The 114067-nt window shown below is 60.0% G+C and carries 114 protein-coding genes and 3 pseudogenes (2 of these 117 running past the window's edge); 65 read left to right on the top strand and 52 right to left on the bottom strand.

The features are described from left to right. The 5 genes from ACR3FE_RS12000 to ACR3FE_RS11980 form a co-directional block, all read right to left on the bottom strand. On the bottom strand, positions 1-155 hold the 5' portion of the coding sequence (locus ACR3FE_RS12000) for an inorganic phosphate transporter (protein ID WP_458207368.1). It extends 1030 nt beyond the left edge of the window; only the first 155 of its 1185 coding nucleotides appear in the window; its start codon is at positions 153-155; its stop codon lies beyond the left edge, outside the window. Positions 156-209: 54 nt separating this feature from the next. Then, the gene (locus ACR3FE_RS11995) at positions 210-899 is read right to left on the bottom strand and encodes a DUF5828 family protein (RefSeq protein ID WP_458207367.1); all 690 of its coding nucleotides are present in this window, start codon (positions 897-899) and stop codon (positions 210-212) included. A gap of 110 nt (positions 900-1009) precedes the next feature. After that, positions 1010-1228 (bottom strand): DUF8007 family protein, encoded by a 219-nt coding sequence (locus tag ACR3FE_RS11990; protein WP_458207366.1) that lies wholly within the window; start codon positions 1226-1228, stop codon positions 1010-1012. 129 nt (positions 1229-1357) lie between these two features. Further along, positions 1358-2428, bottom strand: coding sequence for a DUF2891 domain-containing protein (locus ACR3FE_RS11985; RefSeq protein ID WP_458207365.1), 1071 nt, complete (start codon positions 2426-2428; stop codon positions 1358-1360). Between the two features lie 87 nt (positions 2429-2515). Next, entirely contained in the window at positions 2516-3253 is a 738-nt protein-coding gene (locus tag ACR3FE_RS11980) for a class I SAM-dependent methyltransferase (RefSeq protein ID WP_458207554.1), read from the bottom strand. Between the two features lie 104 nt (positions 3254-3357). Here ACR3FE_RS11980 and ACR3FE_RS11975 point away from each other — a divergent pair, with 104 nt between their 5' ends. Next, the gene (locus tag ACR3FE_RS11975) at positions 3358-3963 is read left to right on the top strand and encodes a DUF8052 family protein (protein ID WP_458207364.1); all 606 of its coding nucleotides are present in this window, start codon (positions 3358-3360) and stop codon (positions 3961-3963) included. On the opposite strand, the gene ACR3FE_RS11970 is transcribed toward ACR3FE_RS11975, so the two are convergent. The 3 genes from ACR3FE_RS11970 to ACR3FE_RS11960 form a co-directional block, all read right to left on the bottom strand. Next, positions 3960-5798 carry a carbon starvation CstA family protein gene (locus tag ACR3FE_RS11970; protein WP_458207363.1) on the bottom strand — a complete coding sequence of 613 codons (1839 nt, stop codon included), beginning with the start codon at positions 5796-5798 and terminating at the stop codon, positions 3960-3962. The two genes, ACR3FE_RS11975 and ACR3FE_RS11970, sit on opposite strands and share 4 nt — an antisense overlap. Positions 5799-5916: 118 nt before the next feature. Further along, on the bottom strand, positions 5917-6891 hold the full coding sequence (locus ACR3FE_RS11965; protein WP_458207362.1) for an ArsA family ATPase: 975 nt from the start codon (positions 6889-6891) through the stop codon (positions 5917-5919). Between the two features lies 1 nt (position 6892). Next, positions 6893-7189 (bottom strand): DUF7990 family protein, encoded by a 297-nt coding sequence (locus tag ACR3FE_RS11960; RefSeq protein ID WP_458207361.1) that lies wholly within the window; start codon positions 7187-7189, stop codon positions 6893-6895. Between the two features lie 133 nt (positions 7190-7322). Between ACR3FE_RS11960 and ACR3FE_RS11955 the strand changes: the two genes are divergently transcribed. The 5 genes from ACR3FE_RS11955 to ACR3FE_RS11935 all read left to right on the top strand — a co-directional run bounded on the left by ACR3FE_RS11955 (position 7323) and on the right by ACR3FE_RS11935 (position 11389). After that, positions 7323-8576 (top strand): GTP-binding protein, encoded by a 1254-nt coding sequence (locus ACR3FE_RS11955; RefSeq protein WP_458207360.1) that lies wholly within the window; start codon positions 7323-7325, stop codon positions 8574-8576. Positions 8577-8692: 116 nt separating this feature from the next. Continuing rightward, positions 8693-9370: a uracil phosphoribosyltransferase gene (upp, locus tag ACR3FE_RS11950; RefSeq protein ID WP_458207359.1), complete on the top strand. Its 678-nt coding sequence runs from the start codon at positions 8693-8695 to the stop codon at positions 9368-9370. Between the two features lie 106 nt (positions 9371-9476). Then, the gene (locus ACR3FE_RS11945; protein WP_458207358.1) at positions 9477-9758 is read left to right on the top strand and encodes a GYD domain-containing protein; all 282 of its coding nucleotides are present in this window, start codon (positions 9477-9479) and stop codon (positions 9756-9758) included. Positions 9759-9876: 118 nt separating this feature from the next. After that, entirely contained in the window at positions 9877-10272 is a 396-nt protein-coding gene (gene hisI, locus ACR3FE_RS11940) for a phosphoribosyl-AMP cyclohydrolase (RefSeq protein WP_458207553.1), read from the top strand. Position 10273: 1 nt separating this feature from the next. Then, entirely contained in the window at positions 10274-11389 is a 1116-nt protein-coding gene (locus ACR3FE_RS11935) for a DUF7118 family protein (protein ID WP_458207357.1), read from the top strand. Here ACR3FE_RS11935 and glmM read toward each other — a convergent pair. Beyond that, the gene (gene glmM, locus ACR3FE_RS11930) at positions 11386-12750 is read right to left on the bottom strand and encodes a phosphoglucosamine mutase (protein WP_458207356.1); all 1365 of its coding nucleotides are present in this window, start codon (positions 12748-12750) and stop codon (positions 11386-11388) included. The two genes, ACR3FE_RS11935 and glmM, sit on opposite strands and share 4 nt — an antisense overlap. Positions 12751-12797: 47 nt before the next feature. Then, a complete protein-coding gene (locus tag ACR3FE_RS11925; RefSeq protein ID WP_458207355.1) occupies positions 12798-14027 on the bottom strand; it encodes an MFS transporter in 1230 nt (409 codons plus the stop codon). Between the two features lie 137 nt (positions 14028-14164). On the opposite strand from ACR3FE_RS11925, the gene ACR3FE_RS11920 reads away from it, so the two are divergent. Then, on the top strand, positions 14165-14932 hold the full coding sequence (locus ACR3FE_RS11920; protein ID WP_458207354.1) for an HVO_0234 family beta-propeller protein: 768 nt from the start codon (positions 14165-14167) through the stop codon (positions 14930-14932). Here ACR3FE_RS11920 and ACR3FE_RS11915 read toward each other — a convergent pair. Continuing rightward, entirely contained in the window at positions 14929-15414 is a 486-nt protein-coding gene (locus ACR3FE_RS11915) for a hypothetical protein (protein WP_458207353.1), read from the bottom strand. The genes ACR3FE_RS11920 and ACR3FE_RS11915 overlap by 4 nt on opposite strands. 194 nt (positions 15415-15608) lie before the next feature. Here ACR3FE_RS11915 and ACR3FE_RS11910 point away from each other — a divergent pair, with 194 nt between their 5' ends. The 3 genes from ACR3FE_RS11910 (at position 15609) to ACR3FE_RS11900 (ending at position 17731) form a co-directional block, all read left to right on the top strand. Then, positions 15609-16463, top strand: a complete 855-nt coding sequence (locus ACR3FE_RS11910) for a ribose-phosphate diphosphokinase (protein WP_458207352.1) — start codon at positions 15609-15611, stop codon at positions 16461-16463. A gap of 123 nt (positions 16464-16586) precedes the next feature. After that, positions 16587-16874, top strand: a complete 288-nt coding sequence (locus tag ACR3FE_RS11905) for a HalOD1 output domain-containing protein (protein WP_458207351.1) — start codon at positions 16587-16589, stop codon at positions 16872-16874. A gap of 80 nt (positions 16875-16954) precedes the next feature. Beyond that, positions 16955-17731: a TrmB family transcriptional regulator gene (locus ACR3FE_RS11900; protein ID WP_458207350.1), complete on the top strand. Its 777-nt coding sequence runs from the start codon at positions 16955-16957 to the stop codon at positions 17729-17731. Positions 17732-17819: 88 nt separating this feature from the next. Here the strand turns inward: ACR3FE_RS11900 and ileS are convergent, their stop codons facing one another. Beyond that, positions 17820-21014 (bottom strand): isoleucine--tRNA ligase, encoded by a 3195-nt coding sequence (gene ileS / locus ACR3FE_RS11895; RefSeq protein WP_458207349.1) that lies wholly within the window; start codon positions 21012-21014, stop codon positions 17820-17822. 221 nt (positions 21015-21235) lie between these two features. Between ileS and ACR3FE_RS11890 the strand changes: the two genes are divergently transcribed. Then, on the top strand, positions 21236-22012 hold the full coding sequence (locus ACR3FE_RS11890; protein WP_458207348.1) for a nucleoside phosphorylase: 777 nt from the start codon (positions 21236-21238) through the stop codon (positions 22010-22012). A gap of 62 nt (positions 22013-22074) precedes the next feature. Here ACR3FE_RS11890 and ACR3FE_RS11885 read toward each other — a convergent pair whose 3' ends face one another. After that, a complete protein-coding gene (locus tag ACR3FE_RS11885) occupies positions 22075-22332 on the bottom strand; it encodes a putative quinol monooxygenase (RefSeq protein ID WP_458207347.1) in 258 nt (85 codons plus the stop codon). A 33-nt stretch (positions 22333-22365) separates the two neighbouring features. Continuing rightward, positions 22366-23700, bottom strand: coding sequence for an RNA-guided endonuclease InsQ/TnpB family protein (locus ACR3FE_RS11880; RefSeq protein WP_458207346.1), 1335 nt, complete (start codon positions 23698-23700; stop codon positions 22366-22368). Positions 23701-23772: 72 nt separating this feature from the next. On the opposite strand from ACR3FE_RS11880, the gene ACR3FE_RS11875 reads away from it, so the two are divergent. Continuing rightward, entirely contained in the window at positions 23773-24450 is a 678-nt protein-coding gene (locus tag ACR3FE_RS11875; protein ID WP_458207345.1) for an IS6 family transposase, read from the top strand. A gap of 268 nt (positions 24451-24718) precedes the next feature. On the opposite strand, the gene prf1 is transcribed toward ACR3FE_RS11875, so the two are convergent. Together prf1 and ACR3FE_RS11865 are read right to left on the bottom strand one after the other, a co-directional pair. Continuing rightward, positions 24719-25960, bottom strand: a complete 1242-nt coding sequence (gene prf1 / locus ACR3FE_RS11870) for a peptide chain release factor aRF-1 (RefSeq protein WP_458207344.1) — start codon at positions 25958-25960, stop codon at positions 24719-24721. A gap of 107 nt (positions 25961-26067) precedes the next feature. Beyond that, positions 26068-26552, bottom strand: a pseudogene (locus tag ACR3FE_RS11865) (DDE-type integrase/transposase/recombinase). A gap of 433 nt (positions 26553-26985) precedes the next feature. Between ACR3FE_RS11865 and ACR3FE_RS11860 the strand changes: the two are divergent. Together ACR3FE_RS11860 and ACR3FE_RS11855 are read left to right on the top strand one after the other, a co-directional pair. Further along, positions 26986-27204 (top strand): annotated as a pseudogene (locus ACR3FE_RS11860) (hypothetical protein); the annotation flags it as partial. Positions 27205-27294: 90 nt separating this feature from the next. Continuing rightward, positions 27295-28572, top strand: a complete 1278-nt coding sequence (locus tag ACR3FE_RS11855; protein ID WP_458207343.1) for an AAA family ATPase — start codon at positions 27295-27297, stop codon at positions 28570-28572. Positions 28573-29027: 455 nt separating this feature from the next. On the opposite strand, the gene argS is transcribed toward ACR3FE_RS11855, so the two are convergent. Further along, positions 29028-30830 (bottom strand): arginine--tRNA ligase, encoded by a 1803-nt coding sequence (gene argS, locus ACR3FE_RS11850; RefSeq protein ID WP_458207342.1) that lies wholly within the window; start codon positions 30828-30830, stop codon positions 29028-29030. Positions 30831-30894: 64 nt separating this feature from the next. Next, positions 30895-32829, bottom strand: coding sequence for an outer membrane protein assembly factor BamB family protein (locus ACR3FE_RS11845; protein WP_458207341.1), 1935 nt, complete (start codon positions 32827-32829; stop codon positions 30895-30897). 175 nt (positions 32830-33004) lie between these two features. Between ACR3FE_RS11845 and ACR3FE_RS11840 the strand changes: the two are divergent. The 9 genes and pseudogenes from ACR3FE_RS11840 to ACR3FE_RS11800 all read left to right on the top strand — a co-directional run. Beyond that, positions 33005-33169 (top strand): annotated as a pseudogene (locus tag ACR3FE_RS11840) (4-demethylwyosine synthase TYW1); the annotation flags it as partial. A 935-nt stretch (positions 33170-34104) separates the two neighbouring features. Beyond that, positions 34105-34782, top strand: coding sequence for a deoxyribose-phosphate aldolase (gene deoC, locus ACR3FE_RS11835; RefSeq protein ID WP_458207340.1), 678 nt, complete (start codon positions 34105-34107; stop codon positions 34780-34782). Next, positions 34769-35689 carry a ribokinase gene (locus ACR3FE_RS11830; protein ID WP_458207339.1) on the top strand — a complete coding sequence of 307 codons (921 nt, stop codon included), beginning with the start codon at positions 34769-34771 and terminating at the stop codon, positions 35687-35689. The genes deoC and ACR3FE_RS11830 overlap by 14 nt, the downstream gene beginning before the upstream one ends. A 144-nt stretch (positions 35690-35833) precedes the next feature. Then, entirely contained in the window at positions 35834-36802 is a 969-nt protein-coding gene (locus ACR3FE_RS11825; protein ID WP_458207338.1) for a nucleoside hydrolase, read from the top strand. Between the two features lie 78 nt (positions 36803-36880). Continuing rightward, positions 36881-37069, top strand: a complete 189-nt coding sequence (locus ACR3FE_RS11820) for a hypothetical protein (RefSeq protein ID WP_458207562.1) — start codon at positions 36881-36883, stop codon at positions 37067-37069. A gap of 475 nt (positions 37070-37544) precedes the next feature. Beyond that, the gene (locus ACR3FE_RS11815; RefSeq protein ID WP_458207337.1) at positions 37545-37883 is read left to right on the top strand and encodes an ArsR/SmtB family transcription factor; all 339 of its coding nucleotides are present in this window, start codon (positions 37545-37547) and stop codon (positions 37881-37883) included. Further along, positions 37880-38470 carry a dihydrofolate reductase family protein gene (locus tag ACR3FE_RS11810; RefSeq protein ID WP_458207336.1) on the top strand — a complete coding sequence of 197 codons (591 nt, stop codon included), beginning with the start codon at positions 37880-37882 and terminating at the stop codon, positions 38468-38470. The genes ACR3FE_RS11815 and ACR3FE_RS11810 overlap by 4 nt, the downstream gene beginning before the upstream one ends. Beyond that, positions 38467-38937: an SRPBCC domain-containing protein gene (locus tag ACR3FE_RS11805; protein WP_458207335.1), complete on the top strand. Its 471-nt coding sequence runs from the start codon at positions 38467-38469 to the stop codon at positions 38935-38937. Before ACR3FE_RS11810 ends, ACR3FE_RS11805 begins: the two co-directional genes overlap by 4 nt. Beyond that, a complete protein-coding gene (locus ACR3FE_RS11800; protein WP_458207334.1) occupies positions 38934-39353 on the top strand; it encodes an SRPBCC family protein in 420 nt (139 codons plus the stop codon). The genes ACR3FE_RS11805 and ACR3FE_RS11800 overlap by 4 nt, the downstream gene beginning before the upstream one ends. Before the next feature lie 54 nt (positions 39354-39407). Here the strand turns inward: ACR3FE_RS11800 and ACR3FE_RS11795 are convergent, their stop codons facing one another. After that, positions 39408-39758, bottom strand: coding sequence for a cytochrome P450 (locus ACR3FE_RS11795; RefSeq protein ID WP_458207333.1), 351 nt, complete (start codon positions 39756-39758; stop codon positions 39408-39410). Positions 39759-39916: 158 nt separating this feature from the next. On the opposite strand from ACR3FE_RS11795, the gene ACR3FE_RS11790 reads away from it, so the two are divergent. Beyond that, entirely contained in the window at positions 39917-41407 is a 1491-nt protein-coding gene (locus ACR3FE_RS11790; protein ID WP_458207332.1) for an AAA family ATPase, read from the top strand. Between the two features lie 871 nt (positions 41408-42278). Further along, positions 42279-42791, top strand: coding sequence for a hypothetical protein (locus tag ACR3FE_RS11785; protein WP_458207331.1), 513 nt, complete (start codon positions 42279-42281; stop codon positions 42789-42791). Between the two features lie 78 nt (positions 42792-42869). On the opposite strand, the gene ACR3FE_RS11780 is transcribed toward ACR3FE_RS11785, so the two are convergent. Beyond that, positions 42870-42998 carry a hypothetical protein gene (locus ACR3FE_RS11780; protein WP_458207330.1) on the bottom strand — a complete coding sequence of 43 codons (129 nt, stop codon included), beginning with the start codon at positions 42996-42998 and terminating at the stop codon, positions 42870-42872. Positions 42999-43395: 397 nt separating this feature from the next. Here ACR3FE_RS11780 and ACR3FE_RS11775 point away from each other — a divergent pair, with 397 nt between their 5' ends. Further along, positions 43396-44544 (top strand): tyrosine-type recombinase/integrase, encoded by a 1149-nt coding sequence (locus ACR3FE_RS11775; protein WP_458207329.1) that lies wholly within the window; start codon positions 43396-43398, stop codon positions 44542-44544. Positions 44545-44659: 115 nt separating this feature from the next. Further along, entirely contained in the window at positions 44660-45649 is a 990-nt protein-coding gene (twy1, locus tag ACR3FE_RS11770; RefSeq protein ID WP_458207328.1) for a 4-demethylwyosine synthase TYW1, read from the top strand. Positions 45650-45727: 78 nt separating this feature from the next. Here the strand turns inward: twy1 and ACR3FE_RS11765 are convergent, their stop codons facing one another. Beyond that, on the bottom strand, positions 45728-46090 hold the full coding sequence (locus tag ACR3FE_RS11765; RefSeq protein WP_458207327.1) for a cupin domain-containing protein: 363 nt from the start codon (positions 46088-46090) through the stop codon (positions 45728-45730). Between the two features lie 234 nt (positions 46091-46324). On the opposite strand from ACR3FE_RS11765, the gene ACR3FE_RS11760 reads away from it, so the two are divergent. The 4 genes from ACR3FE_RS11760 (at position 46325) to ACR3FE_RS11745 (ending at position 49093) form a co-directional block, all read left to right on the top strand. Then, positions 46325-47029, top strand: a complete 705-nt coding sequence (locus ACR3FE_RS11760) for a DUF120 domain-containing protein (protein WP_458207326.1) — start codon at positions 46325-46327, stop codon at positions 47027-47029. Beyond that, positions 47026-47685: a 3,4-dihydroxy-2-butanone-4-phosphate synthase gene (gene ribB / locus ACR3FE_RS11755; protein ID WP_458207325.1), complete on the top strand. Its 660-nt coding sequence runs from the start codon at positions 47026-47028 to the stop codon at positions 47683-47685. Before ACR3FE_RS11760 ends, ribB begins: the two co-directional genes overlap by 4 nt. 134 nt (positions 47686-47819) lie before the next feature. Further along, on the top strand, positions 47820-48227 hold the full coding sequence (locus ACR3FE_RS11750) for a DUF5518 domain-containing protein (RefSeq protein ID WP_458207324.1): 408 nt from the start codon (positions 47820-47822) through the stop codon (positions 48225-48227). Positions 48228-48307: 80 nt separating this feature from the next. Then, positions 48308-49093: a sugar phosphate isomerase/epimerase family protein gene (locus ACR3FE_RS11745; protein WP_458207323.1), complete on the top strand. Its 786-nt coding sequence runs from the start codon at positions 48308-48310 to the stop codon at positions 49091-49093. A 235-nt stretch (positions 49094-49328) separates the two neighbouring features. Here the strand turns inward: ACR3FE_RS11745 and ACR3FE_RS11740 are convergent, their stop codons facing one another. From ACR3FE_RS11740 to ACR3FE_RS11730, 3 genes are all read right to left on the bottom strand, one after another. After that, positions 49329-50441, bottom strand: coding sequence for a tyrosine-type recombinase/integrase (locus ACR3FE_RS11740; RefSeq protein ID WP_458207322.1), 1113 nt, complete (start codon positions 50439-50441; stop codon positions 49329-49331). A gap of 488 nt (positions 50442-50929) precedes the next feature. Beyond that, the gene (locus ACR3FE_RS11735; RefSeq protein WP_458207321.1) at positions 50930-51358 is read right to left on the bottom strand and encodes a hypothetical protein; all 429 of its coding nucleotides are present in this window, start codon (positions 51356-51358) and stop codon (positions 50930-50932) included. Further along, a complete protein-coding gene (locus ACR3FE_RS11730; protein WP_458207320.1) occupies positions 51355-51585 on the bottom strand; it encodes a transcriptional regulator in 231 nt (76 codons plus the stop codon). The genes ACR3FE_RS11735 and ACR3FE_RS11730 overlap by 4 nt, the downstream gene beginning before the upstream one ends. A 398-nt stretch (positions 51586-51983) precedes the next feature. On the opposite strand from ACR3FE_RS11730, the gene ACR3FE_RS11725 reads away from it, so the two are divergent. Continuing rightward, positions 51984-52931, top strand: a complete 948-nt coding sequence (locus ACR3FE_RS11725; RefSeq protein ID WP_458207319.1) for a branched-chain amino acid transaminase — start codon at positions 51984-51986, stop codon at positions 52929-52931. A 351-nt stretch (positions 52932-53282) separates the two neighbouring features. Then, positions 53283-53495 (top strand): hypothetical protein, encoded by a 213-nt coding sequence (locus ACR3FE_RS11720; protein WP_458207318.1) that lies wholly within the window; start codon positions 53283-53285, stop codon positions 53493-53495. A gap of 203 nt (positions 53496-53698) precedes the next feature. On the opposite strand, the gene ACR3FE_RS11715 is transcribed toward ACR3FE_RS11720, so the two are convergent. The 10 genes from ACR3FE_RS11715 to ahaH all read right to left on the bottom strand — a co-directional run bounded on the left by ACR3FE_RS11715 (position 53699) and on the right by ahaH (position 63678). After that, positions 53699-54586: an aminoglycoside 6-adenylyltransferase gene (locus tag ACR3FE_RS11715; protein WP_458207317.1), complete on the bottom strand. Its 888-nt coding sequence runs from the start codon at positions 54584-54586 to the stop codon at positions 53699-53701. Positions 54587-54629: 43 nt separating this feature from the next. Further along, positions 54630-55322, bottom strand: a complete 693-nt coding sequence (locus ACR3FE_RS11710) for a V-type ATP synthase subunit D (protein ID WP_458207316.1) — start codon at positions 55320-55322, stop codon at positions 54630-54632. Between the two features lie 178 nt (positions 55323-55500). After that, positions 55501-56913: an ATP synthase subunit B gene (locus tag ACR3FE_RS11705; RefSeq protein ID WP_458207315.1), complete on the bottom strand. Its 1413-nt coding sequence runs from the start codon at positions 56911-56913 to the stop codon at positions 55501-55503. Then, entirely contained in the window at positions 56913-58673 is a 1761-nt protein-coding gene (locus ACR3FE_RS11700) for an ATP synthase subunit A (RefSeq protein WP_458207314.1), read from the bottom strand. Before ACR3FE_RS11700 ends, ACR3FE_RS11705 begins: the two co-directional genes overlap by 1 nt. Next, positions 58670-59011: a V-type ATP synthase subunit F gene (locus ACR3FE_RS11695; RefSeq protein WP_458207313.1), complete on the bottom strand. Its 342-nt coding sequence runs from the start codon at positions 59009-59011 to the stop codon at positions 58670-58672. Before ACR3FE_RS11695 ends, ACR3FE_RS11700 begins: the two co-directional genes overlap by 4 nt. After that, on the bottom strand, positions 59008-60063 hold the full coding sequence (locus ACR3FE_RS11690; protein ID WP_458207312.1) for a V-type ATP synthase subunit C: 1056 nt from the start codon (positions 60061-60063) through the stop codon (positions 59008-59010). The genes ACR3FE_RS11695 and ACR3FE_RS11690 overlap by 4 nt, the downstream gene beginning before the upstream one ends. A 61-nt stretch (positions 60064-60124) precedes the next feature. Then, complete coding sequence (locus ACR3FE_RS11685) at positions 60125-60706, bottom strand: V-type ATP synthase subunit E (protein WP_458207311.1); 582 nt, start codon at positions 60704-60706, stop codon at positions 60125-60127. A 24-nt stretch (positions 60707-60730) separates the two neighbouring features. Beyond that, positions 60731-61003: a F0F1 ATP synthase subunit C gene (locus ACR3FE_RS11680; RefSeq protein WP_458207310.1), complete on the bottom strand. Its 273-nt coding sequence runs from the start codon at positions 61001-61003 to the stop codon at positions 60731-60733. A 199-nt stretch (positions 61004-61202) separates the two neighbouring features. Then, positions 61203-63359 carry a V-type ATP synthase subunit I gene (locus tag ACR3FE_RS11675; RefSeq protein ID WP_458207309.1) on the bottom strand — a complete coding sequence of 719 codons (2157 nt, stop codon included), beginning with the start codon at positions 63357-63359 and terminating at the stop codon, positions 61203-61205. Next, entirely contained in the window at positions 63346-63678 is a 333-nt protein-coding gene (gene ahaH / locus ACR3FE_RS11670) for an ATP synthase archaeal subunit H (protein ID WP_458207308.1), read from the bottom strand. Before ahaH ends, ACR3FE_RS11675 begins: the two co-directional genes overlap by 14 nt. A 579-nt stretch (positions 63679-64257) precedes the next feature. Between ahaH and ACR3FE_RS11665 the strand changes: the two genes are divergently transcribed. Further along, a complete protein-coding gene (locus ACR3FE_RS11665) occupies positions 64258-64884 on the top strand; it encodes a methyltransferase domain-containing protein (RefSeq protein WP_458207307.1) in 627 nt (208 codons plus the stop codon). 61 nt (positions 64885-64945) lie between these two features. Here the strand turns inward: ACR3FE_RS11665 and ACR3FE_RS11660 are convergent, their stop codons facing one another. Both ACR3FE_RS11660 and ACR3FE_RS11655 read right to left on the bottom strand, forming a co-directional pair. Beyond that, positions 64946-65410: a type IV pilin domain-containing protein gene (locus tag ACR3FE_RS11660; protein ID WP_458207306.1), complete on the bottom strand. Its 465-nt coding sequence runs from the start codon at positions 65408-65410 to the stop codon at positions 64946-64948. A gap of 27 nt (positions 65411-65437) precedes the next feature. Then, on the bottom strand, positions 65438-66682 hold the full coding sequence (locus ACR3FE_RS11655) for a DUF7096 domain-containing protein (RefSeq protein WP_458207305.1): 1245 nt from the start codon (positions 66680-66682) through the stop codon (positions 65438-65440). Positions 66683-66836: 154 nt separating this feature from the next. Between ACR3FE_RS11655 and ACR3FE_RS11650 the strand changes: the two genes are divergently transcribed. The 7 genes from ACR3FE_RS11650 (at position 66837) to ACR3FE_RS11620 (ending at position 72772) form a co-directional block, all read left to right on the top strand. Then, on the top strand, positions 66837-67937 hold the full coding sequence (locus ACR3FE_RS11650) for a helix-turn-helix transcriptional regulator (RefSeq protein WP_458207304.1): 1101 nt from the start codon (positions 66837-66839) through the stop codon (positions 67935-67937). Positions 67938-68013: 76 nt separating this feature from the next. Next, positions 68014-68805, top strand: coding sequence for an electron transfer flavoprotein subunit beta/FixA family protein (locus ACR3FE_RS11645; protein ID WP_458207303.1), 792 nt, complete (start codon positions 68014-68016; stop codon positions 68803-68805). Beyond that, a complete protein-coding gene (locus tag ACR3FE_RS11640) occupies positions 68802-69755 on the top strand; it encodes an electron transfer flavoprotein subunit alpha/FixB family protein (protein WP_458207302.1) in 954 nt (317 codons plus the stop codon). The genes ACR3FE_RS11645 and ACR3FE_RS11640 overlap by 4 nt, the downstream gene beginning before the upstream one ends. A 57-nt stretch (positions 69756-69812) precedes the next feature. Next, entirely contained in the window at positions 69813-70583 is a 771-nt protein-coding gene (locus tag ACR3FE_RS11635) for a class I SAM-dependent methyltransferase (protein WP_458207301.1), read from the top strand. A gap of 42 nt (positions 70584-70625) precedes the next feature. Continuing rightward, positions 70626-71468 (top strand): polyprenyl synthetase family protein, encoded by an 843-nt coding sequence (locus ACR3FE_RS11630; RefSeq protein WP_458207300.1) that lies wholly within the window; start codon positions 70626-70628, stop codon positions 71466-71468. A 153-nt stretch (positions 71469-71621) separates the two neighbouring features. Further along, positions 71622-72206, top strand: a complete 585-nt coding sequence (locus ACR3FE_RS11625; RefSeq protein WP_458207299.1) for a cupin domain-containing protein — start codon at positions 71622-71624, stop codon at positions 72204-72206. Between the two features lie 110 nt (positions 72207-72316). Next, the gene (locus ACR3FE_RS11620; protein ID WP_458207298.1) at positions 72317-72772 is read left to right on the top strand and encodes a DUF5814 domain-containing protein; all 456 of its coding nucleotides are present in this window, start codon (positions 72317-72319) and stop codon (positions 72770-72772) included. A gap of 33 nt (positions 72773-72805) precedes the next feature. Here ACR3FE_RS11620 and ACR3FE_RS11615 read toward each other — a convergent pair whose 3' ends face one another. Then, positions 72806-73210: a DUF8146 domain-containing protein gene (locus tag ACR3FE_RS11615; RefSeq protein WP_458207297.1), complete on the bottom strand. Its 405-nt coding sequence runs from the start codon at positions 73208-73210 to the stop codon at positions 72806-72808. 151 nt (positions 73211-73361) lie between these two features. On the opposite strand from ACR3FE_RS11615, the gene ACR3FE_RS11610 reads away from it, so the two are divergent. Beyond that, positions 73362-74141 carry a mechanosensitive ion channel family protein gene (locus tag ACR3FE_RS11610; RefSeq protein WP_458207296.1) on the top strand — a complete coding sequence of 260 codons (780 nt, stop codon included), beginning with the start codon at positions 73362-73364 and terminating at the stop codon, positions 74139-74141. On the opposite strand, the gene ACR3FE_RS11605 is transcribed toward ACR3FE_RS11610, so the two are convergent. Further along, a complete protein-coding gene (locus ACR3FE_RS11605) occupies positions 74142-74786 on the bottom strand; it encodes a helix-turn-helix domain-containing protein (RefSeq protein ID WP_458207295.1) in 645 nt (214 codons plus the stop codon). An 86-nt stretch (positions 74787-74872) separates the two neighbouring features. On the opposite strand from ACR3FE_RS11605, the gene hutU reads away from it, so the two are divergent. From hutU to hutH, 5 genes are all read left to right on the top strand, one after another. Further along, complete coding sequence (hutU, locus tag ACR3FE_RS11600) at positions 74873-76600, top strand: urocanate hydratase (RefSeq protein ID WP_458207294.1); 1728 nt, start codon at positions 74873-74875, stop codon at positions 76598-76600. Further along, on the top strand, positions 76597-77526 hold the full coding sequence (gene hutG, locus ACR3FE_RS11595) for a formimidoylglutamase (protein ID WP_458207293.1): 930 nt from the start codon (positions 76597-76599) through the stop codon (positions 77524-77526). Before hutU ends, hutG begins: the two co-directional genes overlap by 4 nt. Continuing rightward, a complete protein-coding gene (gene hutI / locus ACR3FE_RS11590) occupies positions 77523-78758 on the top strand; it encodes an imidazolonepropionase (RefSeq protein ID WP_458207292.1) in 1236 nt (411 codons plus the stop codon). The genes hutG and hutI overlap by 4 nt, the downstream gene beginning before the upstream one ends. 119 nt (positions 78759-78877) lie before the next feature. Beyond that, positions 78878-79453 (top strand): DUF8121 family protein, encoded by a 576-nt coding sequence (locus ACR3FE_RS11585; protein ID WP_458207291.1) that lies wholly within the window; start codon positions 78878-78880, stop codon positions 79451-79453. 31 nt (positions 79454-79484) lie between these two features. Beyond that, the gene (gene hutH, locus ACR3FE_RS11580; protein ID WP_458207290.1) at positions 79485-81056 is read left to right on the top strand and encodes a histidine ammonia-lyase; all 1572 of its coding nucleotides are present in this window, start codon (positions 79485-79487) and stop codon (positions 81054-81056) included. A gap of 9 nt (positions 81057-81065) precedes the next feature. Here hutH and ACR3FE_RS11575 read toward each other — a convergent pair whose 3' ends face one another. The 3 genes from ACR3FE_RS11575 to ACR3FE_RS11565 all read right to left on the bottom strand — a co-directional run bounded on the left by ACR3FE_RS11575 (position 81066) and on the right by ACR3FE_RS11565 (position 83061). Next, positions 81066-81302: a hypothetical protein gene (locus ACR3FE_RS11575; protein WP_458207289.1), complete on the bottom strand. Its 237-nt coding sequence runs from the start codon at positions 81300-81302 to the stop codon at positions 81066-81068. 174 nt (positions 81303-81476) lie between these two features. Next, complete coding sequence (locus ACR3FE_RS11570) at positions 81477-82130, bottom strand: RPA family protein (protein ID WP_458207288.1); 654 nt, start codon at positions 82128-82130, stop codon at positions 81477-81479. 1 nt (position 82131) lies between these two features. Beyond that, complete coding sequence (locus tag ACR3FE_RS11565) at positions 82132-83061, bottom strand: replication factor A (protein ID WP_458207287.1); 930 nt, start codon at positions 83059-83061, stop codon at positions 82132-82134. Between the two features lie 270 nt (positions 83062-83331). Between ACR3FE_RS11565 and ACR3FE_RS11560 the strand changes: the two genes are divergently transcribed. The 4 genes from ACR3FE_RS11560 (at position 83332) to ACR3FE_RS11545 (ending at position 85927) form a co-directional block, all read left to right on the top strand. Next, a complete protein-coding gene (locus ACR3FE_RS11560; RefSeq protein WP_458207286.1) occupies positions 83332-83643 on the top strand; it encodes a DUF7091 family protein in 312 nt (103 codons plus the stop codon). A gap of 311 nt (positions 83644-83954) precedes the next feature. Then, positions 83955-84479 (top strand): HdeD family acid-resistance protein, encoded by a 525-nt coding sequence (locus ACR3FE_RS11555; RefSeq protein WP_458207552.1) that lies wholly within the window; start codon positions 83955-83957, stop codon positions 84477-84479. Positions 84480-84596: 117 nt separating this feature from the next. Then, complete coding sequence (locus ACR3FE_RS11550; RefSeq protein WP_458207285.1) at positions 84597-85586, top strand: mannose-1-phosphate guanylyltransferase; 990 nt, start codon at positions 84597-84599, stop codon at positions 85584-85586. 77 nt (positions 85587-85663) lie between these two features. Continuing rightward, complete coding sequence (locus ACR3FE_RS11545) at positions 85664-85927, top strand: hypothetical protein (RefSeq protein WP_458207284.1); 264 nt, start codon at positions 85664-85666, stop codon at positions 85925-85927. 25 nt (positions 85928-85952) lie between these two features. Here the strand turns inward: ACR3FE_RS11545 and ACR3FE_RS11540 are convergent, their stop codons facing one another. From ACR3FE_RS11540 to ACR3FE_RS11520, 5 genes are all read right to left on the bottom strand, one after another. Beyond that, complete coding sequence (locus tag ACR3FE_RS11540; RefSeq protein ID WP_458207283.1) at positions 85953-86651, bottom strand: Dph6-related ATP pyrophosphatase; 699 nt, start codon at positions 86649-86651, stop codon at positions 85953-85955. Positions 86652-86656: 5 nt separating this feature from the next. Then, complete coding sequence (locus ACR3FE_RS11535; RefSeq protein WP_458207282.1) at positions 86657-87442, bottom strand: SDR family oxidoreductase; 786 nt, start codon at positions 87440-87442, stop codon at positions 86657-86659. A gap of 22 nt (positions 87443-87464) precedes the next feature. Then, positions 87465-87941 (bottom strand): Tfx family DNA-binding protein, encoded by a 477-nt coding sequence (locus ACR3FE_RS11530; protein ID WP_458207281.1) that lies wholly within the window; start codon positions 87939-87941, stop codon positions 87465-87467. A gap of 64 nt (positions 87942-88005) precedes the next feature. After that, positions 88006-88449: a TRAM domain-containing protein gene (locus ACR3FE_RS11525; RefSeq protein ID WP_458207280.1), complete on the bottom strand. Its 444-nt coding sequence runs from the start codon at positions 88447-88449 to the stop codon at positions 88006-88008. 245 nt (positions 88450-88694) lie between these two features. Further along, positions 88695-88904 (bottom strand): hypothetical protein, encoded by a 210-nt coding sequence (locus ACR3FE_RS11520; protein ID WP_458207279.1) that lies wholly within the window; start codon positions 88902-88904, stop codon positions 88695-88697. A 134-nt stretch (positions 88905-89038) separates the two neighbouring features. Between ACR3FE_RS11520 and ACR3FE_RS11515 the strand changes: the two genes are divergently transcribed. Then, complete coding sequence (locus ACR3FE_RS11515) at positions 89039-89473, top strand: hypothetical protein (protein ID WP_458207278.1); 435 nt, start codon at positions 89039-89041, stop codon at positions 89471-89473. Between the two features lie 16 nt (positions 89474-89489). Here ACR3FE_RS11515 and ACR3FE_RS11510 read toward each other — a convergent pair whose 3' ends face one another. Beyond that, positions 89490-90485, bottom strand: a complete 996-nt coding sequence (locus ACR3FE_RS11510) for a radical SAM protein (protein ID WP_458207277.1) — start codon at positions 90483-90485, stop codon at positions 89490-89492. Positions 90486-90533: 48 nt separating this feature from the next. Next, positions 90534-91385 carry an alpha/beta hydrolase gene (locus tag ACR3FE_RS11505; RefSeq protein WP_458207276.1) on the bottom strand — a complete coding sequence of 284 codons (852 nt, stop codon included), beginning with the start codon at positions 91383-91385 and terminating at the stop codon, positions 90534-90536. 172 nt (positions 91386-91557) lie between these two features. On the opposite strand from ACR3FE_RS11505, the gene ACR3FE_RS11500 reads away from it, so the two are divergent. Further along, entirely contained in the window at positions 91558-92655 is a 1098-nt protein-coding gene (locus ACR3FE_RS11500; protein WP_458207275.1) for a DUF373 family protein, read from the top strand. A gap of 132 nt (positions 92656-92787) precedes the next feature. Here ACR3FE_RS11500 and ACR3FE_RS11495 read toward each other — a convergent pair whose 3' ends face one another. The 3 genes from ACR3FE_RS11495 to ACR3FE_RS11485 all read right to left on the bottom strand — a co-directional run bounded on the left by ACR3FE_RS11495 (position 92788) and on the right by ACR3FE_RS11485 (position 99209). After that, entirely contained in the window at positions 92788-98394 is a 5607-nt protein-coding gene (locus ACR3FE_RS11495) for a DNA-directed DNA polymerase II large subunit (RefSeq protein WP_458207274.1), read from the bottom strand. Between the two features lies 1 nt (position 98395). Beyond that, positions 98396-98815 carry a PPC domain-containing DNA-binding protein gene (locus tag ACR3FE_RS11490; RefSeq protein ID WP_458207273.1) on the bottom strand — a complete coding sequence of 140 codons (420 nt, stop codon included), beginning with the start codon at positions 98813-98815 and terminating at the stop codon, positions 98396-98398. A 220-nt stretch (positions 98816-99035) separates the two neighbouring features. Further along, positions 99036-99209 (bottom strand): DUF7556 family protein, encoded by a 174-nt coding sequence (locus ACR3FE_RS11485; protein ID WP_458207272.1) that lies wholly within the window; start codon positions 99207-99209, stop codon positions 99036-99038. A 321-nt stretch (positions 99210-99530) separates the two neighbouring features. Here ACR3FE_RS11485 and ACR3FE_RS11480 point away from each other — a divergent pair, with 321 nt between their 5' ends. The 12 genes from ACR3FE_RS11480 (at position 99531) to ACR3FE_RS11425 (ending at position 113889) form a co-directional block, all read left to right on the top strand. Next, complete coding sequence (locus tag ACR3FE_RS11480; RefSeq protein ID WP_458207271.1) at positions 99531-101393, top strand: ABC transporter substrate-binding protein; 1863 nt, start codon at positions 99531-99533, stop codon at positions 101391-101393. Between the two features lie 192 nt (positions 101394-101585). Then, a complete protein-coding gene (locus ACR3FE_RS11475) occupies positions 101586-102602 on the top strand; it encodes an ABC transporter permease (RefSeq protein ID WP_458207270.1) in 1017 nt (338 codons plus the stop codon). A 1-nt stretch (position 102603) separates the two neighbouring features. After that, a complete protein-coding gene (locus ACR3FE_RS11470) occupies positions 102604-104070 on the top strand; it encodes an ABC transporter permease (RefSeq protein WP_458207269.1) in 1467 nt (488 codons plus the stop codon). After that, complete coding sequence (locus ACR3FE_RS11465; protein ID WP_458207268.1) at positions 104070-105146, top strand: ABC transporter ATP-binding protein; 1077 nt, start codon at positions 104070-104072, stop codon at positions 105144-105146. The genes ACR3FE_RS11470 and ACR3FE_RS11465 overlap by 1 nt, the downstream gene beginning before the upstream one ends. Then, on the top strand, positions 105143-106474 hold the full coding sequence (locus tag ACR3FE_RS11460) for an ABC transporter ATP-binding protein (RefSeq protein WP_458207267.1): 1332 nt from the start codon (positions 105143-105145) through the stop codon (positions 106472-106474). Before ACR3FE_RS11465 ends, ACR3FE_RS11460 begins: the two co-directional genes overlap by 4 nt. Next, positions 106474-106926: a DUF7555 family protein gene (locus tag ACR3FE_RS11455; protein ID WP_458207266.1), complete on the top strand. Its 453-nt coding sequence runs from the start codon at positions 106474-106476 to the stop codon at positions 106924-106926. The genes ACR3FE_RS11460 and ACR3FE_RS11455 overlap by 1 nt, the downstream gene beginning before the upstream one ends. Positions 106927-106963: 37 nt before the next feature. Continuing rightward, complete coding sequence (locus ACR3FE_RS11450) at positions 106964-107533, top strand: DUF7529 family protein (RefSeq protein ID WP_458207265.1); 570 nt, start codon at positions 106964-106966, stop codon at positions 107531-107533. A 133-nt stretch (positions 107534-107666) separates the two neighbouring features. Continuing rightward, a complete protein-coding gene (locus tag ACR3FE_RS11445) occupies positions 107667-108515 on the top strand; it encodes a CBS domain-containing protein (RefSeq protein ID WP_458207263.1) in 849 nt (282 codons plus the stop codon). Beyond that, a complete protein-coding gene (gene glyS, locus ACR3FE_RS11440; RefSeq protein ID WP_458207262.1) occupies positions 108512-110242 on the top strand; it encodes a glycine--tRNA ligase in 1731 nt (576 codons plus the stop codon). Before ACR3FE_RS11445 ends, glyS begins: the two co-directional genes overlap by 4 nt. A gap of 2 nt (positions 110243-110244) precedes the next feature. After that, positions 110245-110820 carry a dolichol kinase gene (locus tag ACR3FE_RS11435; RefSeq protein WP_458207261.1) on the top strand — a complete coding sequence of 192 codons (576 nt, stop codon included), beginning with the start codon at positions 110245-110247 and terminating at the stop codon, positions 110818-110820. A 270-nt stretch (positions 110821-111090) separates the two neighbouring features. Then, positions 111091-113448, top strand: a complete 2358-nt coding sequence (locus tag ACR3FE_RS11430) for a DEAD/DEAH box helicase (protein ID WP_458207260.1) — start codon at positions 111091-111093, stop codon at positions 113446-113448. A 207-nt stretch (positions 113449-113655) separates the two neighbouring features. Further along, positions 113656-113889, top strand: coding sequence for a hypothetical protein (locus ACR3FE_RS11425; RefSeq protein ID WP_458207259.1), 234 nt, complete (start codon positions 113656-113658; stop codon positions 113887-113889). Between the two features lie 10 nt (positions 113890-113899). Here the strand turns inward: ACR3FE_RS11425 and ACR3FE_RS11420 are convergent, their stop codons facing one another. Then, positions 113900-114067, bottom strand: partial view of a universal stress protein gene (locus ACR3FE_RS11420; RefSeq protein ID WP_458207258.1) — the end only. 225 nt of this gene lie beyond the right edge of the window; the window shows 168 of its 393 coding nt (coding positions 226-393); its start codon lies off the right edge, out of view; it ends in the stop codon at positions 113900-113902.

Genomic DNA, 114067 nt, shown 5'->3' with positions numbered 1-114067 from the left:
AGGATACCGACGAGGAAACCGGCCCGCATCACCGAAAGGGCGTTCGCTCCGACCGCCGGAGCGAAGGGGGTCGAACCACTCGACCCTGCACCGATGGCCCACGCCATGAAGAGACTCGCCATTCCGGCGATAACCACCGTCACCAACCCAGCCATGTCTGTCAGTTTTTTCCTCTCATGCCAATAGTGTACCGACTACCGTCCGAAAACTCAGTTCGTGTTCGCCTGCGGGCCGCCGCCTTCTTTCGGTGGTTCGACGCCCTCTGCGGCTTCGACGATGTCGGTGTGTTTCTCGGTGTCGATGTGCCAGCGGTCGAACTCGTCCTCGTAGGAGGCGAGTAACTCGGAGACGCGGTCTTTGAGTTCGTCGTCATTGACGTTCACCTCGAAGATGAATCCCTCTTCGCCGTCTTCCATCCGACTCGTCTGCTGGATGTTCGCGCTGATGAGGTCGTTGTCGAAGTAGTACGGCGCGAGTTGAGTCATCACCTTCTGGTAGACGGTGTCCTCGACCTTGCGGATGGCCTTTCGGCTGGCCGAATCGGCGGCGCGGGCCACGTAGTTCACCGAGTCCTGCCACCTGTCCATCGCACCTTCGGTGTCGTCTTCTTCGAGTTTCTCGTACGATTCGGTCAGCTTCTCGCCCGCCGTCTTGAGGTCGTCGTCCGGGGATTCCCCTGCCTGTTCGCCTTTGCCTTCGCCGACGTGTGCCTGCTCAGCGGTCTTCTCGGCGACGTCCTCACCGAGCCGTTCGTGAGATTTCGGTCGCCACTCTTCCCACTCTTCGAGTGCCTCACCCGACGCACCGGCATCTCGGAGGGCGCGTGTGATTCGCTCGCCGTGCTCGACGATATCTCCCCAGCTACCGCGGAGCTTGAAGCCAGAGATACTCTCTTCCATTTGGTCGATGGGTCGTATGTCGCGCAGGGGTTTACCTCTTACTGCTCCCCTGATTTTCGCATTTTCACGGTCTGTAAGCGGTATTCTAGCGTTTCTAGCGATCTAAGCCGTTATCGTAAATTTCCGTACACAACTCGCTCGGCAAACGAATCCAGGCGGCGCTTCGCTTTGCCGAGCAACTCCGCGTGTCTGTTGACTGCCTGCATCTCCGACTCCGACACCTCGATTCGCTCGTCGCCGTACACGTCACGCGGGTCGCCGTCCGACGTGGCATCGACTACCGACGATAGCCCACATCGACCACACGCTTCCGTTCGCTTACCACCCATAGCCTCTGCTACGGAGGCATCCGTGTTATGCGTTATCCCCGGACACTTAGTGTCGTCCCCGACCACTGTCGCCGTCGTCTCCGACCACCGCCATCGACGGTTTCGTCGGTTCTGTCGAAACCAACTGGATCACTCCGGCGCGATACCACCCTCGTTTCTGGTGAGGAGGTACAGCACGAACGACGAGAGCCAATGCGACCCTGCGTAGTCCTCGGTGAACGCCTTCTCCAGACCGCGCTCGGTGTGTCTCTTGGCGCTCTGCTCGAACACCTCGGCGTATCGATGCCCGTCGAGTGCGGACGCGAGTACCGCCAGACACCACGCTTTCGAGACGTTCAGTCCGACCAGATGCAGTGCGATGCCTTCGTCTGACCCAACGTGAACTGGGTCGAGAATCGTCTCATATGGGGAGGTCGTCACGTCGGGAAGGAAGCCATCGAGCCACGTCGTGAACTCGTCTTGGCCGTAGATGCGCCGCATGAGGTCTGCTTCTGTCAGTGCCGGAGACAGGAAATCCCAGCCGAGCGGTTCGTACTCGACGGGATAGTTGCGGTCTTCGGCGAAGAACTCGATTGCAGTGTCGGAGACGGTCGATTCCAGTGAGTCGTTCGACATCGTTCTCGCGTAATCGAGGATGCAGTGCAGGGCGAACGCGGAGTTCTGATGCGTTCCGACCCGGAACGGACGCTCTTGCGACAGAAATTCGGATTCGACGAGCGTTACGATCTTCCGTTCTAACGGCTCGATGACCGACTTCCACTCGTTCGCGCGGTCGTCGTCCCAGAGAGACAATTCCGATGCGAGGTGTAAGAGCCACGCCCATCCGTAGGGTTTCTCGAAAGACTCGTTTTCCTCGAAGTATTCGACCTCTCGCTCGACGTTCTCGATCGTCAACCGAGCATCGATGCTCGCGACGATTTCGTCTTCTGCGGGATGGTCATCGAACAGCCGAAGCTGCCGAACGAGCGCCCAGTGGCTGTGTACCGAGGAGTGCCAGTCGAAACAGCCGTAGAACACCGGATGTTGCTCTGCTGGTCGGTCGAACTCGTCCGGAGAATCGACCGAAAAGATGGCGTGGGGGAACTCGGTTTCGATGGAATCCAGTGGGTGGTGTGAGAGTACTTCTGCCAACTCTCTTCCGACCCAATCGCTTCTTCCCGAGAGGATCGCGTCCATATCGGCATCCGCAAGTTGATTCATCTGCTCGGCATTTTCACACCAGTCTGTATTTAATCGATTGATGATATGTGAAAGTCGCACACACACCGGAGAGAAATCAGTGGATAGCTATCCGCGTTCCCACGCAGACTCGTCTTTCGCCAGCACCGCCTTGTAGTATCCATCTCTCGGGTACACGTCGGCGACGTGCCACGGTGTTCCGACGGTCACGTCGCGGAGTCGGGCGGGCGAAAAGAGGACGAAGTGGAGATTCCGTCCGGTCAGTCGTTCTCCGTCTCGCACGTACTCGAAGTGGAAGGTTCGATGTGCGACACCCGAACGCGGGTCGGGGCGGTAGCCGAAGAACTCCTCCGGGTCGAGTTTCGTCGGGTCGTAGTTGTCTACGACGACGACGCCCGATTCGTCGGTGATTCGGGCGAGGTCGGAGAGGAAGTCACGCGCACCCGCGAGCGACTGCGTGATCCCGATCTGCGTTCCGTTGACGAGCGCAGACCGAAATCGGTCGCGTGGGAATGCCAACTCCAACATATCCATCACGCGGGCGTCACGAACGCCGCGTTCGCTAGCGGCTTCGACGGCAGCAGGACTCACGTCGATTGCGACTACCTCACCCCGTTCTTGGAGCAGGTGCGCGTGCTGCCCGACGCCGCAACCGATATCGACGATGGGAAATTCGAGCGATTCGAGCAGCTCGCGCCAGTCGTCGCGCCACTCTTCGCGTGGTGTGAAATAATTCTCACGGATATGCCCGTCCTGTACGTTTTCGCCGTCTCGGTACAGACACTCGCCACGCAGTCCGCCTCGCTGGTAGTCGAGCATCGCTCGACCGAGTGGGTCTGCATCCATCACACTGTGTCACAGACCAACATTTGTAATAAAACTATAATGATACTCGGTACCGACTCACGATGAGCAACGGATATTTATCGCTCCCAATCGACCGAACCTGTATGGATAGCGGTATCGAGTCACACGACTCTCCTCGGACACCCGAGAACGTCCCTGACTGGGAGGACGAGTACGTCGATCGGGTGAGCGACCGACTGTTCGTCAACTTCGACCTGGAGAAATCCCACTCGGTTCACGGCCAGCAGTTCACCCTCTACGGTCGGATGTTGATGGAGAACCAAAAGCAGTTCTTCCACCGGTCGCTCAACTACGCCAACCACACCATCGAGGAACACCTGTTCGTCCGCCGGGCCGACTCGGTTCGCGTCTCGGATATCGAGTCTCTCGTGGAATTCGGCCACGACCTCGCCGACGAGTGGATAGAGGCGGACGAAGAGCACTTCGGCACCGAGTTCACCTTCGTGGTGGTCACGTCCGAGATTCCCGACGACGTTCACGAGTTCGTCTCCGGATTCCGTGACCGGACGCTCCTCAAATACGGCTACTACGGGCGCTACGAGATCAATCTCGTCGTCGTCGCTCCGGAGCGTGAAGAAATCGTGTCCAGTACGAACGCCGACGTGAGTGCGGCGTTCGCCCTGTGGCAACCACTCGAATCGAAGAAACAGGGACTACTCGGGCGTGTCGTCCGCCGACTGCGGTCTTAGTCGTCTGCCTCTTCACCTCCGTCTGCAACTGCTGTTCCGGTACGTTCACGCCGGGCAGACATGATGTTCCGATAGCCGATCCTGGCCAGTGACACCGCGAGTCCTGCGAGGATGAGCGAGATGATGGCCTGCGCACCGAGCGAGATGGCTTCGACCGTCGAATCAGCGGCCATGATTCCCTGCGGCGCGCGGATGAGCGCGATCCACAGCAGGGCGACGATGGTCACGGCGAACATCAGCACGAGTGGTCCACCCGTGCTGAGCAGTTGTTTGCTGTCGTCCCAGTTGACCAGCCAGATGGTCGCCGTCAGCAGGGCGAGTGCCGCGAGCAGTTGGTTCGCGCTGCCGAACAGGGGCCAGAGGCTCTCCCACGTTCCGCTGGAGACGAGGACGTAGGCGAGGACGCACTGGATGCCCGCGTTGACGTAGCGGTTCGTCAGCGTGCTCTGGGTACTCGTTTCAGGCGTTCCGACGATCTCCTCGAACATGTACCGACCGAGGCGAACCGCCGTGTCGGTGCTCGTCAGCAGGAAGCTCACGAACACCAGTCCGATGAATGGGACGCCGTACGCAACCGGTACGCCGAGACTCGACAGCATGACGCCGCCCCCGGTCGGGAAGTTTGCCAGCGCACCTGCGAGTCCACTGCTGAAGTCCGTGGTTGCGACGATGGCGAGCGCGGCGACGGCAGTCGTCGCCAGCAGTCCCTCGCCGAGCATGCCGCCGTAGCCGATGGTGCGAGCGTCGCTCTCCGTGTTCAACTGCTTCGCCGTCGTGCCCGAGGAGACGAGCGAGTGGAACCCGCTTATCGTCCCGCAGGCGATGGTGACGAAGAGGAACGGGAAGATGGGTCCGAGCGCCGGACTGACGAATCCGGTGAACGCCGGAAGCTGCGTTTCGAGCGACGAGTAGGTCGTCTCGCCGATCGTGACCGGTTCGAACAGTCCCAGCGAACCAGCGATGATGGCGATCAACATCCCGCCAACTCCCGCGTACAGCAGGAACGACGAGAGGTAGTCACGCGGTTGCAGGAGCGTCCACACCGGCAGGACGCTGGCGATGAACGCGTAGAGGATGATGACCGGCACCCACGCCGCGCGGTTCGCGTTGTGGCTCTCCGACTGCGCGAGCGGAAGCCACGACCCGCCGTCACCGAACAGGACGATGACGTCGGACGAGAGTCCCGAGTGGTTGAACAGCGCGATCGGGTACTGGATGCCGACCCACACGCTGGCGAACACGCCCGCGACGAAGATGGCCGTCCCCAGGCCGAACGGGAGGTCTAACTGGTATAGCCACACGCCGAAGATGAGCGCGAGCACGATGTACAATATGCTCGCGGTCGCCGCGCTCGGGAAGGCGTCGAAGACGACGGCCACCACCAGCGCGAACACCGCGATGACGAGGATGATGGTCAGGAACGCGAACCACAACAGCATGTTCTTGCCGCGCTCGCCGACGTACTCACCCATGATGTACCCGATGGACTTCCCTTCGTGTCGGAGACTCCCCGACAGTGACATGAAGTCGTGTACTGCACCGAGTATGGGATTTCCGATCGCGATCCACAGGATGGCGGGAAGCCACCCGAACGCCGCACCCGCCGTGATCGGGCCGACGATGGGTGCACCGCCTGCGATACTCGAATAGTGATGCCCGAGGAGGACGGTCTTCTTCGCAGGAACGTACTCCTGCCCGTCCTCGTACTTGTGTGCTGGTGTCTCCCGACTGTCGTCGAGTTCAACGAACTGTGCGAGGTAGCGCGAGTACCCGAGATACCCAACGCTGAAAAGTACCAGCACGCCCAGTACTAGCCATATGATTGCTGTCGCCATGGTATTATGCCCCATGGCATAGAGAATGACGAAAGACAATAAGTGTTCCTTCAGTTCTTGGCAGTATGACGGGTTTGAATTCCTCTTTTCTCCGGCAATGACTCCTTGTTTTTGACATTTAACCGGCAGATTTTGGTGTCGTTTCGACCGTTACGTCTAACTCGTCTGCCACATCTGCAAGGAGCGTTCCTTTCACTTCTTCGACGCGAGACTCGATGATCGCAACTACCGGTTCGTCGAACGACGACCGGATATGCTCGATTCGTACGCGTTCGGTTTCACACCGCTCACGGAGATATCTCGCCCCGCGACCGTCTTCGTCGTCGTCCGGTTCCGGTGTGACCTTGTTGATGACGAGTCCGGACACCGCGAGTCCGGACTCGGTCAGTTCTTCGATGGCGCGCCCGGTTTCGCGGATCGATAGCTCGTCCGGATTGAGGACGAGGAAGAAGGCAGCCTCGTTGCGAAGCATCTCGCCAGCGAACTCGAACAACTCTTTTCGTTCCTGCAGGTGGGCGATGATGGGGTCGCCATCGACCATTCGACGGGGTTCTCGGTCGCCGATGGCGGCCTTCTCGAACAGGTCGATGCTCCGTTGGCGTTTGTGAAGCAAGCGGTCGATCCAACCTTCGAGGAACTCCGGGAGCGAGAGCAGTCGGAGCGTCCCGCCGGTCGGCGAGGTGTCGAAGACGACGCGGTCGTACTCCTCCGAGTTCTGCATCACGTCCACGAAACGGTCGAACAGCGCGGATTCGTGCGCGCCGGGCGTCTGATGTGCCATCTCGATCTGGCGGTCGATGGCGTTGACCATCCCCGGACTCACCTGGTCGCCCATTGACCGTTTTATCTCCATCAGATGGTCTTCGACCTCTTGCTGGGGGTCGATCTCCATCGCCCACAGGTTCTCGTACTCGTCGACAGGTTCGGGTTCGTCGCCGAACTGCTGGTCGAACACGTCCGAGGTGCTGTGTGCCGGGTCGGTCGAGACGACGAGCGTCTTCATGCCTGCGCGGGCACATTTCAGCCCGTAGGCGCTGGAGACGGTCGTCTTTCCGACGCCGCCTTTGCCGCCGAAGAAGACGAATTTCTCCATGTTAGAAGTGGTACTGCTGTCCCTTGCGTTCGATGAGCGATTCGCGGTCCCACATCCGCCGTTCCCACGCCTCGAACTCGTCGGTCAGGTAGGGGAGGAGTTCCGCCGTATAGTAGGAGACCGGACTCGGGATGCCGAACACGTCGGGAAAACACGCGAGCATGAATTCGTCTTCGACGTCCTCGGCCTCCTTCTCTATCAACTCGTAGGCCGGATGAGAGATCATCCCGTGATAGAGACCGCGAAGCCACTCCGAGACGTGCCGACGGAACGTCTCGATCCTATCTGCTAGTGACATACTACCATAGTACCCTTCTCGCTATTTAAGTGGCCGGGTGGCCGCTACCCCTCCATTTCTCGTCCATTCGGTGACTTTTCTGCGCTCTCGCGGTCAGGCTTAAGACGGAGTAGTACGTGCGACGGGATTGCAAATGAGTGAGGGTCGAATCCCGGTTACGATCTTGAGCGGTAACCTCGGTGCTGGCAAGACGACGACGCTGAACCACCTCTTGACCGAGAGCGAGACAAAAATCGCGGTGCTCGTCAACGACATGGGGACGATAAACGTCGATGCCGAGCTGATAGAGGACGGAACCGAACTCACCGCAGAGGACGGTGTCGCGGAACTCTCGAACGGCTGTATCTGCTGTGAGCTACAGGACGACCTCCGAACCGAGGTCAGTCGTCTCGCCCGTGAGTGGGACTTCGACACCCTCGTCGTCGAGTCGTCAGGTATCAGCGAACCCGCTCCGGTCGCACGCCTGTTCACGACGGAATCGCGGGCGGCGGCCCGCTACGACGTCGACACCACAGTGACCGTCGTGAGTGCTCGCCAATTCCGTGACTTCTTCGGTGGCGACACGCCTGTCGAGCGAACCGAGACCGAAGACGGGGAGACGCGCCCGCTGTCCGACCTCGTCATCGAACAGATCGAGTTCTGTGACGTGCTCTTGCTCAACAAATGTGACCTCGTGGATGACGACGAACTGGACGAGATCGAGGCGACGCTCCGCGCACTCCAACCACGAGCCGAACTGATTCGAACCGAACACGGGCAGGTTCCGCCGGAGAAAGTCCTCCAACGAGGGTTGTTCGATCTCGACGAAGTCAGTGACTCTGCCGGGTGGAAGCGCGCGATGGCCCACACTGACGACCACGACGGCGACAGCGACCACAGTGACCATGCGCACCAGCACGTAGACCACGACGAGGTACACTCACACCACCATCGCCACCCGGAGGAGACGTACGGTGTCTCCTCGGTCGCGTACCGACGGACGCGTCCCTTCCATCCGAAACGCCTGACCGCTTTCTTCGAGTCGCTTCCGGATGGCGTCGTCCGTGCGAAAGGGACGTTTTGGGTGGCCGGGCGTGACGACCGGATACTCCAGTACAGCCACGCCGGTTCGCTCGCCCGCGTCGAGACGACGGGGCGGTGGATCGCCAGCCTTCCCGAGATCGACCAGAAGCTCTACCGTGACAACCGTTCCGAGCTGTATTGGGACGAGGAATGGGGTGACCGCCAGACGAAACTCGTCTTCATCGGCACCGACGTCGAAGCGGAATCGCTGGTCGCGTCGCTCGACGACTGCCTGCTGACGGACGCTGAGATGGACGACGACTGGTCTGCGTTCGAGAATCCGTTTCCAGAGTCGGACGACGGACTGCTGACGTTCGGCGAGTAAGTCGTGGAGTGTGCCCGCGATTCGTCTCGGTGAATGCCCAGTGTTGCCGTGTCAGTGCTCGCCGATGCTTCGCTCGTATCGTTAGCTTATAGCCCCCTGCCACGCACGAATCGCATATGACCATCGAAAAACGAGGAGATGCTCACCTCATCACGCACGCCATGGCGAAAGACACCCTCTCGAAGATTCGAGACGAGCAGACGGAGCAGGTTGGCTTCCGCAAAGGTCTCGTGAAACTCGGGCGCATCTGCGGCTACGAGATCATCGACGGCGCGATGGACACCGAGTACGTGTCCATCACCACGCCACTGACCGAGACGACCGGCGAGCGCGTCAAAGGACTGGACGACGTGGTCATCATCAACGTCCTCCGTGCTGCGACACCGTTCGTCGAGGGGTTGCTGAAGGCGTTCCCCCGCGCCAAACAGGGCGTCATCAGCGCCGGGCGTGACGAGGAAGCTGGCATGGACGAGGACGGTGAGTTTCCCATCACCATCGACTACGTGAAACTCCCCGATATTACCGAGAAGGACACGGTCATCGTCGCCGACCCGATGCTCGCCACGGGCAGCACGATGTGTGCCGTCCTCGAAGAGGTGCTCCGCGAACAGCCCGACCCGGAGAACTTCTTCGTCCTCTCCGCGGTCAGTGCCCCCGACGGCCTCCTCAACGTCCACGAGAAGTTCCCCGAAGCCGACCTCCTGACGGTGAGCATCGACGACCACCTGAACGAGGACGGGTTCATCGTCCCCGGTCTGGGCGACGCTGGCGACCGCGCGTTCCGGACGACGTAAGGGTTCGACTGCGGTGTTCCGGGACCGGACTTTTCCCGGAATGCGGCGGCTCTTTTGAGACATTGGTGAAAACCGTTTTTCATACAGAACCCGTCCATAGCATGCTATGGCAAAGTACGGTGCACTCGTCGATATCCGCGGACAGATACAGAACGTCCAGGAGCTAGCGTCTGTCTGGGGCGATATCCGTCTCGAATTCGAGGAGTTCGGCGTCTACCTCGAAGGGAGTTACGCGGTGCTCGGCGAGTACGATTATCTGCTCATCTTCGATGCGCCGGACAGAGATGCTGCGTTCAAGGCGGGTGTCGCGGTCGAGAGTCACGGGATGGACATGCAAACGATGGAGATCATCCCGGTCGACGACTTCGCCCAACTCGTCGATGACTGATAGTTTCGTGGACACACGCCACAACCGCTGTACCGTGAACCCACCGACCGGGCTGAACGTCGCTCTCTCCGATCGACGAGCGAAAAAGCATATTCCACCCGAACTCCTTCGCCCAACCATGACCGAGGAAGTCGCGCTCGCGTTCGACGAACACGAGTTGCTTCCCGCTATCGCGCAGGATACAGATAGCGGCGACGTGCTCATGTTGGCCTACGTCTCGCCCGAGGCAGTCGAGAAGACCATCGAGACCGGCCTCGCACACTACTACTCCCGAAGCAGGGACGAACTCTGGCAGAAAGGCGGCACCAGCGGCCACGTCCAGCACGTCGTCGAGGTTCGCGTCGATTGTGACGGCGACACTCTTCTCTATCGTGTCGAACAGGAGGGCGGGGCCTGCCACACGGGCTACGAATCCTGTTTCTACCGCCGACTCGATTCGATGCCGGACGAGACCACCGCCGAAACCGAGGTCGTCGGTGAGAAAGTGTTCGACCCGGACGAAGCCTACGAGTGATATGAGCGACGTACTCACCGACCTCCAGAACGCAGACGAAGCGTGTCGAGACGCCGAGGCCGCGATATCGGAGTACGGCGAGGCGCAGGTCGAAGCGGTCGCGGACGCCTACGAGCGCGCGACGAGTCTCCTCGACCGATACGAAGGCAAGGCGACCGGAACCGGCGATTTCAAGTCGTTCGTGGAGTTTCAAGGTACCTTCGCCGACCTCGTGGAGAATCTCCCGGACGACCTCCCCGTCCGCCAGACGTTCGAACGGGCCGAAGACGCCATCGACAAGCGCCGATTGAGCGAACGCGACTTCGAGAACGCGCGTGCCGCACTCGAACCCGCTGGCGAGGTCGCGACGCTACTGGACGAACGCCGGGCCGCATACGAGCGGTATCGTGACGCTCGCCACGATGTCTCCCGGCGGATCACCGAACTGGACGAACAGATCACGTCCCTCGAACGCCTCCAGGAACTCGGTGCTGCCGACTTGGACGCACCGACCGAGGAGCTTCGAGAACCCATCGAGGCCGCGGACGGAGCAGTCACCGAGGCGTTCCGTGCGTTCAAACGCGAGGCCAGTGCTCGTGAGGTGGTCGAGTTCCTCACCGCGACCGAACAGTATCCGCTGGTCGACTTCGAGTCACCGCCCGACGAGCTTCGGAAGTACGTGCGAGAGCGCGAGGCCGGAGAGAAATCGATCCCCGAACTGCTCGAATTCGCCCGTTACTCTCGGTCGAAACTCGACCACTACATCGACGACCCGAACGCCCTGAAGCGAACCGTCGCCACGAACAAGACGTATCTCGATCGTCTCGATGGCTCACCACTCACCATCGGCTGGCCACCAGCGCCTGCCAACGAACTCCGATGGTGGTGTGAGGAGGCCATCCGGGTTGCAGACCGCTTCGCACCGCCAGAGACGGTCGCACGATTCCGCGAGGTACAGCGATTCACGCACGACGAAGTTCGATTCGACCGCCTCCGGACCGCTGCACAAGCGCGTTCGGAGCTGACCGACGATGAGCGCGACCGACTCGCTCGCGGGGCTGTCGCTGACGAACTGCAACGGGCGCGCGACCGAAAATCAACCCTGACCGACGCGCTCGACGACTTCTCGGAGCGTTAGGTGCTGGCTTTCGCCAGCCTGAGTGCATCTTCCATCTCGTCAGCCAGTTCCTCGGCGCGGTGACGTTCACGCGCCTCGGCGTAGATTCGAACCATCGGCTCCGTCCCGCTGGGTCGTGCGAGCACCCACGCATCGCCGAAATCCAACCGATAACCGTCTCGGTCGTTCAGCGTTGCGTCCGACTCGTTTGCCTTCCGCTCGGCGGCAGCGAGCAGCGCGTCGTGTTCGGCGTCGGTCATGTACGAGATGTTCGTTCTGACGTTGTGGTAGCCGTTGTACGGCGCGACCACTTCGCTGGCGCGGTGGTCGACCAGCAGCTCGAGGAACTTCGCGGCGGTGTACGCGCCGTCGCGTGTCAGCCGGTAGTTCGGGAAGAAGATCCCCCCGTTGCCCTCGCCAGCGACGGGAACCGGCACGTCCTGATCCTGGAGTTCCCGGATTCGGGTGATGATGTTCGTGCTCCCGATCGGTGTCAGTTCCAGCGTCGCGTCCGTCTCGTGGGCGACGTCCACGAGACGCTGGGAGACGTTGACCGCGGAGACGACGGCGTCACCCGGTTCGAGTTGGGCGGCGGCGAGTGCGGCGAGTGTCGCATCGCCTTCGATGTACTCACCGTTCTCGTCGTAGAAGATGGCGCGGTCTGCATCGCCGTCGTGTGCGATTCCGACGTCTGCATCGCTCGCTTCGACCAATCGTCCGAGGTCGTCTAAGTTCTCCGGGATCGGTTCGGGGTTGCGACCGGGGAAGTGGCCATCGGGTTGGCTGTTCGCGGTGACGACCGAACAACCGAGTTTGCGGAAGAATTCGGGGGAGGTGAGCGACCCTGCGCCGTGTCCGGGGTCGAGTGCGACGGTGAGGTTCGCGGCGGCGATCTTCTCTCTGTCTATCGATTCGAGCAACTGCGAGACGTACCAATCGCGGGCGTCCTCGATGTGGTCGCTGTGTCCCGTCTCGCTCCAGCGTACTTCGTCGAACGCTTCGGTCAGGAACTTCCCCTCGACGCGCTCTAAGCTTCCGACGGCGAGTTCGATGCCGTCGTCGCCGATCAGTTTCACGCCGTTGTACTCCGGTGGGTTGTGACTCGCGGTTATCATCAACGCAGGAATGCCCTCGCGCTCGGCGTACGCCTGCGCGCCGGGCGTTGGCACGATGCCGAGGCGGTCTACGTCCGCCCCGATGCTCGCCAGGCCGCTAGCGGCGGCGTCCGCGAGCATGTCGCCCGTGGCCCGCGTGTCCCGAGCGAGGGCGACGCGGTCGGCACGCCAGACCGTCCCCGCCGCTTTCGCGATCTTGAGCACGAACTCCGGGGTCAACTCGTCGTTTGCAACCCCTCGAGTTCCGCTCGACCCGAACACCTTCATATTCGGGGTTGAGGTTTCTGTCTTCAAAGAGATTCCGAATACTGGTGCTACTCCGCCTCAGTCGGTCGCCCCGTGGCCGATTTGATCGGTGACTCCCACCCGAGAACGGCGAGCGACCCGACGACGAGTACGCCGCCAGCGACCGCGAGCGCGGTCAACGGAGAGGTTACGTCCGAGAGCAAGCCACTTCCGAGTTGGAAGGGGATGACCGTCACGGAACTCACCATCGCGAGTGCGGAGAGTACGGTCGCCCGTCCGAGTGTCTCGATCCGGTCGTTGACGTACTGGGACGCGAGCGAGCGCGTCGTCTCCGCGATGCCACGCGCGAACAGGAACGCAGGGATCGCCAGCACTGGCACCACCCAGAGCGCGGCGAGGCCGATGCCGACGACGAACGGGATCACGAGGAACCACTGTCGAATCCCGATCCGATCTCGAATCGTTCCGGTGTGGTAGCTCAATCCCGCCGAAAAGAGGCTGATCACTGCGTAGAACCACCCGAGCAGTGGCTCGACCTGCCCGCGCGGAACACCGACCTGCGGGAATACGATTTCGAGCACCGGCTGAACGTACATGAAGACGAGATAGGAGACCGCCGAGAAGAGCACGAAGTAGTAGATAACGAACGCCCGAAGGTTGGTCTGTGAAAGCGTCTGTCCGATGACGCCCAGTGCCTCACGCATCCCGAGTTCGTCCGCCTCGCTCTTTTCGTAACTCGCCGGTTCGCGCATGCTGAGCAGTATCGGGACACCGATACCCGTCACGCTCGCCGCGACCAGAAATGGGTACGCGAGGTCTACCTTCCCGAGATAGCCACCGACGATGCTCCCGACGGCGCCGACCAGCAGGGCGACCGCCTGTCCACGTCCTCGGACGTGGGCGAACTGATCTGTGGACAGTTCGTCGGTGAGCGTATCGTAGAGCCACGCATCGTCGCTTCCCGACCGGAAGTTGTACCCCATCGACCAGCAGGCGTACAACACTGCGAGTTCGAGAAACGACCCCGCAAACCCGATTCCGACGAGCGTCAGCGTGATGATGGTCGTCCCGATGAGGAGGCTGTTCCTCCGACCGACCCTGTCGCCGACGTACCCCGTCGGAATCTCCCCGAGAAGCGTCGTAACGTTGTAGATGCCTTCGAGGATGGCGATCGCAGTGAAATCTAGCCCGAGCGAGAGGAAGTAGAGATACATGATCGGGCGGTAGAACTCCACCGCTTTCGTGGACTTGTAGCCGTAGTATTTCAGGACTGCTCCCGGCGGTCGTTCGAAGCGCATCACCTCAACCGACTCAGATAACCGATAAAAATAGTGTTATGAACGACAGAACCGAATCGTAATAATCGGGAACCCGAGCGCTTCATCGTACTGGTCGAACCCGAACGCTTTCTTCGGTTCGCGTCCCCCACTCGTGTATGAGCAGTATCGACGAGAAACGGGTCTACGGAGACAGGGAGGAGACGACCACGGTTCACGTCGCCTCCGAACTCGGTGTCGCCCGCGTCGAGGTCTCTGCAGACATCGTCGGCGAGTTCTCCATCGCACATCGCTGTGTCGCCCGCGATGTCGCAGGAAGGGACGGACACCTCGCAATCGCCACCGATGAGGACGTTCTCGACGGCGAGTTCTCCTCGCTCGGATTCGGTGCCGCGGTCGCCGTTGGTTTCGACGGTGACGACCTGCTCGTGGCAGGTGAGGACGGTCGAATCGCTCGCTACGATGGCCGGTGGCACGAACTGGGTTCGGTCGCCAACGTGCGAGCCATCGACGGCGATATGGTGGCGACCGCCGACGGCGTCTATCAGGTCACGGGCGAAGGTGTCCAGCACGTCGGACTGGACGACGTCCGAGACGTTTCGACCGCCGGGATTCCACTCGCCGCGACCGGTGACGGTCTCTACTGGCTGGGCAACGGCTGGATGGACGCCGCACCGGGCGACTATCGTGTCGTGAGCGCCATACCCGATGCTGCATACGCCGCGACCGACGACACGCTTTTCACTCGAGATGGCGACGACTGGCGAGCGGTTTCACTCCCGGTCGACGAACCGATCGCAGACGTCGCGTTCGGTGACGGCGTGTACGTCGTCACCGAGTCTGGAACGTTTCTGGCGACGGTCGGCGACGATTGGCGAAGTCGCCATCTGGGCCTGACTGGCGTTGCCGCACTCGCCGTTCGCTAATCGACGTCGAATTCGTACAGTCCACGGTGGACTTTCCGGACGAGTCCGAGACGAACGAGGTCGCTGAGGCGGTCTTTGACCCATTCCTGTGTCACGCCGAGTTCCCGTGCGAGGAAAGCAGGTGTTCCTCGACCATCGACGAGGAGGTTCAACACGCCTCGTTCGACCGGCGAGAACTCGTCGTCCTCGAACGGAACGTCCACGAGGAGCGTCTCCGTTTCTCGACGACCCGCGTCGTCTGCTCTCTCGTCGAGCTGGAGTTCGTAGAGACCACGATACGGTTTTTCGACGACGCCGTACCGGCGCAATCGATCGAGCGTGGCTCTGGCTGTATCCGATTGAACTGCCAGTTCACCGGCGACGTATGCAGGAGTACACCGACCTTCGGCAAGCAGGTTCAAGACACCTGTCTCGGCCGGTGTGAGGTCGTTTTCGTCTACCGTCGGCGACACGTTGACAGCGAGCCGCGTTACCGAGACCATCGACCGTTACTATGATGTTATATCATAAATAAAATTCGAATTGTATTAGATCGAAATATGTACACTATTCATTGATTCAATATCGATTTATAGGATCGATTTGATACCGGTCTGGTGAGGAACCGTCGTCGGGCCGTACCTGCGCAGACCGGCGAGTGAAAACGAGTTTAACCTGGGGTATCCAGTTTCCTCGTATGATACTCAGTGGGTCTGCCTCGCAGTCTCTGGCGGCCACACTCGCCGAGGAACTGGACGAACCGCTTGCGTCCGTGGAGTACCGGTCGTTCCCGGACGGCGAACTGCTCGCCAGTGCGCCAGACTTCGAGAACGACCGTGCTATCGTCGTCGCGTCGACCGTCTCGAGCGATGCACATCTCGAACTCCTCCAGTTACAGGACGCCGCCCGTGAATGGGGGACCGAGGAAATCGTCACCGTCCTTCCCTACATGGGCTACGCCCGTCAAGACAAAGCGTTCGAACGTGGCCATCCCATCTCCGCTCGTGCCGTCGCTCGCGCCATCAGCACGGGTACCAACCGCGTCCTCACCGTCAATCCTCACGAGGACGCTGTCTGTGACTTCTTCGACGTCCCCGCCGAACCGGTGGACGCCGCCGGACAGCTCGCCGAACCACTTCCCGACGACCTGACCGACCCCGTCTTTCTCTCGCCGGACGACGGCGCACTCGATATCGCCGAGACGGTACGTGACGCCTACGGTCGCGGTGCGACCGACTACTTCGAAAAGAAGCGCCTCTCGGGGACGAACGTCGAGATTACGCCCAGCGACACCGACGTGACCGAGCGCGACGTGGTCGTCACCGACGACATCATCGCCACCGGATCGACCATGAGCGAAGCCGTCTCCCTCCTCCAGCAGCGTGACGTGGGGCGCGTGTTCGTCACCTGCGTCCACCCCATGCTCGCGCGAAACGCCCGGACGAAGCTCGCACAGGCCGGTGTCGAGGCGGTGTACGGCACCGACACCATCGAGCGAGCAGTGAGTCAGGTGTCGGTCGCACCCGTCGTTGCAGATGTACTTCGATCCTGAGCCATTCGCTCGAAAACGTGCTCATCAGCCGTTCACTCGCAGAATCACAAAACCTTCATAGTCGTCCGGACAGTATGGTGTATCGATCACACAGGTGTGGCAGACGACACCTGCTCTTGACCCATGACTCAGAACTCGAATCCCTCCGACGGGCGGATAGTCTACGAAGGAGAGTGGGGCGACCGAGACGTTCCCGCTCCCAGCACGAGTATCGCAGCGGCACTAGACGAGCTAACGGATGTGAACACGCCGCCACTGTACGATGCCGTGAACCCGGATTCGCTCGACGCTCTGTTTAGTTCTCGTCTCGATGGAACACCGCGTAGTGACGGGCACGTCCGTTTCGCGTACAGTGAATTCTCTGTAACTGTCGATGCGGATGGGTCGTTCGTCATCGAACGGGACGAGTAAACCACTCAGGGTTTCTTTCTCTCGATCGCGATGACAACGAGCCGCTAATGACATATCCCTGTCTCCCTTACTTCGTTCGAATGGATGCTACCGAGACAGAGAGTGAAGCGGTCGAACTCCTCACCGAACTCGGACTGACCGAGTACGAGGCCCGGACGTTCGTCGCACTCTTACAGTTGGGTGAGGGGACAGCGAAGGACGTGAGTGAGGTCTCCGACGTTCCCCGAACACGGGTGTACGACGCGGTCGACCAGCTGCACGACCGGGGGTTGGTGGACGTGCAGTACGGGTCTCCACAGAAGTTCTGGGCCGTCTCACGTGATACGAGCGTGCGAAAGTTCCAGCGACGGTACGAAGGGAGCATCGAACATCTGTCCGACCTGCTCTCCGAACTCCAACCAGTCGAACGCGGTAGCCGCGAACAACCCGGTGTTTGGACGGCCACGGGCCAGGAATCGGTGGAAGATCGCGTTCAGGAGTTTCTGGACGAAGCGACGGATGAGGTCGTCTATATCTGTACCGACGAACTGCTCACCGACGACACGGCCGCAAAACTGATCGAACTGGGCGATGCTGGCATCGACATTTATCTCGACGGTATTTCGACGCGACTCCGGGAGCGAGTCGATGCCGACACACTTGATGCCACCATCTTCCATTCGCCGTGGAAATGGTCCGAGACGGCCGTAAGCCGACTGCTGATGATCGACCGGGGGACGACGCTGGTCAGCGTCCTGATCGATTCGAAGGAAACTGCGCTCTGGGGCACCGGGGAAAAGAACAGTCTCGTCGTCGTTCTGAAGGCGGTTCTCTCACATCGAATCCCCGACGAAGCCGATTCGGACACGACGGGGTGAGGCGGTTTCGTCGCGCTCTCACTTCGTTAGAGTGCGCCGTCGAAGGTTCGATGACCCGCTCACGAGAACTTCGTTCGCGGTCGAATCTCTACGCCTGTGCGCCCGCAAGTGGAGAGATGGCGATGGCCATCTCGACGCCTTCGACATCCCACTCCTTGCGATGGCCGTCTTCGACCGATCCGACGCTCTCTGCGCGAACCTCCTCTTTTACGAGTTCCATGTGCCGATCTACGAGTTCGGCCACGCGGTCGTCGTGGACATCGAGTTCGAGGCGGATGCCTTCCTCGATGTCGAGATCCAGATCCTTCCGCATCTCCTGTACGCGGCGGATGACCTCGCGGGCGTAGCCTTCGCTCTCGATGTCCTCCGTGAGCGCCGTATCGACGTAGACGACGCCGAGTTCGTCGCCGTTCACGTCGAACGTCGCGCCGGTCACGTCGTCGGGCGTCTGCGTGACGAACTCGACCATCTCGTCGTCCAACTCGACTGCCTCACCGAGTGCGTCCTCGACCGCTCCTTCGAGCGCGGCGAGGGTGGGTTCGGTGACGCGTGCCTCGTTGAGGGCGTTCATCACTCGTCCGGCGTCGTCGCCGAAGGTCGGGCCGAGGACGCTCATGTCTGCCTCTGCGCTGTAGGCGAGTTCGCCCCACTGCTCGTCCGGGACGACCAGTTCGACCTCGCGGGCGTTCAGCCGATCAGCCAGCAGATCGCCGTGGTTCTCGACGGCGCGAACGACGCGCTCGTCGGCTGCGTCCACCACGATTCGGGAGACGGGCCAGCGGAGTTTCCGCTCTGCCTGCTGGCGGGCGTTCGCACCCGACTCCTCGACGGCGCGGAGCACCGACACGTCGGCCTCCATCTCCTCGTCGAGCCAGAATTCGTCCGGTTCGGGCCAGTCGAGCATGTGGACGCTGTCCACACCGTCGTCGCCCGTGAAGTTCTGGTAGATCTCCTCGCTGACGAACGGGGCGTAGGGGGCGAGGAGTGTGACCACCCGCTGGAGGACGTGGTAGAACGTCGCGTAGGCGGCCTGCTTGCTCGCGCTGTCTTCTTCTTCCCACATGCGTTCGCGGACGACCTGGATGTAGAACCGCGAGACGTCTTCGACCACGAAGTCGAGGAGGGCGCGGAGCGCCCGGTCCTGGCGGTAGTCCTCCCACTGGTCGGTCATCTCTGCCGTCACGGTCTGGAGCCGCGAGAGCAGCCACTCGTCGACCAGTTCGAGGTCGGCGTCTTTCACGTCGACCGCATCCGGGTCGAACTCGTCGAGACGCATGTACGGCAACGGGAACCGGAACACGTTCCAGAGGATGTTCAGGCTTCGTTGCATGTTCTGCATCTCGTCCCACGAGAAGCGCATGTCCTCGCCCTGCGGGTTCTGCGAGAGGAGGAACAGGCGCATCGGATCTGCGCCGTGGCGCTCGATTGCCTCCTCCGGCGCGACGATGTTCCCGATGGATTTCGACATCTTACGCCCGTCTTCTGCGAGCGCCCAGCCGTGCATCAGCACCTCGTCGTACGGCACTTCGCCGAGTGCGGCGGTTCCCATGCCGAGTTGCGACCAGAACCAGCCGCGCGTCTGGTCGTGGGCCTCCATGATGAGGTCGGCGGGCCACAACTCCTCGAAGTCGTCTTCGTTGCCCGGGTAGTCGAGGGTGCCCCACGACGCCACGGAGGAGTCGAGCCACACGTCGAACACGTCGGGGACGCGGGTGTAGGTCGTGCCGTCCTTCGTGATGGTCAGATCGTCGACCGTCGGCCGGTGGAGGTCGACCTCCTCGGGGTCGACGTCCTGGTCGACCTGTTCGGCGAGTTCTTCGCGCGTGCCGACGACCACTACGTCGTCCATGCTCCCGTCCCAGCCGTCCGCGGGCGTCCAGATGGGGATGGGGACACCCCAGTAGCGCTGGCGCGAGACGTTCCAGTCCGGCGAGTTCGCCACGAAGTTGTAGAACCGCTCGTCGCGGGCCTCCTGTGGATGCCACTCGCTGTCCTCGATGTTGTCGAGGAGTTCGTCTTTGATGTCGGTGACCGTGATGAACCACTGGTCGGTGACGATCTGGAGGACGCCCGTGTCACAGCGCCAGCAGTGGCCGTAGCTGTGGGTCACGGTGCCAGACGAGAGCAGATGGCCGTTCGAATCGAGGTCGGCCATGATGTCGTCGTCGGCGTCCTTGACGAACTGCCCGGCGTACGCTCCGGCTTCCTCGTGGTAGACACCGTCGCCACCGACGGGACAGAAGATGTCGAGACCGAGTTCCGTCCCGCGATTGAAGTCCTCCTCACCGTGGCCGGGTGCGGAGTGGACGAGTCCCGTCCGGTCGGCTTCGACGTAGTCGGCGGTGTAGACCTGCAGTGTCCCCTCGCCTGCCGGGTGTTCCGGCACGTCTTCGTCCAGCGGATGGTCGTACTTCCAGCCGACCATCTCCTCGCCCGTGACCGCTTCGACGACCTCGTAGTCCTCGTAACGGCCTTCTTTCAGGACTTCCTCGACGCACTCCTCGGCGACGTAGAGGACTTCGCTCTCGCCGTCTTTTCGGGCTTCGACGCCGACGTAGTCCAACTCGCCATCCACCGCGACGAAGGTGTTCGCCGGGATGGTCCACGGGGTGGTCGTCCAGATGACGAGGCTTCCCTCGCGGTCGCGGAGCGGGAACTTCACGTAGATGGAGGGGTCTTCGACGTTCTCGTACTCCACCTCGTTGTTGGCGATGGCGGTCTCACAGCGTGGACATTGGCTGATGGAGCGCATCCCCTGCTCCACGAGACCGCGTTCGTGTGCCCGTTGGAATCCCCACCACGCGGCTTCCATGTATTCCGGGTTGAGCGTCTTATACGGGTTGTCCCAGTCCATCCAGACGCCGAAGGACTTGAAGTCGTCCTGGAGACCATCGAGCTGGTCGTTGGCGAACTTCTTGCACTCCTCGATGAAGTTCTCCATCCCGAACTCCTCGATGTCCTTCTTGTTCTCGAAGCCCATCCGCTCCTCGACCTTCGTCTCGATGGGCAGGCCGTGCATGTCGTAGCCGGGGCGGTCGGTCACGTCGTAGCCGGACATCCGGAGATACCGGATGTAGGCGTCCTTCAGCGACTTGTTCCACGTCGTCCCCATGTGCGCGGCACCGGAGGTGTACGGTGGGCCGTCCACGAAGAAGAATCGCTCCGCACCCTTCCTGTTCTCCTTCGTCTTCTGATAGGCGTTCACCTCGTCCCAGTACTCGAACACTCGGTCTTCGACCGAATGTGGTTCGTACTGGTCGTCTACTTCCTCGAATCTGCTCATGTGCGATGTGAGTGCTCCCGGCAATAAAGTGAGTTCGGTTATGCAGTCGACCTGTAGTCCGCACCCCGGCGAACCTCTCCCCGGCAGGTGGTGGTTAGCCGCTGGATGATCGAGCGGTTCTCGCTGGCCGAGCAGGAACTTATTCTCGGGCGAGTGGGTTGACACCACCTCTCACTCCTGCAAAAAACACATTACTGCGCTATCTGTACCTTCCCTGAGAGATGACGTTTCCGAACCTCCCGCAGAAACACGAGGCAGACCCACTCGTCACGCCCCAGAAGCATACGGACTACAAGCAAGCGAGAAGCGAGAGAGAGGTGACACAACCCCCGGAAGCGGTCATCCTCTGTTACAGTCGGGGGCTGATGGACTACTTCGTCGAGACCTACGATGGGCAGGAGGTCGGCCACTACTACGGCAGACTCTACGTCTTCGACGAGACGGACCACACCGTCGGCGTCCTCGGAAACTTCGGCATGGGCGCCCCGACGACCGCGATGCTGATGGACGAACTCATCGCGGATGGCGTCGAAGCGTTCCTCTCGATTGGATTCGCGGGCTGTCTCGACGAGTCCATCGAGATGGGTGATTTCATCGTCTGCGAGAAGGCCATCCGTGACGAGGGCACGTCACACCACTACGTCGAATCCGAGAAATACGCACACGCCAGCGAATCGCTTACGAACGAGATGACGCGATTGCTGGAGCGCCGCGACGAACCGTTTCACGTTGGTCCCTCGTGGACGACCGACGCCATCTACCGGGAGACGAAAGCAGAAGTCGAACAGTACGCTGACGAGGGCGTTCTCACCGTCGAGATGGAAGCTTCTGCAGTGTTCGCGGTCGCCGCCCATCGTGGCGTGGAGGCGGGGTCGATGTTCGTCATCAGTGATTACCTCGGGCTTGCCGACTGGGAGCCGAAGTTCCACCTGACGACGGAGGATATGCAGCGTCTCGGCGACACTGCAACGGAGATTCTCGTGTCCTACATGGACTGACGGTTCCAGAGTTTCTCGTTGCACTGATCGGTAGTTCAAGACCGGACTCGTCCGACTCCGAATCAGATCTCTATCTCGTCCGTGTCGTCCAGAAACAGCACCTCCGGTTCGCCGACGACACCCGACTTCTCGATCGCTTCTGGCGTCTCGCCCGATTCCACGAACGCTCTGGCAGCTGCTTTTGAATCCCATTCGACAAACACCACGACCTCGTTCGGGTCGTCGCTCGTCCGGAACACCTGCCCGCCCTTCGCTCCGTCCTCGCGAGTCGGGCCGTGTTCGTCGAAGTAGGTTCGCCACGCGTCTTGACATCCACCCACGACTGAAGTCGTGGGATTCCTCTCATGGGAGTCTCAGTCGTCTGAGTCCCCGAGAGCGACATTCCCACTTATAGCGGTACTCTGGTTTGTGTACTCCTCGTTGGCCGTTGTCTCCGCGATGGAGGGCGGGCTATGGTCTTCCCGCCAATCGTGATTGGTCCACTTGAGGTACACGGGCCGTGCCATCGACCCAACCGCGTTAGTCTGCCGTCTCAAGAACGATTCCGACGCTACGAGGTCAGCGTGACCCTCGAAGCCACACGGACATGTGAGCGAGTCCCCGTGGCGAATCGTGTCTGCTCTATCACCACACTCGGGACACTTCTGACTCGTCCACGCCTCAGACTCCTCCTTAACCGCGATGCCGTACTCTTCGCAGACGCATTCGAGACGATCGATGAATCGGCGGTACGCCCAGAAGTTGTGCGTTTTCTCGTTCACACGCGGTGACCAGTGCGTCGAGAGAACATCCTTGATGTCGCCAACGGACAGCGTTGAAACGCCCTCGTCGTACAAGCGTTCAACGAGGTCACGAACGAGCGCGTTTTGGGCGTGGTTGCGGCGGTTCGTGCGGTTGCGATACAGGCGGTCGATGCGTGTGCTGGTCTTGCGCTGGTCGTCGAGGAGCGACTGATAGTACGCGATTCGCTTGGTGGTTTCGCGGAACTCTTCGAACAGGTCGTGTCCGTCGTACAGGATTTGTGAGCCGGTTGTGACTGTGCAGGCGACGAGGTTATTCGCGCCAACGTCCAAGGCGGCTTCGTGGGAAGCCAGTGGTGAATCCAGTCGAGAATCGCCGATGGTGACTGGTTGGAAAGCCCTGAACGATTCGGCGGTTTCGTCGTACACGAGTTCTAACCGGTTCTGTTCGCCACTCCACTTTGGGTCGCCCGACACGTCGACTCGAAGACGCTGGTTCCGATTCAATTTGAGTTCGTCTTTGAGTTCGGAGCCAATCGGGACTTCGAGCCGGGATCGCTTTCCGAATTCGATGGTGTACTGGTCGTTGCGGACGTAGGTTCGTAGCACCCGTCCGTTTTCCTCGTTGCCCCAGTATCCTGGTGGCGAGGGTTTCTCATCGAGTTTTCCAGCGTGGTACTTCTCGTTAAGTTTAAAGAACGACCGCCACGCCTCGCTGTTCTTGCGGATGATTTGTTGGGCGACCGAACTGCTGAGAACACCTTTGTACTTACCTTCGAGACTGCCGGTGTCGGCGTCCCAGACGTTTTCGTCGTCTTCGAGGAAGGCTTGGCGGCGAGCGTAGTTGGTCTCATTCCAGAGACTTGCAGAAGCGTCCAACCAGCGGACAAACACCGCTCGCTCCTTCTCGGAGCGTGGGCGGACGTTGAACTGGTTGGTTCGCTTCATCAACCAATTATAGGCACTGTCTAGTTGAGCCAACTTGAGGAATGAGCAGGTTGTTGAGTAACTTGCCTAGAGATGCTCGCAAACCTGCTCAATGAAGACCTAGACGCGGATTTAGAAGAAACTTGGGAGAACGAGCGGACGGCGACGCCCGTCAGGGCGTTCGCCGTCCGGCTCCATGCGACCGGTTGTTCTCTCAGAGAGACAAAAGCAATTTTAGGGATTTTCGACGTAGAACGGTCACATCAAGCGATTTTTCAGTGGGTGTATCGGCTGGCTGACAGCGTCTCCGACCCGCCGTCGGCGACGCCGACGCGGGTCGCGGTAGACGAAACCGCTGTCAAGATTAACGGCGAGTGGTCTTGGGTGTACGCTGCAATAGATACTGAAACAAAGTTGCTGCTCGGTATCGACGTGTTTGATCGGCATGGCACTGATCAAGCGGCTGCGTTCCTCTCTGATTTGGCCGAGAAACACGATCTCTCGGATGCAGTGTTTCTCGTCGATGGCTACGGATATCGGACTGCCCTCTTTCGAATTGGATTGAGCGGTCGGCTCAACTACACAGAGCGAAACCTGATCGAAAAATGGTTTCACACGCTCAAACAGCGCATCGACCGCTTTTATACGTCGTGGGTAGGCAGTCAACCGAGCGTCCAGCAGTGGCTTGAACAATTTGTGCATTACTATAACCATCAGAGACCCCACCAATCGCTCGACAATCGAACACCTGTCGAGGAGGAGCTAAACTAGACAGTGCCCAATTATACGAATTGTTGTTTTGTAAAGGTATGGATTGGCGTTGGAGACTCAAACTGCTATTAGACGTGGTTTCTGTAGTGTATTGTCGGATTCATCTCTCGACTGAAGTCGTGGGCTTTCTCCTTGTCTTTGTGTAATCCTCGACTTCGTGTCTCACGAGTTGGTAAGTCATCCGTCACGGTGTTCAGACAGTGCCACGATAAACAGCTCGACGACCGAGCAGCAATCAGCAGGAAAGGTATCGAGCCGAGAAATCAGCTTACACGCCGGTCGAATACCGCAGGATGCCAGCGACGCCGCCGAAGGCGTTCATCAGTTGCTCGCCTTTCTCGAAGTCGGTGCTGATGAACTTCGTCTCCGTGCCGCGCTGTTCGGCGATGGTCATCAGGTATTCGATGGCGTCCTCGCGTTCGACCATCTCGGCTTCCGAGCCGTCTTCGCAGGTGTGTTCGGGCGTGTTCTTCCGGCGGTCGACGAACTCGTACTCCTCTTTGTCGCCGCAGTCGTAGACGATCACGTCGCGGCGGAGGTCTTCGGAGAGGAGCAGGCGGTCGACCGAACCCATCACGAGATTCTTGCGCGTCGGCTCGAACCCGTAGGTGGCGAGGTCGCCCTCGTGAAGTTCTTTGAAGAACGTCTCCATCTCGTTCTTGTCCTTCATCACCTCGGCGTCGGCCAGCGCGTCCGACGCGGCATCCACGAGGTCGTAGAGACCGGACTCGTCAGTGTAGGAGATGTCGAACTTGCCGAGCACCTTGTCGTCGATCTCGTGGTGGAGGTAGCTACCGTCCATGAACTCGTCTTTGGTCGGTGAGGGACCACCGACGAGCACGCCATCTAAGTCGTGGCGTTTCGGGACGAACAGGTCGTCCGCCATCTCCGCGACTTCCTGATAGAAGTTGTCGATGGCTTCGAGACGCAGCCGGTGGAAACGCTGGGCGGACTGCCCACCTTTGCGCTGCTTGCCCGGCACGAGCGACGAGGCGGATTTGACGGGTTCGACGCGCTTGCCCTTCAGCCACCCGACGTTGGCTTCGCGTCGGTCGAGAACGATGAGACCGTACAGGCCCTTGTCGCCGAGCATCTCCTCCAGCGGCTCCGTGAGGAACTCCGAGTCACAGTGGTAGCGGAACGACTGGATCGGCTCCGGTGGGTCTTCGAGCACCTTGGTGACCATGTCGGTCTGCCCGCCGCCGGAGTTGATCGCGCCGCTGAAGATGACGATCCCGTTGTCCGGCGGGAAGGTGTCGTAGTAGCGCAGGCGGTCTTTGATGGACGTCAGTGCGTCCTGGACGTTGGTTCGCGTCTGTTTCGATTTGATGTTGCTCGCTTCGCTGTGCTCCTGCGTGACGTGTGCGACCACGTCGCTGATCTGCTTGTCCGGCGGGATGTAGATAGTGACGAGTTGTGTCCCAGAGCCTTCGTACTCCCGGAGGTCTTCGATGACCTTCTGGAACTCGTATCGCTTCCTGTCGGACTGTTCGCCCTCCTGCTGGCTCATTACACTCATCTAGCCGCCCCAGTGGGTAAGTAACCTTTGACCTCCAATCGTACTTTCTGACAAATCTGTTCTAGATCGTATAATTCTATTTTATCGGCACTGTCTAGTCAACGATTCTGCACCTCCTCGACAGGCGTGCGGTTGTCGAGCGCTTGATTCGGTCGCTGGAAATTATAGTAGTAAACGAAGGCGGCGAGCCAGCGCCTGGCCGAGAAACGCGGCGGCTGGGTCCGTTCCCCGCTGTTCAGAAACGACCGCATCGAGCAGCAGTTTCGTCTCAACATCGATCGCGGCGTACAGCCAGTGCTGCTTGGTGCCGATCTTCACCGCTGTTTCGTCAACCGCGACCCGCGATGGCCGCCGTCGGCGGGTCCGGGGCGGTCTCCGTAATACGGTGAACCCACTGGAACACCGCCTGATGTGACCGAATCACACCGAACTGCTCGAGCGCGGCGGCCGTCTCACGAAGTGAGATACCTGTCGAGTGAAGCCGCACCGCGAGCGCTCTGAGGGCGCTCGCGGTGCTCTCGTCGTCCCAGCATTCAAGCGGATTCGGTTCCCGAGAGACAGTGAATGGTTCTTGGGCGGCCATAGCATCCGTCTCCAAGAACAGTTCGCTCTTTGACTAGACAGTGCCATTTTATCGGTGGTGTCTAGTCATCGGTTCATCACTTTTTCGGCAGGAGTGCAGTTGTCGAGTGCCTGATTCGGTCGCGCGACCTTTCGTTCACTCTATCGGGTCACGATCACTCCGTGTGCTGGAAGAGTATGTCGCGGGACGGGGGCGGAAACCGAAAGTAAACTCGCCGCCGCTATCGACGAGCATTTCGGGTCCTGCGAGGGATTCAAGCAGGATTTCTCCGTGGCAGCGAAGAACGTTGAAGGGGTCAGGTTGGCGGATGTTAGTCTACGACCACATCGCGGACGAGCAGATGGTCGTTCAGGCTGAAAGCGAGATATTCGATGATGGTTTCTCCAAGCGAGAGGGCACGTCTTTGCCGGTCATCGACGAGCAAAGCAAGTACAATCTCTCCCGTGGTCTCAAGAACGTAGGAGTGGTTCACCCTGATTCAATGCCTGTGGAGACTGCGCTCGCCGTGGATACGTCCGTATCTGCAAAGCGCGTTTTGGAAGCAGGAAGCCCCGTCCTCAACGCGCGAAGCGCGTGGGGCGGGATAGCTCACTATGCGACGCCCTGGTTCGGCACTATACCCGACTCAACACGACACCGAACAGTCGCTTAGTCCATCAGCACGTCGATATCCGGTTCGTTAATACGTCGCCTTACGAATGAGTCGTACCATCACTTATGAAGCCACCGCCCTTCAAAGACCATGGTTATTTTGACATATTTCAACATTTCAGCCTCTACTTTGTCATATTGCGAAATTCCGGCCCTAACCCTAGGATTTATAATCATGCATTTATTCATTTTGGTCATATCACCAATGCCGGGGACAGTATACGCGGTTGCATGTGGGAAAGGAGGTGTAGGAAAGACGGTGACCGCAATCAACCTCGGGGCGATGCTCGCGGCGGCAGGGCACGAGGTAATCATTGTCGACGCAGATCTTGGGATGGGGAATGTCGATAGCTATCTCGATTGCGATGTTGACGGGCCGACCCTCCACGAGGTGCTCGCGGACGACGCGAGCGTCGAAGATGCGGTGTACGAAGCGTCAGGTTCCATTGACGTGCTACCCAGTAGTACTGATATTCACGCGTTCGCCCAGTCGAAGACGGCGAACTTACAAAACGTCGTCGTCCAACTCCGCGATGAGTACGAGTACATCGTGTTGGATACGGGTGCTGGTGTCAGCTACGACACCATGCTTCCCCTCTCGCTTGCAGACGAAATTCTCCTCGTCACCACACCGGATTTCGCCGCGGTACGCGACACCTCCAAAACGGCGGAACTCATAGCTCGCGTTGATGGAACCGTTCGTGGCACGGTGCTTGTCCAACGAGATAACGGTTGGATGAACGTCGACGACTTGCAGAGGAGATTTGACATAGACGTTCTCACCGTGGTTCCCGACGATGAGGCGGTTTCCACGTCAATCGATGCGGGTAAACCGTTGGCCGTGGCTGTGTTCGCATCGAACTCCCCTGCTGCAAACGCGTATCGTGAACTGTCCAACATTCTTACTGACACGACCGACACGCCTGAAACTTCCGACGAGTCCAGTTCATCATCATCGTCCGAACAGGTGAGAGATGACTCGGAATCGGAACAGGCGAAATCCGACGCTAACACGCGGAATGCTCCCTCAGCTGCTGCCGACGTGGATGAGGGGATGTCCGAAACACTCACGGATTACATATATGTCCGAAATCGTCAGGATGACGACGATAGCGAGGATGATGACGATAGCGAGGATGACGACGATAGCGAGGATGACGACGATAGCGAGGATGACGACGATAGCGAGGATGACGACGATAGCGAGGATGACGACGATAGCGAGGATGACGACGATAGCGAGGATGACGACGATAGCGAGGATGACGCTATTGCCAGACGTTCACCAGTATCTACTGCTCTGTTTCAAGACGAGGACGACGAGAAAAGAAACAATTTGCTCGATCGGTTCAAATCCCGGTTCAAATAACGTTGACAGAGTAACGTATCTGGACACGGTCTACCAACATGGACGTGGCGGAAGTTGGTTCGGTTTCCCCTTTGGTTCCGTTTTGATGGACTGTTCTGTTTCTACTGGTCACGATTGTATACGCCAGCGGCAACGTGTTCGCGGCACTGAGATTCGTTCACACCGACCCGGGTGTTTCGATACTGATGACGCCTAGCGCGTTCTGTTTTGCGGCAGCCATGAGTGCCAGGCAAGCGTCGCGCACGTCTTCGCCCTCCGGTTTCGGAAAGCAACGCAAACCCGCCCCTAGCGCCTCTGAGTAGCGATTTTCTCCCCGTGAGTCGTGACGGGCATGGACTACTGGATGGTCGACATCCCGCCACGCGGCGAGTAATGTTCTGTTCGTACACACTTGGTTTCGGTGCGGGTGCTATACTGTTCGTCAGTGGTGATATGCTCGCATCACCGGGGTTCGTTCACATCGACTCGGGTGCTTCGATGCCGATGACGTTCAGTGCGTTTGCGATGGTGTGTTTCGATGCAGCGACGAGTGCGAGGCGGGCATCACGCAGGTTATCGTCCTCTGCGGTGAGGACAGGGCACTCGCGGTAGAACGTGTTGAACGTCTCCGCGAACTGGCGGGTGTAGGTGGCGACAGCGTGGGGTTCGAGGTCGTCTGCGGCCTCTTCGATGACGTGGGGGAACTGTGCGATGACCTCGATGAGTTCGCGTTCTTCCTCGGTATCGAGGAGCGACGGGTCGATGTCTGTGGGGACGACGCCGCTTGCTCGCGACTCGTCACCGCTCGCTGTTTCCGAGGTGCGTAGCACCTCGCCCGCTTCCTCGATGATACCACAACAGCGCGCGTGGACGTACTGGACGTAGGGGGCGCTCTGGGCCTCGAAGTCGAGTGCGCGATCCCACTCGAACGTGATGGTCTTCGTGGGCTGCTTCGAGATGATGTCGTAGCGCACCGCGCCGATACCGACCTGGCGAGCGATGCGGTCGATGTCTGCCCCCGAGAGGTCGTCGTCGCGGATGCGGTCGTCCATGCGCGTTTCGACCTCCTCACGGGCGCGCTTTTCGGCCTCGTCCAGCAGGTCGTCCATGTCGACACCCGTCCCTGCACGGGTGCTCATACCGCCTTCGGGGAGGTTGACCCACGAGTAGTGGAACGTGGTCAACTGGTCGGTGTCGTTGCCGAGGATCTCCAGTGCCTGCGCGAGTTGTTCGCCCTGGAGTTTGTGGTCTTCGCCGATGACCGTCACGGCGCGGTCGTAGTTGTCGAACTTCCACTCGTGGTGGGCCAGATCGCGGGTCGTGTAGAGGCTTGTGTCGTCCGAGCGCAGGAAGACCAGCTTCTTCTCGATACCGAACTCCGAGAGGTCGAGTTGCCACGCGTCGTCCTCGTACACTGCGTACTCCGTCTCCTTCAGACGGGAGACCACGTCGTCGGTGCTTCCGTCGCGCATGAACCGGGTCTCCTTGACGAACTCGTCGAACTCGGCGGGAAGGCGGTCTAACGTGACGCGCATTCCGGAGAGGACGGTATCGACCACTTCGCCGACGCGCTCGTAGGTCGCTTCGTCGCCGTCTTCCAGCCCTTGCAGGATGGCCTGGATCTCGGTCTCGGCCTCTTCTACGTCTTCCGGGTCGGCTGCTTCGAGGTAGGCGTTCCCTCTGCGGTAGTAGCGCACGAGGTCGTAGTCGGCGCGTTCGCGCTCCGGAGCCGGGAGGTCGTCCTCGTCGAACGTCTCGTAGGCCCACGTGAACACGGCCATCTGGCGACCCGCGTCGTTGACGTAGTAGTGGCGGTCGACGTCGTGGCCCGCGAAATCCATGATCCGTGCGATGGCGTCGCCCGTGATTGGGTTGCGCGCACGCCCGACGTGGATCGGCCCGGTCGGGTTCGCGCTGGTGTGTTCGACCACGACGCGCTCGCCGGTCGGGTCGAGGCGACCGTACCCTTCGTCCTGTGCCGACTCGACCGTCTCGTCGTAGTAGGCATCGCTCGGCAGGAAGTTGACGTACGGCCCCTGTGCGATCGCGGCGGAAACGTGGTCGTACCCACTCACGTCGATCTCGTCTGCGATATCGCCTGCGACTTTCGGTGGGGGTGCGCCCACCTCCCCGGCGAGTCGGAACGCCGCGCTGGAGGCGAGTACGGCGTCCACGCCCTCCGGGGGCGTCTCGATTCCGAGGTCTTCGGTCGGGAGGTCGAGGGAAGAGAGCGCCTCGTGAAGGGCGTCCTCGACTTCCTCCCTGAAGCGTAGGAACATACCCGTCCATTCCGGGTGGCCCAGTAAATGGGTTTCTGTCTGGGAGACGACCCCCAGTGGAACTCTACTCGCCGTGGAAGGCGGCCCACCGGAGCATGCCGTGGAACGCGAGTGCGGAGTCGTACCGGTCGCTCGGATTCGACGCGGTCGCTGTTCGGAGCACGTCGCCGAGGTCGCCGGACGCCGATTCGATGCTCTCGGTGGCTTCGACCGTCCTGTCACCCGTCAGGAGTTCCACCGCGAGCAGCCCGAGGTCGTACACGTCGTCTTCGGTACTTCGTTCCGACTCGGCGTGCCACCATCCCGTGACGACCACTCTCTCGTCTCCTAGCAGAATATACTCCGGCCTCGGATTCTCGTGGACGACCCCCCGCCTGCGCGCTCGGTGGAGCGTCTCGGCGACCGACGAGACGATCTCGACCGCTTCGCTTCTGTCCCGTGGATCCTCCGATTCTGCGAGTGGTCGCCCATCGACGTGCTCCAGTGCCAGCCACGGTTCGGGGTCAGTTCCCCAGTCGTGAACTCGCTGGACGCCATCGAAATCGAGTTCGTTCCACGCCTGCGCATCTGTTTCGAAGGACTCCGGTGGGTCGTTGAATCGTCGGAGCAAGACCGTTTCACCATCGGATGTGCGAGCGAGGTGCGTTTCGTCGTCGATTCGATCGTGGAGTTCGTAGCCGTTCCACGTCGGAACGTCGCCGGTTTCGGGTTCGCCACCGCAATTCCTGTCGTGCTTGCGGTAGCGACGATACGCTCCGGCGAAGATCGCCCCGCCGAGAAGACCGCCTGTCAGTAGTCCGACGGGGGAGGTGACGGTTCGGACGGCGTCGTAGACTGGCGTCGAATCGGGGTCGGAAAGTGCGTAGACGGTTCCATCCGCAGTGCTCAGGAACACCGTCCCGTCGGCCATCCTCGGGAGCCAGGTGAGTCCAGTCGGATGTTCGAATCGCCAGTGAACTTCGCCATCGGTCGGCGAGAGCGAGTACGTCGCTCCCTTCCTGCTGTGGACGATTACTCTGTCGTCTCCGACACCGGCCACGAACGGCGTTTTCTCGCTATCGACGGAAAATTGCCAGCGTCGGTTTCCGTCTCGCGTCGAAAGCGCAGTCACACTCCCGGATTTGGAGATGAAAACGGTGTCGCCGACGACATGCGGTCGCCAGTTCGGGTTCGTGCCGATGTCCACTCGCCAGCGTTCTTTCCCCTCTGTTGCCGACAGTGTCCGGACGAATCGACCATCTACGAGATAGACCGTGTCGCCGTATATCGTACCGGGAAACGAGAACGAATCGTCGTCGTCCGTCTCGTACTCCCATCGTTTTGCTCCGTCACGGGTTGAGAACACATGGAGCACTCCGTCATTCGAGTTCCACACGAAGAGCGCGTCTGCTGCACCTTCGATCGGATAGATGTTCGACGGAGCGGGAAATTCTGTCTTCCAGTCCACCGTTCCAGTCTCTGCGGAGAGTGCGTACAGTCTTCCGTGAATCGTTCCGACGTAGAGGCGGTTGCCATCGTAGTAGGGGCTGCGCCACACTCCTCCGGATGTATTGAACCGCCATCGCTCGCTCCCGTCGGTTCGTGCCAGTGCGACGATTCCGTCGTCCTGAACGATAGCGTCGCGTGCCGTCACGAGTTCGACCGTGGGAAATTGACCGCCTTCGTACCGCCATCGTTCGCTCCCATCGGTTCGTGAGAGTGCGGAGACCGTGCCACCGTCCTGGATGTACGCAGTATCGTAGGTGGGAAACACGCCCAGTTCTCTTGGTTTGGTCAGTTGTTCCGGTTCTGCATCGTATCGCCACTGCTCGTCTCCGAAGGCCGAGAGTGCGTGGACAGTGCTATCGGTTCGAGCGTACAGCATTCCACTGACGATCTTCGAGATCTTTGCTGGCTCGTCGCCGGTGTCGAACGTCCACGACGTCGTCGGACTGGGCGCGAACGTGCGAGCCGGGTTCGGCAGACTCCAGAGAGGAACACTCGCTCCGGCACTTCGCATGAAACCCCGTCTGGTCGGCGACCAGCCGCTCATTTCTCGAATGATATTCTCGATACTCAATAGGTGTTCGCATGAATTGCTCCGTGGGTTCGAAGGGAGAGCGTCAGAGTCGTGGTGTGATGTGAGGCACGCCGAGGAAAGAACGTTTTAGATCTGGACTGCATTTGTCCTGCCAATGAGCGAATCGGACACCGTCGAGAAGACCTCGACGAGCAATCAGAACTCGAAGGGTTCTGATGACGGCCCCAAACAGGTAGACTCCCCGAACTACCATTACGAGAACCACACGGCCGCCCAGACGTGCGGCTGGACGGCCAACGCACTTCTGGGTGAGGGAAAATAGCGTTTGACTACACTGCGTCACGCTAGTTAGGTACAGATTCGCTCGGCATACAATCTCTGCTCTCCGCGAACTCCCCGTTTTCACATACGGTCAGATGGTTCCGCTGTCCTCTATTGACGTGCTCGAAGTCGGTGCATGATTCACGGAGTTTCACAGTCGGTGTTTTCTCCCGGAAGAAGAGTTCTGTTATCGGGTACAGGGTGATTGTGGAGACTGTCTAGACTGGGATGACTATCAGAGCGGATTCTCGGAAAGGCGCGAAAACGACGGGGTGAGTGGCTAAAGCAGTAGATTGCGTGCGGAGTATCCCGCAGAACGATGGGATGCGTCTGGATTGGTTCGCCGATCGGTCGTTCACACACGGATTCTGTCTTGCGGTTTTTGGGTTCGTAGGCGTCTCTCAGAATCACGCCAGTCCGACTGTCTGCTTGCCAGCTATCGACTCGCACGGGAATCTCGGGAGAGGAGGCATCTCTCCACGATATTCGATTGTAGAACGCTACGCGCATACTCCATTCTTCGTCTTCACAGTCATTCCCTATTGCTTTGTTTCTCCCTTCCTTGCGGGTGGTTGAGCCGATTGTGAATTGGCAGAGGATCACGTAGCTCTCGGGAGGCACATGCTCATCGATTCGTTGCGCGGATTTCTCTATGTGTCCTGCGCTCGTGACCTACCCACAACTGAAGTCGCGGGCTTTCTCACTGCTTCCGTCGTACGAACGAGTAGAGGATTGCGCCGAATTTTGCACTCGTTATACACCCTCGTCGCGGTGGGTTGGTGACAAATTGTACTCCACACACCCATCATCCGTCTCTGACCGTCATCGATGGATTCGAATTCGTCTGTTGGATATGGTCGGAGCGTTTGCTGTCGACTCCTCCCAGCTATCGTACGGGCGACCTTTTTTACGGTGTGACTCGGGACTACGCGCATGGGTCACGATTCCGAACTGGCAGGTCGTATCCAGCACACCGAAGTCGGGCCAACTGCAGACCGTGATCGCATCCTCGACGTCCTCGATGCGTGTCTCGAGTACGGATTCGATGGTGCGATGGTGCAGCCATGTTGGGTTCCACTGGCGGCAGATCGACTGGCTGGCACCGACGTGTCGGTCTGTACGGCGCTTGGCTATCCCTTGGGCGGCGACTCACCGCTCACGAAGGCAACGGGGATTCGCGATGCGATTGCAGCGGGTGCCGATGAACTCGACGTGATGGCGAATATCGGCTTTCTTAAATCCGGCAAAGATGAGGAATTTCGTCGCGAACTGGATATGCTGGTCGAGGCATCCGGCGATGCGACCATCAAACTCATGTTGGAACTCGGCGGGCTCACTGCCGATGAGGCCGCCCGTGAAATCGAATACGCCGTCGATGCGGGGTTCGACTACCTGAAGAACTCGAGTGGGTTCGGTGCTGGCGGGCAGGCAACTGTCGAGGACATCACATTCATCGCCGAACGCACGCCCGACGATGTCGGCGTGAAAGCGAGTGGCGGCATCAAGACGGCAGCCCAGGCCCGTGACCTTCTGGATGCTGGTGCAGATCTCCTCGGTGCCTCAAGCGGCGTCGAGATCGTTACGGGAAGTGAAGGCGATGACGGATACTAACACGAACGCCCGCGTCATGGTCGTGGGCTCGTACAATCACGGACTGACGGTATCGACGCCCTACATCCCGGTTCCCGGCGAGACGGTACTCGGAAGCGATTTCGTGGAGGGTGTCGGTGGGAAAGGCTCGAATCAAGCGGTGGCGGCCGCCCGCCTCGGTGCGGCCGCGTCGTTCGTCGGCTGCGTCGGTTCCGACCGCTTTGCCGACGATGCAGTCTCGCTCTGGGCGGCCGAAGGCGTCGACGCTGCTGTTTCCCACATCGAGGACGCACATACCGGCGTGGGTATCGTCATCGTCAACGAAGACGGTGAGAACGCCATCGTGGTTGCCCCCGGTGCGAACTCACATCTCGACCGCGACACGGTGGAGAATTCGGCGGCGGCGATCACCACGGCAGACGTGCTCCTCTGCCAATTGGAAACCACCGACGAGCCCGTTGCCGCAGCGGGCGAAATCGCCGCCGCAAATGAGACAGAGTTCATCCTGAATCCAGCACCGGCACGCGAGGTGCCTGCAGATGTCCTTGCGAACGTCGATGTCCTCACTCCCAACAGAGCGGAAGCACTCATGCTTGCGGGGCATCCACCAGACGCCGACCTCGATGCGGTGGTTCTGGCCGAGAATTTGCTCGAGATGGGGCCTGATGCCGTGGTGCTCACACTCGGCGGTGACGGTGCGCTCGTCGCGACAGCCGAGATGACGAGGCGCGTGCCACCAGTCGACGTCGATGTCGTCGACACGACGGGCGCAGGTGACGCGTTCAACGCCGGGTTCGCTGTCGCTCGCGGCGAAGGAGCGTCCCTCGTTGACGCGGCTCGCTTTGGGTGTCGCGCTGGCGGACTCGCGTGTACTACCTACGAAGTCGTTCCAGCACTCCCAGATCGAGAGGCAGTCGAGACGCTTTGAGGGTTCCTCCACGTCGTGGAATCCTCGCCTGTGGTGGAGTGGATTTCACCAGCGAACGTCCCAAGGACGGGTGAACTATGGTCGTTCATGAATCCCCGAACCGCGGTCAGTACCTATTTGCCGGGACTTTCCATACGGTTTGGTATGCCTGAGGAATCTCGTCGGGTTATCATCGACACCGACACTGCTGGTGACGATACGCAAGCACTCTTGCTCGCAGCGACATCCGACCGGCTCGACATCGAGGGCGTCACCATCTGTGCTGGCAACGTCGAGTTCGAGTACATGGTGGAGAATGCCAAGTACACGCTCGAGTTGGCAGGTCTCGCAGACGATGTCACTGTCTACGAGGGTGCCCGGGAACCGCTGGTGAAATCTCACGAGTTCGCCAGTTACGTCCACGGCGAAGGTGGTCTCGGTGGCAACCTGTTTCCGGATACCGGTATTCCTTCCGGAGAGACTCACGGGGCCGATTACATCGTCGAGCAGGCACGAGAGAATCCAGGTGAGTTGACGCTCGTCTGTATCGCCCCGCTCACGAACGTCGCACTCGCCCTGCAGAAAGAGCCGAATCTGAACGAGTTGCTCGACGAAGTGTGGGTGATGGGTGGTAACGTCAACTGCCTCGGTAATGTCACGCCCGCCGCCGAGTTCAATTTCTGGGTCGATCCTGACGCGGCGAAGATCGCACTCCGGGAACTCGATGTGACACTCTTCGACTGGGGTGTCACCGTCCGCGATACCGCATTCGACGCCGAAACGCTCGCCGACTTCGCCGGCCGTCCCGAGACAGAGCTCTCCGCGTTCTTCACGGAGATCACCGACGCTGTGCGAGCGTTCAACAGAGAGGCACTTGGCGAGGACGTGACGACACAACCGGATGCAGGCCTGGTCGCAGGGCTCATCGAACCGTCGCTCATCGAGGAGACAGGGACGTACTCTACCGATGTCGACGAACGCGAAGGACTGACTCGCGGGTATCTTTCGGTCGATGAGAACGACGTCACCGATGGGGTGGCTCGAACGACCGTCATCGAATCCTTCGACAACGAGCGATTCCGACAGCTGTTCGAGGATTTGTTGTTCGAGAGTGCGCCCGAGGCATCGCTCTAAAACACGACTACCGGAAACCGATGAAACGGTGACCAAAGCGGAAAGAACGTTTTACCCTCGAATGCCATTCTCCCTCCAATGAGCGATTCGGACGGTCCGAACCAGGTAGACTCCCCGAACGACCACCACGAGAGCCACACAGCCGCCCAGACCTGCGGGTGGACGGCCAACGAGAGATTGTCGAAACCGCCATCACAGGATCACGAACATCCGACTGCACTCGACGAAGACGAAGCAGGCGATCGAAGCGGAGCGTCTCTCGTTTAGTTTGACGGTCCTACCTATTTGACGGTACTGATGGTTCATGACGACGCAGTACGGACGGCAACCTAACCCACGTAGTCATAGTCGTCAGACGGACGTGCGACTCATTTCCGGTGGAAATGTGAAGTGTTCTCGCGACCATACCGCGAGGGTTGCCCGCTGGATTCGAATCGCGCATCGCGGTTCTGAGTGTCCCGTCGAGGTATCGCCTCTGTCGCTCTTTGGCGATCCTTCGGTCGTGGGAGTAATCCCAGTCGTGAACGAGTCGGCGACTGTGCTCAGGTTTGTCCCGTTTCAGATACTTCGATAAGCCGTTTAAACACCCGCCCGGTCTCGCGCGTCATCGCCACTGGGTACCGTCACCGCTACCGTAGCGACTTTCGTGAACAGGTTGCCATGGCCGTAAATGGCCGGTAGACGACCCGTTGACAACGTTCAACCAAAGAGTTAAGTATTCGCCCGATGTTCATTCAACCGGATGGTTGAACGACTGCCGGACGACTTCGATCTCGACGTGGTCTTTCAGGCGCTGGCACACCCCATCCGTCGGGCCATCATCGAACAGGTGGCCGACGGGCCGGAGAGCGTCAGCGAACTGGCTGAACCGCACGACGTTTCCTTAGCCGCCGTCTCCAAGCACCTCCACGTGCTCGAGGACGCCGGTCTGATCGATATCAGGAAAGACGGTCGAGTTCGGCGCTGCCACCTAAACGCCGCACCGCTAAGCGCCGCATTTGGATGGCTTACCCGGTATCGCGTCTTCTGGGAAGACCGATTTGATGCGTTGGCCACCCACTTGGAGGAAGATAAAGAATGACCGTCAATACCAACACCGCATCGCCCCAGCGAAACCTGATCGTTTCGGAATTTCTGACGCTCGACGGCGTCGTGGAAGCACCGGAGGAGTGGTCGTTTGCGTTCTTCAGCGAGGAGCAACAAGAGTACAAACACGACGAACTGTTCGGGTCGGGCGCACTTCTGCTGGGCCGGACGACCTACGAATCGTTCGCGGACGCTTGGCCCGACCGGACGGACGAGACGGGCTTTGCCGACCGAATGAACAGCCTCCCGAAGTACGTCGTCTCGACGAGCCTCGCGGAGGCCGAGTGGAACAACTCCACGATAATCGACGGTGATGTCGCCGAGGCGGTCGCCGCGCTGAAACAGGAGGATGGACAGGACATCCTCGTCAACGGCAGCGGTGAACTGGTGGACACGCTGGTGGAACACGACCTCGTCGACGAGTACCGCCTGATGGTTCATCCCATCGTCCAGGGGAGCGGCAAGCGTCTCTTCGAGGGTGCGACTGCGCCGACGACGATGAACCTCGTCGACACGGAGGCGTTCAGTTCGGGCGTCGTCGTGCTCACCTACGAGCCGTCCGAGGAGGTGGACGACGAATGAGCGACGACGCCGAACCGGAACGGAGCATCACAGTGAGTCGCGTGATCGAGGCACCGCCCGAGCGAGTCTACGAGGCGTTCCTCGATTCCGACGAACTCGCCCAGTGGCTCCCGCCGACCGGCTTCAGCGCGGAAGTTCACCATCTGGAACCCGAGGAGGGTGGGACGTATCGGATCACGTTCACTGGCGAGACCGAGGAACTCGCCGACTACGACCACTCCTTCGGAGGCACCTATGTGGTGCTCGAACCCGGCGAGCGCATCGTCCAGACGGACGCGTTCGAGACCGACGATCCGGCGATGGCCGGCGAGATGACGGTGACGGTCACTTTCGAGGCGATGCCCGAAGGAACTGAGGTCACCGTCCACCAAGAGCACATTCCAGCGGCCATCCCGCCCGAGGACGCCAACGAGGGGTGGAACAACTCCCTCGCGAACCTGGCAGCACTGTTGGAGGCCGACGAATGAGCGACGATAACCAGCTGACCGTCCGGCGAACCTTCGACGCGCCCCGCGAGCGCGTGTGGCGGGCATTCACGGACCCCGACGAGCTGGCGCAGTGGTTCGTGCCTGAAGGCATGGAGGCGGAGGTACACGCGCTCGACCCTGTGCCCGGCGGCGAGATGTCCGTGCGCTGGACGGGCGAGGAGCACCAGATGGACAACGAAGGCACGTTCGAGGAGGTCGTCGAGCACGAACGCCTCGTGACCGTGGAGGAAACCCCGCAGGGCGTGAACCGCGTCACGTACGAGTTCCACGACGCGGACGGTGGAACCGAGGTCGTTCTCACCCACGAACTCCCCGACGCCCAGATGGTCGACGGCGCCAGCGAGGGCTGGGCGGGCATCCTCAACAATCTGGAGCGTGTGGTCGCCGACGTGTGACGAGAGAGTAAACGAGCCCAGTCATCTGGAACGAACTCTGAAAACGGCACCCGTTCACAATCGCCGCTTTTTGTCCTCATCGTAGTTCGGAGTTTCTGCCCCGTGAGCTTCACGGTTCGCTCGATGACGCGATGCTTCGGTTCCTCTGTCGCGAGCACGCCCTCTACTACTTTGTCCGGCACCGAGACACGTCCGGCGACCACCACCAAACGGTAGATACGCAAAGTCTGGTAGGTCGTCCTCGAACTCCGACGTCCACCGATCGGGACGGAACGATTCGGGATCGTCGTCGAATCGTTCATCACGATGCACGGCCAGCAGGGAGAGGAAGATGTGTGAATCTGCCGGAATCTGGTAGCCACCAACCTCGACAACTCGCGTTGTCCGCCGCGGAATCGTATGCACAGGCGGATACATGCGCCGTGTCTCGGTGACGATTCGCTGGGTGAGTTCTACGTCGTCGAGACGGTAGCGGTAGAATCGGTTGGCGTCTAACTCACGATATATCGTGATGAGGGTATGTCGGCGTATGTTTTTTATATCCTTTCTTGGTTGAGAACCGTATGAACGATTTGAGTGACGGAAACGACCCCGTCACGCGTTCCGAAAACGGCGTCACTGTCGAAAAATCGTTCGACAGCGACGATTCTGACGCGCCTTCGACCCAGTTCCAAGCGGTTCGGTTCGAATTCCATTCGACACGTGATGACGCGGTGACTGTTCGGATCACTGATCGAATCCCCCCCGATTACCCGATGACCGACGTCGGTTTCCATTCCAAATACGAGAGCGAAAACTGGACGGTTCACGATGACCGCCGTGTTCAGTTTGAGCGTCAGATCGAAGCTGAAGAGGTGGTGACGACGGCTTACGGGGTTCGTCTAACGGATCGGCAGGATATGAGGAAATTCCTGCACGAACCCGAACTCGACGTAGTGACACCGGGTCGGGCTGACGCTGCCGGCGAGGCGGAGCAATCGAAGGAGGAACACACCATCACCGACATCGTCTCCGAAGACGGCAGTCAAGTCGTCCGTGACGTTATCGCGGGAGAAGGCGAACTTCCGGGGGTGGACGACGAGGAAGCGGCTTCCCCCGATCACGCCGGGGACGCGGATGGAGACCCATCCGTGGCGGTGACTGACGACAACATCGAGCATCCGGTTTCAGAATCGGGAGCCGAGGCGGATTCGGACCTGGATGATTCACTCGACAAATCCACCACTGACCCTGTTTCGCAATCGGACGATGTCTCTTTGGAACCTAATGACGACCGTGTCTCGGTCGCAGACGACACCACTTGTGACTCGCCAACTGACGATGCTACGATCGATTCCACCGAACAGTCCACATCACCGTCCCGACCCAGAAGCGTCGCTGCTGCTCTCGCTGCCGAGATTCGCGCGGGTGACGTGAACGACACGGATCTCCAGCTCATCCAGCAGGAACTCTCCCTCGGCTCGCCCGAGAGTACGAACGTTCGCATCCACCACATCCAGTCGCGGGTGGACGACCTCGCGGCGTACACCGAGGCGCTCGAGGGGTTCATCGACGACAATGGCACGACCCAAACCATCATTGAGGAGTTCCAGACGGAGATCGAAACCATCCGTAGTTCGTTCGATGCGATGCATGATGACATCGAGAGCGTGAAAGAAGAAAGGGCGCGGACAACTGCGCGTGTTGCCGACCTCGAAGGCGAACTCGGTGATTTCGAGGACAGAATCGGGACGTTGGACGCCGACCTCGACGTATTCCAGTCGGAGCTCGACGACTTGGACGACCTTGTCGCCACGAATACGCACGAAGTGACCGCCTTCGCCGACGAACTCGAAGGCCTCCGCGAAGACTACAACGATGTGAAATCACTCGAAGGCGAGTTGGGCTCGCTATCTACCACCGTTTCCGACCTTTCGCAGACGATGTCGGAAACGGACGATCAAATCGACGAAACGATCGACGGCCTGCGCTCGGATATCAGAGACATCGAGGGCGAGCTGGCGGAGTTCCGCGAGTGGCGTGAACAGCTGAACTCTGTCTTCGGCGGTAACTAGTCGAAGGGACCCACCCGATGTCCCCATCTAACTGTTTCACGTCATGTTCGCGAGCCTCGGTGAACAACGTAATACCACCAAATCTGAAGGCTTCCGACCGGACAGACGACGCCGTCGAGATACCACAGCAGGAACACGCCAACAACCAACACAGAGCCCGCTCGGATGCGTTCGTCGTTCATGGTGATCCCTCAGAACAAACCGGAGTCACCAAGCCCAAAGCCACCACTCTCAGCTTGTTGAATCCGAATAAGGATCACAGTGAGAACAGTATATCCTCCGCATGACGACTGAAGAAGCTGATTCGGATGTCTGGTACGACTACGAAGTAGCCCTCCATCTTCACAGAGTGGACTTTCTCATATTCGGAATCGGCCGACGAGAACCGATTATGAATCTTCTAGGCTGTTTCTCGACTACTACTCGTCGTCCATAATCGACCTTGATCGCCGGTAATAGACCCACTAAGAACACGACAAACAGACCTAGGAACCACAAGCACAGCCCACGACCAATCGCCGAAACTATCGAAATAGACCGACAGACGCGCGCTGCGCGTCTCACACCCCCTTTCGACGAGGGACGATACGGGTCGATATCTACCGCTCAAATATTCATAATCGGTTGCCGTCTGGCGATTGTAGCCCGCTATGGGAGCATGACCCTGTCTTCGTCCGCTGAATCAAATCGCAAGACTGCGCGGAGATCGAATACACGGTGTGTCCTGCTGACGAGGCATTTTCTTTCTGATTGCCTGCGTTTCGTCCTAGTTGAATCTCTATTTCGGGGTTACCGTCCTTCTTGCGGGGTTTGAAGCCGATTATGAACCGCACACGAACAACGCTGCTATCTTCGGAGCGGCTGTGATCCATTGAGTACCGCTGAAAGTGAGTATGAATCGAGAGTAGATCGACTATCTGAAAATAATTTATTATCTATGGCTATAATGCTACTACCGATGGTATTAGAGAATTTCAATGATGCGTATGAATACTGCAAGCGAACCTGCGATTGGAACCCCAATATGGACTTACTCCGTAATCGAGTCAAACAGACGTACCTCATTCTCGAACAGACGGCGGCCAACCAGAATCTCATACAGTATGGTGAACTCGCTGCTCAGGTCGGGACGGACAAACGCCGCTATATGAGCTGTATTCTCGATGCAATCGGGTATCTGGAAAATGAGGCAGGTCGACCACCACTCTCCGTTCTCGTCGTCAATAAAGAAAATATGACCGACGGAGTTCCGAGCAGTGGATTTCAGGAATTACTCGAAAATCTCGGTATTCGACATCGATATCCTGCAACAACGACCGAAGAGCTATTCCAAGAAGTTCGTGACGAAGTCTGGGAGTTCTTCGAAAACAGTCAGAGTTGCTAGTAAACGATGAGTAACGCGGAGACAGAGGCTATTTTGTCTCTATCTAATCTCGCAACCACCCTGCGGGATACATTGCCGTCAATCCTGGCGTGTCGATGCGGAACTACTGGGTGTCGTCTCAGCATACGTCTTCTCGACACGTTGAGATACGTCCAGTGGCTCGTCCAGCGCCGCAAGCACTTTGTGGCCAGCAGTCTGTCTCGGCACGACCCGAATCGCCTCCTGTGAGTTCCAATGCCATCTTATCGAAATCATCGATAATCGCTATTTAGCGATCATGATGCGCTCAGATTCTACCGTCACTACGGCGTTTCTCTCCCTATCCAATCCTGCACAATCGAAGCGGTGACTCTCATCCAATACGTAGTAAGGATGCCGTACGTCGTTCGATTTTGTTTTTCTCGTACTCCTTTCCCATCTCGCTATCCAGCGAGGGTCGCCGGATACAATCGTCTCGCAGGAAATTTTTTCTGCGCCCTGACGGGCGGGGCGCTCACAGAAGTCCGAGCGCGTACCCACGACGAAACAGACTGACGTAGCCGAACCTGCACAGACGATAATCACCTCCAGTGGCGACTGGAGCGTAATCGAAGAACCAACAACAATGGCCCAAGGCCCGATTAAGAAACTCAACAGCGAACGAACGCGAATCGAACAGTACGGCGAGAACGGAACACTCCCCCGTGATACGACTGATGCCCTCCTCGAATGGGCATCGGCACTCCACCCGCACGAACCAGAGTACGAATACGTCACACCTGACGACGAACCAAAGACACTCGCCATTGCAACAGTCCAATCGTATCTCCGTTCGATGCGGAAAGTCGCAGAACGTGCACTCCCCAACCTTCTGGAGACTGACCCAGACACGTTCAATGATGCAATCGACGCCATGCAGACCGGCGAGAATCCGAATGTGAAAGCAGGTGGCCTTGCGAAAACTACGCTCGGGATCACCCAGTCTGCGGCTCGGACGTTCTTCTGGTACTTCGAGCTCGCCCACCCAAATGAAATCAACGCGTACGGAGAACTGGCCACGCCGAAACACGATGAGGACCACCTGTTCTCACGCGAGGACATACAGGAACTCAGAACACACATCGAGGGACGACGAAACCGCGCCCTCCTCGAACTCCTCTTGAATACCGGACAGCGAATCAGTGCGATTCAGGGACTCCGAATCAAGGACATCGACCTTGAAGCTGGGACATTCTCGCTGAACACCGAGCGCGAAGGATTGAAAGGCGCAGCACACCGCGCCGAGCAACGACCACTGCTTGGCGCGAAACCATTTCTCGCAAAATGGCTCGACGAACACCCCCGCTCCGAGAATCCCGATTCCTACCTGTTCGTGGGCGACCCAGAACACCACTACACCGACCTCGACCAGCCACTGTGTCAGGGGACGGTACGCCGGATGCTCAAACACACGGCAGAGCGGGCGAACATCGAGAAGCCAGTGAACCCCCATAACTTCCGGCACTACTGGACAACGACCATGAAGCAGGACTATGGACTGAACGATGAGGAGATAAAGTACCTCCTCGGACACAAGCGCGAAGGAAACGGGGTGAATCTCATCTACAACCATTCGACGGACGCAAAGCTCCGGACGAACACCGAGCGGAAAGTCGGAACGAAGGATGAACCACTGGCGAAACCGCTAACTCCTGAATCATGTGCGGAGTGTGACGCAGATCTCGAGTCACATTGGACGTGCTGTCCCATCTGTGGGACGAGATACGGGCTCTAACGAACCAAGCCACCTCTTTTCTTTGGGTTGCTATCCGTATACCACTTGCAAGCATTCGCGTGTTCCAGCCTTCAGAGGAAAGAACGTTTTAGCCTCGGACTACATTCTCCCTACAATGAGCGATTCGGATAGCCCCAAACAGGTGGATACTCCCAACTACCACCACGAGAATCACACTGCCGCCCAAACATGTGGGTGGACAGCAAATGCCCTCAGAGGAGAAGGTCGCTGCTACAAGAATGTCTGGTATGGGATACAGTCACATCGCTGCATCCAGATGACGCCGGTCGTCAAATGCAACGAGCGGTGTGTCTTCTGCTGGCGTGATCATCGAGGTCACTCGTACGAACTCGACGTCGAATGGGACGACCCCGAGGCGGTCGTGGACGCGAGCATCAAGCTCCAGCGGAAACTGCTGTCGGGATTCGGCGGGAACGACGAAGTGCCCCGCGAAATCTTCGAGGAGTCGATGGAGCCGCGCCACGTCGCCATCTCGCTGGACGGCGAACCGACGCTCTACCCCTATCTGCCGGAACTCATCGAAGCGTTCCACGACCGAAACATTACCACCTTCCTCGTGAGCAACGGAACCAACCCCGACATGCTCGAACGGTGCGATCCGACACAACTCTACGTCAGCGTAGACGCCGCAGACCGCGCTACCTTCGACCGCGTGGTGCGGGCGGTGGACGACGACGCGTGGGAGCAACTCATCGACACGATGGACGTCCTCGCGGAAAAAGACGACACGCGAACCGTCCTCCGCACCACGCTCGTCGGCGGGGAGAACGTCGCCAACCCGGACTGGTACGCCGCGTTCTATGAGCGCGCCGACCCGGACTTCGTGGAACTCAAGGCGTACATGCACGTCGGCCACTCGCGGGGGCGTCTCGACCGCTCGGCGATGTTAGACCACGAGGAGGTCGTCGAGTTCACTGAACAGGTCCAGGAGCATATGCCCGACCACGACGTGCTGAAAGAGGTACCCGCCTCGCGGGTTGCACTGCTCTCGAAGACCGAGGATACGTGGGTGCCGAAACTCAAAAAGGACAGCGACTTCTGGGAACGCGATTCGACGACATGGACGCCATTAGGTGAGCAGTAACTGGCTCCTCGGGACGTGTCACCCGACGAGGTGCTGAGATTCGCTTCGTTTCCGGTTCTGTCACGGAGAGGGGGCCGTTTACACCCGTTCGAGGTCCGTCTTCGTTCGCTCATCTTCGACGTTGCCCGTGTTCGTCGTCTCCGCCGGTTCGAACAACAGTACCTCGACTTCCACCTCGGCGACTGGTCGGTGTTCGACGCCCCACGGGACGACGACGAATTCCCCTTCCTCCAGCACCACGTCGTCTTCTTCGCGGAACTCGATGCGGAGTTCGCCACTCGTCACGAGGAACAACTCGTCCGCGTCCTCGTGGTGGTGCCAGACGAATTCGCCTTCCAGTTTGGCGAGTTTGACTGCCTGCCCGTTCAGTTCGGCGGCGAGGCGCGGTGACCAGTGTTCGTCGAAGCTACCGAACGCGGCGTCGAGATTCACTTTCTCCATAGGGATTCGTCGTGTGTGACTGAAAAAGTTCTGTGGTCTCTCATCGACCCACACAGTACCGCTGGACGGTGGCCTCGAACTGTCCGGTCGGCGTGGCGAAATCGGCTGAAACCAACAAACTTAGATACTGCGACTCAGTACCATGAGTCCCGTCACCGACCAACACGGCATCACGATTCTGTTACGCATCTCAATGCCGGTATGCTTAAAGGAGAGAAGCGCACAGTTACGAGTATGCCAGCGACATCGCTCGTGGTCGGGTACGACGAACTCGCCGCGCTCAAACTTCTCGCCCTCGATGGGGCGCTCGAAAGCGAGGTCAAGGTGTCCTGCGCCGACCTCGCAGACCGCCTCGACGCCTCAAACCAGACGGCGTCGCGTCGGCTCCAGCGACTCGATGACGCGGGCCTCGTCACCCGCGAGATCGTCAGCAACGGCCAGTGGGTCGCCATCACCGACGACGGCGAATGGGAACTGAAACGCGAATACGAAGATTATCGGCGCATCTTCGAGAATCTCTCCGGCGTCGACCTCTCGGGCACCGTCACGGGCGGGATGGGCGAAGGACGCCACTACATCTCCCTGCCGGGCTACATGGAGCAGTTCGTCGACCGGCTGGGCTACGAACCGTTCCCCGGAACGCTGAACGTCGAACTGACCGCCGAAAGTGTGCGTGCACGGTCTGCGATGGACGCACTCGACCCCGTTCCCATCGACGGCTGGGAGGACGGCGACCGAACCTACGGGCCAGCGGTCTGCTACCCCGCTGCCGTCGAGACGACCGAGGGGGATTCTTACGAACAGGCGCACGTCATCGCACCCGAACGAACCCACCACGACGAAGACCAGTTGGAACTCATCGCACCCATCAAACTCCGTGACGAACTCGGACTGGGTGACGACGACCACGTCACCGTCCACGTCGAGGAGGCACCATGAGCCAGACCACTGCTGCCACGGTCGAACAGGCGGTCGAAGCGTTCGCCAATGGATCGCCACTGCTCGTCCACGACGCGGCCGACCGCGAGGGTGAAACCGACCTCATCTACCCCGCAGAAGCGGTCACGCCCGAAGCGGTCTCACGCCTGCGAAACGACGCTGGCGGCCTAGTCTGTGTCGCGCTCCCGGCGGACGTGGCGGAGACGTTCGACCTCGCGTACATGGACGAGATCATCGACCACCCCGCGAGCGAAGGCCACGAACTCGGCTACGACTCCCGGTCGTCGTTCTCGCTCACCGTCAACCACCGCGACACGTACACCGGTATCACCGACGCCGACCGCGCACTGACGATCACCGAACTTGCCGACGCCGCAGGTTCGCCGACCGAGACCGACTTCGCCGACGAGTTCCGTGCGCCGGGTCACGTCCACCTCTTGCGCGCGGCACCCGACCTCCTCGCCGAGCGACAGGGCCACACCGAACTCGGCATCGCGCTGTCGGACGCCGCCGACACCGCACCCGCCGTCGTCGTCTGCGAGATGCTGGACGACGAGACGGGCGGCGCGCTCTCGCCCGCAGACGCACGTGCGTACGCGGAGCGGTACGGATTCCCGTATCTCGAAGGTGCACAGGTCATCGAGTCGCTGGCCTGAATTCTTCTCATTCTTCACTGAGAGCGCAATACCTTCCTCTAGTTACGAAATTCACCCGGTAAGTTGCGGCAATACCCGAATACGTCTCGCAATTATGAAAAATGTTCATCAATATACAAGTCTATACTCCAGATATGGACTTCAAACTCAGAGCGGTCGTGTACGGCATCGTCGCAACCATCATCGTCGGCCTGTTCAGCGGAGCAGCCGTTCCATTCACCGACCTGACCTTACCCATCGTCGGTGCGGGTCTCACCGGCATCATCGGGGGCATCGTGGCCGGATACGTCGCCGGAAGCAGACTCGGTGACGGTGCCCTCAATGGTGGTATCGCAACTGTTGCGGGGGCCATCGTGGCACTGGTCATCCTGACCGCTGTCGGGTTGCTGGCTGCTGGTCTGCTCCCGACCTTGGGTCTGTTCGCCTTCGGCGTAGTGTACGTCGTCGTCGCCGCGATCCCCGGTATCATCGGCGGAATGGTTGGGTCGTGGCTGAACGGTCGCTCCGCCCGGCGCAGTGCGGCACGGCCCGCCGGACGCTGACCCGACTCGTTTATCGACCGAATCGAGCAGCCTGAACTCTTTTTCCGAACGTTGATACTCGTGTCTATCGATCGACAACCATGACGATTCGCCAGGGGTTGATGGTCAGTGGCACGGTTCCCGATGCGGACGCGTTCTCATTTGCTGCCGAACACGACTTCGATTTCGTCGAACTCGACATGGAACAGGCGTTTCCACCACAACGAATCGATGTTCCGTCTCTTCGCCGAACACTGGCGAACCACGACCTCGACGTCGTCGTCCACCTCCCGTATCGTCTCGATCCTGGCTCTCCGCACGACCACGTTCGTGACGGGGCGTGTCGGCAACTCGAACACGCAATCGATACGGCAGTAGAACTGGGTGCGGAGAAGGGTGTCTTCCATGCGCAATCGGGAGGCTTCCCACACGTGTGGGGTCACGAGACACTTCGAGAATTCCTGTACGAATCGATATCTCGTCTCACGAGGTACGCCCGTGAGCGAGAGTTCGAGGTCTGTGTGGAGAATCTGAAACAGGATTTCTTCGACTGCGGGGACTTCCCTGACCTCTTTTCGGAGACGAGTGCGGTCTCCTGTCTGGATACCGGGCACGCCTACGTGACCGGGCACGATGTGGCTTCGCAGGCGTCGCTGCTTCGGAACCACGGCGATCGAATCTCGCATCTCCATCTCAACGACACTCGCCGGACCGACGACGACGAACATCTCCCGGTCGGTCTCGGCAAGCTGGATTTCGAAACGCTCGTGACGGCGATGCGAGAAACCGACTGGTCAGGCACCTGTACGCACGAGGTGTTTCTCTTCGATATCGAGTACGCCGGTCATGGCAAGTCGGCCTTCGACAGATTACTCTCCTCCGAGTAATCGTCGGTACGCTCCCGGAGCCAATCGCCAAAACTCATTACCATGGCCTTCGATGAGTCGGATGTATGAGCTTTGATGAGATGGACGTGGACACCATCTGGTATACTGGAAATCCATCATATATTCTAATTCGTAGCATACCCGTCCCACTATCCAGAATGAAAGATATGCATAGTTTATTTTACAGGAGGTTCGTTTCTACCAAAATCGAGTTTCCGACACAGGTAACTGACGTCTACAGCCCCAATTTGAAGATTTTGCGCCGGTACAGCTCCACGATGTCCTCGTAGTACGTATGGATGTACGAATCGATGGCATCGCCGGAATTCTTCATATTTCGTCCACCTGAGTTCACATCCCCACGCATGTACTTCACCAATTCACGCGGTGCGTCCTTCTTTACCGTCCAGAAGGTCGTGAAAAAGTGACGGCCAAAGTGCGACGTAACGGCTTCGTAGCGTTCCGTCTCTGCGTACTCAGGATGCCAGTACTCCTTCCAACGATCGTTCACGATGGTATCGTCCATTTGGTATCCCTTTGACTTCGAGAGGAATACCCACGGCTCCTCGTTATCAGGGCGTACCAATAGGTATTGGATCAGAAGCCGTCGTAGTTCATCGTCAAGAGGGAGGACACGTGGCCGCCTTGATTTGTTCCCCTGGCGATCGTGTGGGATGTAGACTGCGTTCCGCCGACCGTCCAGCATCTGGTGACCTCCCATTTCATCGTAGTGTGCCAGTACTTCGGGATGGTTTATGTGCAGTTCCGCGAGCTTGATGTTGCAAAGTTCCGATCCTCGAAGACCGAGCTTCAGCTGAGTAGTGATGATCGTACGGTCGCGGATGTGCTTGACGCGTCCCATCATGTCCCGAAGCTCAGCAATCGTGAGTCGGGGCGGTTCCTTCTTCGGTGGTGGGCTGAGATCGAGTTTGTGCTTCGCTGCCTCGAAGGGATTGAAATCCGTCGGATGTGGGAAAGCAGGTTCGTTCTGGAAGTACCGGAACGCCTGGCTCAAGAAAGAGAGCTTCTTCTGAACATATTTCGGATTGTTCTCTCGATCGTTTAGGCAATACCACGCGTACTCCTTTACTTGTTCCACCGTCGGACACGCTGGATGACGGCTCTGCTGGTCAGCCATGTACTCCTGCCATTCTTCGATAGGTGCGATGTAATTCTGGACGGATCCTTCCGTGATACCCCGCGGTCGTACTTCCTCACCGATGAACAGTTCAAATGGATCTGCATCAAGTTCGTGGAACGTTGGTTCGTACTGTGCAAGAGGGTCAGTTGTTCGGCCAAATGCGTTGGCAATTGCAGATTTGTTCTCGTGGATATTTTCGTGGGACATGATTACTCCGTATTAATTTCTATGCGCTTCGTCCACATTTTGTGAGTCGCACCGTGTTCGGCTGCGGCCATGAGAATCGGGTTGTATACGTGGGGATACTCGGCGTGATGAACCAACCAATTGTAAAAATCGAAGACTGGAGCAAAACGCGAATTGTACACTGTGTGCGGCTCTACCTTTGTGAGTTGGTCTTCGAAGAATACCTCCATATCGTTAGGAGTCGCGAGTGCATGATGTCGGCCTGCCTTCTCCATGTGATTCTTCCAGAGTCTCTCACTCCGACCGTATGTGTACTTCCGGGTAGATTCTGCGAGGCCGTCGTGTTCAGCGGTCATGTACTCTGACCATACATCTCGACCTTCAAATTCCGAAGCGAAGGACTGGAATCGGTATCGAGTTGGCACCTCCTTGAGAGATTTGAAGACACCCAAGTGGTCTTCGGGGTCTCTCCGTTGCGTCTTGCCACGCGAACCGCTGGAAAGTGTCATCTATGATCTCTCGTCAATCTGGTAATACCCTCCCGATTCGGTGTACAGCTCTTCGCCGATGAGGTCATTCAGATGGTTTGTGATGCGGGTTGGTAGTGTGTCACCGACATGCTGGATGATTTCATCATACGTTGCGCCGGGATTCTCACTGACATACTCTTTGATCGTTCCACGTTCGCCATTGACAAGTCTGTCTTCGAGTTGACTGATACGGTCTCGCGCTCGATCTAATTCCTCCTGCAATTCGTTGCGCTGTTGACGGAGTTCTTGATTTGTTTCGTCCAGTTCCACTGTCACGTCGAATTTCTTTTGTCCGGCTTCAATCATACATTCCATCCACTCAGATACCGACATGTTGCGCTCCTCAGCTTGGGTCTTCCACCGTTCGTACTGTTTGTCGGTTGAAGAGGTAACAGCTTGTTTACTCATTGATCATTCACCATCCATACCCGTGAACCGCCGACTTTTTTGCTGGTAATTTTGCCGTTCTCCTGCAATTCATGGAGACGTTTGAACGCAAGTTCGTAAGAACACCCCACACGGTCAGCAACGTCTCGTGTTCCGCACATCCCACCCTCGGCTCTGATTGCTTCCCTGAATTCATCGAGTGAGAACGAGTACGATTTTCCGTTTCGCTCGGGTTTTTCGCTTTCCATTACAGCCCTATGTAATCAATCGCTCTATATAAATTACAGGGGACTGTATTCTGTTTATTCGAGAGGGAGACGACCATCTTCGACACGGAAGGCAATGCGCCCAGCACTGGATCGTCTTCATCACCGTTCTTGGTTGCCTGACGAAAGTTCACTGATGACTTCGTGAACTTCTCTTTAACGTCCTCATCTCCAGAATCGGAATTGGAGTGATAACACTCCCCCTTTATCCAGACGTACTCTGCTACCGATATTCCCATTCGAACGCTGGGTGTCCGTTACAGAAGTTCAAGGAGAATGCCCACGACTGAAGTCGTGGGTGAATGTCAATATCCACCCCTCTTCTGGGCTATTCGGTTGAAAAGTGTTAAGAAGTGGTTGCGAGTATTCACTGCATAGCAATGGCTTCATTCAATGAAATGCGCGAAAGTGCAGATTCGCTGGACACCATCTGGATGAACGGCGAGTTCGTCGACTGGGACGACGCGAAGATCCACGTTCTCACCCACGGACTGCACTACGGGACGGGCGTGTTCGAAGGGGTACGCTGTTACGACACCGAAAACGGCCCTGCCATCTTCCGCTGGGAAGAACACCTCCAGCGCCTCTACGACTCCTGTAAACCCTACGACATGGAGATCGAGCACGAGCCGGAGGAACTCACGGAGGCGACGCTCGAACTGATCGACCGACAGGACCTCCACTCCTGTTACGTTCGACCGATCGCCTACTACGGCTACAACAGCCTCGGCGTCAGTCCCGGCGACTGCCCGACCGATGTGGCCATCGCGGCGTGGCCGTGGGGCGCGTACCTCGGCGACGAGGCGCTCGAAAACGGCGTGAAGGTGATGGTCTCCTCGTGGCGCAAACACTCGTCCAGCCAGATTCCGACCAACGCCAAGACGACCGGCCTGTACGTCAACAGCCTGCTCGCTGGCGAGGAAGCCCGCCGCAACGGCTTCGTCGAAGCCATCGTCCTGAACAAGGAAGGCAACGTCGCAGAAGGCCCCGGCGAGAACCTCTTTCTGGTGCGCGACGGCGAGATATACACACCCGGCCTCTCCGAGAGCATCCTCGACGGTATCACCCGCAACAGCGTCATCACGATGGCTCGTGAGATGGGCTACACCGTCCACGACAACGTCGCCATCAGTCGCGGCGAACTCAACACCGCCGACGAACTGTTCTTCACTGGTAGTGCAGCGGAGGTCACGCCCATCCGACAGGTTGACAACGTCGAGATCGGCAACGGCAATCGCGGCCCCGTGACCGAGGAGATACAGTCGCGCTTCTTCGACCTCGTGAACCGGCGCATCGACGACCACGAAGAGTGGTTCACGTACGTCTAGAGACCACCTTTCGTTCCCACCTTTTTTCGTCGTCGGGTATCAGCTTCCACCTTTTTTCGTCGTCGGGTATCAGCTTCCACCTTTTTTCGTCGTCGGATATCAGCTTCCACCTTTTTTCGTCGTCGGGTGTCCTCGTCGCTTCGCGCCTGCGGGCACCCTCCTCGAACAATCTGGCCCAAAAATGAACGCTCGCTCGGGCTACGCCCTCGCTCGCATCTCCGAATTACTCGTGACCGTTTGAGGCGGCCTTGTTGAAACCCTCAATCGATGATAGGTTTCAGTGGCCGTGCTGAATACAAGGCGCGAGTGGGTCAGACAAACACTGATATACTGTCTACTATTACATGAGTTATGAGCACCGCAAGACGGCTCTACCATCGTCTTGATGAGTGGGTACGAAGTCTCTCTCGTATCCAATATGCGTTTCTCGCGGGCATCACATCTGCTATGGCGCTGTTCGTTTTCGGCACACTGGTCGCTGAACATCTGACTTTCGAGGCCGTTGCATTGGGAATTTCGATAGCTATTGCCTATTACGCGTTCAACCCAGATAACAAGGACTGAACGACGGATTCCGATGCTGGACACATCCTCTATATTCAGCACGACGCTTGTGACAGCAGCTCGTCAACTCGCTGAGCGGCAGCAAGATACACGCCCGCTTGCTCGTTTTCGATAGTCAATCGATGCTGACTACATGCTCTCTATTCAGCACGCCAGCTCTGTCAGTTGGGGAGGATTTCAACAGAGCCTCCGAGGCGCACCGCTCACTCCGTCTTTCCCTCGAAAAGTCCGTCCACCAACGCAGTCGCTGCTTCGTCTTCCTCAACCGGATAATCGAACGCCAACGCTTCCGCGACCTCCCGTGCGACCCACCGAAACAGTTCCATCGTGGCGAACAGCGCCCGCCAGAGGTCGTCCGGGTCGTACTGGGCGAACGCCCCTTCGAGTTCGCTGACCACCCTGTCGTCGGCCCACTCTTCCAGAAACCGGCCGCCGTGCCACGTATCCTGTGTAGTCCGTGCGCGAGTGTGCCAGCGAATCATCGGGAGTAGACAGTCGTGTTTCATGTAGCCGTCGACACAGCCCATTGCCGTCCACCGCTCTCCCCGCCGAAGCTTCTTCGCCGTCCAGACCGCATGATACCAGAAATCGGCGACTAACTCGCGAAACTCTTCGTTCGAAGGGGCCTTCGTTTCGGGTGGAGATTCCGGTGTCGCCACAGCGACCACCTCGTCGATTCCACCCGCGTCGTAGACGACCCGCGCCCCACGAGCGAGTGCCGACGCTTCGTCCGGGTCGGGGCCATCACGTTCCATCCGGGCGAGTCGCTCCATCGGGATCGGGACGAAATCCACGTCGAGGCCGCCCTCGAACAGGACGCGGCGCTCGGTGCCGTCACCGGTCGCGGTCGATTCCAGAAACGTCAGTATCGGCGCTCCGAGTTCGGCAAGCCAGTCGGTCTCGTCGAGATATCTTGCCGGGTCGGTCGTGACGACCAGCAGGTCGAGATCCGACCACTCGTCTGCCGGGCGATTCTCGCGTGCCCGTGATCCGACAACGACGATTCCGCGCAGGTCTCGTTCCGTCTCGGCCCACACTCCGAACCGGTCGAGCAGCTGCTCGTAGGCAGCGTCGCTCGCGTACTCGGTCATACTACCCTTGCGACCGGGGAAAACAAAAACGCTGTCGAGGGAGTTAGCTCGTGACGACGACTTCGCCTTCGGCGACTTCTGGCTCGCGCGCCATGTCCTCTTCTTTCTCTTCTTCCTCTTTTTTCGCCTTGATCTTCTTCATCCGGAAGATCTCCTCGCGCTCTTGCTCTTCGAGTTTCTGCTCGATGTAGTCCTGCGCTTCGCGCAGTTCGGGCAGGAGTTTGAACTCCAGTGCGTTGACGCGGCGCTTCGTCGTCTCGATCTCGGTGAGCATCTTCTTCATCGCCGTCTCGACTTCGGCGGCGAGGATGATGCTTTCTAAGAGTTCCTCGTAAGCGTCCGCGGTCTCGTCGATGCGGGCGCTCGTGCCGAGCACACCGTAGCCGCGCTCGTCGAGCGACTTCTTCACCTTCGAGGACTCGATCTGCGGGACGACGACGCCCATGATGTTCTTCGATTCGGTCGTGATCTCTGGATGTTCCTGCAGTGCGGCGGCAGCCCCACGAACCGCCACGTCCCCCTCCATCGCGCGGGCCATGTTGATGGTTTGCTGTGCGCGCTGGTAATCCTCTTCGAGACCGGAGCGTACGTCCTGTGCCTGGTCGAGGATATCCATGAACTCCATGATGAGACCGTCACGCTTCTTCTCCAGCGTGTCGTGACCCCGCTCGGAGAGATCGATGCGTTCCTCGATCTGCATGAGTTCTTTCCGAGTGGGTTTGACGTCCTTGGCCATCTTACGTAGCCCTAGGTAACTGGAGCGGGATAACTGTTTACAGTTCGACTGGCGCTGTCGCCCGAGCGCACGACCGTTCTCTGACTACTGGATCTACGACGCCGAACAGTGGTTCACTGGCGAGCGATCACATTTCGAACATAACACACGGGGAGAATACGAAGAAAGTGAAACCGACTTAGTCAGCTGTGACTTCCGCCGCTTCCTCTTCGGGGTAGTACTCGTCGATGTACTCCTCGTCGATCCGGTTGAGTTCCTCTTTCGGCAGCATGCTGAGGAGGTCCCAGCCGATGGTCAGCGTCTCTTCGATGGTGCGGTTCGTCTCGAAGCCCTGGTCGATGAACTCCTCCTCGAAGCGGTCGGCGAAGTCGAGGTACTTGTTGTCACGTTCACTCAGTGCTTCTCGACCGACGATGTTCACGAGGTCGCGCAGGTCTTCACCCTGTGCGTACGCTGCGTACATCTGGTCGGACACACCGGAGTGGTCTGCGCGGGTGAGGCCCTCGCCGATACCGTCGTCCATCAGGCGTGACAGCGACGGCAACGGATTGATCGGCGGCTGGATACCCTGCGAGTTCAGGTCGCGGTCGATGTAGATCTGCCCCTCGGTGATGTATCCCGTGAGGTCGGGAATCGGGTGCGTGTCGTCGTCACCCGGCATCGTGAGGATGGGAATCTGCGTGACAGACCCTTCTCGGCCCTCGATACGACCTGCGCGCTCGTACAGCTGTGCGAGGTCTGTGTACATGTATCCGGGGTAGCCACGGCGGCCCGGCACCTCTTCACGCGCGGCACCGATCTCGCGCAGTGCCTCACAGTAGTTGGTCATGTCCGTCAGGATGACCAGTACGTGGTAGTCCTTGTCGAACGCGAGGTACTCTGCCGTGGTGAGTGCGAGACGCGGGGTGACCGTCCGCTCGACTGCGGGGTCGTCCGCGAGGTTCATGAAGACCACCGAGCGCTCCAGTGCGCCGGTTCGCTCGAAGTCTTCCATGAACTCGTTCGCCTCTTCTGCGGTGATACCCATCGCGCCGAACACCACTGCGAACTCGCTTCCGCCCTCGCCTTCGTCGTCGGCTTCTTCCGGCACACTCGCCTGTCGCGCGATCTGCAGCGCGAGTTCGTTGTGCGGCAGCCCCGACGCCGAGAAGATGGGGAGTTTCTGGCCACGAACCAGCGTGTTCATGCCGTCGATGGCGGACACACCGGTCTGGATGAATTCTTCGGGGTACTCGCGGGCATAGGGGTTGATCGCCGCACCCACGATGTCACGACGCTCGTCCGGAACGATCTCGGGACCGCCGTCGATGGGGTTCCCGGACCCGTCGAGCACGCGCCCGAGCAGGTCTTCCGTGACGGGCATCTTCATGGTCTCGCCGAGGAATCGAACCGACGACTGTCGGTCGATACCTTCGGTTCCCTCGAACACCTGGATCGAGACGAGTCCCTCGCTCGATTCGAGTACCTGTCCGCGCAGCGTGTCGCCCTCTGGCGTCTCGATCTCGACGATCTCGTCGTATCCGATCGGCTCGTCGACTTCGGCGAACACCAGCGGACCGCTGATCTCCGTGATTGTCTGGTATTCTTTCATTAGTATTTCTCCCTGAGCTGTTCGGTGATGTTCTCTTCGACGTCGCTGATGAAGTCCTGCCACTCCTCGGCCGTTCCCATCCGGTTCAGGCGCGGTGCGGCATCGATATCCGTGATCTCTTCGACGGGGACGCCGGCTTCGAGCGCCGAGAACGCCTCGTCGTTGAACGTCTTGATGGCCTCTATCATCCGGTAGGTCTTCTCCGGCGAACAGAACATGTCCACGTCGTGGAACGCGTTCTGCTGAAGCCATCCCTCACGCAGGTAGCGTGCGACTTCGAGCGTGAGCTGCTGGTCTTCCGGCAGTGCGTCCTTCCCGACGAGCTGAACGATCTCCTGGAGTTCGTCCTCCTCGTCGAGTACGTCCGTTGCCCACTGGCGCTTCTCGGGGAAGTCCGGCTCGACGTTCTGTTCGTACCACGGGTCGAGCTGATCCTTGTACAGCGAGTAGGACTCGTTCCAGTTGATAGAGGGGAAGTGGCGCCGTTCTGCGAGGTCGGCGTCCAGTGCCCAGAACGTCTTCACGATACGCAGGGTGTTCTGCGTGACCGGTTCGGAGAAGTCGCCGCCGGGTGGCGACACTGCACCGATGACCGACACCGAACCCTCCGTGCCGTTGATGTTCTCGAACTTGCCTGCGCGCTCGTAGAACTCGGCGAGACGGGCGGCGAGGTACGCCGGGTATCCCTCTTCGCCGGGCATCTCTTCGAGACGCGAGGAGATCTCACGCATCGCCTCTGCCCACCGCGAGGTGGAGTCGGCCATCAGCGCGACGTCGTATCCCATGTCGCGGTAGTACTCCGCGATGGTGATTCCCGTGTAGATGCACGATTCACGTGCGGCCACGGGCATGTTCGACGTGTTGGCGATGAGGCAGGTGCGCGACATGAGCGGTTTGCCCGTTCGCGGGTCTTCGAGTTCCGGGAAGTCTTCGATAACCTCCGTCATCTCGTTTCCGCGCTCACCACAGCCGACGTAGACGACGATGTCTGCGTCTGCCCACTTCGCGAGCGAGTGCTGGGTCACCGTCTTCCCGGAACCGAACGGGCCGGGAATCGCGGCCGTCCCACCCTTGGCGATGGGGAACAGGCCGTCGAGGATCCGCTGACCGGACACGAGCGGCGTCCGGGGCGTCTGCTTGTCGACGGATGGCCGTGCTTCACGAACCGGCCACTCCTGTTGCATCTGGACTTCTTCGCCGTTGTCGAGTTCGACGACGGTGTCCGTGACCGAGTAGTTGCCGTCCTTGATCGCGACGACTTCGCCGCCTTCGTAGTCAGGCGGCACCATCACCTTGTGGTCGATGCTCTCGGTTTCGGGGACGATACCGACGACGTCGCCGGGTTCGACCTCGTCACCTTCTTCGACGGACGGGTTGAACTCCCACGTCTTCTCCTGGTCGATACCGGGTGCGTCGACACCGCGGTCGAGGAATGCACCCATCTTGTCTTCGAGGACGTCGAGCGGGCGCTGGACACCATCGTAGATGGAGTACAGCATGCCCGGCCCGAGGTCGACCGACAGCGGTTCGCCCGTGTTCTCGACGGGTTCGCCGGGGGCGACGTTCGAGGTTTCCTCGTACACCTGGATGGTCGTACTGTTCCCTTCGATCTCGATGACCTCACCCATCAGCCCTTCGTCACCGACGTACACCACGTCGTTCATCCGGGCGTCGAGGTCAACGGCGGTCACGACAGGACCGCTCACGCTCTGAATGACGCCGTCCTCGCGGACGACATCGGAATCTGTTGCCTGGCTCATTCGTTGTCACCTTGTTCGTCTTCGTCCATGAGGTCGATACCGATTGCGCGCTTGATTTTGTCGCGGAGACCGCCGCTTCCCGCGCCACCACCCAGCGTCACGAGGGTGGGTTCCACGCTCGTCTCCACGTCGCTTCGGACGTTACGAGAGAGGTGTGAAAGGTCGTCGTCGTGCATCACGATGATGCCCACGTCGTCGTCATCTAACACCTGAGAAACAGCGTCGTCCAGTTCCGACTCCTTCTCGTCGTCCGGAACGTTCGATACTTTCCGGACGCCTGCGAGTCGGAATCCGGTCGTGAACTCCGAACTTCCGATGACGGCGATTTCCTGGCTCATAGTACCACCAGTTCGTCTTCGATCTCGTCTTCGGACAGTCCTGCTTCGCGTCCGCGTGCGATTGCGCGGATGTTGTCCACTTCGCGCTCTTTGGCGAGCACGTAGGCAAGCACCGGGCACACCGACAGCGGGAACACGTGCGAGAGGTGATCCGAGTATTCGAGGAGTGCAGCGTCGAGTGCGTGTTCGAAGCCGATGAGACTGTCGGCTCGCTCCAACTCGTCCAGCGCCTCGTCCAGTTCGCTTCCGTACGGGCTGTCACGAACCCGGGCGATGAGTTCGTCCGTGCTGCCTGCGAGTTGCGTCAACTCGGTCGCGCTGAACAGTCGCCCACCCGTGATGAAATACTCCGAGGGGTCGATGTTCGCGCCACTTCGACTGGTTCGCAGGGCGTTTCGGATGTTCCTGAAGTCGATCTCGGCTTGCAGGAACTCGACGTACAACTGGGTTGCACGGTCTTCGGTGTCCGAGACACCTTCCATCAACCCTTCGTAGTACGCGCGGTCGACTGCATTCTCCAGCGGGATCAGCAGGCCGGTGGAGTCGTAATCCTCGTAGGCGGCTTCGAGGTGGTCACCGAAGATGGTCGTATCGAGCATCTCGACGACGTCTTCGATGGTTCCTGCATCGGTCAGTCGGGTGAGGAACTCATCGTCGAACTCGCCTGCGTGGATCAGGTCGTCCCGAACCGACTGGCTGTCTGCCTCCGCGTAGATGCCTCGAAGCACCGTCTTGACGTTCCACGCGTCGAATTTCCGCAGATACCGGGCGATGAGAAGATACAGCTTCCCGTCGGCCCAGTCCAACAGGTCGTCGAAGTGCTTGGCGAGGTTGCGGTTCAGTGCATACTCTACGAGGTCGACACCGTCGTAGCGCGCGCCGAGCGCGTTGACTTCGGATTCGTACTCCGTCTCCTCCATGTACCGGGCGATCTCGCTCGGACCCATGCGGAGGAGTTTGCGGTAATCTTCCTCGTCGAACAGCGCTGCTCGGCGCGCTCTGACGCGCGCGGTGACGTACTCGTAGTTCGATGTTCCTTCCGCTACACTCACGCGAACCACCTCCGGGGGTGGCGGTGAGCAGGGAACGAACGTCCTTCGTGAGTGACTGTGGTCATTGCTCGAACAGCCGTGAACTGATTTCTTGGAGGTTGTCCTCCCACACGTCTTCGAGGATCGAGTCGAACGTGTTGTTCACGCGAACGCGGGACGCCTCGCTCTCGGCGACGATGCCGCCGAGGCAGTCGTATTCGCCCGCGTATTCGAAGCCATCGTAGTCCGCGACGATGTCGGTAAGCAACGCCTCGTCGTCGGCACGTCCGTACAAACGGACGGTGTGTTCCGACTCGAACTCCGTCGCTGCTGCGTCGAGCAGCGACCGCGTCAGCTCTTCGCGGTCGTCGCCGCCGAGCGTGGCGATCTGCTCTTCCACGTCGGCGCGGACTTCCTGCAGCACGTCGCGGCGGGCTTCCAGCCGCTTCTGCTTGGCTTCGAGCTTCGCGCTGGAGAGCTTCTGCTCTCGTTCTCGCTCGATCTGGTTCTCGATGTCGCGCTCTTTCGCCGCGAGAATCTCCTCGGCATCCGACTCTGCCTCGCCGATAATCTCGTCTGCGCGGGCTTCGCCTTCTGCGCGAATCTCCTCCGCGCGCTCGCGGGCTTCGTTTCGAATATCCTCAACTACCGTTTCCAGGCTCATTGATGAAGAGTGGTTAAAGTGCGTTTAGACCACGAACACGACGACGAGTGCCAGAATCACGAGCGTTTCCGGCAGCACCGTCATGATCAGCCCGGTACCGAACAGGTCCTGGTCTTCAGCGATAGCGCCGACGGCCGCGGCACCGATACCGCGCTCCGCGTAGCCTGCGCCGAACGCCGCGAGACCGACTGCGAGTGCCGCGCCGGTCTCTTTCGGGATAGCAGGGGCAGCATTCCCAGCGCCTTCTTGTGCGAGCAGTACAGCTGCGTCAACGAACGCGAGTATGAATTCGAACATTGGTTTGGTCCTCTGTAGGCTCTGTAGCCGAACAAGTCGTAGTTCGAGTCACTGGATTCTTAAAACTTCCCAAAGCGTTCGGGCGGATTCGATGGTATCGGGGGCTGTACCCCCTAAATCATGATAGCAAATGCCAGTGTCGAGAGACGACTGAGACCATATCGGTCGTAGAGAACCGAGAAAAACGGGATTCGGGGGTTCAGTCTTGCGTCGTGTGCGTCCGCTCGTAGCCGAACGGTTCGTACTCTTCGCCGCCGCCCTGGTAGAACTTGTTGAAGAACTCCACGTACTCGAGACGCACCGCCTGCAATCCTGCGCTCGTGATACCGAGTGCGAGGACGAGCGCGTGGCCGATCACGAGGATGAGCAGCCCGCCGACCAGTCCAGCGATACTCGAGTGTACCAGGCCGGGGAACATGATGCTCACGACTTCGTGCCCATGAGCCATATCGCCGACGTGCGGCATGTGACTGGTACCGAAGTGCCACGTCTCTTCTCCCCCGTGGCCGGTGACGTACACACCGAAGAACAGCAGGTTGACCACGAACGCCATTCCGGCCTTCGCCAGCAACACTGCTGCGAGACGAGTGTACGACAAGACGTTCACCAGCACGTTGAGGAACTCGACTGCCTCGATGGGTTCACCCACCACGAGCAAGACGAGTCCGATTGCGAACAGCCCCAGTCCGAGGAGACCGACCGGTTCCGGGAAGCCGGTGAATCCTAGATGGAAGGGGTGGCCTGCGAAGACGCTCTCAGGCCCAACGAGCATTCCGGGTGCGTTGCCGAACGCGCCCGCGAAGATCCACGCCCAGAGGCCGAACATCATCAGCAGCCACGAACCGCTCTCGGTCATGGCGTCTTTGAACCCGTGGTTGAGGTTCTCGATGAAGTCGAACGTCCAGCCGATGGTGAGGTGGGCGATACCGGCCAGCAGGCTCAGTACGAGCCAGCCCACCGCGTAGTCACCGAACGCTGGCTGGAGACCCTTGTGGATCGGCGGGTGACCGGCCCAGACGATCTCTCCGAGGACGTGTAAGCCGAAGATCTCGCCGTACAGGACACCGAACAGCGCGGTGAACCCACCTGCCCAGATGGCGATGCCACCGAGGCTCTTGATCGCGTCACTATCGAAGCTACTGTACAGCCAGTAGCCGATGGTCATGTACAGTATTCCGTACCCGAGGTCCCCGATCATGAACCCGAAGAACAACGGGAACGTGAGGAACAGGATGACCGTCGGGTCGAACTCGAAGTATTTCGGTCGGTTGATCGTCTCGACCAGCAGCTCGAACGGTTTGACCGGGCCGGGGTTGTCCTGGATGACCGGCGGATTGTCGGTGCTCGTGGTGTGACCGCCATCCGTTGCGACACCGGTCTCCTCCGCCTGTTCGAGCGGTGCGTGGTGACCGCCGTGTTCTTCGTAGGAGGCGCGTTCGAGCTCCTCCACGTCGACGTGGTCGCCGACCGTCGCGTCGAGACTGCTTGCCAGGTCGCCGTACTGTTCGGTCGGGATCCAGCCCTCGGCGACGAAGGCGTTCTTCGTCGTCGCGAACTGAAGCGGTGCTTCTGCCTTCTGCACCTCGATCGTCAGCTTCTCTTCGGCCGCCAGCAGGAATCCAGCAGCGTCGAGTTTGATGTCGTGTATCTCGTTTTCGACACCGTTGAGCTTCGATTCGAGTTTCTGGCGCTCGTGTTTGAGTTCCGCGACGTACTCCTCGGGACTGCCGGTCGCGTCCGGAATCTCGAACGACGCGAAGTCGACACCGACCAGCGTATCGTCGAGTACGTCTTCGTCTGCGTCGTCCGCAGGGTACGCGAAGATGGCCAGCGTCTTGCCCTCGGAGAACACTTCGAACTCCTGGATGTCGTCGGCGTCGGCGAGCGTGTTCTCGACTTCTTCCGCGCTGCCCTCTCCGACTGCGACCTGCAGATTGTCGTACCCCGACAGCAGGTCGAGGTCGATTCCGAGGTCGGCGAACGGTTCCATCGAGTCGATGCGGTCTTCGACGGCGCGGAGTTCGTCTTCCAGTTCGTTCCGGCGGTCGTCGAGTTCGTTGACCTGTGCCCGGATGTCACTCAGTTCTTCCTCCAGCGCGTCGTCGGTGACGATTCGCTGTGGGCCGGCGTCCTCGTCTTCCACGTCGAGGATGCTCTCGATGGAGCGAACCGTGACGAGTTTGTCGGACGCTTCGTCAGCACCCTCGATGGGGTTTCCGTGGTCGAACCCTTCCCAGGATCCGTCGTAGTCCGACAGGTGGACGAGGTTCAGGTCGTGGATCGCCTCGATGACGTCGGACATGACGGCCCGTGAACCGGTCACCGAGACTTTGCTCATCTGCTCAGGTCTGAGCATGCACCGCCTCCCGGAACCGATCGAGTACGAACTCGATAGTGTCGTCTACGTTGTCCTCTGCGCGCGTTTCGAGTTCCTCACGTTCTTTCTCGCCCTCGGCGAGCAACTTCTCACGTTCGGCTTCGATCTCCTCGCGCGCCTCCGCCAGTTGTTTTTCCTCCAATTCTGCGGCCTCTTCCTCGGCTTCATCGCGGATCGCTTCCGCGCTCTCGCGGGCCTCGGAGATCCGCTGCTCGCGGTCTTCCTTAGCTTCCGCGACGATGTCGTCAGCCTCGTTTTCGGCCTCCTGTATTCGTTCGAGAACCTCTGGCCTCGGCATATGCGGTAATCAGGCGAAAGGTTGCGCGAGCGGCTATAAACTACTTGCGAAACCCTACGACCCTTCAACCACGACCTTTTACGACGGTCGCAGGCAGGAACGACGCGGTTGTCGTTCCTGCTGGCTCCCTGTAAAAGCTCGACCAAAAGCACTCGTCGCTCCCGATGGTCGCTCCTCGGCCCGCTCGCTCGTCGCCACGCTCCTCACTCGCGGAGGGTGCGCTTGAACCCTAGCGGTTGATTGGCCGGCGGGTACAGATACGGCCGAGGTGCGAGCGAACGACGAGTGAAACGAGTCGTGAACGATAGACCGGTTGATCAACCGCCAGAAATCAGCAAGCAACACAGCCGGTAGGCTGCAAGCACGCTCTCCGCGAGCGAAGGAGCGTAGCGACGAGCGAGCGGGCTGACGACTGAACGGAACGCAGTGGAGTGAAGGAGGAGTGCTTTTGGTCGAGCTTTTACAGGAAGACGAGGCGCGGGCGCGTACCGTCGTGCGCGCCCGCGCCTCCTCGACCGTCGTAAAAGGTCGTGGTCAAAAGGTGGGGATTCATGACAGCCCAGTTCTAAGCGGCGGACAATGGGTATCCTCGAGGACAAACGCCGAGCACGAATCTTCTACAAGTATCTCTCCAAGGTGTACGATACGGTCAATCCGTTCATCTGGAACGAGGAGATGCGCACAGAGGCGTTGTCGATGCTCGACATCGACGAGGACGACCGCGTGCTTGACGTGGGGTGTGGCACCGGCTTCGGCACCGAGGGACTGCTCGAACACACCGACAACGTCCACGGGCTCGACCAGAGCGTTCACCAGTTAGAGAAGGCGTGGGCGAAACTCGGCAAGCACGACCCGGTCAGCTTCTATCGTGGTGACGCTGAACGGCTTCCGTACAAGGACGACTCGTTCGACGTCGTCTGGTCGTCCGGCTCGATCGAGTACTGGCCCGACCCGGTCGAGACACTCTGCGATATGCGCCGCGTGACGAAACCCGGTGGGGAAGTGCTCGTCGTCGGACCGAACTACCCCGGAACGGGCGTCATGCAGAAACTCGCCGACGCGATCATGCTCTTCTACGACCGCGCCGAGGCCGACCGTATGTTCCGGGATGCAGGGTACGAAGACATCCGTCACCGCGAGATGGGGCCGAGCTACGACCCCGACATCGCCATCACGACCGTCGCGCGCGTGCCCGAAAACGACTAACCTTTCTGGTCGTCTGCTGATCGTCTTTCTGATCGACTCGCCGAACTCTCCCCGACCGTCGTTAACTCGCAGTCGTCGTCACCTCTGCGACGGGGTTTCCGTCTGCCGATATTCGAACGACGATCCTGTTGCCCGGTTCGAGAAGTGGCTCGTTGGTTCCTGCAAGTTCGACACTCGCAGTCTCACCGGTGCTCCACATCTCGTTCGTTGCGCTGTTGAACGGGCCAGTCGGTCCCGGTCGAAATCCGCTCGCCGAGAAGAACGGAACCGGCGGCTGGTGTTCGAGTGGTGTGCCGTTGACCCGGATGTGGATGACGAGCGTCTCGACAGAAAGCGAGTCGCCTGCCCGATGGACGAACGTCAGGCGGTCGGCGTCTGCATCAGCCGAGACGTCGATCACTGCCTGTTTCGGTTCTCGAAGCGACGGCGAATCCATCGCCACTGTTCCGATCGTTCCAGCTGAGACGAGCGTGACGACGACTAAGAGGACGGTTCCGACGATGGGAGAGAGGGCACGATTCGACACGGGCCGGAGTGGTTCCGTTTCCCTACTTCAAGTTTCGGATGCCCTGGTCGTCGAGTTCTGTTGTGTCGTCCCGTACGGCGTGAGCGTCACGTTAACCGTTTCCGACTTGTGGATGGCGGAGACGGTGAACGCCCGACTCGGGGAGACCGTCCAGAGGATTCCATCGCTTCCTGTTTCCCCGACATATGTGTCTCCGACCGAGATACGTCCGTTCACTGGGTCGCCGCCGGAATCAGTCACGTTGATGCGGAGTGGACCGCCGGGATACGTTTTATTGACGACGATCTGGATGCTCGTCGTGTTGTTCCGGACTGGTTTCCCATACGGCACGTGGTTCTTCCCGAAGAGATCTTTGTACTGGATCTCGCGGAAGATCTCTTTCGTCCCGCTATCGAGGTACGCCTTGACCACGCCCTGTCGGTGGATGATATCGGTCTCCCAGATACCTGCGGAACTGTATCTGGGGTCGGTGTTCTCACGGAGGGTCTTGTTCTTCAATCCCGGATACTGCTCGACCGTTATCTCCTGTGCTTTCTGGTCTAGTATTGATTCGCTCTCCTCCGGCTTCCGATAATCTGCCCGGTACGCTTCGCGGATGTACTGGTCGTTTTCTACCATCGAGAGGACGACCCCGGAATTGGTCGTTGCTATGTAGATGGAGTTCGGCGTGGTGGTTCCTCGAAGGCTCTCGGCGATATGTGTCCGTACCGGTCCTTCCAGTGCGAACAGGTCTGCTCTCAGCGTCGACACTTCCGGGGAGAACCGTGGCACTTCGTTCGATAGCTCTTCCATATGCGAGATGGATCGCTCGATCTCGTGCGCACGGGAATCAAGTATGGCGAGTCGTCTTGCATACTCTCTCGAAGTCAGCTTCTGTCTATTGAACTGCTTACCCGCGGTTCGTTCCGCACTTTCCAGCTTGGAGAGCTGCTTTACGAGTGTGAATTTGTAGTCGATCAGTGCCTGTTTCTTGTGTTCTCGAGTTTTGGCGTTCTTCACTCGTTCGCTGAACGTGTACATCCGGCGCTGTGTCTCGAATTCGTTCTTATCCATTTCGAGGGCCGCACCGAGGCTGATCGATGGAGTTTTCGTCTCGGTTCGGTCAGGATCTCCGAGACTCAGCTGTGAGACGGTGTCGTTGAATCCCGGTGGTTTCACGGGGTTCTTTGCATCTATCTTGTCAGGCTCAGCTGGTGTCCCCGTTGCGATTGCCGCAGCAGGTGAACTGAGGGTAAGGAGGACTGCGAGTATGATGGGGACCACCCGGTTCATACGAGATACGTAGGAACCTCTTCATTAAAATACGTACGGGATTCTGAAGCTCTTGTATGAACGGTGGAACTGTGCGGAAATCATTTAAACCACTCTCTGATGTTTTATCGTTTGGATGGAAAGTATTTTCTTGCCCGATTGACCACACAAGGATATGCGGTCACACCCCGCCCTCCTCGTGGTCCTCCTTTCCCTCCTCCTCGTGGGAACCGCTATTGCGACGGGTGATTCGCAACAGTTCGGTTCCACGAGCCTCGATAGCGCTGCCGAAAATCAGACGAGGGTAAACGAGACGGCGGTGAACGGAACCACGATTCGGATCGTTCCACAACCGGACGGTGACGCCCGGTGGAACGTTTCGATGGAGTTCGCGCTTCGGAACCAGAACGAAACGGCTGCGTTCGAGAAGCTCGGCCAGGAGTTCGAACAGGGGAACACGGAAGTCGGATTCTCGACGGACTTGTTCCGTCGAATCGCCCAACACGTGGAGTCCGAGACCGGGCGTGAGATGAAGATCAGACAGATCGACCGAACGTACGCCGTCCGCAATCGGACAGGAACGCTGTATCTCTCGATCGTCTGGACGAACTTCACGCGCGTCGAAGGAGATCGGCTCATCCTCCGGGATGCGTTCTTGCTCGACGACGGAGAATCGACGTGGCTTCCGTCACTCTCTGGTGACCAGCGACTCGTCATCCACAACCCGGAGGGATATCGAATCCAGAACTCTCCGAACTTCGGCCACACCAACAGGACGATCCGTGTAGAAGGGCCAACGTCGTTGTATCCTGGCGAGATCGACGTGACGTACGTAGAAAATTCCGGCAAGGAAGAGCCCAAAGATGAGCCACTATCCCTCGAAAGTATCGTTCTCATCCTGCTCGCCATCGGCACTGGTAGTGCAGGTCTCTACGTTCTGATCCAGCGCCGTGACGACGAGTCAGACGACGACGCTCCCGAAGAGCGACCTGCCGTCTCGTCGGAACCCGAGCCAGAACCGGAGTCCGAACCGGAAGACGACGACCCGAATCTCGAACTCCTGTCCGACGAGGAGCGCGTCGAATATCTCCTGAAACAAAACGGCGGTCGGATGAAGCAGGCGAAGATCGTCACGGAGACGAACTGGTCGAATGCGAAGGTCTCCCAACTGCTTTCGTCGATGACCGACGAGGGGCGCGTCGACAAACTCCGCATCGGTCGTGAGAACCTCATCACGCTCCCGGACGAGAACGTAACCGACTTCGACAAAGAGTAAAGAAGTCGATTGGTACGCGAGTTCCATTGTCACCAGTTTCGAAAACGTTTACCCCCTTCCCGGCAACGAATCGAGCATGAAGGTCCTTGTAACGGTAAAAGAAGTCGCTGAACTCGCAGATGACTTCGAAGTCGAGGGGACCGAGGTTGACGATAGATACCTCGAGTTCGACCTGAACGAGTGGGACGACTACGCCGTCGAGGAAGGCGTTCAGCTGCAAGAAGCTGGCGTCGCCGACGAAGTAGTGACAGTCACCATCGGCCCCGAGCGCGCAGAGGAGACGATTCGGATGGCGCTCGCAAAGGGTGCAGACCGCTCGATCCGCGTCTGGGACGACGCGCTCGAAGACCCCGATCTGCTCGACGTGGAGACGAAGACACAGATTCTGTCGGCCGTCGTCGAGGAAGAAGACCCCGACCTCGTGCTGACCGGTGTGCAAGCAGGTGACGACGCCTTCGGTGCGACGGGAGTCTCGCTCGCCGACGATATCGGATTCCAGTGGGGCGCGGTCGTGAACGACCTCGATATGGACGCCGACGCAGGTGTCGCACACGTCCGCCGTGAACTGGAGGGCGGTGTCGAGGAGCTTACGGACGTAGAACTCCCTGCAGTTCTCACCATCCAGACCGGTATCAACGAACCGAGATACGCGAGTCTTCGCGGTATCCGCCAGGCCCAGAGCAAGGAGATCGCACCGAAGACGCTCGCAGACCTCGGTCTCGATGCCGACGCTGTGAAGAGCGACCTGAAGCTGACCGATATGTACGAACCCGAAAGCGAAAGCGACGCCGAGATCTTCGAAGGGAGTGCCGACGAGACCGCCGGGAAATTGGCTGACGTCCTCCGCGAGAAGGGGGTGGCAGAATGAGCGACGTTCTCGCCATCACGGAACACCGCCGTGGTGAACTCCGCGACGAGAGCTTCGAAGTCATCTCCGCCGGTCGAGAACTCGCTGCAGACGCGGGTGGCGACCTGCACCTCGCGGTCATCAGCGGCAACGTGGACGAATTCGCTGACAGCCTGAACCGCGAGGGCGTGGACACGATCCACACCGTCGAGTACGGCGAGGAGTTCAACCACGACGTGTACGTGCAGGCCATCGAGGCACTCTACGACGACCTCACGCCGACGTTCGTCCTCATGCCCAACAGCGTCAACGGACTGGACTACGCACCCGCGATCGCCAACCGCCTCAACTTACCGCTCGTGACGGACGCCGTCGGCTTCGAGTACGACGGAACGCTCGTGGCGACTCGCGAGATGTACGGATCGAAGGTCGAGACGACGGTGGAAGTCGAGGGTGACCAGTTCGCCATCACGACTCGTGGTGCCGAGTGGCCCGAGGCTGAGGGCGTCGGTGACGCCGAGGTCTCCGCGTTCGACTTCGAACCGGACGAGTCCGCGATTCGTTCGACCGTCACCGGATTCGAGGAGGTCGGCGGTGGCGACGTAGACATCAGCGAAGCGGAGTTCCTCGTCAGCATCGGTCGCGGTATCGAAGAGGAGGAGAACCTCTCGCTGATCGAAGACCTCGTAGAAGCGACAGGTGCGACGCTGTCTTCGTCGCGTCCCATCGTGGACAACGGCTGGCTCCCGAAGAACCGACAGGTCGGTCAATCGGGTAAACAGGTGACGCCGAAGGTCTACCTCGCCATCGGTATCTCCGGCGCGGTTCAGCACGTCGCTGGCATGAAGGGCGCCGACACCATCATCGCCATCAACACCGACCCGAACGCACCCATCTTCGACATCGCCGATTACGGTATCGTCGGCGACCTGTTCGACGTGGTGCCGGAACTCATCGAGCAGTTCAGCTAAGATCTTTCGAGCAGTTCGAACAGCGACCTTTTTCTTCTCGCTCGCGGACGAAGGAATATGACCGACGAGCGAGCGCGACCGCTGGCGCTCTCCGCCTACGAGATGCTGGCGGATGGCTACGCCGAGCGCGCGCCGACGAAACCATTCAACGCCGACCTCGAACGCCCGACGACGCAGGGATTGGTTCCGGATATCGAGGCATGGGACGTGCTCGACGCGGGATGCGGGCCGGGGATCACAACGGAGTTTCTGCTGGAGCGCGGTGCCGCAGTGACCGCACTCGACGTGAGTTCCGCGATGCTCGCGCACGCCCGCGAACGCGCGCCCTGCGCGAACTTCGTACTGTGTGACCTCGGCAGCGACCTTCCCTTCGAGTCGAATCGGTTCGACCTCGTCTACAGGCGGAGCAGGCCGAGTGCCTCGGGGCTTGACCCCGAGGCGGTTCACAGTTCGTTGGCGTTCGATTACGTCGAAGACTGGTTGTCGCTCTTCTCGGAACTGGGTCGCGTGCTTCGTGCTGGCGGGCTTTTCGTCTTCTCCTGTGGGCATCCCGTCGCGGATTTTCTCCACTTCGACCCCGACAACTACTTCGAGACCGAACAGGTGAGCGAGGTCTGGACGAGTTTCGGCGAGCCGGTCGAGGTACCGACCTACCGCCGACCGCTCTCGGCGATACTGAATCCACTGCTCGATGCGGGGTTTCGACTCGACCGCGTCGAAGAATCCCAACCCACTGCGAACTTCCGCGAGAAATCTCCGAAGACGTTCGAGCGCATCTCACGGGAGCCGACGTTTCTGTCGATTCGCGCCGTGATGACAGCAGACTGAACCCGTCACGTATTTGCGTCCCCCGTCCTGAAGCACACACGAATGGAGTACCTGAAGGCCCGCAGGACGCTCGTCGAAGACCGGTTGGAGGAAGTCGTCGAGCGGGTCGACCCACGCGAACTGTCGGATCGGCTGGCGCACACCGCGCTTTCAGGTGGGAAGCGAGTTCGACCAACTGTGGCCGTGCTGGTCTGCGAGGCGGCAGGTGGCGATGTCGAGGATGCCGTCGATTTTGCGGTCGGTATCGAACTCGTCCACGACGCTTCGCTCGTAGTGGACGACATCATCGACCGCTCGGATGTGCGCCGGGGGACACCGAGCGCGTGGGCCGAATACGGCCACGGTTCGGCTATCATCGCCAGCGATGGGATGCTCGGTGAGGCGTTCGAATTGTTCTCTCCTGACCCCCGCGCGATGGAGGTCGTTGCGGAGTCGATGATCGAACTCGGGATGGGCGAGGCGTCGGAACTCGTCGATCTCCCGTCGAACCAGTCTGAGTACATGGAACTCGCGCGCCGGAAGACGGGGGCGTTGTTCCGCGCCGCTGCCGAACTCGGGGCGCTGGCGGCAGGAAGCGACCCGGAAGCGGTCGATGCCTTCGGCGAGTACGCTGAACGAGTCGGCGTCGCATTCCAGATTCGAGACGACGTGCTCGACGCGACTGCTGACCCGGACGACCTCGGTAAGCCGACAGGACAGGACGAGGAGATCGGTCGCCCCTCCATCGTGCAGGTCACCGACCTGAGTGCAGACGAGGCGAACGAACTGGCCCACGACCAGTCCGAAGCAGCCCTGGCCGCCCTCGACCGGGTGAACGCACCGGATTCCGAAGCACTGGACTATCTCCGCGATTTCGCGGAGTTCGTCGTCACGCGCGAGCACTGACGTTTCCCGCGAAGCTCCGATAGCGCTTCTTCAAAGGCTCGATATTTGTCACACCCCGGTACTATCTCGTTTCGCCACGTCTCCGGCGGTGCCTCGGTATCCCTGCTTTCAGCTTCATAAACGCATTTGTCGGTACTGCCCAAACTGACCGATATGGAGAAAGTCGCTATCGACGACGTGGATAAGAGCGCCGTCGGAACCGACAGCGACCGCCGCAAACTATCCGGGCCACTGGGGACGACCGACGTGGCGATCAATCACTATCGGCTCGCTCCAGGTGAGGGACTCCCCAGCGGCCTCCACGCTCACAGAGATCAGGAGGAGGTGTTCGTCGTCGTCGAGGGAGAAGCGACCTTCGAGACGTACACGTCTTGGAGGGGTGGGGAGAGAGTTACTGTCGGCGCAGGCGAAGCGATCAGATTCGCACCCGGTGAGTTCCAGTCGGGCAGGAACGACTCCGACGACGAACTCGTCGTTCTTGCACTCGGGGCACCACGCGACAGCGACGACGTCCGCATTCCCGTCGACTGCCCCGAGTGTGCCCACGACGAGATGCGATTGGAGACGGGTGAGGGCGTGCCCACGTTCGTCTGCCCGGCCTGTGGTTCCGAGCGCGTTCCGCAGGGATGTCCCGAGTGTGGTCACGAACTCCGCGTCACGCTCGGTGAGGATGCCCAGACGGTCGTCGTCTGTTCGGCGTGCGATGCCGAGTTCGAGAACCCTCCGTTCGCCGAGTAGTTCCCACACTTCTCTACAGTTCGGACATCGAACTCCTCTCAGCCATCGCCGACAGGGACGCTCGTTGACGACACGCTTATCCGGCAGAACCGAATACGAACCTATCAAGCGTGGCTATCACGGACAAGATATACGTCAAAAACCATCGCCAGATCTCCTCGCAGTTGGATACCAACATCCCGAAGGGGGCGTTCAAGGGTGCGACACTGGACATCCTCTTTCAGGGAGAGGGACTCCAGAAACTGGACGAGGCGACCCGAGACCGCGTCCTCGACTTCGCCGAGGACTTCCTCGACTGCGACTGCCAGAGCAACCCCTACTGTGGCTGTCCGGAGCGGAAGTTCATGCGCTACCTGCTGGAACTGCGCGAGGGTGGTCTTGGCCCCGACGCCATCGTCGACGTGATGAGCGACGACTACATGGTGTACGCCTACTCGGGCGACATCCTCTCGTTTCTGGACGATTCGGTGCGCACGCTCGAAGCCATCGAAGAACTCGCAAACGTCGAGGGCGACGATTCGATGGAAGCGCGCGCCCGACAGAAGAAACACTCGCTGTCCGGGTAGTCTGTGTCGAAATAGCCGGAAAGCACCGTCTTCCTATCCGAGCTGGAACGGTTCGTCGGTCTCCAGTTCGTCGTCCAACTCTTCGAGGTGGATGACCTCCTCTTCGCTCTCGTCGTCCACCTTCATCTGGAGGTGGCGGACGAACTGCTTGTGCTCTTGCAGTTGCTCGCGGAGGTGTTCGGCTTCCAGTTCGAGTCGTTCGTGCTCGCGGACGAAGCTCTTGGGCACCTCGACTTTCGGCGGGAACGACGTGTCGTCGGTCTCTCCGATCTGATTCTCGGGAACGACCTGCACCTTCCCGTCGTGGGCGACCAGCATGTCCACGTAGTCGCGGAACACCGCCGACAGCGAGATGTCGCGCTTCTCCGCGATCTCCCGCAGGGTCTCGAAGGCGTCCTCGTTGACCCGGAAGGAGATCGTCTTGTTCTTGTTGCCCATCGTTGAGTACATTAGCGGTCTGACACCACTTAAGGTTTCGTCAGACGTTCGTTGGCCGTAACGATGAGATACATGTCGTCCGTCACAAATCGACGTGCTGGAAAGGGCCGTGGTTCAGCTTCGAACATTGTTCGAGAGGTTGCTCGACAACGTGGAACTACTGGATAAGATTCCGGGGTATCTCTGGGGAATCACCATTTTCGCGGTTTCGCTCGCCCTCTTCTACCTTGTCGGTCGATTCGTGTTAGAACCGCTGGCCAGGCGTGCGCTCCGGTTTCGAAACGTCAATCTCACCATCCGAGGAGCGATTCTGCGCGTCGTCCGCGCGGCAATCTGGTTCGCGGGAATACTCCTGGCGCTCGACCTCGCCGGGGCCGACGTGTTCAGTGCTTCCGCGACGCTTGCGGCCGCGTTGACCATCGCAGTCGGCTTCGCAACCCGCGACATCGCGTCGAACATCGTCGGTGGTATCTTCATCGTCACCGACCCGCGATTCAACATCGGTGACTGGATAGAGTGGACAGAAAACGAGGGCGTCATCGAGGATATCACCTTCAGGGTGACCCGCGTGCGAACCTTCGACAACGAACTCATCACGGTTCCAAACTCCGTGCTTGCGACCAACGCCGTGACGAATCCGGTCGCGGGCGATATGCTCCGCGTCCGTCACGAGTTTCCTGTCAGCTACGACTCAGATATCGACGCAGTGAGTGGGATTCTGCTGGAGGTAGCCGAGCACCACAGCGCCGTCCTAGACGATCCTGCGCCGTCGATTCGAATCGTCGACATGTCCGATTCTCGTATCGGTGTCGAGGTGCGATTCTGGATCGACGATCCGGAACACGCCGAGTTCGTGGCGGCACGGTCGGAGTTCTTCCGGCGAGTCAACCGACGTTTCGACGAGGCGGGAATCTCGCTAGCCGAATGTTAGTCAGTAGAACGCTACCATCCCTTCGACCAGCTTGTTCTCCGCCCGCCGCAGATGCTCTTCTAGCGTCCGGCGCTCGATTTCCATCTTCCCTGCGATGTCGGCAGTCGTCGTCTCGCGTGGAATGCGGTAGTAGCCCAGCTCGTAGGCCGTGACCAGCGCCTCCTGTTGACGGGAGGAGAGATCTGGAAGGGCGGTTTCGGGGGTGAGCAATGGGCGGTCGCCGGGCACCGTCGAGATTTCGCGCTTCGATTCGATGGTCACCGGAAACTCGGCCACGAGGTCGCGGTAGAGGTCGGTCAGATTCCTCGAATCGAGCGCGAGTACCCGACACCACTTCTCGCCTTCGGCGTAGCGGAGCGGGGGGACGAGCAAGCAACCGTGCTGGGCGAGAAACGATTCGACGGTGTCGGTCTCGCGGTCTTTCAGACACGTCTCGGTCATCGCCAGTCGCTCGTCGCCTTCGACCAGCAGCTCCTGGACGCCGACCAGTCCTTCGAGGTGTTCCAGTGCCGACCCTCCCGCCGGGCCGCTGACGTGGAGGAGGTCACAGTGGTCGTTACACCACAGTTCGATGGTCGTCTCGGTTCCGTCGGTCGCGTCCGCGCACACGCTCGGTTGCTCGATCCGCATCACGACCTCGTGCATCAGGCGTATTTCTCCCGGATGGTATTTAAAGAACCCTCCGTACGCGTGGCCCTGGCTATTTTGCGCTCGCGTGCGTATGACATAGTATGAACGACGGAGCAGAATCGCACGGCGTCGGCGAACCGAGCGACCAGTGGCGCGAGTATCAGGGCGCACCGACTGGTACTGACATCGAGTGCAAGGGCTGGCGACAGGAGGCGGCCCTTCGCATGCTGAACAACAACCTCGACCCGGAGGTAGGCGAGAAACCCGAAGACCTCGTCGTCTACGGCGGCACGGGTCGGGCGGCCCGGTCGTGGGACGCCTACGACGCTATCATGGCCGAACTGCGCGAACTCGACGACGACGAGACGCTGCTCGTCCAGTCGGGCAAGCCCGTGGGAAGATTTACGACTCACGAGCGCGCGCCCAGAGTGCTCATCGCCAACTCGAACCTCGTCGGGAAGTGGGACGACTGGGAGCACTTCCACGAACTCGAAGCGAAAGGACTCATCATGTACGGCCAGATGACCGCCGGGTCGTGGGCGTACATCGGCACGCAGGGAATCATCCAGGGTACCTACGAGACGCTGGCCGCCCTCGCAGACGAACACTACGATAGCAGCCTCGAAGGCAAGATCGTCGTCACGGGCGGTCTCGGCGGGATGGGCGGTGCCCAACCCCTCGCGGTGACGATGAATCACGGCGTCTGCATCGCTGCCGAGGTGGATGAATCCCGGATCGACCGACGTATCGAGACGGGGTACTGCATGGAGAAGACGGACGACCTGGATGAAGCTATCCGCAAAGCGACGGAGGCGGCCGAGGCGGGCGAAGTCTACTCCGTCGGCGTCCACATCAATGCCGCCGACATGCTCGAAGGGATGCTCGCTCGCGACTTCGTTCCGGACGTCATCACCGACCAGACGAGCGCCCACGACGAACTGGAAGGCTACTACCCCTCGGGCTACACGGTCGAAGAAGCCGACGAACTCCGGGACCACGACCCGGAAACGTACGTCGAGGAGAGCCTCGACACGATGGCACGCCACGTGCAGGGCATCCTCGACATCCAGGACGCGGGCGCGATCGCCTTCGAATACGGCAACAACATCCGCGGACAGGTGAAAGAACATCGGGATGTGGAGAATGCGTTCGACTTCCCCGGCTTCGTCCCGGCCTACATCCGCCCGCTCTTCTGCCAGGGGAAGGGGCCGTTCCGCTGGGCCGCACTGTCGGGCGATCCGGACGACATCCACCGCACCGACGAAGCGGTGAAAGAGCTGTTCCCCGAGAAAGAACAGCTCCATCGCTGGATCGACCTCGCACAGGAGCAGGTCGAGTTCCAGGGGCTTCCATCGCGCGTTTGCTGGCTCGGGTACGATACCGATGAAGATGGTCTCACGGAGCGTGCCCGCTTCGCGCTCCGGATCAACGACCTCGTCGCAGAGGGGGAGATCGAGGCTCCCATCGTCGTCACGCGCGACCACCTCGACGCTGGCTCGGTCGCCAGTCCCAACCGCGAGACGGAGGCCATGCGCGACGGCTCTGACGCCATCGCGGACTGGCCCATCCTGAACGCCCTGCTCAACTGCGCGGCGGGCGCTGACATCGTGAGCGTTCACGACGGGGGTGGTGTCGGCATCGGCAACGCGCTCCACGCGAACAACCACGTCGTCCTCGACGGCACCGATCTCGCGGCGGAGAAAGCTCGCCGCGTCTTCACGACAGACCCCGGAATGGGTGTGATCCGACACGCCGACGCGGGCTACGACGTGGCGATAGAACAGGCAGAGAAATCGAACGTTCCAGTCCCGATGCGAGACCGACGATGAGCGAGTTGACACACAGCTTCGAGTGGGTGGGCACGTCCACCGACCCGAACGACGAGCAGTTCGGCGACGTCGTCACATCGACCGACCTCGACACCGCAGCCGAGTTCGACGCCACCCTCGTCGGCGAACCGTACGACGGCGCGGTTATCGGCCGAAAGGGAGCGAGAGACGGCCCTGCGGCGATACGCGACGCACTGGACGGGACGAAATCGCACCACTTCGACGCCGGGCCGGTCGAGGCTATCGGTGACCTCGGCGACGTGACTGGACTCGGAGCGACCGACTCCGTCGAAAAAGCGCAGTCGGGGGTACGCGATATCGTCGCCACTGTCCACGAACAGGACACCTTCCCCGTCTTCCTCGGCGGCGACAACTCCCTCACGTACCCGAACGCCGAACCGCTCATGGATGGCGGTTCGCTCGGCGTCATCAACTTCGACGCGCATCTCGACGTTCGTGAAGTGCGCGGTGACCCGACCAGCGGAACCCCCTACCGCCAGTTGTTCGACGCCGGACTCGATTCGTACGCCTGCGTCGGTGCGCGCCACTTCGAGACGAGCACTGCCTATGCCGACTTCGTTCGCGAGCGGGACGGTGAAATCGTCACGGCAGAGGAAGTGGGCGACGATTCCGTGTCGGCCATCGACACCGCGCTCTCCGCGATGAGTGACGTGGATTCCATCTACGTCAGCGTCGACCTGGACGTGCTCGACGCCACGGCCGCACCGGGGGTCAGCGCACCCACGCCGGGTGGCATCACGACTCGCGAACTGTTTCGGATGCTCCGACTCACCGCGAGTGACGACCGAGTTGCCGGGTTCGAGGTGGTCGAATGCGCACCCGACCTCGACCGCGAATCATTCACCTCGAACGCAGGTGCACGGGCAGTCGCGCACTTCCTCGCCGCACTGGGAGGTGGCCGATGAGCGATTCCGACCACGGTCGAACGACGGTCGTCCACGACGCGGCGCAGATAATCACCATCGAGGACGATGGCGAACTCGGAATCTACGAGGACGCGGCGATCGGGGTAGTCGATGGCGAGGTCGCACGTGTCGGTGCGACAGGCCCCGTAACCCGCGAATATCCCCAAGAGAACGCAGACCACGCGATCGACGCCAGCGGAAAGGCAGTCGTTCCGGGCTTCGTCGACCCGCACACCCACGCCCTGTTCGCGGGTGACCGCTCGGACGAGTTCGAGGCGAAATTGCAGGGGAAGACGTACCAGGAGATCCTCTCGGAGGGTGGCGGCATCCTCCGTACCGTCCGGGCTACCAGAGAAGCCAGCGACGAGGAACTGCTCTCGAACCTCATCGACCACCTCGACATCATGCTCGCGCACGGAACGACGACCGTCGAAGTGAAATCCGGCTACGGTCTCGATACCGAGACGGAACTCCGGATGCTCGACGTCATCGCACAGGCCGACGACCAGCATCCCGTCGACGTGGTTCCCACGTTCATGGGTGCTCACGCAGTTCCGCAGGATCAGGACGCCGACGACTACGTGGACGAAGTGGTCGAAGAGCAGATCCCGGCGGTCGCAGCGCAGGGCATCGCACAGTTCTGCGACGTGTTCTGCGAGGAGGGCGTCTTCGACGTCCCGCAATCCCGCCGCGTGCTGGTGACGGGCGAGGAACACGGCATGACTCCGAAAGTCCACGCCGAGGAACTCGCGCACATCGGCGGGACGCAACTCGCCGCCGACCTCGGTGCGACCAGCGCCGACCACCTCCTTTACGCGACGCAGGAGGACATCGACGCCATCACCGAGGCGGGCGTGGTGCCTGTCTTACTCCCCGGCACCGCTTTCGGTCTCGGCGCGGACTACGCCGACGCACGAGCGTTCCTCGACGCGGGCGCACCCGTGGCCATCGCCACGGACTTCAATCCGAACTGCTACTCCCAGAGCATGGGATTCGCCACGTCGCTGTCCTGCGTCGAGATGGGGATGACCCCTGCCGAGGCGCTGGTCGCGGGAACGAAACACGCCGCGCAGGCGCTCGATATCGAGGACGGGAGAGGAACACTCCTGCCGGGAACGCCCGGCGACCTCGCCGTGCTCGACGCGCCGAGCTACGTCCACGTTCCCTACAACTTCGGCGTGAACGCAGTGGAGGCTGTGGTGAAAGACGGTGAGGTGGTTCATCGTGCGTAACCGCCCCGGTGGCGGGTTGTTTCGGAACGGACGTCACCTCGGACACAGTTCCCCCTCCGACCCGAACGTCGATCTATCAAAACACAAGGTATTTGCGACGAGGACGAACACCGAGGAACATGCGCCGCCGCCATTTCCTCCACGGAGTCAGCGTCGCTGCTTGTGCGTCGCTGGCTGGCTGTTCGATTCCCGGACGAACGACCACCCTTCGCTCTCCCGAGCGTACGGACGAGCGACGGGGTACGTACTGGACGTTCTTCGAGGACGACGAGCGACTCCTGAACGTTGGCATCGAGTACGGTTCGCCACTGGAGAGCGACCTCGTCCCACTGGAGTTTCATACGTGGCACAGAAACGACACACACCTGGAACGGTTCCGCGTCGAGTTGCGGTTCGGGCAGCCACCGGCTGGCGTTCCACCGGACGTGTACTTAGACACGTTCGACAGCAGTCCGGACCCGAAAATCGATTTTCACGACGACACCGACGAGGGAACGACCGTGCTCGACGTTCCCGACCTCGGCCCGGTCGGCGTCGGCTCCATCGGAGTGAACTTCCTTGTTCGACCGCACGGATGGTTGCCAGACGAAATCGGTGTCCGTATCCGAGCGGTCGTCACGGGCACGGGAGTGCTGGATGGACGTTACGTCGCAGAGGTGGACGACCGAGTCCCGTTTTCGGGCAATCGACAGTGACCGCTCGAAGACGAACCGAGGTGAGAGTACGATGACCCAAATCAAGATCGATGGCGAATCCCTGACACCGGAAGGCGTCGAGCGAGTCGCGCGCGACGATGCGACGGTCTTCATCCCCGACGAAGCCCGTGAACGAGTCCGAACTGCCCGAGAACGTGTCGAAGAGGTCGTCGAAAGCGGCGAAGCCGTCTACGGCGTCAACACCGGCTTCGGCGAACTCGTGGACGAACGAATCCCCCGAGAGGACATCGAGACGCTCCAGGAGAACCTCATCCGGAGCCACGCCGCTGGTGCAGGCCGCGAACTGCGCCGAGAGGAAGTCCGGGCGATGATGGTCGGCCGCGTCAACGCGCTCGTCAAGGGCTACTCCGGCATCCGCGAAGTCGTGGTCGACCAGCTCGTGACGATGCTGAACGAGGGCGTCCACCCCGTCGTCAAATCGCGTGGGAGCCTCGGAGCCAGCGGTGATCTGGCACCCCTCGCTCACCTCGCGCTGGTGCTGATGGGCGAAGGCGAGGCGACCGTCGCCGAGGAGCGACTGGACGGCGCGGCGGCGCTCGAAACCGCCGGACTCGAACCGCTCACGCTCGCCGCCAAGGAGGGGCTGGCGCTCATCAACGGCACCCAACTGTCGGTCGGTCTCGCCGCTCTGGCTGTCCGTGATACGGAGCGAGCGATTCGGGCGGCGGACGTCGCTGGCGCGCTCACGACGGAGGTGACGATGGGAACTACCGCGTCGGCGGACTCCGTCATCGCCGACGTTCGTCCCCACGCGGGCCACGCGAAGAGCGCGCGAAACGTCAAGCGCCTCACCGCCGACTCGGAGATCGTCGAATCTCACCGCAACTGCGACCGGGTGCAGGACGCCTACTCGATCCGCTGTCTTCCGCAGGTTCACGGTGCAGTTCGGGACGCCGTCGCCCACCTCCGTGACGCGGTCGAGATCGAACTCAACAGTGCGACCGACAACCCGCTCATCTTCCCCGCAGACTCGGTGAACAGTCGTGCGAGCGGAACTGGCGATGCCGCCGTTCTCTCGGGGGGCAACTTCCACGGCGACCCGCTCGCACTCCCGCTCGATTACCTGACGAACGCCGTTACCGAAATCGCGGCCATCTCGGAGCGTCGAGTCGACCGACTGCTCAATCCGAACGTACAGGAATCACATCTTCCGCCGTTCCTCACCGAGCATAGCGGACTCCAGTCGGGCTATATGATCGCCCAGTACACCGCGGCGGCGCTGCTGAATGAGAACCGCTCGATCGGTCGCGCCTCGATGGACAACACACCAGTTAGCGGCAATCAGGAAGACCACGTGAGCATGAGCGCACAGAGCGCGTACAACGCACGCCGGGCCGTTTCGAACGCGCTCTCCATCGTCGGCATCGAACTCATCTGTGGCGCACAAGCCGCGGAGTTCGTCTCGGACGATCTCGAACACGGCGTTGGCACCGGTGCCGCCTACGATGCAGTTCGTGAGGTAGTGCCGCCGCTCACCGACGACCGACCCATCCACGAGGACATCTCAGCCGCCGAGACGCTCGTCTGGTCGGGTTTGCTCGAAGAGCGCGTCGAAGACGCGCTGGACGAACCGCTCGATTAGCGATTTCCATCAGTCGGCTTCCGGTCGTCTTTTCGGCTTCGTGTCACCGCCCATCCGAGGTCTTCCCGTTCTGTCGAGTGCCCAGACGCCGTGCTCGTCGCATTCGAACACCCGCCGAAAGATGCGTGTCGATTCGCCACCGCAGTCGGGGCAGGGCCGTGCTGGCCCCTCGGCGGATCTCTCTGCTCCCATCGCGTCGTACACGTCCTGCCAGCCGCCGCTCGGTGAGTCACGCTCGTCGGGCATCGTTCTCGGTGGGTTCGTGTGGTCGTCGCACAGTCCGCCGTGGTATCTGGCACATCGTGTGTTTCCGATGTCTGTTCTGGTGTCTGGAGTCCCGTGCTGATCCGGATCGGTCGATAGACGGTGCGCTCTGCGACTACTATCTGCACGTGCGATACCCTCGAAAGAGGTGAAACGCTACTGTACCGTCGTTTCGGATTCGTCGTTCGTGTCGGCTTCGTCAGCTGTGTCGGTTCCGCTGGTTCCGCCGCTCGAACTGTCGGTCGTATCGAGACTTTCGAGCGCCCTGATGGCGTTGTCTCGGTACGACTCGATTGGGGCGTCGTACTCCTGTTTCGCCATCGAAGCGTAGCGGTTCGAATCGTCGTCGAACGCCTCGATACGTTCGAGCGTGCGCTCGGCGGTTTCGACCACCCAGCGGTCGCGCGTCGACTCGTCGACGACGGTGATCGATTCGGGACGGAGGGAGACGTTCACGGTTCCGTCGTCCGTCTCGAACGTCCGGGGCTTCCCGGCGATGGCGACGTAGGCGGGTGGCTCCAGTTCGCGGAGCATCGCCGCGGCGTCTGGCTGGTACTGGCCTGCGTAGACGAAGAACGTGTCTCCGTTCGGGTCGACGACCCGACCGCGCCAGTACTCGCTGTCGTCGCCGACGTCCTCTTTCTCGGTGAGGGTTCCGACGACGAACACGCGGTTCGCCCGCTCGCCCGTGGGGAGGAGCAGGTAGACCGGTGCGCGTTCGTCCTCCGACTCTTTGAACGTGTAACTCGCGTCGTTGAACTCGGCCGCGAAGGTGCGGCGTGCGACTTCTCTGGTAGGTGCTCCACTCATGTTACATCGACCTCGCTTTGATGAGAACCGCTTCGACATCCACTGGTTCGTCGAGTAGTTCGACGTCGTTCGCCAGCAGGTACCGACCCATGGTCGGCCCTGCCACGCGATAGTAGTGGCCGAGCGTCATCTCGCGCATCTCGTCGGCCACGACGGTCGTGTCGAGTGCGTCCATCGCCATCTGCTTGGCTTCGTCCAGTTCGATGTCGGTCAGTTCCTCGGTCGCTTCCCGGTTGAAGATGACTTCGTGAACGTCGACCCCGTCGTCCAGGACGCCCTTGATTCGAAGGTCGAACTCGCCGTCAACTTCGCCGTGTTCGGAACAGCGCCCGTTCTGGAGGACGCGCGTGCAATCCTCGTGCGGGCAGCGTTTGATGAGGCCACTGCCGGACTGGATGTCCACCAGCGCACCCTCGATCTCGGATTCGTTGTCGCCGACTTCGATGTCGGTGTCGAGTTCCTCGACGGTGGTCGTCCGGTTGAGCTTCACCGAGTAACGACCCTGGTACTCGTCGGTGACGACGTTGCCGAGTCGGTAGACCGTGCCCTCTTCGAGTTCGGGCAGGTCGGACTTGGCCCACTTCGTGAACTTGATGGTGCCACTTTCGTCGCCGAGCAGACCGACTTGGCCGACGGCGTCACTGCGTGGCTCCCAGAGATCGACGACCTTCGCGGTGAGGTTCACCCACTGCTCGTCGGTCTCGATGTCTGCGGTCTGCACGTCGCTCGTGCCACCAGAGTGAATGTCGTCGCGTTCGAGGCCAGCTTCGTCCAGATAGTGGCTGGTGACGCTTCGCCGTGCCTCTTCCATCGGCACCTTGTACTCGTTGACGAGGCTGTCGAGACGCGAGGCTACGTCGTCTACGGTTACGTCGAGATGGTCGGAGAACTGTTCGTGTATCTCTTCTGCATGCTGTCGCACATCAGTCATGGTTGCTCCGTCTCCGCTTTGGTTTCAATGGGAGACGTATCGGTGTTGGTTCGCGATAGTATAAAAGGTTACGCGAGCAGGGTGGAAGTGGAGACGGCCGTGAAAACGGGCAGAACGCGCGAACTCGTCGATATGGGATATTCGCATCTCACACCATGGGACGTTCGAACCTCACACTGGGTGAAAACCACACGAACGAGGGCCACATTTATCGAACGACGGCTACACCAATCGGGGAAACCTTTCATCCCCCCACCACCAAACGGGAGTATGGACGACCGCCTCGAACGCTTCCTCCGGATCAAACTCAGGGAAGCGGGCAGGAAGTACGCCGAGGCCAGACAGTCGGCAGACCGACAGATGGAGGAGGCGAAAGAAGCCTACAAGAACGCTCACGACGCCACCCTCGCGGACTTGCCGCAAGACGAACAGGGCCGGGCGAAGATCGTCTGCCGACGGCACGTCGAACGCCGGGCGGTATTCCTCGATGAGAAGAGTCGTCCTGCCTGTTTCGACCCGGAACACCCCGATTGCGAGGGCTGTGTCGAAGACATCCGCGAAGGCACCATCGAGACGTGGTGAACTGAGAGCCAGCTTGGCCGACTTCCGACCGAGAAATGCGACGTTTCCCGCTTTCACCCGAAAGCAGACAGTTCTGGAAACAGTCGTGTCCGAATGAAGTATCGTACCACGGTTCCATTCTTCGGTAGGCTGGCGGTCTCTCGACCCAATTCCCTCGATAAATCGGTTCGATACCTGGAAACTTCTTCAAATAATCATTACAATTTATATACTCAGCTAGCATATATGATACTTGGGGATACAAAATGAGTACGAAGATGGAGAGCGGTGCGGAAGTAGTATCGAGCACCGAAGAGTCGTGGCGAGGATCGATGGTAGCGGGGGCTATAATCGGAGTTATCGGCGTTCTTGCCATCCTCTCGCCGTTCGTGGCCGGAGTTTCGCTGTCGATTCTACTCGGTGCATTACTGGTCGTCGGAGCGTTAGTTCACGTTGCCCGTGCTTTCTCCGGCGGATGGAAGCGGTTCATTGGACAGGGGTTCCTCGCGGTCATCTACGCCATCGCGGGTATCTCGCTGATGGCGAACCCCGTCGTCGGACTGACGACGCTGACCATCCTGCTGGTGGCGTTCCTGTTCGTCGAGGGTATCGTCGAGATCGTCATGGGCTTCCAGGCTCGCGGTGAGAGAGGCTGGGCTGGACTCGTCGTGAGTGGCGTCCTCGCGCTGCTCATCGCCGGTCTCATCTGGGTCGGATTCCCGTCCAGCGCGCTGTGGGCGGTCGGGCTCCTCTTCGGAGTGAACCTGCTCGCCACCGGCGTTTCGATGATGTTCATGGCCCGAGGAAGCCGAACCGCGGCCCGTGAAGGGGTCACTTCGGAAGCGCGCGGAGCCTGAGTCGAACGACGACTGAACGACGATTATTCGTTTTTTGATCGACTATCAAAGTGAGGTAGTGACGACCATCGCCCTTCGATAGGGTGATTTTAGACGCTCCCCGCCCTTCTCCGAGACATGACCCGCCCGCTCGTCGCGCTGGTGATGGCCGGTGGAACCGGCACGCGACTCTACCCCGCGAGTCGAAGCGACCGCCCTAAACAGTTCCTCCAACTCCTCGGAGATGACTCCCTGCTCGCTCGAACCGTCGAGCGCGCTGGCTTCGCCGACGAAACGTTCGTCTGCACCGCGGCCGAGCACGCCGATCTCGTCCACGAACACGCTCCCGAGGCCGGTGTGCTCGTCGAACCCGAACCGAAAGATACCGGTCCGGCGCTCGTCTATGCTGCCCACCGAATCCGGGAACAGGTCGGCGACTGCGTTTTGCTCTGTCTGCCGAGCGACCATCACATCGCGGGCGATTTCGAAACCACTGCCCGCCGCGCTGCCTCAGTTGCAGTTGAAACAGAGGGGGTTGTATCCGTGGGTATCGAACCAACTCGCCCTGCTACGGGATACGGTTACATCGAACCAGGAACCGACCACGGCGGCTACTTTTCTGTCGAACAGTTTCGTGAGAAACCCGACGCCAAAACTGCAGATCGGTTCGTCGAGGATGGTTTCTACTGGAACGGTGGACTGTTCGCGTGGACGCCGGATGCCATCTTGCGAGAGGCGCGCGACTCACCACTTTCTCCACTCGTGAGCGCGCTCGAAGAGGGGGACCCGGAGCGCGGATTCGAAGCAGTCGACCCTGTGAGCGTCGATTACGCCGTGATGGAGCGAACCGACGACGCCTATGTCGTTCCTGCTGGTTTCGAGTGGGACGACCTCGGGTCGTGGGACGCGTTGGAACGTCTCGTCTCCGGCGAGAACGTCGTCCTTGGCGATGCCCTGACCATCGACGCGAGTGGAAATATCGTCGCCAGCGACAAGCATGTGAGTCTCGTCGGCGTGGACGACCTCGTCGTCGCGGCATACGACGACCGTGTGTTGGTCGTCCCGAAATCGGACGCCCAGCGCGTGCGCGAGGTCGTCTCGGCGTTACGCGACGACGGTTTGTTCTAACCCTCGACGCTGCGTAACGGCGGCTTGTTCTAACTAGCCATCATCTTTCTTGCTCTCCGTGCCGAAGTCGAAACGCTATGACGCCATCCATCCAGTCGGTCGAAACGGAAGACGAGTACATCCACGTCAGATTCCGCGACCCCGACGAGTTCGAGACGATTCGGACGCCCGATTGGGCCGAGCACGCCGCACAGGACGTTTCGGAGGGTGCTGAAGTGCGAACCGGTAAGCAGAAAGACAGCGACGACTGGGAAGTCCAGAGCGTCCTGATACAGAAACAGGCTGGTGAGGACAAAGCGCGCGACGAGGCGAAACAGATCGTCGAGAAGATCGAGTCCTGACGAATCGTAGTGAGTCGTAGCGAACCTACTGCAGATGCAGATCGCAGTAGTGAAACTCGCCGTCACCTACGTTGCGCGTGACCGTCTTTCCGACCTCGACAGAGACCGGTGCGTCGAACACCGGGCCATCCCAGACGAAGGTGTGGAACTCCCCGTTTTCACCACACGGGTCGACGTCGTCCGGGAGGTCGGCGAGAAATGCCGTATCGAGTTCCCGCCCCGCGAACGACGAGTCGAGTTTGGAGCCATCGACGGCGACGACAGTCGCCTGGAATCCGGCGTCGAGGAATGCCCGAATTTGCTCGTCGGTGTCTCTGCCCCAGAGTGGCCAGACGCCGTCGATTTCCGTTTCGGCGAGTCGCTCTTCGCGGTAGGCCCGCACGTCTTCGAGATAGAGGTCGGCGAAGGCGATTCGGTCGGTTCCGCGGGATTCGTAGTCGGCCATCACGGTCGCCATCCGCGACTCGTACTCTTCGTTCGAGCAGTCTTCAGGGAGTTCTACGAAGCGAATGGGAACCCCGAGGCGCTCGGCTTGCTTTTCGTACAACTCTCGGCGCACGCCGTGCATACTGCTTCGTCCGTTTTCGGATATCGTCGTCAACAGTTCTGCGACCGTATCCAGTTCGAACAGGGCGAATGCGGCGTCCTTGCCACCGCTCCACGAGAGCACTGTCGTCGGTTCCGCCGTCGTCATCGGTTCCATCACTACCGTCGGTTCGGTCACGTGAATCAGCTTCGTAGTCGCCCGCCATCTACGGGGAGCGCCACCCCGTTGATGAACGTTGCCCGGTCGCTGGAGAGGAACGCGACTGCGTCGCCGAGTTCCATCGGGTCGCCGACTCGCTCCATCGGGATGTCGCTCGCCCAGTCCGCGAGTCCCTCCTCGTAGCTGTCGTACTCGCCACGTTCGAGGGCAGCCTCCACGAGTTCCTGGATTCGCGGCGTCTCGTGTGCTCCCGGAAGAACTGCGTTGACTCGAACGTCGGGGGCGAACTCGCGAGCCTGGGTCTTCATCAGGCCGATGACGCCACGACGAACCGCGTTCGAGAGCACCAGACCGTCGATCGCTTCTCGGACACTCGTCGAGGTGATGTTCACGACGGTTCCTGCGTCACTCTCGACGAGGTGGGGGTGTGCCCGTTTCGTCAGCCAGACGACGCTCATCACCAGCAGGTCGTAGGCGGTGTACCAGTCACGCTCGGTCGTGTCGAGGAACGGCCCGCTCGGTGGCCCACCGGCGGAGGTGACGAGGTGGTCGAGACCGCCGAACTCATCCACGATCGCCTCGACCAGCGCCTCGACCTCGTCCGGGTCGGTGATATCCGTCGGCACCGCGAGCACGTCGCCATCACCCATCTCATCGATCTCTGCCTCCGCATCTGAAAGTCCGTCTTCGCCGCGGGCGCAGATGACGACGTTCGCTCCCTCTCGGCTCAGCGCCTTCGCACTCGCCAGTCCCAGCCCACTCGAACTCGCCGTTACCAGTGCTGTGTTGCCCTCCAGTCCGAGGTTCATATCTCTGTGTTGCCGGGCGACGCTAAAATTCCTCGGGGACTGGTTGCCGAACCGTCACTTCTCCGGTGTGAGTCACGCCGATGAGGAGCGCGGTTCGGACTTCCCGCCCATCGATCGCATCGCCTGCTTCGTCGCTGATGCGTTTCATCAACTCGGGCGCGGCGTGGCTCACTTTCACTCCTGCTTCGTCGCAGGCATCGTATACCCGTGATGGAACGTCGTAGAGGTCGGCGTTCGGTTCGACTTCGACCCGAACCGGTGCGCGAAGCGCCTCCGCAAACGCTACCGTCTCGTGTGCCTTGTTGACGTTCTCGCGGGCGCTCGCTTCGACGCTGGAGACGTTCGCACGCGAGGTGCCGAGGTACTCGGCGATGGTTGCCTGTGCCACGTCTCGTTCGCGGAGCGCCAGCACCTCCGCTTGCCGCTGGGTGAGCACGCTCGTTTCGGCGTCGAATCCTGCCTGGCGAAGAATCTCGTCGACGTCCGGTGTCTCGCTCATCTGGTTGCCTCCGGCATGTGTGGGTGTTTACCCCTTCCCCGCAATGGACTGTCCACTCGTCGGCCTATCCGCCCCAGAAGTTGTCTCGACTTCCGAGGCGTTGGCGGCGGTTCTCGCGCTCGTTGCGCTTGGTTTCGGCCACTTCGTCTTCGTCTTCGTCGTCTGCTTCCGGTTCCATCGGCAGTCGCTCGACGGGATCGGCGGTCGCGTGGTTGCCCTTCACGTTCGTGATCTTCACCTTGGCGCGAGCGTCGGGCAGGATACCATCGACGAGGACGATGAATCCGTCCTCGGTACGACCGACGCCCGACCCACTCTCGTGGATGTCGTCGATCTCCACGATGACTTCCTCGCCCAGTTTGACGGGCGCTGTTTTCAGCTCGCGGATCGGTTGGTTGTAATGGTTGCACCACTCCGCACCCCCGCGGTCGCCGTAGTGGTGACAGCCCATTCCATCGATTCGCTCCTCGAAACTTGGGCAGTCATCGGCGAGTGGACAGTCCGGCATGGTTCAGGTTATAGTGGCACGCGCCTAAACACTTCCGCAACCTTTTGCTGCGGTCGGGTGCCAGCGGGCGCGTGCCCGCTGGCCTTCCTCCCTGGCAATAGGTTGATCAAAAGCCTCCTCACCCCCCTTCGGGGGTTCGTCGGCCCGGAAATCGAAGACTTTCCGGTGAGTGGGCTAGCCTCTGGCGGCTGTGTCGCTGGCCGATTTTTGGCGGATGATTGGCCTGCCGAATTCTGGCAGTTGTATCACCTGCCATAGCGTGGCGGCAAGCCGACCAGCCGCGTTTCGGACACGCGGCGAGGGCGATTCGCGCCGACCGCGCGAATCGCCCGAGTGCTCGGGGAGGAGAGGGGACGCCGAGGACGGGCGGCCCCGGCGGTTCGGGTCGCCCGTCCGTATGCGGTTGCGGTATATTTCCCTACCGGTTCCTGCCGTGTCGCGGTTCCGGTCTTCATCGTCTTGACGTCGGTGCTTCTGAACTCGGGAACACTCGCCGACTGATTCTCGATTCAGCGTTCACTCGGTTGGCCACGCTCTTTCTGCCGAAAATCACCGCAAAGTATTCAATATCTATCAAATATAAACCAGTATGAACCGCCCTGCCCCCAATCAGCTGTTCGTTCTTGGACTTGCCATCGGCTTTCCGCCGTGGATGCTCTCACTTTTCAGCCCGTTCGCCACTGGCGGTGTCTTCGTCAGTGCTGGCTTCGGATTCGTCTTCGGAAACACGATACTCGCCCTCACCATCGCCTACTACGCCGGAAGCGATTCGAGACCGATGTCGCGAACGACGAAAAGCCTGCTCGGATTCCTCGGCTTCCTCGTCGTGGCCGCGTTTCCGTATTCGATCGTCGTCGTAGCCCGACCCCGCATCGGGCTTGGAATCCTCGTCACGCTCGGCCCACTGCTCGCCGTCTACTACTCGTTCCGCAAACTGCCTGCTGACGCCGAATCGTCGGGATTCGAAGAAACCGAATCGATGACGGAAGAAACTGAACCGACAGAACCAGAAACGAACGAGTGACTCAGTTCGGTCACTCTCAGGCCAGCGGCGTCCGTTCCACGACTTGCCCGTCGTAGGTCGGATACTGCTCGACGATCTCGCCGCGCTCCACGTCTCCCTCCTCGATCATCTCCTCTAACAACCACCACGCGATCTCGATGTGGTTGGACTTGACCGTGTAGAACTCCTCGGGGACGCCGAGTTCCACGAACTCCTCTTCGGTCGCCCACGTCTTGCCGTAGACGAGGGTGCCGTCGTCGGTCACGTCGTCGAACTCCCGACGAATCTGGCGAGCCATGCGCTTCAGACGGTTTCGGTGTTGGGCGGCGTCCTTGAACACCGAAGTACAGAAGTACACGCGCGGGTGGTCGCCCATCACGTCCAGGATCTCCTCCTTCGAGCCATCGACCGCAGACATGTGGCCCTCCTGGAGTTCGTAGCCCGCTTCCTGCATCCGGCGGTAGTTGCCCTGCGACATCTCGAACTCGTTGATGTTACAGAACTCCGCCGCGCCCTCGTCCAGGAAGTCGAGGAACTCCTCTTCGGCGCGGATGCCCGGAATCTCGAAGGACGGGGTGAGTCCCTCCTCGCGAGCGATGTAGAGGATGTCCTCCCACTCCGTCCCGTGGAGTTCACCCCACTGCTCGTAGGGCGGGTGGAAGCGAATCTCGTCCAGTCCAGCCTCCGAGAGGCGGCGCATGTTCTCCCGCCCGCCCGTGATACCGGTGTAAAGGTGCGTGTGGTGATCCTCACCGAACTCCTCTTTCAGCATCGAGAGGTACCGGCAGGTCTTGTTCATCGCCTCCTGCGGTTCGCCGCCCGTGATGGACGTGCCGAGCGCGTCCATCCGCTTTGCCTCCCGAATCACGTCTTCGTCCTCCTCGACGAGTCGTTCGTTAGCGTACACGTCGGTTACGTTCTTCCGGTTCTCGCCGAGAGGACAGTAGAAACAATCGCGCTGGTCACAGTAGCCGTAGACGAAGAGCACCATCTTTCCGCCTTCGGCGCACTGTTCACAGCCCTTGGAAATCATTCGTTATCCCGTTTTATCCGTCGAGACTCAAAAAGCGTGCGAATCGCGCTACCTGTCGCCACAGACCGTTACCAGAAGACTGTTCATCGCCGACCGGATCATGTCCGGATTCGACTCGAAGACATGCTGGCCGTGGGCACTCCCGCCGAATATCTCCTGACGCTTTGGTTTCGGGGCGTTCTGATACATCTGCTTCGTCGTCTGGACGAATCGATCGTCGTCTCCACTGCTCACGATGAATAGCTTCCAGCCGTGCATCTGGCTCGCGGCATCTGCCGACTTTCCGGGCGAGAGTGCGAGCGTTCCGTCGATGGTACCCTTCTTCGCCTGCGCGTTCGCGCGCACGACCGCGTTCGCACCCGCGCTGGCACCCACGAGCATCACCTTCTTCACGCCGACTCGTTTGCGGAGATACCGAACCGCCGCAAGGACGTACTCCGGTGTCGTACTCCTGTCGTCTAGATTCAGATCGATGGTGAGGCAGGTGTACTCTCTTTCGGCGAGTCTCCGCACCTGTGGCAGCCAACTCTTTCGGTCGAAACCGGCCCCATGAGCGAAGACGACGCCACACGAGCCATCCCCGAGGAGCGTACCCTGAACCGTCGCACCGCCGCTGGTGGAGAACTGGACGTCGCCGCCTTTCGGTGGCGCAGTTCCGGTGGTCGTGCTCTCGGTCGTTTCACTGCTCGTCTCACCGGTTCCAGTCGTCTCGCTCGTCGAGGTCGTTTTTTTCGACGTCGTCCCTCCGCCAGTCGTCTCGGCATCGGTGGTTCCAGTGCCAGTTGCTTCGGTGTCGGTCGTCGTCTTGTCGCCACCGAGGGACGAGCATCCTGCGAGACCAATCGTTGCTGCAGTTCCAATCGTGTGAAGGAGGCGTCGGCGTGTTGGCGTTCGACTCATTAGTCGCAAACTCGTTCATGGCAGTATTATTATCCGCTGCCTAATGTCGCTCTGTGTGTCGCTTTGGCTGAAATATTCCACAGAATATCGAGGTATATTGACAATATCGGGATGGAGATTCTACCCCGCTACTCCCGAAAACAGTTAAACATCCCCCGCGTACCAACTGCCCATGCTGCTGGTGTTGTGCGTCGACCTCGATGACGACCTCGGTCGGAAGACTGATTTCGATACCCCAGTCATCGGTCGAGACGAAGTCGAGGCTGCCGCCGTCGCTCTCGCCACCGCAGACCCCGAGGATAGTGACGTCAACGTCATGTTCGAGGGTGTCCACCTCTACGACCGAATCCACGCGGACGAGAGCGTCGAAGTGGCTGTCGTAACCGGAAACGAAGGGAGCGACATCAGTGCGAACCGAGAAGTCGGCGACGAGGTCGACACGGTTCTTGCGAGTATCAGCACGAGCGAAGAGATCACCACCGTCATCGTCACCGACGGCGCACAGGACGAGAGCGTCGTCCCGGTGATTCGCTCTCGGATTCCAGTCGATGGCGTTCGGCGAGTCGTCGTCCGGCAGGCCCAGGACCTGGAGTCGATGTACTACACCATCAAGCAGGTGTTGGACGACCCCGAGACGCGCGGTACCATCCTCGTCCCACTCGGTATCCTGTTGCTCATCTATCCCCTCGCGCTCGCCGCGGATCGAGTCGGGATGCCGGGTGCGGTGTTCGGGGGAACATCTGCTCTCCTCGGGCTGTACGTCCTCTTCCGCGGCCTCGGATTCGAACGACTGGTCGACCGACTCGCCGAGAAAGCGCGGACGAGCCTCTATGCCGGGCGCGTGACGCTCATCACCTACGTCGTGGCCGCCGCCTTGCTCGTCATCGGCGGCGTCAGCGGTGTCGAAACGCTCGAAGCAGTGCGCGCGGAGTACGGCGGTGCCGAGATCGGCGCACTCAGGGTTCTCGCCTCGCTGGTCTACGGCGCAGTGGTCTGGTTCTCGGCGGCGGGTATCACCTCGAGCCTCGGCCAGATCACGGACGAGTACCTCGCCGACGAGTTCGAGTGGCGCTATCTGAACGCGCCCTTCTACGTCCTCGCTATCGGTGGCGTCCTGTACGCCGTGAGCGCTTACTTCATCGACCGCGCAACGCTTGAGTTCCTCGCGGGAATGCTCACAGCGGGAACGCTGCTCGGACTGACCAGCACGCTCGTCTTCGCCATCGTCGAATCGCGGTACTCACGTTCCGGACAAGCACGAGCGAGTTAAGCCACCTTTTCACTTCGTCGGATGTGCTCGCTTCGCTCGCACACCGCTCCTCACAAAAACCTGGACCAAAAACGCCCCCCTCGCTCATTTGGTCGCTCGCGGTACTCACGTGATACCTGCGCTATCAGATTTTCACATGAAGTCCGCGATACCGGACTGCTTGTTCTTGTCATTTTCAAACACACTTTCGAGCGACCGATCCAGAATCTCCAATCGTTGCTTCGTGTACTCGCGGCAGTCGTAATCCTTGGCGACCTGGATCGCAGTATCCATGTACTTGTTCACCGACCCCTGGTGGACGGTGAGATTCACCCGCCCGCCACACTCCCGGCAGTCGCCCGAGAGGGGCATGCGCCGGTACTTCTCGCCGCAGTCCAGACACCGCGTCTCCTGTCGGGAGAACGCCCGCAGATTCCCGATGAGATCCGGCAGGAAGTGCCCCTCGATGACCCGCTCTGCCACGTCGGTCTCGTCCACCGCCCGGAGCTTTCGGGCCAACTCCAACTGCGCGTCCATCTTGTCCATCATCGACCCGAGCGTCTTGTACGCCGAGAGGTCAGGGCCGAGCGCGATGTTCGACGTATCGTGGGTGTGCCGGAAGTTCGTATACTCCTCGTCGGTGCCGAGGTAGTCTTCTGCGATGGTAATGTCCACGTCTTCGGGGTCGGCCATCTCCAGCGTGGACTCGTAGAACTCCCGCGGGTACTGGTTGACGATGTCCATATTGTGCGCCTCGTCGTCGATCTCCGAGGGATCGATGCGCGAGGACATCACCAAGGGGGCGTCCATCGAGTTGTGTGCGTAGAGCCAATTTGCGGTGAAAATCGGCTCACCGCCGACCTGCAGGTCATACAGGTATCCGTCGTATTCGACGCGTTCGATGCTCTTTATGCGGAGATACGAGAGGTCTCCCTCTACGAGCGGACGAATCCCATCGAGCTTCGACTTCGCCTCTGTCGGAAGTTCCCTCGATTCGAGTTCACGAATCATCTCTCGGAGTTTGCCGAGCGACACGTTCCGTCGTCGTTTGAGATACTTCGGAATCAGCTGTTTGACGCCTTCGATGTCCATTTCACGGATTTGAATGAGACTATCCGGAACCGTCACGACGAGGCTCTTGGGAAGATACGATTTTTCCCCATCGAGAACGTCTCGAAGCGGATTACTCGTTGCACCACCCGAGACCGTCACTGTGTAGATCGGCCGTCGGGATTCGTCGCGTTCACGCCGTGAGATGTTCGCGACGAGTCCAAGGCGATGGAGGAGAAAGACGATTCCGTCTTTCACGGCTTCGCTCGTCGTGTAGAAGCCGATAGTAGTATGGTTGTCGTCACTCGTTTCACTACCATCGCCAGCTTTGTATCCTCGGAGGAATGCCCTCACTACGTCGTCTGGCGCTCGAAGAACACAATCTGGGACGACTTTTTCGCTCGAACTGTACGATTCGCAATTTTCGAATCCGATACTATACAGAAGTTCTCGAAAGACCGCGGGGAATGCGACTTCGTACGATCTGTTCGACCATCGGACGGTCGGTTCACAGTCGAGTACCTTTTCGGTGATTTCGACGATGCGATCGACGTTGTCTTCCTCCGAATTGTGAATCGTCGGACGAATGCTCGACAGTGAACCTTCCGCGACGAATATACCGAGTAGCCACGCGAAGTCCTCGTCAACGTCGATATATCTGGAAATCCCTTCCGACGATCCTTGTAATCCGACCTTGGCATCATCCGGAACCGATCCCCCCGCGTTCTCGGTGATTTCGCGGAGGGTGGTGGACGCCAATTTCTGCTTCGACAGGCGATACGACAATCCCCCATCGAAGGCCGCTCGCCTCTCACTTCCCTGCTTGGCGTCTTCCCATTCGTCAGTCAGCAAAGTCTCTACCGCTTCATCGATGAAGACGTATGGGTCATCAATGCAATCTATCACGTCTATCGTCGTCTCGACCGTCTGGATATCGAACTCTCGTGGTGCGAGGATCAGGTCCCCTTCTTCGAGATCCTCTCCGGCCACCTCGTCGATCCCATCCTGGTAACGAAACAGACTGTGGTTCTCGGTTATATCGATAGATCTTCCGAACTGGGTTTCGACCCGAAGTAGTTCTTCGTCTGCTTCATACCGAATCGCCTTCTCGATTGGCATCGGCGACGCCGAGTGATTCTCGTCGAACGCGAACGTTGTCCATCCTTCGTGGAGACATGTCTTCTTCTCGAATTTTCCGTCTCGTTTGACACTGCTTTCGAGTTCGTTCCAGAACTCACCAAAGGTCGTAAACTGAAGCTCCCCGTCAGGGCTAAAAGCAACGAGCCGTGAATCCTCGGCGACGCTTCCTCCTCGTTTATCGGGGAGATATTCCTTCGAGAAGTTGAGCAGGCCGTCCATCAGAAGCATCACGCAGTCCTCGTCGCCGTCGCACTGACCGACGTAGAGGTCGTTTGCGACGAGTGTGTGGGTATCTTCGACTGTGACGGAGTAGGTATGTGAGATCTCAGAATCAACGATTTCTACTCGTGTTACCTCGTCACGACCGACGGAACCACCGTCAGCGACTACGTTGGAATTTCCATCCGTATTCGATACGTCCGAAACCGATTTCCCAGGGTTTCCGGGAACCGAAGCACCGACTTCCAACTCTCGTGCTTCGATTTCTTCGATGCTGTCGTCGCGCCATTGGAGCATCGAGTGGGCAGGCGTCACAGTAATCTCTCGCCCACTTCGCGTTTCGATTTCGACCAGATGGTCTAGTGCGGGGTGTTTCGAGACCGCTTCGATGGGTTTCTGGACGACGTTTCCAGAATCGTCAATCGAGGGAACCAGTATTTCACGATCTAACTCCTCGACTAATGCACCGAAATCGTCCTCTCTTGGATTCTCCAATCGCTCCTCGACCAACTGTCGAATCTCATCGTATCGCCATTCTTCGGCCTCGTTTCGATACCACACCTTTGTCTTCGGATGGAAGCAATTCCGACGCTTCGCCGCGTGAAAGTACGGATGCGCGTATCCGACCGCCGCGCTGGTGAAGCCGATGATGCGTCCGACCACTGCGGCGGAGGTGTGGGGAGCCATCCCGAAGACGAGTTCGCCGACCAACTCCTCGCGCTCGTCCATCTCGTAGAACGGGTCGAGACCGTAGTAATCGGTGAGCAGTTCGTCAACGAAATCGGCGGTTTTGAGCAGGTGTTCCGCCGCGCCGTCGGAGAGGACGATGTCCTGTACCCGGAGTTCGACGAGCTGGTCGTCGTGCCGGAAGGGTTCGCCGTGGATGTCGGTCTCGTACCCGAGCGCCCTGAGCTGGTCGGCGCTCACGTCGAGTTCCGACGGTCGAACCGCGGTCACAGGCAAGTCGGTCATGTCGTAGCGCACCGTGCCGTCTTTGAACGCGCTGACGCCGTGTTTCGCGCGGAGGACGCCCTTCTCGATGGGTTCGGGCGTCTTGTTCGCCGAGGTGAGTCCCTTCACGCCTTTCAGCACGTCGAAGGCGCTCTCACGCTCGCCGATCACATCGAGGGCGCTCCGGAACTCGTCGTTCAGATTCAGGGTCTGCCACTCGACGCTCGTGGCGAGCACTTCACAGCGTGGGCACTCCGCACGTCCAGATTGGTCGGGTTCGACTTCGGTGCCACAGTCGGGACACTCGTAGTGTGGGAAGGTGTTGTCGCCACACTCCGGACATCGGGATTTGAAGCTGTGGGTGCCACAGCTCTCACATTCTCGGCGACCGACCTGTATTTCGACCTCGCCGCGCGTTCCAGACATCCCCTCCGTGTGCCGGGCGGCTTTCGCCACATCGCGCTGGTCGCCACCCGCCTCGCCGAGCGGGAAGAGTGTGTGAACTGCGGGGCTGAGTTCGCGCTTCTCGGACTTCTCGGGACGGCCCATCCGGTTTCCGATCCGTGTCGGGGCGCGCTCTCTGACCTGGAAAGGGGCGACTTCGTTGACCGCCTCGATCGCGTTGTCGCCGTCTTCGTGTTCACCCCATTTGCGCGCATCCTGTGAGAGGCCGTCCCACGTGCGAATCAGGTCGCTGTCGACGCCGAGCGAGCGAACGAACAGTTGCCAGTCTGGGATCTCGATCTCGTCGGCCTGCGAGTGCTGGATGAGGAGTCGTTCGAGTGCCCTGCGAACGTCGTCCGTATTCGAGAGGACGAGCATCCCATCGCGGATCTCTCCGTTTGCGACCGCAGTGGCGAGCGTCTCGAACTCAGTGACCGAGATATCGTGCCAGAGGTAGGTGTACTTCGGGTGAAGTGGGGCGTCGTACTCCGTGGCCCACTCGAACGCTTCTTCGGCTGACGGGTCTTCGAGGTCGACGTGCGGGTTGTCCCGCATCGCTTGCACGTCCGCGCCCGCGTGCTCGAAGTCCTGTACCCACCACTCGAACGTGTAGGATGAGGGTGCGAGCGGGTGGTTGTTCTCCACGAACTCGCCGTAGTTGACGAGATATTCGCCGAGGTCGAGTATCCGCTCGACGCCGTTTCGAACTTCGAGGGCCTCTTCGATGTCGTCGACCCGACGAACGTCACCGTTTGCGAGGCGGACGGTCGGTCCTTCGATGGTATCGACTGGAATGACACCTGCTGCCTTTCCGGGGCGTTCGGTCTTGATCTGCGTTCCGGTCGCAAGGAAGTCGTCCACCAGATGCATCGTGGCGGGATGGACACCTGCGGTTGCGAACCCGTGGTTCCGCGCCCGACCGTATCGAAGCCGGAAGCCACCGGCCCGACTGGGATGGGTGAAGACGGGGCGCCCGGCGATGAGGTCGCGGAGATATTTCGTCGCGGGTTCGACACGCGGCGGCCCTACCGGTTCCTCCGTTTCCTGTTTCTCCTCGTTTTTCGTCTCTTCGGCGTCGTCGTCTGCCGCCGCCTCTTCCTCGGTGCCGTCGTCCTCGCCGATCGTGCCGTCGATGAGGTCTTGGAGCCACGGCCAGTCGACTTCGTCCAGATTCCGCGTGTATCGCTGGATCTTGGGTGCTTTGAGCGCGATCCCCTCTGCCAGCACGAGACACATCCCTCCACGGGCACTGTTGGTATCGACGCGGTCCAAGTCGCGGAAGCCGGAGACTTCTTCGTCGCCCGTCGCCTCGCCGTCCAGCATGACGGGCATGTTCTTGGCGATGAACTTCGTCTCCTTGTCCTTCGGCGAGTACTGCAATCCGGTCTCGGAGTCGTAGAGGTTGATCTCCTCGGCGTAGCGTTCTATCTCGTCGTCGCGGGCTTTGTACTCGTCCAGTCCGATGAGTGCGCGAGTGTAGTCGGCGACGAGCACCGAGAGCGCCTGTGCTGTCCCGCCTGCGGAGCGAATCGGGCCAGCGTAGTAGACGTTGACGAACTCCGTCCCGTCGTCGTTTTCGAGGAGTTCGACGCGGTCGATACCCTCGATAGGTGCGGCGACGACACCCTCGGTCAGCAGGGCGACTGCGGTTCTGACCGCGCCTTCGACTTTCCCGGCGCGGGTTTCGTAGTCACCGACGTTTCCGTCCGCGAAGTCTTTCGCCAGTTCGAGGGCCGCCTCCTCGCGTGACATCTGGTCTTCGAGTTCGCGGACGCGCTCGGCCACGCCTTCGATGCCGAGGATGTTCTCCACCCGGTCTGCCATGTCCTTGGCGACCGGAATCTCGACTTCCGGTTTCGGGTCACCGCTGTTCGCGCGTGCCGTCTCAGCGACCTCGAACGCCTGATCTAACCGGGATTCCAGCCGTTCGAAGTACTGCCGGTCTTCCTCCCGCATGTTATAGCCAGAGGTCCAAGTCGGTCGGTTCGTCGTGTTCGCGCACCAGTGGCTCGTCGAAGGTTCGCATGTACAACTCCCCGGCGAACACTGTCGCCGAGTCGAGATGGCCCGCGAGCGCCTGTCCAGACTGGCGCGAGAGCACGGCGTGGGTGTGGGCGAACCGTTCGCCGTCGAGAAGCGAGACGTTCCCGACGCACGACGCGACTTCGAGCGGTTCGTCGAAGCGCACTTCGCGGTACTCCTTTTCGTCCTGGTCGTAGAACCAGATATCCGCGTCCTGTACCGCCCCCATGGCGACGAACCACGCGGCGTCTACGTCCTCGTCCTCCGCGAGCGACTCGATCTCTTCACGCCAGTCTGCGCCGTGTCCGAGCCGGGCGACGAACTCCCGTTCCCCGGAGACCTCCCGATAGTTCATATCTGCATGGAACCGCACCGGAGACAAAAAAGGTTCAGTATTGCTTGCTTTCTCCACCCGTCCGAACGTGATGGCGGTTACGCTACCGAATGGTTACGTTACTAACAGACAAATGGCCTATAGTCACGACTCTTCAGTTCATGAAAGAACGGAATGCGATGAGAGGACTATTCAGCACCGTACTATCGGGGACTATCGGATATCCGGAAGCGAGCGGGGACTATCGGATATCCGGAAGCGAGGCTACATCTGTTACTCGCATGGAGATCCATGCGTCCTCGCGGGAGATGTCTGCGATGACGAGCCGCTCCGTGCGTCCGTCATCGTCCACCGAGGCCATGACCTCGGTGTCATCTGCAACCGACACCGACACTGCAGCCATATCCGGCGTCATACTTTGAGAAACTGTACCAAGGGATATAAGCGCACCGAAACGTCGATACTCGTTCTAGGAAATGATATAATCTTGCCCTGAAACTGGAAGATATGAGTCGTAACTGTATATTTAACGAAAATATTGGCACGTTACCCGACTGACACTCGCGTACCGTTCGGTTTCTTAATGACATATACCTTATTGTTATAGGTGAAATAATTCGCACTGGATAGATTAGCCGAAGAAACTCTAATATGCAATAAACCGGCTGTATATGACCGTAACGGTGCCAATCCTAAGCGGTAAGTTTATCCGACGTGACACACAAGGCCTTTGTGGATGACAGATACTGACAACCTGACCCGTCGGCGGTTTTTGAAGGCAACCGGAGGTGCGGCGTCTGCGGCCGCACTCGCTGGCTGTACAGGCGGCGATGACGACAAGAAAGGCAACAATAACAACAATAACAACAACAACAACAACAATAACAACGGCAGTGGGAATAAGCTGCAGCTCATCAACTCCACGATGTCGACGCTGGATCCGATCAAGGCGACGGACACGGCGTCCGGAACGGTCATCCAGCAGATCTTCGACCCACTGATGAACTACCCGAACGGGGAGATCGCAGTCGAGAAGCTCCTCGTCGAATCCCACAAGGTCTCCGACGACCAGAAGACGTACACGTTCAAACTCAAGGAGAACGTCAAGTTCCACAACGGAAAAGAAGTCACGGCGAAAGACGTCGTCTACTCCTGGCGTCGTCTCGCCGAATCGACGAACTCCCGTCGTGCGTACTTCATCCTCGACTCCATCGGTGTCAAACACGAGTCGACGACGAAGACCTACAAGGACAGCGAGGGCAAGAAACACGAACTGACCGTCGCAAAGTCCGACTCGTTGGCTCTCAAGACGACGGGCGACTACAAGCTGGAGATGACGCTGGAGAAGCCGTTCCACTCCACGCTCGAAATGCTCGCGTACACCTCCTTCGCGGTCGTCCCGGAGGGCATCGTCGGCGACATCAAGGGCTACGACGGCGAGAAGAAACACAGCAAGTTCGCCACGAAAGAGCCGGTCGGCGCAGGTCCGTTCAAGTTCAAGAAGTGGGCGAGCAACAACGAGGCGGAAGTCACCAAGTACGAGGATTACCACGGTGACAAGGCGAAAGTCGACGCCGTCCACTGGAACATCTCCTCCGACGCCAACGCTCGTCACACCTACGGTATCGTCAACAAGAACGCAGACATCATCTACAGCAGCAGCCTTCCGACGTCCAAATACAACCCGGACAAGGTCAAGAACACGAAGACGGACGACCTCGGTCGTGTAGTCGGGAAGTACGGGCCGACGGCTGGCGGCTCGACGATGGACTACCTCGGCGTCTCCACGATCAGCTCGTTCTACATGGGCTTCAACACGAAGGCCGTACCGAAGGCCGTTCGACAGGCCTGTGCGTACGCGATGAACCAGGAGACCATGGTCAACGAGATCTTCAAGAGCCGTGGTGAACCCGCGTACCACTTCACCCCGCCGATGATCTACCCCGGCGGTGCGAAGAAGTACGAGTCGCACGCGAAGGACAAGTACCCATACGGCTACAACAAGCGGGATCTCGAGAAGGCCAAGCAGGTCATGAAAGACGCGGGCTACGGCCCGAACAACCGCTTCAGCTTCGAGTTCACGGTCTACGAATCCTCGACCACCTGGCCCGAAGTGGGCAAACTCCTGCGTGACCAGCTTCAGTCGGCCTTCATCGACATGAAGGTCAACTCGGCGCCGTTCAACACGCTCCTGTCGCGTGGTCGCAAGGGTAACCTCGAAGCGTACTCGCTCGGCTGGATCATGGACTGGCCCGCACCGGACAACTTCCTCGGTCTGCTGTACCCGCCGCTGACGGACACCTCGAAGTCCTCGCCACAGTCGTACACGAACTGGTCGGGTACCGAAGCCTCCAAGAAGGCGACGAAGGCCTGGGAGAAGATCCAGAACAACCCCGGTCCGACGGAGAAAGAACAGCAAGCCCGGAACGAGGCGTACGTCGCCATGGAAGAAGCCAACTGGGAGGACATGGTGTTCCTCAACACGTACCACAGCCTCACCGAGCGCTTCTCCTACGACTGGGTCGACGTGCCCAAGTTCGGTGGTGCCGGTTACAGCCGCCAGATGTACAACAACGTCTCCGTCGGCGACCGCAAGTAACGACCTGTAACGCTTTATTTTTATCGAGACCGCCAGATTGCGGCGTCTCTGTCCGAAAATCGGTGATGCTATCGCAAGACATAATGATGGGAACGCAAAATACGGGTACGTATTAGCTATGAACGCGGTAAACATTGGGTGCAACATACCGCACGGTGCGAGTGAGCGAACTCAAGGGGTGAGCAAAACGACATGAGTCGATGGCGTTACTTCGCTCGCCGCTTGCTACTGTCCATCCCTATCCTGATATTCGGGGCGTCGATAACGTTCGTCGTCATCAGGGCAGGGCCACTCGACCCGGTCGCGGCTATCCTCGGTCCGACTGGCGACCCGCAGGTATACAACCGCATCGAAGACCAACTTGGGCTGAACCGACCACTCTGGGAACAGTACGTGGACTACATGATCAACATGTTCACGTTCCAACTCGGGCAGTCGTGGGTTCTCCAGCCGGACACGAGCGCCTATACGCTCATCCTGGAGTACGCGCCACGAACCATCTGGCTCGGATTCTGGTCGGTGCTCATCGCCGTCTTCATCGGTATCCCACTCGGTTTCTACGCTGGACTCAACCCGAACACGTGGAGCGACTACACCGCGTCGTTCGGCGGTATCGTCTGGCGGGCGATGCCGAACTTCTGGCTGGCGGTGATCCTGATGCAGGTGCTTTCACGCTCGGAAAGCATCTTCTTCGGATTCAACTGGCAGACCTGGCTCGTCCCGACGACGGTTACCGGGGTGCCGGGCCTCAGTAATCTTTCCGACCCCGAACAGCTTCTCGCCGCCATCAAGAAGATCGCCCCAGCCGCGCTGGTGCTTGGATCTGCGTCGATGGGGAACGAGATGCGTATCGGTCGAACCGCGGTGTTGGAGACGGTCAACTCCAACTTCATCGAGACGGCGCGAGCGAAGGGCGTCCCGCCTCGCTCGCTCGTCTGGAAACACATCTTCCGGAACGCGCTCATCCCGCTCGTTCCGATCATCACGGGTGAAGCGTTCTTGCTCATCGGTGGGTCGGTGCTCGTTGAGACCGTGTTCGACATCAGCGGAATCGGTGCCCTGTTCTTCCGGGCGGTCATCCAGGGCGACCTGCCGCTGGTCGGCTCGCTGATGTTCGTGTTCATCCTGCTCGTCGTATTGATCAACATCCTGCAGGATTTCCTGTACACCATCATCGACCCCCGTGTCGGATACGAGGGAGGTTCCTGATATGAGTCGAATCCCTGACGCTGAAAACGAAAAACCCCTCCGTGAACGTATCGCTGACAACCCACGACCGGCCATGGTCTGGCTCGCCGGTTTCGTCGTCCTGTTCGCCCTCGAATTCGGTGCACTGGCGAGCACCGTGATGGCGATGCCGTGGGAACTGGTGATGAGCAAGCTATCGTTCCTACAGCCGATCGCCGCGCCATTCGCAACGGTCGGCGATGCGCTGGCTGACCTACCGACGCTACTGACGAGAATGAACTTCGACAACACCGGTTGGCGGACGCCGGGCGGCGGTTGGGAAGGAACCTTCCTCAATCTGCCGCCAGCTATCGTCTGGGCGATTCGCGTCGTGCTCGTGTACGCATACACGCTGGTGTTCATGTACTGGGGCTGGCGCGGCTACTTGACGTTCCGGGAGCATTACCGCTACGCCGAATGGACGCCACGTGACGACATGGTCAATCGATTCAGCAATCACGCGTGGGGGAAGTTCGGATTCGTCGTCGTCTTCATGTTCGTCGTGATGGCGATCTTTGCCCCAGCACTCGGCCCGACGACGGTCGAGAAGACCATCCAGAACCCATACTCCTACGAGATAAATTATCTGAACGAGGAGACGGGGGAAGTCGAGAAGATCCTCATCGGTGAGGCGAACCTCGGCTCCCGCTCGAAAGGTGGTGGCGGAAACGTCGGCCCGATGACCTACGACGACTACGGTAGATGGCACCCGTTCGGAACCATGCCAACCGGGAAGGACATGTTTACCTTCATGGTACACGGCGCACGCGTGTCGCTGTTCATCGGTGTCGTCGCCATCGGTCTGAGTGGACTCATCGCGGCAGGCTTCGCCCTGCTGACGGCGTACTACAAGGGTCTCATCGACCTCGGCGTCGTCATCGTGGGTGACTCCATCATGTCACTCCCCCGGCTGTTGTTCCTCATCCTGCTCTCGTTCGTCTTGCAGGGGACGTGGATCGCGGATATCTACAACGGCGGGTTCCTGTTGGCGCTGCTGTTCGCCGGAACGGGCTGGCCGTTCCTTTGGCGTGCAGTCCGTGGGCCGGCGTTCCAGGTCGCCGAGCAGGAATGGATCGATGCGGCAAAGAGCTTCGGTCAGAAGCCCCGTGTGACGATGCAGAAACACATGGCGCCGTACATCCTCGGCTATCTGCTCGTCTACGCTTCGATGAGTCTCGGCGGCATCATCATCGCCGTCGCAGGGCTCTCGTTCCTCGGACTGGGTATTAACCCACCGACGCCCGAATGGGGTCGTGCCGTGGACGTCGGACAGAGCTACGTAGCGACACAGTCGTGGCACATCTCGTTCATCCCCGGTGTGCTCATCGTGCTCGTCGTGACGGCGTTCAACGCACTGGGTGACGGTATCCGCGACGCCATCGACCCACAGAGCCAGACCGGTGAAGACGGCGGTGCTGAAGTCGCCGCGGCAGGAGGGAGTGGTGCATAATGGCGTCGAGCGAATACACCACGACGACGGCCCGCGAAGAGGCCATCCTGCAGGTCGAGAACCTACAGACCGCGTTCTTCACCGACAAGGAGGTCATCCGAGCGATCGATGGCGTCTCCTTCGACATCAAGCGTGGTGAGACGGTCGGTATCGTCGGCGAATCCGGCTCCGGAAAGAGCGTCACGGCACGCTCTATCATGGGTCTCATCAAGTCGCCGGGGCGCATCCTCGGCGGCAGCATCGATTTCGACGGCGAGGAGCTGACCACGAAGTCGGAAAAACAGTACCGGAAGATCCGTGGTGGGGACATCGCCATGGTGTTCCAAGACCCTCTGACGAGTCTGAACCCGGTCTACTCGGTCGGGAACCAGATCAAAGAGGCACTGCGTCTCCATCAGGGGCTCCGTGGAACGGAGGCGACCAAGGAGGCGATCAGTCTCCTCGAAGCGGTCGGCATTCCGGACGCCTCACGGCGCGTCAAGGAGTATCCCCACGAGTTCTCCGGCGGGATGCGCCAGCGCGCCGTCATCGCGATGGCACTGGCCTGTGACCCCGAACTCCTCATCTGTGACGAACCGACGACGGCACTGGACGTGACGATCCAGGCGCAGATCCTCGAACTGCTGGAGGAGTTGCAAGAAGAGCGTGACCTCGCCATCATGTTCATCACGCACGACATGGGCGTTATCGCGGAGATCGCAGACCGTGTGAACGTGATGTACGCCGGTGAGATCGTCGAAACCGCACCCGTCGTGGAACTGTTCGAGAATCCACGGCACCCCTACACGCGAGGGCTCCTTCGGAGTATCCCCGGCAACAATCCGGACTCCGACCGGTTGTCCACCATCGAGGGTGACGTGCCGACGCCGAACGAACCGGCGACCTACTGTCGCTTCGCGCCACGGTGTCCCGAGGCGTTCGACGAATGTGACAAGGTTCATCCGGTTTCACTCGAAGTCGAGGAGGACGCAGACGACCACACCGCCGCGTGCCTGCTCTACCCCGAAGATGTCTCGCAGGGACGGGCCATCGAACTGCATCGAGATGCAGCAACTGAAAGCGAGGAGGAACTATGAGCAAAGTCCAGCAGACTGAATCGGTAAGCGTCTCCGAAGGCGAGACGCTCGTGGAGGTCAACGAACTGAAGACCTACTACGGTGAAGGCGGACTCGTCGATTCGACCCCCGTCAAAGCCGTGGACGGTGTCTCACTCGACATCAAGCGCGGTGAGACGCTGGGGCTGGTCGGTGAATCGGGCTGTGGAAAATCGACGCTCGGTCGGACGCTCATCCAACTGGAGAACGCAACGGCAGGGGAAGTGCTGTTCGACGGTACCGACGTGACCGAACTCTCCGGCACGGAACTCAAAAACTGGCGGCGAAACAGCCAGATGGTCTTCCAGGACCCCGAATCCAGCCTCAACGACCGGATGACGGTCGGTGAGATCATCCGCGAACCGCTGGACGTTCACGACTGGAAGACGCCACGCGAACGCAGACAGCACGTCCGCGAACTGCTGGACGTGGTGGGACTGCGACCCGAACACTACTATCGCTACCCACACCAGTTCTCGGGTGGTCAGCGCCAGCGCGTCGGCATCGCCCGCGCGCTCGCGCTCGAACCCGAGTTCGTCGTGCTGGACGAGCCGGTTTCGGCATTGGACGTGTCCGTGCAGGCCCAGATCCTCAACCTGCTCGAAGATCTGCAGGACGAGTTCGGTCTTACCTACCTGTTCATCGCCCACGACCTCTCCGTGGTTCGCCACATCTGCGACCGGGTCGCGGTGATGTATCTCGGCCACATCATGGAACTGGGCGAGGCCGAAGAACTGTTCGAGAATCCCAAGAACCCCTACACCGTCTCGCTGCTGTCGGCGATTCCAGAGCCCGACCCCACAGCGGGCGGCGAGCGAATCACCCTTCGGGGGACGCCGCCGAGTCCGCGCGACCCACCGAAGGGATGTCCGTTCAGCACGCGCTGTCCGATGAAGATTCGCCCCGAAGAGTACCAGCACGTGGACGACGACCTCTGGATGAACGTCGAGATCTTCCGCGAGGTCGTCCGCGAACGGTCACGCGCCGAGCGGTCGATGCGCGACCAGTTGAAAGAGATGATCGGGATGGAGACGCGATTCTCCGACATCGGCGAGATTCGACAGGAGTTGTTCGGCGAGTTCGACGTTCCGAGGGAGATCGAAAAGCACATCGACGAGGCGGCAGACTACATCGAGAACAACGACGACCAGCAGGCCCGCGAGTACCTCCGGGACGTGTTCGGAAGCGTCTGTGACTCGGAACAACCGGACGACAACGTCGTGAGCGACACCGGTCGCTTCAGTCACTGCCACCGTCATCTGGACGAATACGCCGAACCGGAAGAGTTCACCCCCTACACGATGCGGTAATGGTCGACGTAGACCGGTCTCCGAGGCGATTTCGGCAGGTGCTCGACGCACTCGTCTACGGAGCCGCGGTGACCGGTGTCGTCTTCGTCGTCGGCGGGGTGGTGAGTCTCCTGTCCGGTCGTGGTCTCGTCGGCGTGAAGTACGTGCTGTTCATGGCCGGTATCTTACTGTTCGGCTACGCGACGCTCCAGCTCCGTCCCGACCCCCCGTGGGACATCGAGAAGACCGACGACGGGGGTGTCGAAGTCGTCCGCAACGAGAAGAAAGGGGAGGTCATCGGCGGGCGCAAAGAGACGCGTTTCCAGGCCATCGTCCAGCAGATTCCACCGTTGACACACTACTCGATCCCTCCTGAGGAACGACTTCCGAGTGCTGCGAAACTGTTTCTCGCAAGCATCATGGTGCTTGCCACGTCGTTCGTCATGGAAACCGTGTTCGGCGTTGGTGTATAACAACAGTTTTTACCGCTTCGAAGCCTGACATAGCAGTATGCCAGAAATCGGCGACGAGGACACCGACTACGCCGAGCGAATCGCCGCCAACGCAGACGTAGAGAAGGATGCGTGGGGGCGGACGCTCGACGATATGGAGTCGATGGCTGCCGACCTCGAATCTGAGGGATGGGACGTGATCCAGATTCCGGCGAGTCACACTGCACCCGAACATCCGGAAGCGGGTGAGACCGATCGATTCGGCTTCGTCTACGTCATCCCAGACAACTATGCCGAGGCGTTCTCCGAGGCTGTCGAGGCAGGCGATTTCCCGAAATACCAGGTTTTCCGGCAGGAGGTGAGTTCGCGGGTGTTCATGCTGACCCAGTATCTCGATGCCGAGACGGGGACCGCCATCCTCATCGCCGGAACGTACGAGATGATGCACGCGCCAGCACTTGTGAAGACGGCGATGCGCGAAGACGAGATGTACAGTCACGTCCAGACCATCGACGGGACGGTGCTCGGCTCGTTCCGCCACGACGAGTACACGAAGTTCTTCCCGAACCCGGAGAAGTACGAGAACTACGTCGTCGAACCGCAAGTCGGCGACCATCACGACGAGTAACGGCTCGTTTCCGTCTGCCGATTTACCGCATCGTCACGTAGATTCTTTCTTCCATTCTGAACACACCCTCTTTCGACGGAACTCACTCCGCGCTTCGCAGGGTACAAGAAGGGTGAAACCGTATCCGGCGCGTATGAACGTTGCCGAAGCGATGACGCCCCGCTCAGACGTGATTACTGTCGAGCTTCCGGGCACGCGCGACGACGTACTCGAATACCTACAGGAGCGGTCGTTCTCCTCCGTGCCGGTCGTCAAACAGACCGACGACGGTGAACAGTATCGCGGTCTCATCTCCCGTGACGACCTCATCGAGAATCCTGACGAAGACCAGCTCGCACTCCTGATGCGCGACGTGCCGACGACGACGCAGGACGCGTCCGTCGAGGAGGTTGCGGCACTGATGTTAGAAGAGGGTACTCGACGCGTGCCAGTCGTGGACGGCGAACTGGAAGGAATCGTCACCGTCACCGACGTCGTTCGGGCGATCGCCGAGAACGAAGCCGACGGCGACACCGAAGTCGGCGAGCTCGCGAACGGGGACGTGAACACGTGCTACATCGAAGCGCCGCTGACGGTCGCCGAGCGTGAGATCTTCTACGCGAACGTCCCCTACGCTATCGTGCTGGACGACGAAGGCGAGATGGACGGCATCCTCACCGAGGTGGACATCATCGAGGTCGCGCAGGTCGTCGAAGGGGAAGACGACACTGGCGGCAGTATCGCCGACGAAGACGACGATTGGATGTGGGAAGGCATCAAATCGGTCGGCAACAGCTACATCCCGACTCGAAACGTCAAGATTCCGTCCGCACCGGTTCGCGATTTCATGACCGACGACGTCGAGATGGTCTCGAAGCGGAAGACGGCCCGCGAGGTGGCCCAGACCATGCTCACGAAGGACATCGAACAGGTGCCACTCGTGAGTGGCGGCCAGCTCGTCGGCATCGTCCGTGACGTGAACTTGCTGGAGGCACTGGTATGAGTGAGGAGCTGGTCGAACTCGCCAAACGACGTGGCTTCTTCTTTCAGGCGGCGGAAGCGTACGGTGGCGTCTCCGGCTTCTACGTCTACGGTCCGGAAGGTGCGGCACTGAAACGAAATCTCGAAGATTCGTGGCGCGACCGGTTTCAGGTGCAGGAGGGCCACCGCGAGATAGAAGCGCCGACCGTGATGCCCGAACCCGTCTTCGAAGCGTCGGGCCACCTCGACACCTTCGACGACATGCTGGTCGAATGCCCGGAATGCGGCGAGAGCCACCGTGCCGACCACCTCATCGAGGACAACACGGGTATCGAGGACGCAGAGAGCCTCCCGCTGGGCGAAGTCGGCGAACTCATCGCCGAACACGACCTGCACTGCCCGAACTGTAACGCCGAACTCGCGGGCGAACCGGTCGAGGAATTCAACCTCATGTTCGAGACGGCTATCGGCCCCGGCTCTGGTTATCCCGGCTATCTGCGCCCAGAGACGGCACAGGGTATCTTCGTCGAGTTCCCTCGACTGTCGGAGTACGCCCGCAACCAGCTTCCGTTCGGCATCACGCAGATCGGCCCAGCCTACCGAAACGAGATCAGCCCTCGGAAGTCCATCGTCCGCGTCCGTGAGTTCACGCAAGCCGAACTCGAACATTTCATCGACCCAGAGACTGACGAACCGCCACTTCACCGGGTCGAAGACGTGGAAGTGACGCTCTACTCCGCCGAACAACAGAACGCCGAGGATGGCGACTACGTGCGGATGACGGTCGGCGAGGCGGTCGAAGAGGGCGTCATCGCGAGCGACTGGGTTGCGTACTATCTCGGTGTCGGGCAGGAGTGGTACGAGCGAGTCGGCGTCGATATGGATCGATTCCGCTTCCGTCAACACCTCGCAGGTGAGCGTGCCCACTACGCGAGCGACTGCTGGGACGCGGAAGCCGAGATCGATGGCGACTGGATCGAGATCACCGGTTACGCCTACCGGAGCGATTACGACCTCTCGAAACACGACGCGTACTCGGACGAGGATTTCACCGTCTTCCGCCAGTACGACGAGCCGAAGGTGGTCGAACGCGCGACCGTCGAACCGGACATGAGCTATCTCGGGCCGGAGTTCGGCGGTGCTGCTGCCGACATCGCCGACGCGCTCCAGACGCTCGCGGAGCGCGACCGCTCGGCGTTCGACGGCGACGAAGTCACCGTCGAAGTCGATGGTGATTCCTACATGATTCCGGTCGCAAAGACCGGCTTCAGCGTCGAGGAGGCCAAAGAGTCCGGCGAACATATCACGCCGCACGTCGTGGAACCGTCCATCGGTATCGACCGCGTGCTGTACACCGTCTTCGCTCACGCCTACGAGCAGGACGAAGTGGACGGCGAGACGCGCACTCGGTTGGCGATCGAACCCGAACTCGCACCGACCACGGTCGGCGTCTTCCCGCTGATGGACAAAGACGGCATGGGCGAGACGGCACGCGACATCGCCAGCGACCTTCGAGAACACGGCTTCGACGTGACCTACGACGATTCGGGGAACATCGGTCGGCGTTACCGGCGACAGGACGAAGTCGGCACCCCTTTCTGCGTGACGGTTGACTACGAGAGTCTGGACGACGAGGCCGTGACTCTCCGTGAACGTGACACGACCGAGCAGCGACGAGTCGCTATCGCCGACCTCCCTGCCATCCTCGACGACCTCCGGAGTGGCCACCGCACGTTCGCCGACCTCTAACCGTGCGGGGGGAAGTCAAGCGCCGTCTGGTACACGTCAGCGGAACCGGGATTCCGGCCCTGTACCTGCTGGACTTGCTGACGTGGGAGCAGTTGCGCTTGCTTCTCGTGCTTGGTTCGGCTGTCGCCCTCGTGCTCGAAATCATCCGACTGCTCGTCGGACTCGACTGGCGTATCTACGACGAACTCACTCGCGAGTACGAGCAGGACAACCTCGCGGGCTACGCGCTCTACTTCTTCGGGATGACGGTGACTGCGTGGGCGTTCGAACCACGTGTGGCGATTCCAGCGATGCTCATGCTGACTATCGCCGACCCCATCAGTGGTTTGCTCGGCTCGGGCGAACTCGGCGTCAAGGCGATCCACACCTTGCTCGTGACGTTCGCCGTCTGCCTCGTCATCGCGTCGCTCCTCGACCTGCCGCTTCCGGCCGCCGTGCTCGGTGCGCTGGCCGCGACGCTCGCCGACGGGGTGAAACCCGTCATCGCGGGGTACGTCATCGACGACAACCTCACGATTCCTATCGGTGCGGCGGTGGCGATCTTCCTCGGGCTTCAGTACGCTCCGTCCGTCGTCTAACTATCCGTCCCCGTATTTCGGCGTGCTGTGGTCGATTTCGCTGGTGGTTGTTCGGTCTCCTCTCTTGCCGACACGCACTATCTGTCGATGTGACGAATGTTGCCGTCAGGGAGCGCCTAACCACACGGGGAGCCACCAGACGAACCAGTATCCGATACGTTGCATTCGATCCGTCGAGGTTGGTTCCGTCCTCCGATACAAACCTTCACCGTTCACTTTCACCCCGCCACACGAACCCTTTAACGGGATGACGACGAAACCCTACGACGAATGGCGACCACGGACACGGAACAGAGCTACGTGGAACATCCCTATCTCGCGCCGCAGTTCATCGAGCGGCGACTCTATCAGATTCAACTCGCAGGCACTGCACGCAATCATCACACGCTCGTCTGTCTTCCGACGGGGCTGGGGAAGACGACGGTCAGTCTACTGGTCACGGCGGAGCGACTGAACGAGGTCGGTGGCAAATCGCTCCTGCTCGCGCCGACGAAACCGCTGGTCAACCAGCACGCGGATTTCTATCGGGAGGCGCTCTCCGTTCCGGACGAGGAGATCGTCGTGTTCACTGGGGAGGTGCGTCCCGACGAACGGTCGAAGCTGTGGGAGTCGTCGACGGTCATCATCGCCACGCCGCAGGTCGTGGAGAACGATCTGGTGGGCGGTCGAATCGATCTCGGGCCGGTCACGCACATCACCTTCGACGAGTGTCACCGCGCGACCGGCGACTACGCGTACAACTACATCGCAGAACGGTACCACGCGGACGCTCACGACCCGCTCGTCACCGGGATGAGTGCGTCACCGGGCGGTGACAAGGAATCGATCCTGGAGGTGTGTGAGAACCTCGGTCTTCACGAAGTCGAGGTGATGACCGAGGAAGACAGCGACGTTTCGACCTACACGCACGACACCGAAGTCGAGTGGGTTCGCGTCCAACTCCCGGACGAGATCATCGAGATCCGAGACGCATTGAACGAGGTCATCTCCGACCGGTTGGAGCGCCTGAAGCAACTCGGCGTCGTCAACACGACGCGCCCAGACATCTCCCAGAAGGATCTGAACAAGGTTCGCGGTGAGTTGCAGAAACTCATCGACAACGACCAGTCGGAAGGATACAAGGGGATGTCCGCCCACGCGGAGGTGATGAAACTCCGGCGGGCGGTCGAACTCGCCGAGACGCAGAGTGTCGAATCCCTTCGCCGGTACTTCGAACGCCAGCGCAACTCCGCCCGGTCGTCCGGCGCGTCGAAGGCCAGCCAGCGGATGGTGTCCGAGCCGAAAGTACAGGAAGCGATGCGGAAAGCGGTTCAGTTCGACGACCGTCACCCCAAGTTCCGGAAGGCACACACCTACGTCGCGCAGACGCTCGTCGACGGTGGGCAACGGATTATCGTCTTCACCGAATCGCGGGACACGGCGGAGACGCTGACCGAGTTCTTCGGCCAGCACTTCGACGCCCGGCGGTTCGTCGGACAGGGGGATAAGGAGGGGAGCGACGGGATGACCCAGAAACAACAGCAGGAGGTGTTGGACAACTTCCGCGCTGGCGAGTTCGAGGTGCTGGTGTCTACCTCCGTCGCGGAAGAGGGTCTGGACGTGCCCGAAGTCGATCTGGTGCTCTTTTACGAACCCGTCCCGACCGCAGTGCGCTCGATCCAGCGCAAGGGTCGGACTGGTCGGCAGGCACAGGGCCAGGTCGTCGTCTTGCTCGCCGAAGACACCCGTGACGAGGCGTACTTCTGGATCTCGAAGCGCCGGGAGGACGAGATGGAAGAAGAACTGCGGAAGCTGAAAGGCGTCGCCGCGGAAGTCGAAGAGGAACTCGACGACTCGCAGCAGACGCTCGGCGATTTCGGCGGCGACGGCGAAACGTCCGAAGTGAACCACGGTCTTCAGGAGTTCGAGACGGAAGGCCGTAGTACGGACGAGTTGGACGGCGTGGTCGCAACTGCCCGGAGACGCGAGAACGGCGAGAGCGTCGAGATCGTCGCCGACCAGCGCGAACTCGACGCGAACATCGCCCGTGACCTCTCGGCACGAGACGGGGTCGACGTGCGCCTCGAAACGCTCGCGGTCGGTGATTACGTGTTGAGCGACCGGGTCGTCGTGGAGCGAAAATCGGTGAGTGACTTCCTCGACACGCTGGTCGGTGGCGACCGCTCCGTGTTCGAGCAGGTGGGTGATATGAACCGCCACTACGCCCGACCGGTCGTCATCATCGAGGGTGAAGGGCTGTACGAACAGCGGAACGTCCACCCGAACGCGATTCGGGGCGCGATCGCGTCACTCGCGGTCGATTTCGGTGCGAGTATTCTCAGAACGGAAGACGAGAACGACACCGCCGACCTGCTCGAAGTCATCGCCACGCGCGAACAGGAGGTGAGCAAGCGCGAGGTTTCGGTTCACGGCGACAAACACGCGAAGACGCTTCCGGAACAACAGGAGTACGTCGTCGCTTCCATCGCCGACATCGGCCCCGTCACCGCTCGCTCGCTGCTGGAGCAGTTCGAATCGGTTCAAGCAGTCATGACCGCATCGAAAGACGAACTTATGGAAACGCAGGGAGTCGGCGAGGTGACCGCCGACCGCATCCGTGAGGTCGTCGCCAGCGAGTACGAGCCGTAAGGGGTAGTTTCCAGGCGACGGTTTCGGTGTGACTGGATGGCTTCGACATCTCTTACGACGCCATTTTCCATCACTCGTTTTCTCGGTCATGCCGGCTTAACACAGTTCATTGTCCAGAGAACGGGCCGAATACTGGGGTATGAACAGCGTGAACGGTCGCGCCACATTAAATGCCTCCCGTCCATTTACCCGGATGAGAGTAAACCCATGCTGATCCGATTCCGAGAAAAGGATGACGACGACGGGCGGGATATCGAAGAGTTGTACGGAACCCCACAGCACGAAACGAGCGGACAGACGCCCGAGAAGGAACTGTACGGCAAGCCACAGCACCACGTTCCGGATAACCGCTTCCCCTCGGAGTTCGACCCCGATCTCGGCTACGTGCTCGATTGGTTCGACCAGCCGTGGTACGTGAACAAGCGTTCGACCCGACTGTAGTCGCTTTTCTTTACGGAACGATAGTCACTGGAACCGCTTCTGCACGGACGATGGTTTCGGCGGCGCTTCCGAGTATCGCTCGTTCGATGGTTCCTGACCCCTGATGACCCATGATGACGTGGTCGTATCCGTTCGTGTTCACCAGTTCGAGGATGTTCTCACCGACGCGGTCTGCGGG

It is taken from the genome of Haladaptatus rarus (genome assembly GCF_054177585.1).
This window is presented reverse-complemented; position numbering and strand designations above follow the sequence as displayed.

Coding starts and splice junctions, on each gene's coding strand:
- ACR3FE_RS11645 (WP_458207303.1), top strand. CDS start 68,014: ATGAAGGTCCTTGTAACGGTAAAAGAAGTCGCTGAACTCGCAGATGAC.
- ACR3FE_RS11965 (WP_458207362.1), bottom strand. CDS start 6,891: ATGGAGAAATTCGTCTTCTTCGGCGGCAAAGGCGGCGTCGGAAAGACG.
- ACR3FE_RS11905 (WP_458207351.1), top strand. CDS start 16,587: ATGACTCAGAACTCGAATCCCTCCGACGGGCGGATAGTCTACGAAGGA.
- hutH (WP_458207290.1), top strand. CDS start 79,485: ATGACCCAAATCAAGATCGATGGCGAATCCCTGACACCGGAAGGCGTC.
- ACR3FE_RS11500 (WP_458207275.1), top strand. CDS start 91,558: ATGCTGCTGGTGTTGTGCGTCGACCTCGATGACGACCTCGGTCGGAAG.
- ACR3FE_RS11525 (WP_458207280.1), bottom strand. CDS start 88,449: ATGCCGGACTGTCCACTCGCCGATGACTGCCCAAGTTTCGAGGAGCGA.
- ACR3FE_RS11715 (WP_458207317.1), bottom strand. CDS start 54,586: ATGACCGAGTACGCGAGCGACGCTGCCTACGAGCAGCTGCTCGACCGG.
- ACR3FE_RS11475 (WP_458207270.1), top strand. CDS start 101,586: ATGAGTCGATGGCGTTACTTCGCTCGCCGCTTGCTACTGTCCATCCCT.
- ACR3FE_RS11430 (WP_458207260.1), top strand. CDS start 111,091: ATGGCGACCACGGACACGGAACAGAGCTACGTGGAACATCCCTATCTC.
- ACR3FE_RS11990 (WP_458207366.1), bottom strand. CDS start 1,228: ATGGGTGGTAAGCGAACGGAAGCGTGTGGTCGATGTGGGCTATCGTCG.
- ACR3FE_RS11480 (WP_458207271.1), top strand. CDS start 99,531: ATGACAGATACTGACAACCTGACCCGTCGGCGGTTTTTGAAGGCAACC.
- ACR3FE_RS11630 (WP_458207300.1), top strand. CDS start 70,626: ATGGAGTACCTGAAGGCCCGCAGGACGCTCGTCGAAGACCGGTTGGAG.
- hisI (WP_458207553.1), top strand. CDS start 9,877: ATGACCGAGGAAGTCGCGCTCGCGTTCGACGAACACGAGTTGCTTCCC.
- ACR3FE_RS11740 (WP_458207322.1), bottom strand. CDS start 50,441: ATGTCCCACGAAAATATCCACGAGAACAAATCTGCAATTGCCAACGCA.
- ACR3FE_RS11445 (WP_458207263.1), top strand. CDS start 107,667: ATGAACGTTGCCGAAGCGATGACGCCCCGCTCAGACGTGATTACTGTC.
- ACR3FE_RS11585 (WP_458207291.1), top strand. CDS start 78,878: ATGCGCCGCCGCCATTTCCTCCACGGAGTCAGCGTCGCTGCTTGTGCG.
- ACR3FE_RS11555 (WP_458207552.1), top strand. CDS start 83,955: ATGGTAGCGGGGGCTATAATCGGAGTTATCGGCGTTCTTGCCATCCTC.
- ACR3FE_RS11760 (WP_458207326.1), top strand. CDS start 46,325: ATGCCAGCGACATCGCTCGTGGTCGGGTACGACGAACTCGCCGCGCTC.
- ACR3FE_RS11975 (WP_458207364.1), top strand. CDS start 3,358: ATGGATAGCGGTATCGAGTCACACGACTCTCCTCGGACACCCGAGAAC.
- ACR3FE_RS11890 (WP_458207348.1), top strand. CDS start 21,236: ATGACGTTTCCGAACCTCCCGCAGAAACACGAGGCAGACCCACTCGTC.
- ACR3FE_RS11695 (WP_458207313.1), bottom strand. CDS start 59,011: ATGAGCCAGGAAATCGCCGTCATCGGAAGTTCGGAGTTCACGACCGGA.
- ACR3FE_RS11945 (WP_458207358.1), top strand. CDS start 9,477: ATGGCAAAGTACGGTGCACTCGTCGATATCCGCGGACAGATACAGAAC.
- ACR3FE_RS11560 (WP_458207286.1), top strand. CDS start 83,332: ATGGACGACCGCCTCGAACGCTTCCTCCGGATCAAACTCAGGGAAGCG.
- ACR3FE_RS11935 (WP_458207357.1), top strand. CDS start 10,274: ATGAGCGACGTACTCACCGACCTCCAGAACGCAGACGAAGCGTGTCGA.
- ACR3FE_RS11685 (WP_458207311.1), bottom strand. CDS start 60,706: ATGAGCCTGGAAACGGTAGTTGAGGATATTCGAAACGAAGCCCGCGAG.
- ACR3FE_RS11745 (WP_458207323.1), top strand. CDS start 48,308: ATGACGATTCGCCAGGGGTTGATGGTCAGTGGCACGGTTCCCGATGCG.
- ACR3FE_RS11980 (WP_458207554.1), bottom strand. CDS start 3,253: ATGGATGCAGACCCACTCGGTCGAGCGATGCTCGACTACCAGCGAGGC.
- ACR3FE_RS11650 (WP_458207304.1), top strand. CDS start 66,837: ATGCGGTCACACCCCGCCCTCCTCGTGGTCCTCCTTTCCCTCCTCCTC.
- ACR3FE_RS11985 (WP_458207365.1), bottom strand. CDS start 2,428: ATGAATCAACTTGCGGATGCCGATATGGACGCGATCCTCTCGGGAAGA.
- ACR3FE_RS11460 (WP_458207267.1), top strand. CDS start 105,143: ATGAGCAAAGTCCAGCAGACTGAATCGGTAAGCGTCTCCGAAGGCGAG.
- ACR3FE_RS11960 (WP_458207361.1), bottom strand. CDS start 7,189: ATGTCACTAGCAGATAGGATCGAGACGTTCCGTCGGCACGTCTCGGAG.
- upp (WP_458207359.1), top strand. CDS start 8,693: ATGACCATCGAAAAACGAGGAGATGCTCACCTCATCACGCACGCCATG.
- ACR3FE_RS11625 (WP_458207299.1), top strand. CDS start 71,622: ATGGAGAAAGTCGCTATCGACGACGTGGATAAGAGCGCCGTCGGAACC.
- hutG (WP_458207293.1), top strand. CDS start 76,597: ATGAGCGAGTTGACACACAGCTTCGAGTGGGTGGGCACGTCCACCGAC.
- ACR3FE_RS11425 (WP_458207259.1), top strand. CDS start 113,656: ATGCTGATCCGATTCCGAGAAAAGGATGACGACGACGGGCGGGATATC.
- ACR3FE_RS11810 (WP_458207336.1), top strand. CDS start 37,880: ATGACCGTCAATACCAACACCGCATCGCCCCAGCGAAACCTGATCGTT.
- glmM (WP_458207356.1), bottom strand. CDS start 12,750: ATGAAGGTGTTCGGGTCGAGCGGAACTCGAGGGGTTGCAAACGACGAG.
- ACR3FE_RS11815 (WP_458207337.1), top strand. CDS start 37,545: ATGGTTGAACGACTGCCGGACGACTTCGATCTCGACGTGGTCTTTCAG.
- ileS (WP_458207349.1), bottom strand. CDS start 21,014: ATGAGCAGATTCGAGGAAGTAGACGACCAGTACGAACCACATTCGGTC.
- twy1 (WP_458207328.1), top strand. CDS start 44,660: ATGAGCGATTCGGATAGCCCCAAACAGGTGGATACTCCCAACTACCAC.
- ACR3FE_RS11855 (WP_458207343.1), top strand. CDS start 27,295: ATGGTTATTTTGACATATTTCAACATTTCAGCCTCTACTTTGTCATAT.
- ACR3FE_RS11765 (WP_458207327.1), bottom strand. CDS start 46,090: ATGGAGAAAGTGAATCTCGACGCCGCGTTCGGTAGCTTCGACGAACAC.
- ACR3FE_RS11570 (WP_458207288.1), bottom strand. CDS start 82,130: ATGAGTGGAGCACCTACCAGAGAAGTCGCACGCCGCACCTTCGCGGCC.
- ACR3FE_RS11700 (WP_458207314.1), bottom strand. CDS start 58,673: ATGAGCCAGGCAACAGATTCCGATGTCGTCCGCGAGGACGGCGTCATT.
- prf1 (WP_458207344.1), bottom strand. CDS start 25,960: ATGAGCCAGCAGGAGGGCGAACAGTCCGACAGGAAGCGATACGAGTTC.
- ACR3FE_RS11875 (WP_458207345.1), top strand. CDS start 23,773: ATGCTCGCAAACCTGCTCAATGAAGACCTAGACGCGGATTTAGAAGAA.
- ACR3FE_RS11505 (WP_458207276.1), bottom strand. CDS start 91,385: ATGAGTCGAACGCCAACACGCCGACGCCTCCTTCACACGATTGGAACT.
- ACR3FE_RS11880 (WP_458207346.1), bottom strand. CDS start 23,700: ATGAAGCGAACCAACCAGTTCAACGTCCGCCCACGCTCCGAGAAGGAG.
- ACR3FE_RS11510 (WP_458207277.1), bottom strand. CDS start 90,485: ATGATTTCCAAGGGCTGTGAACAGTGCGCCGAAGGCGGAAAGATGGTG.
- hutU (WP_458207294.1), top strand. CDS start 74,873: ATGAACGACGGAGCAGAATCGCACGGCGTCGGCGAACCGAGCGACCAG.
- deoC (WP_458207340.1), top strand. CDS start 34,105: ATGGGTCACGATTCCGAACTGGCAGGTCGTATCCAGCACACCGAAGTC.
- glyS (WP_458207262.1), top strand. CDS start 108,512: ATGAGTGAGGAGCTGGTCGAACTCGCCAAACGACGTGGCTTCTTCTTT.
- ACR3FE_RS11995 (WP_458207367.1), bottom strand. CDS start 899: ATGGAAGAGAGTATCTCTGGCTTCAAGCTCCGCGGTAGCTGGGGAGAT.
- ACR3FE_RS11550 (WP_458207285.1), top strand. CDS start 84,597: ATGACCCGCCCGCTCGTCGCGCTGGTGATGGCCGGTGGAACCGGCACG.
- ACR3FE_RS11710 (WP_458207316.1), bottom strand. CDS start 55,322: ATGGCCAAGGACGTCAAACCCACTCGGAAAGAACTCATGCAGATCGAG.
- ACR3FE_RS11805 (WP_458207335.1), top strand. CDS start 38,467: ATGAGCGACGACGCCGAACCGGAACGGAGCATCACAGTGAGTCGCGTG.
- hutI (WP_458207292.1), top strand. CDS start 77,523: ATGAGCGATTCCGACCACGGTCGAACGACGGTCGTCCACGACGCGGCG.
- ACR3FE_RS11820 (WP_458207562.1), top strand. CDS start 36,881: ATGAGCGATTCGGACGGTCCGAACCAGGTAGACTCCCCGAACGACCAC.
- ACR3FE_RS11730 (WP_458207320.1), bottom strand. CDS start 51,585: ATGGAAAGCGAAAAACCCGAGCGAAACGGAAAATCGTACTCGTTCTCA.
- ACR3FE_RS11490 (WP_458207273.1), bottom strand. CDS start 98,815: ATGAACTATCGGGAGGTCTCCGGGGAACGGGAGTTCGTCGCCCGGCTC.
- ACR3FE_RS11665 (WP_458207307.1), top strand. CDS start 64,258: ATGGGTATCCTCGAGGACAAACGCCGAGCACGAATCTTCTACAAGTAT.
- ACR3FE_RS11680 (WP_458207310.1), bottom strand. CDS start 61,003: ATGTTCGAATTCATACTCGCGTTCGTTGACGCAGCTGTACTGCTCGCA.
- ACR3FE_RS11915 (WP_458207353.1), bottom strand. CDS start 15,414: ATGGTCTCGGTAACGCGGCTCGCTGTCAACGTGTCGCCGACGGTAGAC.
- ribB (WP_458207325.1), top strand. CDS start 47,026: ATGAGCCAGACCACTGCTGCCACGGTCGAACAGGCGGTCGAAGCGTTC.
- ACR3FE_RS11920 (WP_458207354.1), top strand. CDS start 14,165: ATGAGCAGTATCGACGAGAAACGGGTCTACGGAGACAGGGAGGAGACG.
- ACR3FE_RS11725 (WP_458207319.1), top strand. CDS start 51,984: ATGGCTTCATTCAATGAAATGCGCGAAAGTGCAGATTCGCTGGACACC.
- ACR3FE_RS11615 (WP_458207297.1), bottom strand. CDS start 73,210: ATGGGCAACAAGAACAAGACGATCTCCTTCCGGGTCAACGAGGACGCC.
- ACR3FE_RS11705 (WP_458207315.1), bottom strand. CDS start 56,913: ATGAAAGAATACCAGACAATCACGGAGATCAGCGGTCCGCTGGTGTTC.
- ACR3FE_RS11545 (WP_458207284.1), top strand. CDS start 85,664: ATGACGCCATCCATCCAGTCGGTCGAAACGGAAGACGAGTACATCCAC.
- ACR3FE_RS11750 (WP_458207324.1), top strand. CDS start 47,820: ATGGACTTCAAACTCAGAGCGGTCGTGTACGGCATCGTCGCAACCATC.
- ACR3FE_RS11535 (WP_458207282.1), bottom strand. CDS start 87,442: ATGAACCTCGGACTGGAGGGCAACACAGCACTGGTAACGGCGAGTTCG.
- ACR3FE_RS11515 (WP_458207278.1), top strand. CDS start 89,039: ATGAACCGCCCTGCCCCCAATCAGCTGTTCGTTCTTGGACTTGCCATC.
- ACR3FE_RS11910 (WP_458207352.1), top strand. CDS start 15,609: ATGATACTCAGTGGGTCTGCCTCGCAGTCTCTGGCGGCCACACTCGCC.
- ACR3FE_RS11575 (WP_458207289.1), bottom strand. CDS start 81,302: ATGCCCGACGAGCGTGACTCACCGAGCGGCGGCTGGCAGGACGTGTAC.
- ACR3FE_RS11675 (WP_458207309.1), bottom strand. CDS start 63,359: ATGCTCAGACCTGAGCAGATGAGCAAAGTCTCGGTGACCGGTTCACGG.
- ACR3FE_RS11955 (WP_458207360.1), top strand. CDS start 7,323: ATGAGTGAGGGTCGAATCCCGGTTACGATCTTGAGCGGTAACCTCGGT.
- ACR3FE_RS11530 (WP_458207281.1), bottom strand. CDS start 87,941: ATGAGCGAGACACCGGACGTCGACGAGATTCTTCGCCAGGCAGGATTC.
- ACR3FE_RS11520 (WP_458207279.1), bottom strand. CDS start 88,904: ATGAAGACCGGAACCGCGACACGGCAGGAACCGGTAGGGAAATATACC.
- ACR3FE_RS11775 (WP_458207329.1), top strand. CDS start 43,396: ATGGCCCAAGGCCCGATTAAGAAACTCAACAGCGAACGAACGCGAATC.
- ACR3FE_RS11450 (WP_458207265.1), top strand. CDS start 106,964: ATGCCAGAAATCGGCGACGAGGACACCGACTACGCCGAGCGAATCGCC.
- ACR3FE_RS11465 (WP_458207268.1), top strand. CDS start 104,070: ATGGCGTCGAGCGAATACACCACGACGACGGCCCGCGAAGAGGCCATC.
- ACR3FE_RS11635 (WP_458207301.1), top strand. CDS start 69,813: ATGACCGACGAGCGAGCGCGACCGCTGGCGCTCTCCGCCTACGAGATG.
- ahaH (WP_458207308.1), bottom strand. CDS start 63,678: ATGCCGAGGCCAGAGGTTCTCGAACGAATACAGGAGGCCGAAAACGAG.
- ACR3FE_RS11485 (WP_458207272.1), bottom strand. CDS start 99,209: ATGACGCCGGATATGGCTGCAGTGTCGGTGTCGGTTGCAGATGACACC.
- argS (WP_458207342.1), bottom strand. CDS start 30,830: ATGTTCCTACGCTTCAGGGAGGAAGTCGAGGACGCCCTTCACGAGGCG.
- ACR3FE_RS11640 (WP_458207302.1), top strand. CDS start 68,802: ATGAGCGACGTTCTCGCCATCACGGAACACCGCCGTGGTGAACTCCGC.
- ACR3FE_RS11455 (WP_458207266.1), top strand. CDS start 106,474: ATGGTCGACGTAGACCGGTCTCCGAGGCGATTTCGGCAGGTGCTCGAC.
- ACR3FE_RS11470 (WP_458207269.1), top strand. CDS start 102,604: ATGAGTCGAATCCCTGACGCTGAAAACGAAAAACCCCTCCGTGAACGT.
- ACR3FE_RS11970 (WP_458207363.1), bottom strand. CDS start 5,798: ATGGCGACAGCAATCATATGGCTAGTACTGGGCGTGCTGGTACTTTTC.
- ACR3FE_RS11735 (WP_458207321.1), bottom strand. CDS start 51,358: ATGAGTAAACAAGCTGTTACCTCTTCAACCGACAAACAGTACGAACGG.
- ACR3FE_RS11495 (WP_458207274.1), bottom strand. CDS start 98,394: ATGCGGGAGGAAGACCGGCAGTACTTCGAACGGCTGGAATCCCGGTTA.
- ACR3FE_RS11825 (WP_458207338.1), top strand. CDS start 35,834: ATGCCTGAGGAATCTCGTCGGGTTATCATCGACACCGACACTGCTGGT.
- ACR3FE_RS11790 (WP_458207332.1), top strand. CDS start 39,917: ATGAACGATTTGAGTGACGGAAACGACCCCGTCACGCGTTCCGAAAAC.
- ACR3FE_RS11720 (WP_458207318.1), top strand. CDS start 53,283: ATGAGCACCGCAAGACGGCTCTACCATCGTCTTGATGAGTGGGTACGA.
- ACR3FE_RS11925 (WP_458207355.1), bottom strand. CDS start 14,027: ATGCGCTTCGAACGACCGCCGGGAGCAGTCCTGAAATACTACGGCTAC.
- ACR3FE_RS11900 (WP_458207350.1), top strand. CDS start 16,955: ATGGATGCTACCGAGACAGAGAGTGAAGCGGTCGAACTCCTCACCGAA.
- ACR3FE_RS11655 (WP_458207305.1), bottom strand. CDS start 66,682: ATGAACCGGGTGGTCCCCATCATACTCGCAGTCCTCCTTACCCTCAGT.
- ACR3FE_RS11565 (WP_458207287.1), bottom strand. CDS start 83,061: ATGACTGATGTGCGACAGCATGCAGAAGAGATACACGAACAGTTCTCC.
- ACR3FE_RS11830 (WP_458207339.1), top strand. CDS start 34,769: ATGACGGATACTAACACGAACGCCCGCGTCATGGTCGTGGGCTCGTAC.
- ACR3FE_RS11845 (WP_458207341.1), bottom strand. CDS start 32,829: ATGCGAAGTGCCGGAGCGAGTGTTCCTCTCTGGAGTCTGCCGAACCCG.
- ACR3FE_RS11800 (WP_458207334.1), top strand. CDS start 38,934: ATGAGCGACGATAACCAGCTGACCGTCCGGCGAACCTTCGACGCGCCC.
- ACR3FE_RS11605 (WP_458207295.1), bottom strand. CDS start 74,786: ATGCACGAGGTCGTGATGCGGATCGAGCAACCGAGCGTGTGCGCGGAC.